This window comes from Methylomonas sp. Kb3, assembly GCF_002834115.1.
GTDB classification, from domain to species: domain Bacteria; phylum Pseudomonadota; class Gammaproteobacteria; order Methylococcales; family Methylomonadaceae; genus Methylomonas; species Methylomonas defluvii.
In genome coordinates this window covers 115,344-230,686 of record NZ_PIZT01000007.1, presented here as the reverse complement: position 1 = coordinate 230,686, position 115,343 = coordinate 115,344, and the positions used below count along the sequence as shown (strand labels likewise).

Here is a 115,343-nt window from a genome sequence, read left to right as displayed (position 1 = left end):
CAGAAGCTTTCGCGCCGGGATACCGCCTCGATAAGGGGGCCCACGACGAAATGCTGGACGAGACGGGCCGGGTTAGACCGCATTGGGCCCACCTGATGCAGGCGTTGCAACAGCTTGGCCCCCGCGAAGTCGGCGAACGCCACCAGGAAGCGCTAAGACTGCTGCGCGAAAACGGCGTCACCTACAACGTTTATGACGACCCGGACGGTATTAACCGCCCTTGGCAACTCGACCCGATACCGCTATTGCTTTCCGGCGACGAGTGGTTTGACATTGAAGCCGGACTGCTGCAACGCGCCGAACTGTTGAATCTGATTTTGGCCGACCTGTACGGCCCGCGCCAGCTGATCAAGAAAAATCTGTTGCCACTGGAACTGATCTACAACCACGGCGGCTTTCTGCGCGTTTGTGATCAAGTAAGCTTGCCCGGCCAGCATCAGTTGGTATTGTGCGCCGCCGACCTGGCCCGCGGCCCGGACAAAAAAATGTGGGTACTGGGTGATCGTACGCAAGCGCCATCCGGTGCCGGTTATGCGTTGGAAAACCGCTTGGCCATGTCACGGGTGTTGCCCAGCTTGTTCCGCGACACTCATGTCCATCGTTTGGCGCGTTTCTTTCAATCCCTGCGCGCCGGCCTGAATGCCGTCGCCCCCGGCGACGCCGATACCCCGCGCGTGGTGGTACTGACGCCCGGCCCTTTGAACGAAACTTTCTTCGAACACGCCTATCTGGCCTCCTATCTGGGTTATCCGCTGGTACAGGGCGACGACCTGACGATTCGCGACGGCTATGTCTGGCTTAAATCGCTGGTCGGCTTGCAGCGGGTGGATGTGATCTTGCGTCGGGTTGACGACAATTACTGCGACCCGCTGGAACTGCGCGAAGACTCGCGGCTAGGCGTCCCCGGCCTGTTGGAAGTGGTCAGGCGCGGCAATGTGGCGATTGCCAACCCGCTAGGTAGCGGCATATTGGAAAATCCCGGCATCATGCCGTTCCTGCCGGGCATCGCCAAATACTTCCTGGGTCAAACCCTAAAGCTAAATTCGATCGCCACCTGGTGGTGCGGCCAAGCCCGCGAGTTAAATTACGTCCTCGCCAATCTGGAACGCCTGGTCATCAAACCGATCTACCGCAAACCCGGCGAACGTTCGGTGTTCGGCCATCAGCTGAGCCGTGCACAACTCGCTGATTGGCGCGCGCGCATCAAGGCCCGCCCGGCGCTTTACGTCGGCCAGGAATACGAGAGCTTTTCCACCGTGCCGGCGCTGGTGGCGGGCGGCTACGAACCGCGCCAAACCGTGCTGCGCTGCTTCATGGTGGCGCGGGCGGACGGTTATACGCTGATGCCTGGCGGTTTGAGTCGCAGCGCACCGCAATACGGCAATATGATGATCAGTAATCAAACCGGCGGCATCAGTAAAGATACCTGGGTGGTTGCCACGGAACCGCAGCATCCGGCCATTCCGGCCAAGCGCAGCAGCAGTCTGGCCGGCCACGGCAATGCCTTGCCCAGCCGCGCCGCAGACAATATTTTCTGGGTGGGCCGCAACGCTGAACGTGCGGAAGGCGGGGTACGTTTGTTGCGCGCCACGATCAAAAAGCTGTTCAGCAACCCTGACCGCGATAGCCCGGACTATCAGCTCAGCCTGGAAACCCTGCTGCGTTGCGTCACCAGCATGACCGGCACCTACCCCGGTTTTTTTGCCGAGGATAACGAAAGTTTGTTGCAGTCGCCGGAAGCCGAATTACTGGCAGTGGTCGCCGACGAAAGCCGAGCAGGCAGCCTGGCCAACACGGTAAACAGGATGATCCAATCCGGCTATGCGGTACGCGATTTATGGTCGTCGGATACCTGGCGGGTCATTGACGAAATCGAGGAACAGGTTTCCGAAGCGCGCCGCCTGGGCAAAATCGGTTTGTGGTCGATGCAGGAGCAAATGGATCAGCTAATCACCACGCTCTCCGCATTCAGCGGTCTGGTGATGGAGAGCATGACGCGCGGCAACGGCTGGCTGTTTCTGGACATCGGCCGGCGCCTGGAGCGCGGCTTGCAGTTGGTATCGGTATTGAGAACCGCGTTTGCGATGCCGCAAAGCGAAGCGGCGGAAACCCGCTTGCTGGAATCCCTGCTGGACACCAGCGACAACCTGATTTGCTACCGCCAACATTATCGTAGCAACCTGGAGTTAGCCTCGTTTTTGGAACTGCTGCTGATGGACCCCAACAATCCCCGCTCACTAGCTTATCAAATCGCTCGTTTGCAGGAGCATGTCGGCAAACTGCCGCGCGAACCCAGTACCCGCCGGATTAGCGCCGAAGAGCGCTTGCTATTAGAGGCTAGTTGTCTGTTGAATATCGCCAATATCGACGACTTATTGAACGTCTCGGAATCCGGGATTCGCGAAGCGCTGGACCAACAGCTCAGCAAGATTTACGCCCTATTGGCCGCGTTGTCCGATACTTTGACCGCCAATTATTTCCGCCACGGGGACGCGCCGCAATCGCTGTCCTAAGGGAGTCACCATGCGTTATCGGGTTACCCATACCACTACCTACCGCTACCAACAACCGGTGGGATTGTCTTACAACGAAGTGCGGATGCAGCCGCGCCCCTGCCCGAATCAGCAACTGCTCAGCTCGCAACTAAAAATTACCCCCTTGCCCTGCGACTATCGGACCCGTACCGATTTTTTCGGCAATCAAGTGGCCTGGTTTTCGATTAGGGAGCCGCATCGGGAGTTTGTGGTCACCGCCAGCAGCGAAGTACAGATTTTTCCGCAACCGGTGCAGTTGGATTTCAGCCACGGCATGAGCTGGGAATTGGTGAAGGAAGCGCTCTGGAACGACAGAAGCGAACCACTACTGGAGGCACGGCAATTTGCCTTGGATTCGCCGTTCATCGCCGCCGACGCCGAGCTGGCCGCTTACGCGCAAGCCTCATTCACACCCGGCAAGGCGCTGATTGAAGCGATACACGATCTGATGCAACGCATTCACCGCGATTTTACCTTCGACCCGGAATTCACCAACCTGGCCACCCCGCTGACCACCGTACTGGAACATCGGCGCGGCGTCTGCCAGGATTTCGCCCATCTGGCCATAGGCTGCATCCGCTCGCAAGGCCTGGCGGCCCGCTACGTCAGCGGTTATATCGAAACCCTGCCGCCGCCCGGCAAGAAAAAACTGGTGGGCGCCGACGCCTCGCACGCCTGGTTTTCGGTGTATTTACCGGATCTGGGCTGGATGGACTTTGACCCTACCAACAACCAATTGCCGGGGGACAGGCACATCATTGTCGCCTGGGGCCGGGACTATAGCGATGTTACGCCATTGAAAGGGGTGATTTTCGGCGGCCAGAACCACGAATTGAAAGTGGCGGTGGAAGTGGAAAACCTGGGCGCGTAATCCTAACAGGATACCGAAGAAAACCACCCGCATAAAACCACGTTTCATCCGTTAGGAATGCCCGAAAATCCCCGTACTTAGCCCGTGACAAAACCTTGCATTTCGTGAGATAAACCAAGATATTGGGCTTGTCCCTTCACCTGCTTTCAATACATCAAGGTAATCTCTTGCGCCGTTTTTTGACCTTTTCCACCGCAGCACTAGTCCACCTTTTCGGCTTGGCTGTCGCCTACGCACTGGTTGCCAAACTGGTGTTGATGTTTTTCGCCGCCAATCACGTAATATCCGTCATCTGGCCGTCTGGCGGCATCGCACTGGCAGCCTTGCTGCTCGGCGGTAAAAAACTGTGGCCCGGCGTGTTCCTGGGCGCATTACTTGGCAGTTTGTGGGCAGGTAACCCGCTGGAGCAAGCCTTGCCTATCGCTTGCGGCAATACCGTGGAAGCACTTGCCGGCTGCTATCTGCTGGGCGAGATTCGCAAACTGCAACAGCCGCAAGACTACTTACGCATCCTGTTTGCCGGCGCCTTGGCTTCGGTCGTTGCGGCCATAGTGGGTTCCTTAGTTCTGTTACATTTCAACGCAATAACGGCGCAGCAATGGCCGATCAGTCTAGCGCATTGGTGGATGGGCGACGTCTTGGGTATTGCGATTGTCACGCCGCTTATTTTGGTCTGGCGGCAGCCGCCAAGTTTTGACTGGAACCCGTATCAAATTTGGCGCGCGTTGCTTTATGTCTCAACGGCGTTTCTGGCGGGACAAATGATTTTCCTGGAGTGGCCGTGGCATCTTGGCCACTACGGCAAAGCATTTTATATGTTCGCTTTTCTGGTTTACGGCGCACTCTACTTTGGCTTGCATGGCACCTTGTTACTAATCAGCATGGTCATGCTGCAAAGCATATTCGGTGCGATTTTTCAGGTAGGCTTTTTTGCAGCCGACAGCAGTGAGACCGGGCTATTGCTGCAATGGTCGTTTTTGCTGGTGCTGTCCAGCGTCGGCATTTCCCTGGCGCTGGCTATCGAGCGCTACCAGCGCTCAGAACAATTCAGCAAAGCCCTAGGCGATTTCAACAAACACATTCTGCGTTCAGTTCAGGAAGGCGTGATTGTTTACGATCTGCAGGGCCGTATCGAACTCTGGAACCGTTATATGGAAACCCTGACGGGATGGCCGCAAGCCGCTTGCCTGGGAAAATACCCTGTTGAAATATTTCCCTGGCTGGCGCAAACGCCAATTCCTGACGGCATTCAAAAGGCGTTGCAAGGCGAAACGGTCTATCAAACCCCGTTTACTGCAGGCGACGGCCGCTGGATCAGTTCGATGCAAATGCCCATACGCGACGACCAGGAACGGATTGTCGGCGTTATCGAACTGGTCAAAGACGAATCCTTAAACGTCGAGTTCGGCAAATCCCTGTCGGTCAGCGAATTGCGGTTTCAAAGCATCCTGGACAATACGCCCACGGTGATTTACAGCAAAGATCTGCAAGGCCAATACCTGCTGATCAACCGTCAATTTGAAAAACTGTTCGCGGTTGACAATAAGACTGTCAGAGGCAAACGGGATATCGACTTATTTCCGGGCGACGACACCGAACTCCTGTGGAAAAACGATTTAGAGGTCGCCAATAGCGGCCAAGCACAGATTTTTGAAGAAAAGATCACCCATCATGACGGTAATATTCATACGTATTTGTCGCATAAGTTTCCGCTACGTAATGGGCAAGGCGAAATCTACGCGGTATGCGGCATTTCCACGGACATCAGCGAGCGCAAGCTATCGGAAAAATTATTGCAGGAAAGCGAATTGCGCTGGAAATTTGCGCTGGAAAGCGGCGGTGACGGCGTCTGGGATTGGGATTTGACCAACGGTAAAGTGTTTCTGTCGCCACGCTGCATGGAGATTCTGAATTTCAGCGAACAAGACAGAGACAACGATTACCGGAATTGGGAAGCCACGATACACCCGGAAGACAGCGCCCGGATGATGGCCGACTTGCAAACGCATCTGGAAAATCGCAGCTCACGCTTCAGCAACGAACACCGCGTAAAGCACGGCGATAACCAATGGCGCTGGATTTTAACGCGCGGCCTAGTGATCAGCCGCGATGCCCAGGGCAAGGCTTTGCGCATGATCGGCACCCAAACCGACATTACCGAACGCAAACAGCTGCAATGGCTGCAATTGTCCAAGATTGTCGATGGTTCGCCGGAAGCCACGTTTTTAGTTGGCGAAAACGGCCTCATCAAACTCGCCAACCCGCCCGCCGCGAAAGCATTTATCTACACGCTGGATGAGTTGATAGGTCTGAGTGTCGAAGCGCTGGTACCGGAACGGGCCCGCGCCAAACACCCGGAACAGCGCGCGCGATTTTTACAAGAGAACAAAGCCCGGCCGATGAGCGCCAGCCGCTCCCTAACCGCAATACGCGGCGACGGTACGGAATTTCCGGTCGAAATCAGTTTGACACCTATCGATATAGACAACCGGCGTTACATACTCGTATCCGTTTTGGACATCAGCGAACGGAAGCGGCTAGAACATGAAATGCAGTTGATGGCGATGATTTACCAAGCCATCGGCGAAGCGGTGATGGTCGCGGACACCGACAACCGCATCATCGCGATTAACGAAGCGTTTACCCGCCTGACCGGCTATACCGCGGAAGACGCGATAGGGAAGTCCACCGACATTCTGAAATCGGGCCGCCACGATCCGGATTTTTATCAAACCATGTGGCACTCGCTGTTACAAACCGGCCACTGGCAAGGCGAAATTTGGAATAAACGCAAAAACGGCGATATTTACCAAGAATGGCTAGTGATCAACACCATCTACGGCGAACACGGCGAAGTAGAGCGCCGGGTGGCGATGTTCTCGGAAATTACCGAGCAAAAACATGTCGAACAAACCATCTGGCGCCAAGCCAATTTCGACCCGCTTACCGATTTGGCCAACCGGCGCATGTTCCAGGATCGATTGAACCAGGAAATCAAAAAAGCCCAGCGCGACAAAAACAGTCTGGCGGTCATGCTGCTGGATCTGGACCGTTTCAAGGAAATTAACGACACCCTGGGCCACGGCATGGGCGACATTTTGCTGCAGGAAACGGCGCGGCGCATACTGTCTTGCGTACGCAATGTGGATACGGTGGCTCGGCTCGGTGGCGACGAGTTCACCATCATCCTGGGCGAATTGGACTCGGAAACCAATATAGACCGGGTCGCGCAAGCCATCCTGCACCAGCTTGCCGAACCATTTCGCTTGGGCGAGGAATTAGCCTACATTTCGGTCAGCATCGGCATCACCTTCTATCCGCAAGACGCACAGGAAGCCGAACAATTAATCAAAAACGCCGATCAGGCCATGTATTCCGCCAAGCAACAAGGCCGCAACCGCTACAATTTCTTCACCAGCGAGATGGAGCAAACCGCGCAAAACCGGATGCGCCTGACCAGCGACCTGCGCCAAGCGCTGACCAATCAAGAGTTTTGCCTGTTCTATCAACCTATAATCGAATTGAGCAGCCGCAAAATGCATAAAGCCGAAGCCCTGATCCGCTGGCAACATCCCACGCGCGGCATGATCAGCCCGGCGGAATTTATTCCGTTGGCGGAAGAGACCGGCCTGATAGTGGAGATTGGCGATTGGGTATTTAGGATGGCGGCAAAACAGGTTGCCGAATGGCGTGCCCAATTTCTCCCGGATTTGCAACTGGGTATTAACAAGTCGCCGGTGCAATTTACCCGCAGCAATCTGGGCGACAGCAAATGGATAGACTATTTGCATGAGCTGGGCTTATCCGGCCAATGTGTCGTCATCGAAATTACTGAAAGCCTATTGCTGGATGTCGACAATATTGTCCGCGACCATTTATTTGCTTACCGAGATGCCGGCATCCAGGTGGCTATTGACGATTTCGGCACCGGCTATTCGTCACTGTCTTATCTAAAAAAATTCGACATCGATTATCTGAAGATAGACCAGAGTTTCGTACGCAATCTGGAAGCCGATTCCAGCGACCTGGCGCTGTGCGAAGCGATTATTGTGATGGCGCATAAACTGGGCTTGAAAGTGATAGCCGAAGGCATCGAAACCGCGCAGCAACTGGAATTGCTGACTGCCGCCGGCTGCGACTACGGCCAAGGCTATCTGTTTTCCAAACCACTGCCTGCTGCTGAGTTTGTGCGGCTGTTCGATACGAAAAATCAGCAGCCGGCGTCCGTCTCAAGGGCAACAACACCGGCAAAACCAGCCGGACGCGGCGATTCCAGTATTTCTAAATTGTTCGGTTCGGACAAATAAACGGCAGGCGGCAATGCACACACGTTTTTAGAATGAACGCATTCGGCAATCTGCGGCCGAAAGCATCATACTTTTATCAGAATACCTATTTGAAACGGAGTTTTTATGTTGATCCACAAATTGTCTTTTCCGATTATTTTACTGAGCGCCGCTGCGCTATTTCAGCACGCAGCATACGCTCAAGACGCGCCTAGCCCACAGCAAGCGCTACAGAACTTCGGCATCAGCGCCGCGCAAATCCCGCCATTGGAACGCGGCGAAATCGTCGGTTACGACGTCAGCGAAACCAGCCAAAAAGAACTCGCTATTGGCGTAGCGATGATCATACCGGTAGGCTTGCCGCAACTGGCCGACTACATCAAAAAGGGCAAACTCAATGCCGGCGAGAGCGACATCGTCGCCACCGGCATGCTGGGCGATAACGCCAGCGTAGATAGTTTTAAGAAGTTTGCGTTTACCGAAAAGCAACTGGACGAAGCCAAGGCCTTTCTGGAAGCGGAGCCGGGCGACGAATTCAACCTCTCCAAAGCCGAACTGGACAGCTTGAAAAGCCTGCAAGCCGAGCTGGAGGATGCCGACAACAAAACCTTGCTGAAAACCGCTAATCAAAAATACCGCGAATTTTTACTGCAACGCCTGCAAGCCTATAAAAAAAGCGGCTTGGCCGGCATTGCCCCTTACAGCCGTGATGGCGGCACAGCCGACCCGGCCGCGGAACTGCGCAACGACGCCGTGAACAGCAAAGCCTGGGCGCGATATTTCCCGGAACTGCAACAAGCCTGGTTGAACTACCCTGCCGCGTTGCCGGCCAATACCAGCGAACAATTTTTATGGTTGAATCGGCGCGTGGAAGATCGCCCCACCGCCGTACTTAATCATCGTGTCGTCGCCATCAGCGAAGGCGGCGGCCTTATAGTTTCCCGGCAGTTTTACGTCGGCCACTCCTACAACTCCAGCCACGTGGTCGCCGGCGGCCTACCTTATAAAGACGGCACGCTGGTGTTTTACTCAATCCGCAGCTCCACCGATCAAGTTGCGGGCATGGGCAGTAGCCTGAAGCACTCGATAGGCCGCGAACAGATGAAAAAAGAAATGATCAAGCGCCTGCAACGGCTGAATAAAGACATGAAACTCAAACCTGCGGCAGTGGCCAGCGAAGAGTAATGTCGATAACCACATGCAACGGCGTGTAGCGCAAGCCCAATCAGATACTAGTATTAAGCTTGATTGTCTTGCGGATTGCCCCCATCCTGGTAAATATCCCTATAACCTTATTCCCCAAAGCTACTGAATCTTAGATGAATATAAAACACAAAGCCCACCCCTGGCATGGTATCTCGCCCGGCGACAACACCCCGGACATCGTGACCGCCTTCATAGAAATCGTACCGTCCGACACGGTGAAATACGAAATCGACAAAGACAGCGGCTATTTGAAAATCGACCGGCCGCAAAAATTCTCCAACATGATCCCTACTCTTTACGGCTTTATTCCGCGCAGTTATTGCGCAGAAAAAATCGCCGAATATGCCGCCGCGCGATCCGGCAAACCGGTCAGCAAGGGCGACGGCGACCCCTTGGATATTTGTGTATTGAGCGAACGCAGCGTGACTCACGGCGACATCCTGTTACAAGCCATTCCCATCGGCGGCTTCCGTTTACTGGACGGCGGCGAGGCCGACGACAAGATCATCGCGGTGATGAAAGGCGACGAATTCTACCGGCAATGGCGCGACGTCTCCGACTGCCCGGAATCGTACATCAACCGATTGAAACACTACTTCCTGACTTACAAACACCTACCCAGCGAAAAAAGTGTCTGCGAAATTACCCACGTCTACGGCCGCGAAGAAGCACATGAAGTCATCAAACGCGCAATCGCGGATTATCAATACCATTTTGGCTGCCAGGACGACGAGTAGGCTTGTTTGGGAATGGATGCGCTGAGTTGTTTGCAGCGCATCCAGGCTGATTAATACATTTTCCAGGCTCCTCTAACGACAAGCAACACAGACTCATCACAGGCTAAACTAAGTTAACTTGGTTTACTGGAGCTCATCGTGCAAACCGTCAACATCCACGAAGCAAAAACTCACTTATCTCGATTGGTTGAACAAGCCGCCAAAGGCGAACCGTTCGTGATTGCCAAGGCGGGTAAACAGCTCGTCAAAGTTTCCGCGCTGGACAGCCCAACGGGCTATCAAATGCGACGTTTGGGGTTCCTGAGCGGATATATCAAAGTGCCTGACGATTTCGACAGAATGGGCCGTGAAGAGATTGGGCAGTTATTCGGCGCGGACGATGAAACTACTGCTTGATACCCATCTGCTGCTTTGGGCGGCTGGCTCGCCAAATTTGCTACCCGAACAAGCTCGCCGGATGCTGGAAGATATGCAAAACCAGCTATTTTTCAGTGCTGCCAGCCTCTGGGAAATCGCCATCAAACGCGACCTCGGCCGTGACGATTTTCAAGTAGACGCAAGAGTGCTGCGGCGCGGTTTGCTGGACAACGGCTATACCGAAATCCCCATCGGCAGCGATCACGCGGTTTTCATCGAAAGTCTACCACCCATCCACAAAGACCCGTTCGGCCGTATCCTGGTTGCGTAAGCCAACGTAGAAAGCATAACGCTTTTAACTGCCGATGCGCTGGTTGCAAAATTCCGGGGCCGGTCAGGTTAGTTTGATACTCAAAAACTTTATTTTTTTGGCCGGAATATACGGAAGCATTTCTGGACTACCTGCTAATCTCAACGCAATTTTGAATCCGCCTAGGGACCAAGCGGAGTTTAATCCAGCGATACCAACACGAGTATTGTGTATCTCCAAAGCATCAGTCCAAATCAAGTGAGGATTGCCAGGTAAAAGATGTAAAAGGTTATAACTGGTAAGAAAGTTCCGATAATTCAACAGCCTTTCCATAAACCTTTGCCATTGCTTATTTTCATCCCTCATCATCGTAATTACATCGTCGAGTTTGAGATTTGGTTGGCGTATCCATGCTGTTTGATCTGGAGTAATTTCGTTTCGATCTACATCATGATTGCCAGGTACCAAATAAAGACTGCGAATTGGAATTTCTGGAATAAAAGCCTTGCGAATAGCGTCCAGAAAATCACGGACTAGCAGGTATTGGTCGTCCATGCTTTCGCCCGAAACTGCCCCGAAAACCAAATCGCCAGTGAAAAATATAAGGTCTGGACGCAAACCATGTTCTATTTGCATTTGCTTCAAATCACAGACAAGTGCGTCGGTGATTTGTCGTGAATCCCAGCCATCACGTTGGCGGGCATGAAAATCGGAAAGGTGTAACCAAGTCAGTTTGCGAGACATTTTGATCCGTCAAAGAAGTTAGCCATGAGCTCAGCCAAACTCATCCAGGTCATTTACACCAACCGGAAAACGTATATACTTCACGTAACTACATTTTACATATGGAGTGCCCTATGACCTATGCCCGTATTTTCCAATCCGGCAATAGCCAGGCAGTGCGGCTACCCAAGGAATTTCGCTTCAATACTGACCGAGTGGAAATTTTCCGCCGGGGCGATGAAATCGTATTGCGGGAAACGCCCGCCAACGCCGCCGCGATATTCGACGCCTTAGCAGCATTGCCCGACGACTTAATGAGCGACGGCCGCGAAGATGCGCCGCCCCAGGATCGTGAGGCGCTTTGATGAGCGCTCACTATCTGCTCGATACCAATATCTGCATTTATATTGCCAAATACAATCCGCCCGCGGTGCGCGAGCGTTTTGCTCGCCATGCAGCCGATGAATTGGCAATGTCTGTAATAACCTTGGGCGAGTTGCGTTTCGGCGCGGAGAAAAGTCAGGCCAGGGAAAGGGCGTTAGCCGGCATTAACGAACTTAACGGTTTGATTCCGGTATATGGCTTGCCGGAAGCAGCTGGCGAGCATTACGGACAGATACGTGCGGCGCTGCAAAAGATCGGGCAACCCATCGGCAATAACGATTTATGGTTGGCGGCTCACGCCAGATCGGAAGGCTGGATTTTGGTCACCAACAACGAACGCGAATTTGTGCGAGTGCCGGGGTTGCAAGTAGACAACTGGGTAAACTCATCTGGCTGAACACCTAAGCAAGCGCCTCAGGCAATGGTTTAGTCTGGACTCCAAACATCATCCAGCGTCTATTGACTAATTTTCGTTCATCCTATTCAACTTGTATGAGCTCAGGACAACCCGAATGAAACATTTATCAATAGCAATAATTTTGTTGGCTACTTTCGCCGCCTGCACAACAAGCTCTCGATATACCCAGCCCTTAGCCACAGCCGACCCGGCTCCAACGCCAAAATCCATATCGACCGCCTCGCTCTACCCGCCAGCCGCCATCGAAAAAACCGGTCCCGTGAATGTTTATCTGATTCCGTTGAATGATTTCTCGGAAGATGTTGCAGCGCAAATCGGCAGGGATTTGAGTAAGGAGTTCGGCCTGTGGGTCAAAGGCACGGTGGCGATGGGCACGCAAGGCCTGGTGCCGATGCCGGGCACCCGACAATTCGCGGCGGAAGACATCTTCGAACAAGCTAAAACCGTGATGCAGCGTTTGCCGGAAGCGGACAGCAACACCTATTTCATATTTCTGACCAACCGCGACATCAACAGCCGCGCCCGGAATTTTCGTTTCCAGTTTTCCTTCCACGACAAGGTCTGCCGCTGTTCGGTGGTTTCGGCTGCGCGCATGCATCCGGAACCCGAAAATTCGCCTGGTAGCCGCCAGCATCTCGAATCGCGATTTATAAAAATGACCAAACGCGCCATCGGCCAAATGGTTTTGGGTTGGGAACGCTCCAGCGATATCAACGATCTAATGTATTCGCCGATTATGAGCTTGGACGACATCGATCACTTGGGCAATCGGCATCCGGCCATACCCAAGAAGTAACCGTATCGAAAGTTAATCTTAGAGGCCCCCCCTTTCCACGAGCGGCTTAATCGGGGTATTCTGCCGCCTTCGCGCTGGTATCTATCAGCTCACAATCATTGCCACATTAAACCCAACCCTTTAAACATGTTTTCCGCAATATCACGTAATGCCAGTGTTATCGGCTGTTTATCGTTATTGACGCTGCTCAGCCCCGCCGCCTTCGCTCACGGCGTCGACACCAACACAGAACGGTTTTTGCTGGCCAACCAAGGCGTCGCCATCGGCCCGTTTTTGTATATCGGCGCCAAACATATGGTCACCGGCTACGATCATTTGTTGTTTTTGGTGGGGGTGATTTTCTTTTTATTCCGCACTTGCGACGTGCTGGTCTATGTCAGCCTGTTTACCTTGGGACATAGCTTGACGCTGCTGTTCGGCGTGTTAAGCAGCATCTCGGTCAATCCGTTTCTCATCGACGCCATTATCGGCTTGTCGATTGTGTATAAAGGCTTCGACAACCTGGGCGGTTTTCAACGCCTATTGGGGTTTCAGCCCAATACCAAATGGGCAGTGATGATTTTTGGCCTGTTTCACGGCTTTGGCCTGGCGACCAAATTGCAGGATTTTTCGCTGCCAGAAACCGGGCTTTGGAAAAACTTATTGGCGTTTAATGTGGGTGTGGAGATCGGCCAATTTCTGGCTCTGCTGTTTATCCTGATCGCGTTGGACTTCTGGCGCCGCCACCGCAGTTATTACGCCTTTTCAGCAACCACCAACACCCTGTTAATGTCCGGCGGCTTGATTCTGTTCGGCTACCAAATCACGGGCTACATCATCCATGGATAACTCGATGCAAGATAGCAATCCGCCAGTTCAATCAATTAAATCGCTGACCATTGCCAGCCTGTCGGCAACGCTATTGGCTGGCGTTGTGCTGATTACTGCGGTGTTGCCCGCTGAATACGGCATAGATCCGACCGGGTTTGGGCACATGCCCGGTTTAACTAGCTTGGCGTCGCCAAGCAAAACCGCCAATCAATCAGCCGTAAGCGCTTGCCCGGAGCCGCAAACAGTTGCGAATGCGGCGCAACAGGCGCCAGCTTCGCAATGGCAGGATACGGTAAAAATCGTGGTGCCGGCCGGAGAAGGTCTGGAATACAAATTTCATCTCGCCAAAGGCGCGGCCCTGGAATATTCGTGGTCGACTAATGGCGCGGCGCTGTATTTTGATTTTCACGGCGAGCCGCAAGGCGATAAAACCGGCTATTTCAAAAGCTATAAAGAAACGACCGATAGCCAATCCAGCGGCTCGTTAAGCGCGCCCTTTGAAGGCTCGCACGGCTGGTATTGGGAAAACAAATCCAGCGCGCCGGTTACTGTGGTTTTAAATACGAAAGGGGCTTATCGGATTTTGGGCTTGATGTGATCTAAAATCATCGGCTCAAGGAAACCAAGCTGACTGACATCAAAACGGGGGGATGCCAACAAACGAAAACGCTTAGTCTTCCGGCCCAAAGCACTGCTGATAATCTTTACAAACCTCACAGGACGGCGCCCGGCAAACGTATAAGCCTTCCGCTTCGCACAGTTGTTTGTACAAAAACTTTTTCCATTTCATGTCTTTGCTGTTGCGCACCAGCAATTCCGGAAAGTTGTAGCCCAGCATGGCCGATAAATCGCTGCGCGACCATAAGCCCAAATCCTGCCACAAATGATCGCTACCCAAACAGGCGGCGACGATCAGCGCGATCAGCCATTCGGTTTCCGCGCCGGGATTGGCGGCGAATTGCGCAAGCAGGACTTCCAAATCCTGTTTTTCCAACATGCGGCTGTAATCCAGACTGCTACCGGAAAAGGCTTTCGGCGCCAAGGAATAGCCGGGAAAGTAGCGGTCGATAAGCTGTTCAAATTGTACTGGATTCAAGCCCAATCTATCGGGAAGCACACCATCACCGACACACCAACTGGCGATAATTTGCGCCAACCAGACGCTGTTGGGCGACTGGTCGGCACAGGCCAGTAGATCCTCATAACTGTGTTGACGCGACTTCATAACCAAGGGGTCTACCCTATCATTCGATGCCATGCTAAGTGTGCAACTCATACTCGATTCTCCGGCCTATTTAACGATGACGCAGACGATTAATACTCAACGCGAATATCTTCATCTCTCACGATCATCTGACAAGCCAAACGCCACTCCGGCGGCAAGTCGTCGACGATCATTTGCTCCAACTGTTCGGTAGTGACTTTACCGATTTGTTTCAGCAGGGCTTTTTCCTTCTCGGTCATCGTGCCACCCATGCGCTCCAGCTTTTTATCGATGCTGGTGACGCGGACCACGCAAGTGCCGCATTCGCCATCTTCGCATTCGAAATTGATGGGGATCTTGTTTTCCAGAGCCAGCTTCAAAATAGTCTGGGTGTGACTACCGGCAACGGCGTAAACGGTTTTATCCCGGTATTCGGGACTGGTAAATGTGACTAATGCCATGTGTTACTCCTTTGCGTTACTTATACTGGTTTAAGGGAAATTTCGCCGCCCAATACTTGCGCTTGGCAAGCCAGACGGTTGTGTTTGCCGGCCATGTTTTCTCGCAAAATTTTGTCTTCCAGTACGGACGGCTCGGTCAAGTTGTTCCAACCGGCAGTCACTTTCATGATACAGGTTCCGCAATCGCCTTCCCGGCAACCGTAAGTAATGCCGGAACCTACTTTCTCGGACACCTCAATCACCCGGGTGCCGGCGGGGACGGTAACCGTCACGTTTATATCTTCAAATGTAATGGTCGCTTTGGCCATTGTAAAAACTCCATAAGGTATTAAAAGTCATCTCGGCAGCCTCTAATCTGAGGACCAACCGGTTTGGAATCGAAACGATTCCTGATTTTCACCGGCCTTACAGCCGATGAGGTCACCGATCCGTCCGTGAATCGGTTTAGCCTACGAATACCGCTGTAGACTCAATAGCAAGCGTCTGTTTAATCCGGTTTACAGGTCCGCAAAATTAATCACCCGTGATTCTCTGGCCCCGGTGAGCTCCTGGGCCAGCTCCAAGCCAAAGGCCTTACACTCGAGTATCTCGTCGTCGGTAGGAATCAGCTTGACGCGCAGGCCTTGAATCGGTACCCGCAGTTTCAAGCCGCGCAAGCGGTCTTCCACCAGGCGCACGCCTTCGCCGGTCCAGCCGTAAGAACCGAACACGCCGCCGAGTTTGTTTTTCAGATTGACCACCGCGAGCGACGAGAGCAGATCCCATATCGGCTTGACCGCATCGCCGTTGATGGTCGGCGTACCCAACACCAAACCGTCGGCTTCCTCGATCAAATCGACAAACGGCGCCACCTCGCCACCCTCCAGGTCGTAAAGCGATACGCGCACATCCTCGACTTGCATCGCGCCTTGATATATCGCTTCCGCCATGCGCCGGGTATTGCCGTAAGAGCTAATGTAAAAAATCAGCAGGGTTTTTTGATTGGGCCGCAGCTCGTTATGCAAAGCAGGGCTGGATAACTGCCGATAACGCTGGATGTAATGCTGCGGGCGGTCACGCAAGATCGGCCCGTGGGTCGGTGCAATCAGTTTCAGCGGCAAGGGTTCGATCAACTCCAGAGCCCTGACCACGTATTCCTTGAACGGCCGCATGATGTGGGCGTAGTAGTACTCGAAGGAAAACCGAAAATCGCCGACTTTGTCGTTGTACAAGCGGTTGTCGCAAAAATGGCAGCCAAACACGTCGCCGGAAAACAGCATCGCTTCTTCCGGCGCGTAGGTGCATTGCGTGTCCGGCCAATGCAAATACGGGGTGTGCAAAAACTCCAGGCTTCGGTCGCCCAGCGAGACCTTGTCGCCGGTCAGCACCGGGGTAAAGCTCAACTCGTCCTGCTTCAGCAGGCCTTTGAGCATGGACTGGGCTTTTTGGGAAATGAACAACTGCGCGTGCGGCGCCCGTTTCATCAACTCCGGCAAGGCGCCGGTATGATCGGGTTCCAAATGATTGAGGACGATGACTTTGATTTCCGAATAGTCTGCAACGCTTTCCAGGCGGGCGAAAAAGGCGTTGGCAAAGCCTTCCTTGACGGTATCGATCACCGCCACGCCTTCGCTGCCGCGAATCACATAGGCGTTATAGCTGGTGCCGTTGGCGGTCTTCAGGATGATGTCGAAAGTGCGCAAATTCGGATCCAGCGCACCGACCCAATGCACGCGCTCCGACAAGGCCACCGCCAGCGGTACGCCGTCTTCGCTCTCCAATCTGACGCTGTTCATGGCTTGCAGGCCTCAGAGCGCGACTGCTTGGGACAGGTTTCCAAATCCTTTTGCGAAGCTAAGGCAGCCAAGCCCAACCAGGCATCGACCTGTTGTTGGTCGAAACCGCAGACGCGCTGTTCGTTGACCTCCATCAAAGGCCTACGGATCAACAACGGCTGCGCCACCATCAGCGCGATTGCTTCGTCTGCGCTGACGGCGTTCGGATCGACCAACCCTTGTTTGACAGCCGGTGCGCTGCGGTTAAACCAATCCGCCACCGGCATGTCGCCGAAAAACGAGCGCAACTTGCCCGGTTCCCTGCCCCACGGCTGCTGCAATAGATCGTAGACCACCAGCAAATGGCCGGCGGCACTCAGCAATTGCTTTTGCCGGGTATTGTTCAAGCAGCCCGGCTTTTCATAGAAATGCACGGTAGCCATAGCCGTTAATGGGCTTGTAGTTCCGCCATCGCCTCGGCCATTTTTTCGGGCGGGATACCGGTCAGCGAGCCGGGCGGGTTGATAGGCACACCCAGTGCGTCGAGAATCGCGCCTTCAATCGGGCAAATGCTGGCGCATTGCGTGTCTTTATAATCGCCCTCGCATTCGGTACATTTTTTCGGATTGATCCTGAAATGCCCGGCTTTTTCCGACATGTAGATGGCTTTGCTGGGGCACAACGGCTCGCAGGCATAACAGTTGACGCAGGATTCGATGATTTGTAAGGCCATGACGTTACCTTTGTATTCGATGGTTAATCAGTTCTAACAATCTCCCTCTCCTGATGGAGAGGGCTGGTGTGAGGGGAATTGAATAAGCAAAGCTTTTTTGATTCTCCTCACCCTACCCTCTCCGGCCGGAGAGGAAATATTGGGCTATGCCGTCGCTCGCTCTTCTTGCGGCGCAGCCTCGTCCAATTTGCCGGCGGCAGCCATTTCCTTGTAAACCGCCATCACCGCTTCTTCGATAGGCTCCATCGCATGCTCGCCGTTGGGTACGATGCCGGCTTTTTCCAGCAAGTCCCATGGCTCGTAGCCGATTTTGGAGCACAACACCGCTTCACAGCCGGCCAGGGAACGAATGGTTTGTTGCAACACGCTCTCGCCGTCGCCGCAGGTATCGTCGCCGCCGCAATACAAATCGGTTTTGCGATGACTCATGAAACGCACGCCGTTCGGGGAGGCTTCGTAGATTAGAAACTCTTTGGCATGTCCGAAGTGCATATTGATCACGCCTTGACCGCTGGTCGCGATAGCCATCAACACGGGACGGGTATTCAGCTTGGGCTCGTCGGCGTGGCCGGCAGCTTTTTCCGCTTTCGCGGCGCGCTTGCTGTGCATTTCCTCGGCAATCGCTTCGTGGATCACTTTGCGTTTTTCCATCGCCGATTGGTAATCGATTTCCATCGCCTCGATTTTGTCCATGGTGAACTCGTCGCCGCGGTCTTCGCCCAATAGGCCAACCGCGTCGGCCCGGCACTGCCGGCAGTGACGCATCATATTCATGTCGCCGGAGCAGGCGTCTTGCAGATCCATCAACTCGTCCTGAGTCGGACCGCGTTGGCCCATCACACCGTAGAAGGTGCCGTGCTCGGCTTCGGCGATCAACGGCATCACATTGTGCAGGAAAGCCCCCTTGGCTTTGACGATTTTGCTGACTTCCGCCAAGTGTTTGTCGTTGACGCCGGGAATCATCACCGAGTTGACCTTGACCAAAATGCCTCTGGCAGTCAGCATTTCCAGACCTTTTTGTTGCTGCTCGATCAGGATCTTCGCGCCTTTCACGCCCTTGATCCGTTTGTTTTCCCAGAAAATCCACGGATAAATTTGCGCGCCGATTTCCGGATCAACACAGTTGATCGTGATCGTGACGTGGTCGATGTTGTGTTTGGCCAGTTCTTCGACCGATTCAGGCAAGGCCAGGCCATTGGTGGAAACGCAAAGCTTGATGTCGGGAGCTTCAGCGCTCAAACGGCGGAAGGTTTCGAAGGTGCGCTCAGGGTTAGCTAGCGGGTCGCCGGGGCCGGCGATACCCAGCACGGTCATTTGCGGGATGTTGGCCGCCACCGCCATGGTTTTTTTCACGGCTTGATCGGGCGTCAACAACTCGGACACCACGCCGGGACGCGACTCGTTGGAGCAATCGTATTTGCGGTTGCAATAGTGGCATTGGATGTTACAAGCCGGCGCCACTGCCACGTGCATGCGGGCAAAATAGTGGTGCGCATCTTCCGAGTAACAAGGATGATTTTCTACCTTGGAGCGAATCTCGTCGGACAAATGCCCGAGTTGATCATCACTTGTACCGCAAGAATGGGAGGAGCAGCCGCCTGCGCTGGCTGCTGGAGTTTCGTTTAATACTGGCAGTTCCATATTCTTCACCTCACTTGATTGGTTATGCAGTGAGAAAGCACAGGCCATGCCAGTTATGAAATCAATTTAACTTACTGATATATAAATTATTTTTTAAGATAAACTACCAAACACCCCAATATACGGCCGCCTAATGTTTGTAACGGCACAATCCCCGCCGGCCGATTGTCAGGATTTGGACAAAGCGCCAAAGGCCTGAAAGCAGGCAATTTCGGAGGCAACTCAGACGCCAGGCATCGTTCAGTACATACGCTTGCGAAATAGCCAGCCGGCGCAACTCAAACAGCACAAACCGATCAGCGCCAGCGGCCAGTATTGGTCGATTAAATCGGCAATCCCCAAGCCTTCCAGAAATACCCCGCGGATAATGATCAAAAAATAACGTAGCGGATTGACGAACGTCAGCTGCTGCACCAATTCCGGCATGTTCTCGATGGGCGTAGCGTAGCCGGACAAGATTACGCCCGGGACAATCACCAGAAAGCCACCCAGCAGACCCTGTTGTTGGGTGACCGATAACGAGGAAATCATCAAACCGGCACCAATCACCGAAAACACATACAACACGATGCCGATATACAGCGCGGCCAGGCTGCCCAACAACGGCACCTGAAACCAGAAGACCACCATAAAAATACTGAACGACGCTTCAGCTACACCGATGATCAGACCGGGAATGGCTTTGCCGATCAGAATTTCCGCCGGCGTGAACGGCGTCACCAGCAGTTGGTCGAACGTGCCCTGTTCGCGTTCGCGCGCCACCGATAATGCAGCCACCGTCATCGTCACCACCAAGGTCAGCAAGCCGACGATACCGGGCACGATAAACCAACGGCTTTCCAGATTGGGATTAAACCAGGCCCTGACGCGCAACTCCGCCGGCGGCCCGGTTTGGTTGTGCTGGCGCGCCCAATCGCTGTTGAACTGGCTGATCACGTTACGGGCATAGCCCAAGGCAATCTGGGCCGTATTGGAATCGCGGCCGTCCAGTAATATCTGCACCGGTGCCGATTGCCGGCCACCCAGTAAATCGCGGCTGAATGTTTGGCCGATATGCAACACCATCAACACCTGCTTGCTGTCCAGTGCTGCGGCGATTTGCGCCTGGCGCTCGATGCGCAACACCTCCCGAAACGCCGGCGCGCCGTTAAAGCGGGCGATCAAATCGCGGGCGGCGCTGCCACGGTCTTCGTTGTAAATCGCGATCGGCAGTTGGTTTAGATCATAAGTAGCGGCATAGCTGAGCAAAAATAACTGCACCAGCGGTGGCACGATCAATACAAAGCGGCTTTTTTTATCCTTCAGCAGGCTGAGGAATTCCTTGATCAATAAAGCCTGGATGCGCCACCACATATTCGTCACTCCAGACGGCGCGGCGCCCGCCACAGGGCCAAGGCCAGAAACGCCGCCGCCATCAATAACAAGGCCAATGCGTTGGGCAATATGACTTCCCAAATATCGCCAGCCAGGAATACGGTCTGCAAAATCGCCACGAAATAACGAGCCGCCACCAAATGGGTAAACAGCTGCACCGCCCACGGCATGCTATCAATATTGAAAATAAATCCGGACAGGATAAAGGCCGGCAGAAAAGTCACCACAATGGCAATCTGCCCGGCGACAAACTGATTTTTGGCGGCTATGGAAATCAACAAACCCATGCCTAGCGCCGCCAGCAAAAATAATGTGCCCGCCATCAGCAACACCCACAAGGAACCGACCAGCGGCACCTGAAACAAAAACACTGCCATGCCTATCGACAGCAACATGCCGCCCATGCCCAGTAAGTAATACGGAATCAGTTTGCCGAGCAGCACTTCCCGGACGCTGACCGGCGTCGAAATCAAGGCCTCCATCGTGCCGCGCTCCCATTCGCGGGCCATCACCAAAGCGGTTAATAAGGCGCCGATCAAGGTCATGATCACGGCGATCAAGCCCGGCACCAGAAAATTACGGCTACGCAAGGCGCTGTTGTACCAAACCCGGGCCGCCAATTGCACCGGCTGCGGCGCTTCCTGCCCCTGCCAAGCGGCACGAGCGTTGAGCCAGGTTTCAAAAACGCCTTGCACATAACCGCTGGTCAGGCGGGCGGTATTGGCATCCACTCCATTGACAATAACCTGAATCGGCGCCGGTTCGCTGCCGGTCAACCGCTGATCGAAATCCGCCTGCAAATGCACGATGGCGTTGATTTTTCGGGTCAATAAGGCCTGCCGGGCCTCACGCAGGTCGCGGAAGTAATGCGCCTGAAAATAGTCCGAATAATCGAAGCCGGCGCTAAAACTGCGCGATGCCGGCGAGACATGCTCGATTACCAGACCTATCGGCACGCGGCGCGCATCCAGCGACACCCCGTAGCCAAACAACAACAGCAAGAACACCGGCATCGCAAACGCAATCGCCAGGCTGCTGGGGTCGCGCAGCACTTGTAAAAACTCCTTGCGAATCAAGCCCAACAGGCGCTGGCTGGCGGCACTCATCCGGCCGACTCCTCTGTGAGTTCCAGCAAGCGAATGAAAGCTTCTTCCATCGTCTCGGCCGGCGCTTGCTCGGCGGTTTGACTACGGCTACGAATCTCGGCCGGCGTGCCGGCGGCCAGGATGTCGCCCTCGCGCATGATCAACAGCCGGTCGCAATATTCGGCTTCTTCCATGAAATGCGTAGTGACCAATATCGTCACGCCTTGCGCCGCCAGGCTATTGATGCGATTCCAAAACTCGCGGCGCGCCAGCGGATCGATGCCGGAAGTCGGTTCGTCGAGAAACAGAATCTCGGGCTCGTGCATCAGCGCGCAAGCCAGCGCCAACCGTTGTTTGTAACCCAGCGGCAGATCGACGCTATTGGTGTCGGCAAATTCCGTCAGGTCAAACTCTTGAAGCGCCCAGGCTATACGCTCTGTTCGCCGCTTATGGCGTAAACCGTAGGCATGGCTGAAAAACTGCAGATTTTGTTTGACCGACAATTGTCCGTATAAGGAAAACTTCTGCGACATATAGCCCAGTCTGGCCCTGGCCTGGGCTGCCGCATTGCGCAAATCCAGGCCGGCCACCCGCAAGCGGCCGTTGCTGGCCGGCAGCAAGCCGCATAACATTCTGAATGTCGTGGTTTTACCGGCGCCGTTGGCACCAAGCAAGCCGAAAATCTCGCCGTGCCTCACCTCGAAAGACAGTTTCTTAACCGCCTGAAAATTGCCGAACCAGCGGTCAACTTGCTCGACTTCAATCACTGCTGCGTGCTCCGTCGCCAAAAACCGCGAACCATTGCCGGGTACAAAACAGACGGTTTCCACTGGCGACTTTTCCTCGTGCCTAGCCAGCAACAGCATGATAAAAGCATCCTCTAAACGCGGCGGCACCGGCGTAATCCGCACTTGCTCGGCAGTATCGAATATCGCCGTCCAATCCGGCTGGCAATTGGCGCGCGCCACAGCCCGCACTGTGTCACCTTGTACCACCGAGTCGATTAAATCGGCATGCATCTGCAAACGTTGTTGCAGCAGGCGTTTACCCAATACCGGACTGGACAACTGGTAACTGCAAGCCTCCGCCAGACGATGAAAGCCGGCCGGTGCATCCTGATGCAGAATTTCGCCGCTATCCAGCAATACCACCTGCTGGCAACGCTCGGCTTCATCCATGTACGCCGTGCTAAGTAAGACGGTGGTGCCAAACTCCGCCACCAAGGACTGGATAATTTGCCACAACTCGCGGCGCGACAAGGGATCGACGCCGACCGACGGTTCATCCAACAGCAATAATTTCGGCCGATTCAACAAGGTGCAGGCCAAACCCAATTTTTGCTTCATACCGCCGGATAGCCGGCCGGCCAGACGCTGGTTGAACTTTTGCAGATTGGTCATGCGCATCAGCTCGGCGAAGCGCTGCTGCCTGTCCTGCAGCGATATGCCGTAAAGATCGGCGTAAAGATTGAGGTTTTCCAGCACGCTCAAGTCCTCATAAAGACCAAAACGCTGGGGCATATAGCCGATTAATTGGTGCAATTGGGCACCGGCGGCGGCCGTATCCAAACCAAAACTGCTTATGCTGCCGCTATTGGGCAACAACAAACCGGCCGCCAAGCGTAATAAGGTAGTTTTACCGGCACCGTCCGGGCCCACCAAGGCCGTGACTTGGCCGAGCGACAGCCGCAAGGAAACATCCCGCAAGGCCGGTACGACCCGTTCACCGGCAGTAAAGCGTTTGCTTACCGACCTGAAGGTCAATGGCGCCGGTGCGGCATCGGCCTCTATGGCAATCACGGCGCGGGTTCGCAGCTCGGTTGTGCCATCGGTGCTTGCTGGGTGTCTATCCTCACGGTGACCGGCATACCCAGCCGCAATTGATCGTCCGGGTCGCAGGCGTAGATCCGTACTTGATAGACCAGGCTGGTGCGCAGCTCGGTGGTTTCTACCGTTTTGGGCGTAAATTCGGCGGTCGGCGACATATACCCTACCCAACCGGGGTAGCTTTTATCCGGAAAGCTGTCGCTGGCCAAACTGGCCGGCAGACCATAACGCAGTCGTCCCAAATCAGCTTCCGCCACGTAGGTTCTCGCCCACAACGGCTCGCGCAAGGCTAACGTCAAAACCGGCTTTTGGGCGCTGGCCATGTCGCCGGGCTCCAGGATGCGGTTCTGGACCACCCCATCCTGCGGCGCATACAAGCGCGCATCGGCTAAGACTTTATCAGCCAGCTGTAACGCGGCCTGATCAGCTTTCAGTTGTGCTTGCGCCGCTTGAATATCTTCCCGGCGCGGGCCGATTTCAGTCAGCGCATATTGCTGTTTCAAGGCTTGCAGACTCTGCTGGGCCGCGTCGTATTGGGCTTGCGCCCGATCCAGGGACTCGGCGGAGCTTAGTTTGCGTTTGACCAACGCCTGAAAACGGACCAACTCTTTCTTAGCCAGTACCACCGCCGCTTCCGCCGCTTTGACATCATTGCCAGCCTTGCCGATTTCCTGCGGCCGCGAACCGTGCAGCAGCTTATCCAGCTGATGTTGTTGCACGTCCACCTTGGCCGCGGCCTGATCGCGGCTGTATTGAAACCGCTCCAAAGCCTGCGTCGCCAGCAATTGACCGCGTTTGACCCGCTCGCCTTCCTGAACCAGGATCTGCTCGACGCGCTCCGGATCGTGAAAACTCAGTTCCACCTGGCGAATATCCATGTTGCCGTACAGGATCAAGGCATCGGTATGCCGATTTCCCTCCTTCAGATAAAAACCGCTGGAGACCAGCACAACGGCAGCTACTCCCCCAACGAGATACAGGCCTGGTTTACTAATCATCTATGAATTACCCGCCGCTGATTTAAACGTGTCGGCTCAGTATACTGAAAGCCGAGCCTGAGATGCATCTAACAACTTACCCCGCCAGTTAATCGATACTGTCCTTGGCCTTTACGCAGCTTCTTTAGTACACTGCGGGCAACCTTATTTTTCAGGCGCAGAGCGTATGACTTATTGTATTGCTGTCTCTCTAAAAGACGGACTGGTATTAACGTCGGATTCCAGAACCAACGCCGGCATCGACAATGTCAGCATTTACGGCAAAATGCACCCATTTTGTACCGCTTCTGATCGGAAAATCGTGCTGCTCAGTGCCGGCAATCTGGCTACCACGCAGGCCGTGATCGACCAGTTAAAACGCGATATGAAAGAAGAGACCGAAGTGAATCTGGACACGGTCAACTATCTGTCGGAAGCCGCCGCCTATCTGGGGCGGATCAGCGTCGAAAAGCAGCGCCGCCATGTGGATGCCGGACAAAGCAGCTTCAATCCGTCCGCCACTTTTATTTTGGCGGGACAAATCGGCCAGGAGCCGCACGGCGCTTATTTAATTTACCCGGAAGGCAATTGCATCACTACCTCGCGACAGACCCCTTATCTGCAAATCGGCGAAAACAAATACGGCAAACCGGTGCTGGACCGGTTTTTAAAAATCGATACCGCACTGCACGAAGCCGGGCGTTGCTGCTTGATTTCGATGGACTCAACGATGCGCAGTAATGCCAGCGTCGGCGCGCCGGTGGAGCTGTTGATTTATCACCGAGATACGCTGACACTGGACGAGTACTATTGCTTCCAGGAAGACAACGAATACTTAAGCAAAATCCGCAAGATGTGGCACGAAAAACTGAAAGAAGCCTTCGCCACCTTACCGCAGTTCAGCAAAGAGGATTCCCGTCCGCTACCGGGCTGCATATAAAGTCCGCAATTCATCAGGAACATAGTTCCAAGCCCTTTGATTGATAGTAATACGCAGTTGAGCATATCGACATTCCGTTCGCCCTGAGCCTGGCGAAGGATGGGCGGGGTGGTGATGTGCTCAGCAAGTGCTCCTGCTTTGCTGTACTTACTGCATCGCTGCACGTCGACCACGAACAGTTTACAAACGCTTCAACTGATTTTCAGGTTTATCGTCGATAACTCGTCACAATAGCCAGTAACCGCTACAATTGCCGACCCTAATCCAATTCCTGCCCGCCGACCCAGCCATGTTGCAGTTCGGCGATCAGAACCGCAGCTGGCGATGGCACAAACTCTAATTCAAAAAATTGATTACGGCTGGCGTTTACTGGCCACTGCGATCAGCTTTACCAGCTTCGGGATCGGTGGCGTGATGCTGTGGCTGCTGGTGTTTCCGCTCTTGGCAATATGGCCGGGCAGCCGCGCCGAAAAAGCCGGCCGCGGCCAATACACGGTGCATCTGAGTTTTTATATGTTTATAGGCTTGATGCACAGACTGGGCGTCATGAGCTATGAAGTGATAGGACTGGAAAAACTCAACCGTCCCCGCCAGCTGATTGTCGCCAACCACCCGACGCTGGTGGATGTGGTGTTTTTAATCAGCCGAATCAAACAAGCCAACTGCATCGTCAAGGCCAGCCTGTGGCACAACCCGGCGATGCGCGGCCCAATCTTAAATGCCGGCTATATCAGCAACGCCGATTCTGAAACGATGGTCAACGATTGCGCCGCTTGGCTGCAAAACGGCGGCACCATGATCATTTTTCCGGAAGGCACCCGCTCGGTGCCGGGCCGGCCTTATCGTTTTCAACGCGGTGCCGCAGCCATTGCTTTACAAGCCGATAGTATAATCACGCCGGTAACGCTGACCTGTAAACCCAGCACCCTCACCAAAACTCAAGCCTGGTACCAAATCCCGCAGCGGCGTTTTCATTTGCAAATGATCGTCGGCGAGGATGTGGAATTGCAGCCTTTCCGGGAACTGCAACCGCGCTCGATAGCGGTGCGGCGTTTAACGCAGTATTTACAGGATTATTTTACTCAACAACGAGAACGCCATGAGCGAGATGGAAACTGAATTAAAACACCTGATTATCGACACGCTGGCGCTGGAAGATGTCGATGCGGCGGACATCGACAGCCACGCCGCGCTGTTCAACGACGGCCTGGGCCTGGACTCTATAGACGCACTGGAACTGGGATTGGCGATACGTAAAAAGTATCAGGTAAAAATTGATGCCGAACGCGACGATGTGGTGAAAATCTTCGGTTCCGTGGCGGCCTTGGCACAGTTTATCGAAGCAGCGCGGAGTTGAGAGGGTTTTGACGAGCCGATGCAATCCTAATCTTGCGGCGAAAAACGACAGACCTTATTCCGACCGCTGTGTTTAGCTTGATACAAACCCTTATCGGCCAAATTCAGCAAATCACCGATGCTGCTGTTTTTATCCGTCAGGGTAGCCACGCCAATCGATACGGTAAATTGCAATTCCAAACCCGATTCAACCGGAATCACGCTGTCGGCCACTACACTTCGGAGTCGTTCCGCCACCTCAAGGGCTTTAAGCAAGCCGGTTTCCGGTAATAAAATCGCAAATTCCTCGCCGCCCATGCGCCCGGGGATGTCGATTTCCCGCAAAACCTCCACCAAAATGCAGCCCAGTTTTTGCAGAGCCTGATCGCCGGCAGCATGGCCGTAGTTGTCGTTGACGGCTTTAAAATAGTCGATATCCAGCATCAGTACCGACAATGGATTGCCGTAACGATCACTGCGCGCCAGCTCCGCTTCACCCTGCTCCATGAAATAGCGGCGATTGGCGATGCCGGTTAGATAATCGATACGCGCCTGGCGCTCCAATTCCGCTTGCAGGGCTTTGCGCTCGCTGATGTCGCGCACGAACGCACAGTTATATTCCAGACCCTCAAAAACCAGATAATTCGCGGCCACTTCCACCGGAATTTCCCGACCGTCTTTACAGCGATGGATGGCTTCCATTTTTAACGCGCCTTTTTGTTTGACTTCCTGCCAATGCGCGGGCCAATTTTCCGCCGTTAAATCCTTGTCTATATCCATTACCGAAAATGTCAGCAACTCCTCGCGGCTATAGCCCAATACTTGGCAGGCGGTGTTGTTTACAAATTGGAATCTGGCGTCAGCGGTTATCCAGTACAAACATTCAGTGGCTCTATCCACCGAAAACTGCGTCAGATGCAAAGCCTTTTCCGCCAGCTTGCGTTCGGTAACATCGTTGTAAATCGAGACGATTTCACCGCCAGGCAATTTATACACATAATTTTCCCGCCAACCCTGAATCCGCTCATCACGGTAATATGAGGGCGGAAAAGCCTCCGGCGTCCCGGTTTTGGCGACCCGCCGCAATACATCCAACAGCCCGAATTCGAATACCCCCGGAAACATCTCGGTCAGTTTTTTACCGATCAATTCTTTACGGGTGATTTTTTCGATCTGCTCGGCAGCCTTGTTAAAGCCGATGATAATGAAATCCCGGCCGTCCTCGCTGGCCCGGTATACCGCCACGCCGCTACTCATGTGTTTGAATAATGCCGATAAGCGTGCTTCGCTGGCAGCCAGGGCGCGTTTTTCCAGCAGCAACTGCTGATTGTTTTGAAACAGTTGCTCGGTTCTTTCTTCGACGCGCCGATTCAGTTCGTTATTAAGCTCCGCCAATTCCGCCGCCGCCAGTTTTTGCTGCAACCGGTCCGCACCGTGTTTGGCAAAGGCTTGCGCGAGGTGCGCGTACATTTCCGTGATAGTTTCCAGCCGCTGCCTGGCAATGACCGGGACCTTGCTGATGCTTTGCAGATAACTAGCTTCCTCGAACCCATATCGCCTGGCCTGACTGCGGAAGAATTCCAGATCCGGAGGATCAATAAAACATTGACCGGTAAAAATATTGGCGACGTGCTGGCCCTCGACGATAATCGGCATAGCCGAATCTACCAACCCGTTCAGACATTTGTAGATTGCAAATCGCTCTCCCTTCAACATGCTTTCAACCAATGCCGTATCGCTTTCTATGCAGTTACTGCAGGTGTTGTGGTTGACCCGATGAAATTTTACACAGGCATCTTGCCAGCCGGCGTTGGTGATAACAACGCCGTCGGTATCGATAATGGCGTTAGGTATGCCGATCACCCGGTACAAATCGTCCATCAGCGTTTGCAGACTGGCAAGATCGACAAGTTGGGCGTATTTGATGGTGTTTTCGGACATCAGCTGGTGTGGAATCGAGCAGTGAAGTTAACAGTCTGTCGTGTGAGCTTGATAATAGCAGCATTCCCGTGAAGCGGAACTGAAAAACACTGGATTTTGGCTAGCGATAAATACCCGGCAAGCTTTACAGGCATGGCATTGACGCGAAAGAATGCTTAGCAAGCATGCTATGGCGCCCAAGCTTGGCCGTTCGCCAACGGGCAAAGCACGGTCCAGCCGGAATTTCTCTCGCAACGATCCGAACAAGAAATTCAAGAAAGCATCATTGGGCGGATGCGCAAAGCCCTATCCTCCGTTCAACGGACAAACGGCCTCCCGATGAACGGTTACAGCTTAGTCAATTTTTCTTGGCTCCCCATTTGCGCTAAATCTGATGGCTGATGTTAGAAGGCGTACCTGTAGAGTTACTCAATGCGGTCAATATCTGGTTTTTCATTGTTATCTGGTTCCCACGCGCAGCGTGGGAACCACAATGTTCCGCACTGCGGTCACGCACACGCCGCAGCGCGGCCAAGCCCGACATCCCCACGCAGCACGTGGGAACGAGAAAAATATTTAGTCTGGTTGAGCACAGGATAAGACAATCTCCAATTTTCTTTTGTCAATCAAACCTTGCTCCGCCGACAATGGCCAATACTTATGTTCGGATTTTGTAAAAGCCACCTTTCCAACGATTATATACGATTGATATTCTGCCATTTTGGCCATTACCGAATACGATCCCAGAGCTGATTTACAACCGCACTCAGCAATTGATTTAATTATTTTGGCATCAAACGAGAGGACAGGAATCCCATTCTCGATGGACGTTTGTATGTCATTAACAGCGATGCAGGCAGACAACTGATTATTAAGTTGTATGGATTCTGGTTCATTGGCTATCGCACACGAAACGATAAAAAAAACGCCTAAAACACTAATCTTTCGTGCCACCATTAGTAGGTCTCCCATCAACATAAGACACCTTGATAATCAATGCGCTCTTTTGGGTTGTTTTATAATAAGTTGTAGTACCATCAAAATGCTATCGTGATAGCAAAAGCCAGGGAGGTACGCGGTGCGTACCCTACCGGGCTTTTAGGACATTCCTCTTAGAGGTTGCAATTACAGTTTTAACGACAATGGTTTCCCAAGTCGGGCGCTTTGGAATACACGCCAGCCAAACAAAATAAAACAGCTAGGCAGAGCAATTGAAAAAGGGGCCAACAGCAAATACAACACTGGGGCTTCGCTTTGAAGCAAAGTTACACTCTGCGTTCGAGTGCCGAACGAGATTACACCTTCAATTAAACAGAGATATGTCAATCCGATTGTGGTAACTAAAGAAAGACCAGAGATGTATAAACCAATATACATCGTTTGAAGTCTCCTTCTGGCATCCTTTGTTTTAACCATGAAGACTGGTACAGCAATACAAATAAGCAATCCAGATATAACAAAAATTGCGATCATCATAGAAACCGGCTCCTTGCAAAGGGCTAACCAGGTGCAGCCTAGAAAGCTAGAATAAAATATAAAAAGGTCGTAGATACCAATTAGAAAGGGGTAACCGGACGAACGCGGTTCAACCAACCACTCTAAACGCCTTTGACAACCCAACAACCTCCGCCTTTTTCAACGACTTACTCAGCAACATATAAGTATCCCGATCAAAAGCCGGCCGTCCGCTCTGCAACAACTCCTCTATCTCCGCCTCGTTTTTCGCGGTACCCAAATAACACCAACGATCAATCACATGCAGTTCCGCGCCTTCGCGCACGCCAATCGCGCCCGGATAAGGCCAGATGGCGAGTTTGAGTTTTTGCATGGCCATCAACAGCCGCGCCGAGTGGGCCAGCGGAGCTTCCAAACCGACGCAGGCGCCGCGGCATTTTTTGATCTGGTGGCCAAAGCAGGGCCGGCCGGCGGCGGTTTTCTCCAGGCCCAGTACGCTTAAACACAGGCCGTGCTGCTCGGCGACGCCGCGCAAGGCTTTTTGGGCGTCGCGCAGACTGTGGTACAGGCCGTACAAATTATCCTGGGCGCCGAAATCCAATTCGCCGGCCCAGCTCAATACCGGCTTGAGCTGCTCGCCGTGTTGCTGCAACTGCCAGGCGCACAAAGCGTTTTTGCGGCGCAGGCGTTGGTTGTGCACAGGGGTTTTTTCCTTAATCAGGCGCGCTTCCAGCAACAGCGCGCCCAACTCACCGGCGGTTTCGATCCAGTCGATGCGGCGTAACTGCTGGGCCAGGCTCATCTCCTTGCTGTTCTTGTGGTCGGCGCCGAAATGCGCCAATACCCGGTTACGAATATTCACGCTTTTACCGATGTACAACGGCAGGTCGTTCTCACCGTAAAACAGGTAAACGCCGGGGGTTTCCGGCAAATCGTGGATCAAGTTTGGGTCGATGTTGGACGGCAGGCTGGAGCGGCCGACCAGGCTCTGGGCGGCTTGATCGACCACCGCTTCGGAAAACTGCTCGCAGGCTTGAGTCCAGAATTGGTGGATCAACTGGGCGTCGGCTAACGCCCGATGCCGGTCTTTGGCTTTTAAACCGTGGCGTTCGATCAGGCTGTCCAGATTATGCCGGTGGAATTGCGGATACAACGTCCGCGACAGTTTGACCGTGCACAGCACTTGCGGCCGAAAGGTCAGGCCGATCCGGCCGAATTCGTTCTTCAAAAAGCCGTAATCGAAACGGGCGTTGTGAGCAATAAATAACCGGCCTTCCAGCAATTCCGCCACCTCGCCGGCCACTTGGGCAAAGCTGGGCATCTGCGCAACCATTTCATTGCTGATGCCGGTCATTTGCTCGATGAACAACGGAATCCGGGTTTGCGGGTTGACCAGTTGGTTCCATTCTCGGACGCCGTCGGCATCTACCAAGACGATGCCGATTTCGGTGATGCGGTCTTTGGTGGCGGTGGCGCCGGTGGTTTCCAGGTCGACGAAGGCCAGCGGCTGGTTAACGTGTTTCAGCATCGCACTCCGTAGCGGCTTGCGCCCAATCCAGCGGGCAACTGCAAAACACGTGACGGTCGCCGTAGACGCTGTCGATCCGGCCGACTGGCGGCCAGTATTTGTCGTCGTGCTGGTGGCTGTCCGGGAAGAAGGCTTTTTGCCGGGAATACGGCAAATGCCAGTCCTCCAGCAACAGGCGGTGGGTATGCGGTGCGTTGTGCAAGACGTTGTGCTCCGGGTCGGCTATGCCGGTTTCGATCTCGTGGATTTCCTCGCGGATCGCGATCATCGCCGCGCAAAAGCGGTCGATTTCGGTTTTGTTCTCGCTTTCGGTCGGTTCGATCATCAAGGTATCCGGCACCGGAAACGATACAGTCGGGGCATGAAAACCGTAATCGATCAGACGCTTGGCGATGTCCTCGACCGTGACGTTGGCGGTTTTTTTAAAGGCGTGGCAATCGATGATGCATTCGTGCGCGACCCAGCCGTTGGCGTCGGTGTACAGAATCGGGTAATGCGGCGCCAGGCGGCGGGCGATGTAATTGGCATTCATGATTGCGGTCAAAGTTGCTCGGCGCAGGCCGGTGGCGCCCATCATCGCGATGTAGGCCCAGGAAATGGTGAGAATGCTCGCAGAGCCCCACGGCGCCGCCGATACGGTACCCACCGTGCCATGTTCGCCCTTGGCGGGATTGACGCCTTCCACGAGTGGGTGATCCGGCAAGTACGGCGCCAGATGCGCACCCACACCGATAGGCCCCACGCCGGGACCGCCGCCGCCGTGCGGGATGCAAAACGTCTTGTGCAAATTCAAATGCGCCACGTCCGCGCCAATCTTGCCGGGCCGACATAGACCGACCAAGGCGTTGAAATTAGCGCCATCCATATACACTTGGCCACCGTGTTGATGAACGATGTCGCAGATTTCCCGAAACGCTTGTTCGTAAACGCCGTGGGTGGACGGATAGGTAATCATCAACGCCGCCAAGGTGTCGCGGTACTGCTCGGCCTTGGCGCGCAGATCGGCGACATCGACATTGCCGTGGTCATCGCAGGCCACGACCACGACCTGCAACCCGGCCAAAGTAGCGCTGGCCGGATTAGTGCCGTGCGCCGAGGCCGGAATCAGGCAGATGTTACGTTGGCCCTGGCCGTTGACCTGGTGGTATTTGCGGATCACCAGCAGGCCGGTGTATTCGCCTTGCGAGCCGGCATTGGGTTGCAACGAGAAGGCATCAAAGCCGGTTAAATCGCAGAGCATGTCCTCCAGCTCGGCGAATAATTGCTGATACCCTTGGGCTTGATACAGCGGCGCAAACGGATGCATGGCATTGAATTCGTAGAACGAAATCGCCTGCATTTCGGTAGCGGCATTGAGTTTCATCGTGCACGAACCCAGCGGGATCATCGCCCGGTCCAAGGCAATATCGCGGCGCGCCAGCCGGCGCATGTAGCGCATCATCTCGGTTTCCGAATGGTACAGACTGAACACTGGATGGCTCAGAATTGCGTCGTCGCGCAATAGCGTATCAGGGATGCATTCGCCCAGCGTCGCATCCAACGCGGCGATGTCCGGCAATTCGGCAATCGGCGAAGCGAACACCTGCCATAAGGTGCGTAAATGCTCGCGGTTGGTGGTTTCGTCCAGGGCAATCCCCAGCGTATCGGCATCGATAACCCGCAGATTGATATTCACATCAGCCGCCTGTGCGGCGATGCGGCGGGCCCGATTCGGCACCTTGACCAGCACGGTATCGAAATAGCACTGGCTAAGCACGTGATGGCCGCTTTGTGCCAAACCCGCAGCCAGAATCTGCGCGTAGCGATGCACCCGACTAGCGATTAGACGCAGCCCTTCTGCGCCGTGATAGACCGCATAAAAACCGGCAATCACCGCCAACAGAACCTGCGATGTACAGATATTGCTGGTGGCCTTGTCGCGGCGAATGTGTTGCTCGCGGGTTTGCAGGGCCATCCGCAAAGCGATCTGGCCGTGACTGTCTTTGGACACACCAATCAAGCGCCCAGGCATCGAGCGCTTGAAGTCGTCGCGGGTGGCAAAAAACGCCGCGTGTGGGCCGCCGTACCCCATCGGCACGCCAAAGCGCTGGGCACTACCGACGGCGATGTCGGCATCAAAAGCCGCTGGCGGTTTGAGCAATACCAGACTTAGCAAGTCGGCAGCCACCGTCACCAGCGCTTGTTTGCTGTGAGCAATCGCGGTCGCTTCGGTCAGATCGCGGATTTCGCCGCTGGAGCCCGGATATTGCAGAATCAAGGCAAAGAAATCGTGTTGCGCCAGATTGTCGAACGGATCGGCGACCACCACTTCGTAGCCCAAGGAGCCGGCCCGAGTCTGCACCACCGCGATAGTTTGCGGATGGCAATCTTTATCGATCAACACGGTGTTGGACGGGCTTTTTGCTAGCCGCCGCGACATGGTCATTGCTTCCGCCGCCGCAGTCGCTTCGTCCAGCAGCGAGGCGTTGGCGATATCCATACCGGTCAAATCGATGATCATTTGCTGAAAATTCAATAAAGCTTCCAGCCGGCCCTGCCCGACTTCGGCTTGATACGGCGTGTAGGCGGTGTACCAGCCGGGGTTTTCCAGGACGTTGCGCTTGATCACCGCCGGCATGATGGTGTCGTAGTAACCCATGCCTATCATCGATACCAACACCTTGTTGCGCTCGCGCATTTTGCGCAAGTATTTGATCACCGCCCGCTCGCTGATGGTATTGGTAAGTTTCAGCGGTTCGTGATTCAAAATATTGGCCGGAATCACTTGGCCGACAATCTGTTCCAGATCGCTCAAGCCCAGCTCGGCCAGCATCTCCTGAGTCTGTTGAGCATTGGGACCGATGTGGCGTTGAATGAAATTACCGCGCATTTCCAGTTGGTCGAGACGGGCGTTTTTTGCAGACATGGCTTTATGTTCTCCGGTAACGGTGCGGAACGAAAGGTAGCGAAGTGACCGTCACCGAAATAGCAGAGTTCCGCACCAGCGCGGTTAATCCGGTACTCGGCTCGGCAAATCGGCGATCCAGCAGCGCCATCGCCACCGGCCGATTTAGACTCGGCGAGAAACTGCCGCTGGTCACCGTGCCGATTGGCTGGTCTTGATGCACAATCTCACAGCCGTCCCGCACTGGAATACGGCCATCCACCAGTAAGCCGACGCGCACTCGCTCCGCGCCATCCTGCCGTTGCTGCAGAATTTTTTCCGCGCCGGGAAAATCGCTGTGGCCTTTTTTGAATATCCACTGCAAACCCGCTTCGATAGGTGTAATCGATTCGTTAAGCTCGTGACCATACAGGCACAAACCGGCTTCCAAGCGCAGCGTATCGCGAGCCCCCAGGCCAATCGGTTCAACGCCCTGTTCCGCCAACAGCAAACGCGCAATGCGCTCGGCCTCGGCTTGCGGTAAGGATATTTCAAAGCCGTCTTCGCCAGTGTAGCCGCTACGGCTGATGTGGCATTGGGTTCCGGCAATCTCGGTGGCGCACGCTTGCATAAATTTCAGCTCGCCAGTCTGCGGCGCAAACTTGGCCAGCACCGCTGCCGCAGCCGGCCCTTGTAAGGCAAACAAGGCTAGTTTCGCTAACGCTTCGAATACGCAATCGGCCGGTAATTGGCTGCGCAGATAAGCAAAATCCTTGTCCTTGCAACCGGCATTGACGATGAGGGATAAGCCGGATTCGATGCGGGTGACGATGATGTCGTCGATAACGCCGCCGTCGGCATTGGTCAAGACGGTATATTTCTGCGCGCCGCACTTTAAATCGACGATGCCGCCGGGCGTGAGTTTTTCCAACGCCTCCGCCGCGTGTTCGCCAGTTACCCTACACTGGCCCATGTGCGAAATATCGAAGAAACCGGCCTGGCTGCGGCAGTGCAAATGCTCGTGAATGATGCCGTTGTTGTATTGCACCGGCATCTGGTAACCGGCAAACGTGGTCATCTTGGCACCTAGTTGCCGATGTAAATCGTATAAGGGAGTTTGCTTTGAACTATTCACCTGGCCATCCCGTGTGGATTAGTAATGGTGCAAGTCTAGCCGCGCAGTGCGGCCAAACCAAGGTATTTAGCATTAATGCCGCACGCAATATCGTTTGGCAATTTTCGAAAAAACAGTTTTGCGTTCCACCAACACGGCCATTCCGCAGTCCGTCAATCGGCAATCGCCTGGAGATAATGCGCCCGCGATAATACATACACGGGGCTGGAGGAAATTGAGACGATGGCCTGGCCCACGTTATCGACGGCCAGTTCCCGCGCTTGCCCGACGACATCCACCGCCACCCAGGCTTTGCTCGGGTCCAGCCGTATTGGCCAGTCACTGCGGGCATCATCCGTCCGCCAGATCATCAAAGTCTCGCCGAAATAGGCAGCCTGGACCTTATCGTCGTGGGTATCGACGGCTCGATAAGGCCAGCCGTCGATCAGCGCGCCGGCGGTATACATGGCCGCTTCGCCGGGCTTATGGCCTAAGGAATAGTCCCAGATTCGGCCGTAAGCCAGGTCATATTCGTGGGCAATACAAAACGCTACACCCAGATAATCCTGACGGCTGTTGACCCAGGCGATGATTTTCGCTACCTGCTCGGCCTGCCAGCGCCGGCCGCTGAAACCGTGCATGGCCTTGGCACCGGTTTCGCCAAGCCAGAACGGCAATTTGTTGGCTTTGCCTAAATCGGCATAAGCGGCCAGCACGCCCCGCTCATCTTCTGTGGAGCCATTACCAATCGGCCCGCCGAAACGCGGCGGCTGCTGCGGATAGGCATGCACATCCCAAGCATCTTGGTAGTTGTCCAAACCCAATTGCAATACCTGTTTAAACCAATCGCCCTCGCCTGGTCTGACCAAGCTGCCGCCGACATAATGCGCGTCGCTGCGGGCTTGATGAGCTTGTTGATATTCCCATTTCGCTCGTTCGACCCAATGCGCCGGCTCGCGCAGCGTTTGCCAATCGGCTTCATGGCGAATGTCTATTTCGTTTGTGGCTTTAAAATAGCGAGTGTAAGCCGCCGCAGATTGGATAAAGCTTTGGCCGTCAACAGGCTTGTCGTTCAACCAATTGCTGTCGCCTGAGGAATCGGCAAATAGCTGCAAGCCGCGCTGCTTGGCTTGTTCCCACAGCGGCTGATAGTCGGGAGCAAATCCCGGATAGCTACCGTAGCTTCTGAAAATCCCCATCCGTTCCAGCCAAGCAAAATAGCCGCCAGACTGCCTGAAACTTTTGTCCCCGTCGGCCAGCGCGTAGTAGTCGTTGTTCCAGAGTTTCTTTTGCGCCAGCCTTTGCTTTTGGGCGGCATTGCCGCCGACCACACTAAAACCGTCGGCTGGATAATGCATGATCAAGCGGCCGTCGGTCGTATACAAGGACGGATAGACCGCGTAATAACCCGGCTCAAGAAGCTTGCCAAAATCGGCTTCAATCTGACCGGGAAAGGTATCGCTGACTTCCCGTTCGGCGATTTGTTTACCGCTGTAATCGACCAGGCGCAGACGGCATTTTGCCGGAAAGCGCAGTAACGGCGCCGATAAAGTAGTTTCTTCCAAAATCGGCTGCCAGCGTAAATCCACTTTTAACCTCAGCGCATCCCCCGGATGCAGCAGGTTGGCCGGCGCATCAACGAACACGATAGGCCGTAACTTTGTGGCAATCCGATGTAAAGCCAGATCCGCATCGGGATCGCTAACTTGGGTTGTCAAGCCTGCCGATGTCTGTCCGGCTGGATCGGAGAATACACCGGAGAAATAAAAGCGCTGCCCTTGCTCATGTTGCATTACCAGTTTCAGCAGCAGGCTATGCCAGCCAGGAGTCAGGTTTAGCGCCGCGACTTGCGGTGACTGCATGCGCTCGGCGCTGGCGGTGGCCAGCAAACCTTCCGTAGTCAAGCTATGCACTAACGTTTTGGCTTGAGCACCCGTAGATTTAGCAAATCCGGTGGGTGGGTTTGGATCATCGGTAAACGCAACAGATTGACCATCCAGCCAGCCGGCGGATTTGATACCGGATTGCCTTAGATGCAACAGTGTTGGCGTTGCTTGCTGGGCATGGATGTAAAGCTGCGCATAGCCGGTGCCGCGCGACCAGCCATAGGCATGTGCAGTGCTGGCTTCAATGTCGACGTCATCGCTGGCTTGGGTTGGTGCGATGCGCCAATCGCGCATTTTGCCGCCCATCATTTCCAAGCTCAGATAGGCTTGCTCGGGATTGGGCCGTAAAATGGTTTCCGTGTCCAGGCCAAACACCGATACGCCGGCTTGGCCGTCCTGTAAGGCGCCGACCAGCCAAGCCTGGGGCACACCATTGTTCAGAGGTGTCGGCGGCTCGGAAATAACCTGAGCCAGCTTCGGCATAGTGCCGAATTTGCCGGGCTCAGCCAGAAACTTGAGCACCGCCGTTGCAGCGGCGGGTTGAGTCAATACGCCGAGCACGGTGAAATGGTCGTCGGCGATTACTGCGGCGGGCAGAGTCTTAATATTTAACTGCCCGGCCATCGCTTCGGCTGCGGGGCCGAGCAAATAAGTGACCGGCAAATTTTCATAGACCGGTCGCGCCGCATCCGCAGTCAAGCCGCCAAATAACATCTCGGCATGTTCGCCCTTGCCATCCAACAGATACAGGCGTCGCGGGCCGACAGCAGGTTTGGTCAACGCCAGGAAGCGATTTCTGACCTGCGCCTGCTCGGCGGACATCCACTCGCCAAGCGGCTTATTAAGTATCAATAAAAATGCGTCGAAAACTTTGGCCCCGTCGGCCTTGCCGCTATTTTCAATGTCCAGCCAACGGTCGCCAGGCAACAATGTCACGCCGGCAGATGCCTGCAACCATTGGTATTCCCACGGGGTGTTGTTAGTAAGGGCAAACTCGGTGCGAGTCGCCAGTTCTTCAGGTTTTGCACCGGCCTTGACGATAAAGCGTTGTTTGACCTGAGACACTTCGCCGCCGCTTTTATAGCGGGCCAGCAATCGATATTCCCCGGGCTTAAGGGCTGCCGGCAATGCAAAACGAAAACTACCGCCCCAATCGCCAAACCCTTGATGAAACAATAATGCTTCATCCGGTTCAATGACCAGTGCGCCGGTATTGCGGCCCGCCGTGGCGCTGCCAGTCGCAACGTCGAGATAGCGCGGCTTGGGCAACGCCGCCAAGATTGGCGCCTTGCCTAATTCCAACAATACTGCCGGTTGATCCGCTCGCCCCTCCCAGGGCAACGCCGCCCACGGCGACGCCAACAAAAACGCATCGAACACTTTGGCATCGTGACCATTGCCGCTGTTGCGAATTTCGATCACCGTATCACCGGCTTTCAGTGGCACCGGCTTATCACCGCTCATCCAGGCGTATTCCCAGCCGCTGGGTTTCAGCGCAAAGCTGCCGCGCAACCCCAACTGGCCGGCATCCGGTCCCGCCCAAACTTCAAAAATCTGTACGCAAACAGTCGGCTCGCCGCCCTGCCGCCAGCGCGCCCAAAATTTAAAATCACCGGCGGCAGGCTGGGTTAAGTTGAACCGAAAAGCCGCCGGCCATGCGCCAAACCCGGCATGCAGCACGTTGACGGCATCAGGTTCGACTTGCCAACTGACGCCGGTTTGCGGTTCCGGCAGCGCTTGGCCTTGCACGATCTGGACACCGGACTGTAGATGAGATAGTGCAGAAGGCGCACTACCCAACTCAAGCAAGAAGGCCGGGTGCTGCGGCGTGGGATTAATGGGGAGATTATGAGTTGCGTCATTTAATCCGGCCTGGCTCGCACCAGGAGCGGCAATTGCCAGCAGACAGGTAAAAATGCAGCGCGCGGAAACCGAAAACAGCCGAAGGGATATAGTGCGGGGAGGCATCGAAAATCCTTGTCAGTTATAAACACCCGAGCCCAGCCCGGGAGCGAACACATCCTTGTCGGCACCATGATAAAACAGCTTGGCAAAAATTTCCGCTTTAGTGCCTGTTCATTAGTCTATGCAAAATCATTGGGCGTTGCGCTGGAACAAAAACAGAAACTCAATTGACGGCCTGAGTTAGCTGTAGAAGTGGCGGGCTGAAGTCGAAACCGAAATGCTTAGGGTCTTCGCCTATCACCGCCGCCGAGACGATGTAAAACACGTAATCATAGGTTTCCACCGGAATTTCGTATTGCTGGATGAATTTCCAGAAGTTGCGGTCGCGCGGGTTATCCGGCATTTTTTCCACCATCCCGCGTACCTTATTATGACCGTAGTTATAACTGGCCATTACCAATAAGCCCGACGCTTGAGCTTGCTTGCTGTAGATGTATTTCAGGTATTTGGCGCCGGCTTGGGTGGCCTGGGCAAAATCAAAACGCGCATCCTGCTCGTCGTATTCCCTGACATTCGCCAATGGACCGGGCGGCAACCCGTATTCCTGGCCGGTAGTGGCCAAAAATTGCCAGGCACCCTTGGCAATGCCAAAGCGCGTTTCCGGCCCTATCGCTTTCGTGTCGTAATTGCTTTCCTGCAGCGGCAAATACATAAAATAAGCGGGCAGACCTTCCTTATCCAAGGCTTCCAGCACCATCGGGCCGTATTGGTTGTCTTGCATGTTTTTAATAGCCAGGCGCAATCTGCCGGTATCTTGCCAATTTTTGATGTATTGCCGCACTTGCGTGACAAATTCTTCAGGCAGTTCCAATTCGCTTTCGCCAAAGCCTCTGACCACCCGCGTGATTAACTCGCGTTCGTATTGTTCATCGGTCGGAAAGCTCAGGCGTAGAAAATCGATTTCCTTTAGATACTCCCTGATATTTGGCTTTCATTAATTTCAGCTTCTGCCGTTCCTCGGCCAGGCGTTTTTTTTCTTCCAGAATTTTGGCCTGTTCGGCTTTGATGCGCTCCTGCGAGACCTTTAGTTTTTCGTCCTTTAACTCCTCCAGAGCCTTACCCAGAGATTCGATATTTTCCGCCAGCCGTATATCGGCTTGCGACAAACTGACTTCCAGGGTTTTGACGTCATAAAACATGTTGATTGCCAGCTTACGGGCATTGTCCAGCGCCAGGTATTGGTAAGTGACCAAGCCGGCGGCTATCACAAACAAGATTCCCAAGGACCAAATCAGTTTTTTATAGTTTTTGGTTCTGACGGTTCTATCCTCGCGGATCACCCGCCGCACCATGCGAGTGTAATCGCCCATATCCGCCGATTCTTCTTCGGACAACAGGCGGTTTTTGATGGCGTCGGCAGATAAATTCTGTTGCGGCTTGGGTCGTGGGGCTATGGGTTGATTTAAAACCGGCGTTTGCGCAGCGGCAAATAAAGTGGCATCGTCCTTTGGCGTGGGCAAAACGGGTTTTACATTCGCGGAGGCAATTTTTAGTTCAAACGGCGAAACGCCCAGACCCAACAACACCGGCAAATGCAACTTGGTTTTTGCGGCCAGTCTTTTCTTATCCAGATACACGCCGTGCGTGCTGTTTAAATCATAAAGCCACCAGCCGTCCGCTTCGCGCTTGATTTGCAAATGATGCCGGCTGATGGATTGATCGTTAACGACCACCGAGTTCTCTTGGGCACGCCCCACGCTGAGACTGCTCTCGAAGACGTAATTGGCTATCACTTGTCCGCTGACATTCAGCAAATCGACCAGTAGCGTTTCCGGCTTGACCAATACGGTGCGATCAGCATCCGCTTCCGGTGCTTTAAACGGACCGACACCCATGAAAACGGTTTTATCGTCTTCCATCAACTTGCCTCATCGTTACATTGCCTGCGCAGAATCTTGCTATCCCACCCTTAACTCCCGCGGGCGACTGTGTGCTTGACTTGCGACAATGGTTTCCCGCCTTGGGAATGCCGGCCGCAAAGAATTTAAGGACCGGGTTAATAATCGCTCTTATGTATAGGCGATTTCAAAAAACCGCTTTAGCTTTTAATCCCGAAACCAGCTGTGTGGTAAATGCCTGTTTATCTCGCATATCCAAATGCGAGCCGTCCGGCAATGCAAAGTTTAACGCCGGATAATCCTGAGAATTAAAAGTTATTGCTCGGCTATGAGCGGCAAATACATCCCAACCAAATTCACGTGGGCTTCTATGCTCATCAATGGCGAAAATCAATCCTGCCATCGGGAAGTTGATAAAGGCGATTTTGCCGCCCCGCTCCAAAATCCGGTCTGTCAGGCGATTGACGTAGAAAAACTGCTCCGGCGCGTAATGGGTCGGTGCCGATTGCTGCAAAGCGTCAATCACCAGACGTTCGAAATCGGCTTGCGAGGCTACTTTAGCAAAATCGACCGTTTGCCCAAGGTTACGCAACACTCTTTGAATATAAAACATCGGCTGGTCGACCAATTGATAATCGGCATCGCGTTGCCGATTGGGCTTGGTACTGAGATAAAGCGGCCTGACTTTGCCCGGCGTAATCAACCGTATCAACAAATCGCTGGCCGGCATGCCGCTGGCGTATAACGCAGACCATTGTTGCACCCGACTTTTCAGTAGCGTTTCCAGCTTGGGCGCCACCAGGTCTTTGTATTCTTTGTGGTAAAAGCTGATCCATTCGTTGGCGCGGTCGGTGTGCGATTTTTCCACCAATTTCCAGACATCGCCGGACACCAGTACGGTGCCGGTAATACTGTCATCGGCGGCCAAATCAGCCAACACCGGCAAAAACTCCGAACCGTCTATCGCCAGTTGCACTGGGGTTAAGCCGGTTGCGGCAGCCAATACATCCAAATCCATATCCAGTTGCATGCGCGAGTCGCCGACCAGGATCAGGGCCTGCTTACCCAGCAACGCGGCTTTAGTGCGTTCGGTGGCCCATAACTCCTTGCTGTCCTGCACAGTGGGCTGAAAGCCGATTTGCCGTAACCTCAGCTCGACAACCGTCAACAGCAGCACGGCAATCGCCATCCCCGCCAGAACGCTGCGTTTAAGGGCTTGCTGGGGCAAACGATCACTAGAATTGGAAGTATATGAATGCACGACTATCACCCGTAGAAAAAATACCCACACAAACCATCAACAAGGCGACGAGGCTGGTTTTGACCATGGGCGAAAAACTGTCGAATCGTTGTTCAAGCCTGATGTCCCGGCTAACGATATGCCAAATCAACGTTGTTGCCATTACGGTCACGACGACAATCCGGCTGAGCATCCCCAATTCACTACTGCCCGTGGTATTGGTCAGTGCCCCTAATATTGCCGCTAAGTTGTCGAAGCCTTGCGCACGAAACGGAATCCAGGTCAGCGACACCAGCAAAAAGGTCAGCACAATCAGCACCAGTTTTGGCGCAAGCCCAAGCGGACGATAAGACGTGACTTGCTTGATGCCGTGTTCAATCACTAAAAACAAGCCGTGCAAACATCCCCACACCGCAAACGTCCAGGCCGCACCATGCCACAGTCCACCCAAAATCATTACCAATACCAGATTGAAGACGGTCCTAACGGGCTTACCTCTGCTGCCGCCGAGACTAAAATACAGGTAATCCCGTAACCAGCTGGACAGCGAGATATGCCAGCGCTTCCAGAAATCCGAAAAGCCCAGCGCGCCATAAGGACAATGAAAATTATCGGGCAGGCTAAAACCCAAAGTCAGCGCAGCACCGATGGCGCATAAGGAGTAGCCGGCAAAGTCGAAAAAGATTTGCCCGGAAAACGCCAACACACCCAGCCAAACATCTTGGGCGACAAACGCACTGGGCGTAGCGTAAATCTGATCGACTACCGGTGCTAAGGCAGTGTCGGCCAAAATGGCTTTGGCGAAAATTCCGAATAAAAATAGCGTCAGCCCCCAAACGAATTGCTGACTGGTGGCTTTTTGCGGGGCTTTACACTGGGGCAGAAACTGGGGTGCGCGGACAATTGGCCCGGCCACCAGTTGCGGAAAAAAGGTCACGAATAACGAAAAATCCAGAAAGCTAGTTTCGGCCGGCGTTTTGCGTTGATAAACGTCCAGCGTGTAGGACAAGGTTTGGAAGGTATAAAAGGAAATACCGATCGGCAACACAATGCCCAAAGGCAGCGGTTGATAGTTTATTCCAGCCAACCCGAGCAAACCGGCAAAACTTTGGTTCAAGAAATCCGCGTATTTGAAAAAACCCAGGAAACCGAGATTAACCAACAAACTAATCGTCAGCAAACCTTTGCGGCGTTCCTGGCTTTTTGCCGCCGCCATGGTTTTAGCCAGAAAAAAGTCTACGGTGGTGGAAATCCATAACAGCACCACAAATGGCAGATTCCAGGCGGCGTAGAACAAATAACTGGCGATTAGCAGAACGATTTTTTGCGTTCGCCAATTGCGTATCGAATAATGCAGGGCTAAAACGATTAGCCAAAAAATCAGAAATAAAAAAGAATCAAATTGCATAGGCCGGCTGCCAGTTGAAACAGGGCCGACAGAATCGGCCGTGTAAAGTCAGATGGACGCGCTGGCAAGCTTGTATTTGCCAGTGCCGGACAAGAATAGTCCAACAATGGCAATCACGCTTACGAAGCCTTGCGGGCGGCAATAGCCTGGCTGAGTTGATAGACCGCCATTGCGTAGAGCGGACTGTGGTTGTAGCGGGTGATGACATAAAAATTATGCAGGCCTACCCATAAATCTTCACCCACTTGCTGCTGATAAGCCAACAGCTTGACGGTTTCGCTAGCAGCCAATTGTGTCGGGACATCTACCCCTAAAAGGCGCAATTCACCAACATTTGTATCCGGCTTAACACCTTTGCTCAATGCTTGCCGATAGGCATCGCCGCGCGCACTGACCGGGTAAGCCACGGCCCCGCCGGTGCGCCATTGGTTGCGGACAAAATAGTTGGCCACGCTGGCTATGGCGTCGGCGCTATTGGTCCAGATATTCCGTTTGCCGTCCAGATCAAAATCCTTGGCATAACCGCGAAAACTGCTCGGCATGAATTGCGGCAAGCCCATCGCGCCAGCGTAAGAACCCATCGGTTGCAATGGGTCCATATGCTCTTCGCGGGCCAACACCAGGAATTGTTCCAGTTCTTTCAGGAAGAACTCGCTACGCGGCGGATAGGCAAAACCCAAGGTCGACAACGCGTCTATCACCCGATATTTGCCGGTATGCGCGCCGTATTTGGTTTCCACGCCGATGATGGCAACGATGATTTCCGCCGGTACGCCGTATTGGCTTTCCACGGCTTTCAGGGCCGTTTCGTTGTCTTTCCAGAACTGCACGCCGCCAGCAATCCGAGCTTCAGTCATGAATATCTCGCGATACTGAAACCAGGGCTTGCCTTCCGCCGGTTTGGACATCGCATCCAGAATCGGCTGCTGGATTTGCACGGCCTTGAACAGGTTGCGCAATTCCGCTTCGTTGAAATGCTGCTGCTTGACCATGTTGTGGATAAATTGCTTGAAGCTGTCGGTTTCGGCGATTTCAGCCGATGCCGAACCGGCAGCGAACAACGTGGCGGCCAACAGCCAAGCTGATAGGTTTTTATTCATTTTCATAAGCCAATTAAACAGGTAGTAATTTACGGTGAGTGTGGATGGACATCAGAATACCGAAGCCGGCCATCAGCGTCACCATTGAGGTGCCGCCGTAGCTAATCAATGGTAGCGGCACGCCGACCACCGGCAGCACGCCGATCACCATGCCGATATTCACAAAAACGTAGACAAAAAAAGTAAAGGCCAAACTGCCGGCTAACAAGCGCGAGTAGGTATCCTGGGCTTGCACGGCAATGTAAAAACACCGGCTGATGACCAGCAGATACAAAACCAACAGCCCGACAACCGAACAAGCCAAACTCTTCGGCAAACACCGCAAAAATAAAATCCGTGGAACTCTCCGGTAGGAAGTCCAGTTCTGCCTGACTACTGCCCAACCAGCCCTTGCCATTGATGCCACCGGAACCGATGGCAATCTTGGATTGAATGATATGGTAACCGGCGCCCATGGGGTCCGCTTCCGGATTCATAAACGTCAATACGCGGTTGCGCTGATAGTCGCGCATGAAATGCCACAACACCGGGGTCAAGGACGCCAGTAAAGCCACAATGCCTAGCATGAACCACCACGACAAGCCGGCGAAGAACAACACCGCCGCCCCGGAACTGGCAACCAGCAAGGAGGTCCCCAAATCCGGCTGTTTTGCAATCAGCAAAACCGGCACTATCAATAGCGTCGCCGCGCCTAATACATGCTTGGGCTTGGGCGGCAAGGCCCGTTCCGACAGATACCAGGCCACCATCATCGGAGCACTGATTTTGGTGAATTCGGACGGTTGAAAACGAAAGAAACCCAGATCCAACCAACGCTGCGCCCCCATACTGATCTGTCCCATCACCGCTACTGCCAGTAACAACAACACGCAAATCGAGAACAAGGCCACCGAAAAACTTTGGAAACGTCGCGGGTTGATATGCGCCAACACGATCATCAATAAAATGGCGAAACCCATGCGGGTGGCATGCCGAATCAACAAGGGCACCTCTTGCCCGCCGGCGCTGTATAAGATCACAAAACTGGTCGCGCAAATCAGCAACAAACCGATAAACAATGGGATGTCGATATGCAGCTTTCTGAGTAAATTACCCAGCAGCGATGGCGGCTGAAACTGCTCATTGCGCATTTCGGTTCTCATGGCTGCGGCTCCTTTTTTTGATTCAGATAGGCATCGATAATTTCGCCGGCGATAGGCGCCGCCACCGAGCCGCCGTGGCCGCCGTGCTCGGCGATAATCGCCACCGCAATTTGCGGGTCGTGGACCGGCGCAAAGGCGATGAACAAAGCATGATCGCGCATTTTAAAATCGATGGCGTCCTCGTTGTATTTCTCTTCCTGCTTGATGGTAAACACCTGTGCGGTACCGGTCTTGCCGGCAATTTGATAGGTGATGGCCTTAGCCAAACGGCCGGCGGTACCCCGCGCTCCGTGCACCACGTTGGTCATGCCTTTGATGATGTTATCGACATTTTGGGTTTTCAGCGGAATTAGCGCATCGGCTTTACCGCCTATCATGTCCGCGTAATCAGCGCTGATAATACTGTGCACCAAATGCGGTGTGATCACTTTGCCGTAGTTAGCCAGCGTAGCAGTAGCGTGAGCCAACTGCAGCGGCGTGGCTTGCGTGTAACCCTGGCCGATCCCGGTAATCAGCGTTTCGCCCGGAAACCACGCCTGGCTACGGTAATGTTTTTTCCATTCTTTGGACGGCATCAAACCATCGACTTCGCCAACCAAATCGATCCCGGTTTTTCGGCCGAAACTGAATTTGTCCATAAAGTCGTGCATCTTATCGATACCCAATGCTAAGGCCAGGTCGTAAAAATACACGTCGCAGGATTGGGTAATCGCCTCGTTCATATCCACCATGCCGTGCCCCCACTTTTTCCAGTCGCGATACTTGTGATCGACATTCGGCAGCTTGTAATAACCCGGACAGAACAAACGGTGGTTAAAATCGGTGACGCCATATTCCAGACCGGCCAAGCCTAGAAACGGCTTGACGGTGGAACCCGGCGGATACTGGCCGCGCAAGGCTCGGTTGTATAAAGGTTGATCCGGCGAGTCCTGCAAAGCCTTGTATTCCTTGCCGGAAATACCGGAAACAAACGGATTGGGATCGAAACCGGGCCGACTGGCGAACACCAGCACCCCGCCGGTTTTGATTTCAATCGCCACCGCCGCGCCGTTGTATTCCGACAAGGCATCGTAGGCGATTTTTTGTAAATCGATGTCCAGCGTCAAATAGATGTTGGAACCTGCCACCGGCTCCACCGTCGCTACTGTGTTGACGGCCCTGGCCTGCGCGTTGGTTTCTATTTCCTCGTAGCCGGCGGTGCCCAGCAAATGCTCTTCATAGGTTTTTTCGATGCCGGTTTTGCCGATGTGGTTGGTACCGCGATATTTGGCCAGTGGTAAGGTTTGCATTTCCTTCTCGTTAATCCGACCGACATAGCCGACCACATGAGAAGCCAAGTCGCCGTAAGGATAATGGCGCACCAAGCGGGCGTAGACATCGACACCAGGGAAATACGGCCTGACCACGGCAAATTTAGCGACTTCCTCGTCGCTGAGATTCTGCAGTAACGGCGTACTGGTGAAGGATTTGTTGCGCTTACGCTGCTTTTGAAACAGATCGATTTTTTCTTCGGAAATGTCCAGCAGCTTCTGTAGCCTGACTAGGGTGTCGTCAAGATTTTCGATCTGCTCCGGGATCAGTTCCAAACTGTAGGTGGGCACGTTTTCTGCGAGCATCCGGCCCTTGCGGTCGTAAATCACGCCACGGGTGGGTGGCAAGGGCGAAATTTTGATGCGGTTGTCCTTGGACAAGGTTGCATAGTGCTCGTGACCGACCACCTGCAAATACACCAAACGGGTAACCAAACCGGCGATCAAAAACAGGATCAAGATAAACGCCGCGACGATGCGGCTTAAAAATAAGCGACTTTCGGCGAGCGGATCTTTAATGGCGAATTTTCTATCCATGCTCCGTTAGACGATGCGTGCCATTACCCGGATATAACGCAGCACCACAAACACCAGCGGCCACACCAAGGTGCCGGATAATACCGGATACCAAAACGCCAGGGATAGGCGATTGCCGGCTTGCATGCTTTCGGTGCCGAAAATAATGCTCTGCGATGCAAACAAGCACAAAAACACAAACAAGCATTGCTGCACCATCGGAAATTGCCGCAAACGCCGATGCTCGTTGATACTGAAATAGCAAATCAGCGCATAAATCAAGGCGTACTGCCCCAGCAAACGGCCGGTTAATACGTCAGTCAACAAACCTATCGACCAAGCGCTGAATACGCCAAACCGTTCCGGCAGGGCAATGGACCAATAAATTAACACCAATACAATCCAGTCCGGATTGAATACATCCATACTGGGAAACAGTGACATTACCCGCAGCACCATCGCCGCGCCTATGGTAACGATGAAGTAAATGGTAGCGGCAAAATCAAGGCGCGACATGCTCGGCTTCCTTGGCTTCCGGCTCGGCTGGCGCTTTACCCTGCTCGCCTAACACCACCGGCGTGGAATGACTCCAGACGATCAAAAACTCGCGGCTTTTATCCAATTCCGCCTTGGGCGTGGCGTAAATATTGGCAAAGGATTTGTCTGGCCTGGCTTCGAATTTATCCACTACCGCGACCGGATAACCGGCCGGAAATACGCCGCCAAGTCCGGAGGTAACCAGCAAATCCCCTGGCACGATGTCCGCGTTATTAGCCAGAAACGGCAAATGCAGACGATTGGGCTGGCCGGTACCGAAAGCGATGGTACGCAAACCGTTGCGGTTAACCTGTACCGGGACGGCATGGTCGGGATCGGTGATCAGCATCACTTCCGAGCTGGACGGCAAGGCCCGCACCACCTGGCCGACGATGCCGTTGGCATCCAAAACAGGCTGTTCCGGATGCACGCCAAAACGCGAGCCTTTGTTGACCACCACGGTGTGTTCGTAAGGCGCCAGTTTTACCGACACCAGTTCCGCTACCAGCACCTGTTCGCCCAGCTGAAAGGAGTTTTCCAGCAACATTCGCAGCCGGGTGTTTTCCTTTTCCAAGGCTGCGAATTTCAACAATTTCGCATCGTTGACGAACTGAGCCTCTTTCAAGCGGCGGTTTTCCTTTTGCAGCTCCACAAAAGAAATCACCGTTCCGGACACGGTCTGATAAAAATCGACAGGTAGACTGGCCAGCGATTGTAAGGGATAGGTGAACACCGATAACAAGGAGCGCAACCGGTCCAGGCGTTCACTGCGATAATCAATCACCAACATCGAAATTGATACCAGCAATGCCACCAGTAAGCGGGTATTAAGGGAAGGGCCTTTGGCAAATAAGAGTTTTATGGCAAACCTCTAACAATCAAAACGCGACGGGCAAGACCGGCACCCATCGACGCGACAGCAAGAACAATCAAGCTCCGCTCATGGGCAGTTCATGTGCCGAGCGGCATAAATTCGTAGAAAAGGCCGCTGTAGCCGCTTTACGCGGTCACAGCGGCCTTTCAGAGATATTTCGGTACAGCGTTTATTCCAAAGAAAACGCTGAAGCACCTTTAGAGTCCAACATTTCCAACACCATGCCGCCGCCGCGGGCTACGCAAGTCAAAGGATCGTCGGCGATATACACCGGCAGGCCGGTTTCCTCGGAAATCAAGCGGTCGATGTCTTTCAACAATGCGCCACCTCCGGTCAACACGATACCGCGACTGGCCACGTCCGCACCCAGCTCCGGCGGCGTTTGCTCCAGGGCGACTTTTACAGCGCTGACAATGCCGGATAGCGGTTCTTGCAAGGCTTCCAGAATTTCATTGCTGTTCAATGAAAAGCTGCGCGGCACGCCCTCGGCCAAATTGCGGCCGGTGACCTGCATCTCCCGCACTTCGCTGCCAGGATAGGCCGCGCCGATTTGATGTTTGATTTTTTCGGCAGTCGCTTCGCCAATCAAAGTGCCGTAATTACGGCGCACATAGCTGATGATGGCGTCGTCGAAGCGGTCGCCGCCGATTCGGACCGACGCCGAATAAACGATACCATTCAAGGAAATCACCGCCACCTCTGAAGTGCCGCCGCCAATATCCAGCACCATCGAACCGTGAGCAGTATCCACCGGCAATCCGGCACCGACTGCAGCCGACATCGGCTCTTCAATCAAATATACTTCTCTAGCCCCCGCCATGGCCGCCGATTCACGAATTGCCCGCCGTTCCACTTGCGTAGAGCCGCAAGGCACGCAGATCAGAATACGCGGACTGGGCCGCAACAGTTTGTTTTCGTGGACTTTTTTGATAAAAAACCGCAGCATGCGCTCGGTGACCGCAAAGTCGGCAATCACGCCGTCTTTCAACGGCCGAATAGCGGTAATATTGCCGGGCGTACGGCCCAACATGCTTTTGGCGTCGGCACCGATAGCCGCGATGGTTTTTTGGCCGCGAATTTTGTCTTCTTTAATCGCCACCACGGAAGGCTCGTTGAGTACGATTCCCTGGCCCGGAACATAAATCAGCGTATTTGCCGTACCCAAATCGATCGACAAATCATTGGAAAACAGGCCACGAATTCTTTTAAACATTTTATGCAGTACCCTAAGCGCACACGGAAAATCCCGCTACTTTAACAATCAAGCAGGTATTTGAGCAAGATATAAAGTATCATAGTTTTACTAAGAAAACCTGGAGTTACAAGAATGTCGTTAACGGCGAATGACGTTAAAAAAATCGCTCACCTGGCGAGGCTGGGCATTGCGGAACAAGATGTCGAACACTATGCAAAAGACCTATCGGGCGTACTGGAATTAATGACGCAAATGGGCCAATTAGACACGACCGGCGTGACACCCATGGCGCACCCGCTGGATCAAATGCAGCGCCTGCGCGAAGATGCTGTGACCGAGAGCGATCACCGCGACCATTTCCAAACCATCGCCCCGCAAACCGAAGCCGGATTGTACCTGGTCCCCAAAGTCATCGATTAAGGACGATTATGCACAAACTTACCCTCACCGAACTGGCAGCCGGGCTGCGCAGCAAAGCATTCTCCAGCTTAGAACTGACTCAACATTTTCTGGACCGCACCCACCAGCACCAGAACTTGAACGCATTTATTACCGTCAGCGCCGACAGCGCCTTGCAACAGGCCCAGGCGGCCGATCAGTTACTGGCTAGCGGCAATGCTGGACCATTGGCCGGCATCCCCATCGCCCAAAAAGATATTTTCTGCACGCTAGGCACTAAAACCAGCTGCGGCTCGAAAATGCTGGATAACTTCATCGCCCCTTACGATGCCACGGTGGTTGAACACTTCAACAGGGCCGGCGCGGTGATGCTAGGCAAATTGAACATGGACGAGTTTGCGATGGGCTCGTCCAACGAAAACAGTTTCTACGGCCCGGTGCGCAACCCTTGGGCGACCGATTGCGTCCCCGGCGGTTCGTCCGGCGGCTCGGCGGCGGCAGTCGCGGCGCGTCTGGCGCCTGCGGTGACCGGCACAGACACCGGCGGCTCGATTCGCCAGCCGGCAGCGCTGTGCGGTATCACCGGATTGAAACCGACTTACGGCCGCGTGTCGCGTTACGGCATGATCGCCTACGCTTCCAGCCTGGATCAAGGCGGCCCGATGGCGCGTAGCGCCGAAGACGCGGCTTTACTTTTGCAGGTGATGGCCGGCTTCGATCCCAAAGATTCGACCAGCGTCGATCAACCCGTACCTGACTATAGCGCCAGCCTGAACGATAGTTTACAAGGCCTGAAAATCGGTCTGCCGAAACAGTTTTTCAGCACAGGGCTGAATAGCCAAATGGCCGCCACCATCCACGCCGCGGTTGCCGAATATCAAAAACTGGGCGCGGAAGTCAAAGAAGTGGACATGCCGAATCTGCAGTTGGCAATCCCTGCTTATTACGTGATCGCTTCCGCCGAATGCTCGTCCAACCTATCGCGCTACGACGGCGTGCGCTTCGGTTACCGTTGCCAAAATCCCGCCGACTTGACCGACCTTTACACTCGCTCGCGTGGAGAAGCCTTCGGTGCCGAAGTCAAGCGGCGGATTTTGATGGGCACCTATGCGCTGTCGGCCGGTTATTACGATGCTTATTACTTAAAAGCCCAGCAAGTGCGCCGCCTGATCAGCGACGACTTCAAACGCGCTTTGAGCGAAGTCGACGTACTAATGGGCCCGGTCACGCCAAGCACGGCATTCAAAATCGGCGAAAAAACCAGCGATCCGATTCAGATGTATCTGGAAGATATTTACACCATTGCCATCAACTTGGCGGGTTTGCCGGCGATGTCGATTCCGGCCGGATTCATGGACGGCAAACCTGTGGGCTTACACGTGATAGGCAATTATTTCAGCGAAGCCAAGTTGCTGAATGTCGGCCACCGCTACCAGCAAGTCACCGATTGGCACCTGCAAGCACCAAAGGGTTTTGAATAACGGAGATTAGTCATGGCTAAGATCACCGAATTGTCGCAGTTGGATATGGATGGCACATACAGCTATGCCGATTATTTGACTTGGCGGCTTGAAGAATCCGTCGAGCTGATTAAAGGCAAGATCATGGCGATGTCGCCCGCGCCCAACCGCAAGCATCAGTGCATCTCCGGCAACTTGTTCCTGTATTTGGGAAACTATTTCAAGCGCAAACCCTGCGAAGTGTTTGTCGCACCATTTGACGTAAAGCTTTACGACCGCCGTAAATCGCTACTCAAAAATGGCGAAGCCTTCAGCGTCGTCCAACCCGACCTATGCGTGATTTGCGACAAAGACAAACTCACCGAACAAGGCTGCGACGGCGCGCCGGACTGGATCATTGAAGTCTTGTCGCCCGGTAACAGCCGCAAAGAAGTGCGCCTGAAATACGACTTATACGAAGAAAGCGGCGTAAGAGAATACTGGCTGGTATTTCCCTACGAACAAATCGTGCAGCAATTCGTGCTGGACGAGCAGGATAAATATCAATTGCGCGGCTTATATCCGGGCAACGAAATCGCCGCTCCGCATTTATTCCCCGACCTGCAAATCGACCTGAACGACGTTTTTGCCGAATAAGCTTTAAAGGAACCACGAATGAACTCACAATGGGAAGCCGTCATCGGCCTGGAAATCCACACCCAACTGTCTACAAAATCGAAAATCTTCTCCGGCGCCGCCACTGCCTATGGTGCGGAACCCAATACCCAGGCCTGCGCGGTCGATTTGGGCTTGCCGGGAGTTTTGCCCGTATTGAATAAAGACGCCGTGCGCAAAGCTGTAACCTTCGGTTTGGCCATCGACGCCGAGATTGCCCCGCATTCGGTGTTCGCCCGCAAAAACTATTTTTATCCGGACTTACCGAAAGGCTACCAAATCAGCCAGTTCGAACTGCCTATCGTCGGCAATGGCCATCTGGACATCGAAGTCGATGGTGTCAGCAAACGCATCGGCATCACCCGCGCCCATCTTGAAGAAGACGCCGGCAAATCCTTGCACGAAGACTTCCACGGCCTGACCGGCATCGACTTGAACCGCGCCGGGACCCCATTGTTGGAAATCGTTTCCGAACCGGATATGCGTTCGGCCAAGGAAGCAGTCGCTTACATGCGCAAGCTGCACGAACTGGTCCGCTACCTGGAAATCTGCGACGGCAACATGCCGGAAGGCTCGTTCCGCTGCGACGCCAACGTCTCGGTGCGCCCCAAAGGCCAAGCTGAATTTGGCACCCGCGCCGAAATCAAGAACATCAACTCCTTCAAGTTCGTCGAAAAAGCCATCAATCACGAAATCGAGCGGCAAATCGATGTCATCGAAGGCGGCGGCAAAGTGGTTCAGGAAACCCGCCTCTACGACGCCAACAAAGACGAAACCCGTTCGATGCGCAGCAAGGAAGAAGCCAACGACTACCGCTATTTCCCCGATCCGGACTTGTTGCCGGTATTGATCGAAGAGTCGCTGAAAGACGAAATCCGCGCCACGCTACCGGAGCTGCCGGATGCCAAAAAACAGCGTTTCATCGAGCAATACGCCCTGGATAACGAAAGCGCTACCACCTTGACGTCGTCGCGCGAATTGGCCGACTTTTACGAAACAGTCGTCAAAGCCTCCGGCGGCGAAGCCAAGCTGGCCGGCAACTGGCTGACCGGCGACGTATTGGGCGCATTGAACAAAGCCGGATTGGAAATCGGCGACTGTCCGGTCAATGCCGAGCGCCTGGCCGGCCTGCTCAAACGCATTGCCGACAACACCATCTCAGGTAAAACCGCCAAACAGGTATTCGATAAGCTCTGGAACAGCACCGACAGTGCCGACGAAATCATCGAAAAAGAAGGCTTGAAGCAGATCACCGACAGCGGTGCGATAGAAGCCATCGTCGATAAAGTGATCGCCGCCAATCCGGTGCCGGTCGAGCAATATCGGGCCGGCAAGGACAAAGCGTTGATGGCTCTGGTCGGGCAAATCATGAAAGAAACCCAAGGCAAGGCCAATCCAGGTGAAGTGAACAAGATGTTGATTGCCAAGCTGAAAAGCTAAGGACTCAAGGGTGGCCGGAAAAATTTCGGTCTCCCGCGTTCAAGCCGATCATGCTTCGACAGACTCAGCACGAACGGCTTGACGACAGAAGGCAGGGCTTCCGGAACAGCCTACCGGACAGCCGAAATTGTTAAATCACGACCTTGGAACCCTATCGGCTGGCAGATACAAAATTTCCGGCAGTACCAATTCCCAATGCTCGCAACGCAGACTTTCGGTATTGCCGGCGGTTTTATGCCTTACCGAAATGGCGACAACCCGCACCGCCACTATCCTGCCTGCTGGCGGCGCAAAAGCCTTGGCCATCCGCGTGACGGCCATGCCGCTTAAATCCGCCAGTTCCCAGCCGCTTTGCCCATCGCTTCTAGCTCGCAATATCAACTCGCTACCAACCTCCAATGCCGCTATCGCCCGATGAATAGGCTTGTCCGGCGCGAAATATCCCGGCCATGACAGCACAATTTGCTCCAAATCGGCCAGCCAAGTACTTTGCCCCAATGCTTGAAATCCGCGATTGAATTGCGGCTGGGTTTTAACGCAAAGCGCTTCGCAGTCTCGGATAAAAGCATGCCGCCCACCCTGTTTGGCGCAAACAGTCAGGGTTTTGCGAGCGCGGGTCATCGCCACATAAAACAGCCGCCGCTCGTCATCGCTGCTCTGCTGCCAGCCGCCGCCGTCCAGAATCAGCACATGATCAAACTCCAAACCCTTGGCGCGATGCGCCGTCAATAACAGCAGCGGCGCATGCCGACTGTCGTTTGCGCCGGACTGGCTACCGGAACCGAATTCGTAAAGCGCTTCGACAAGATTGCTGACCACCTGCTGACAACCCGGAGCGACCGCCTCGGAGGCAATGATGAATTGCGCCAGCATGGCTCGATAAGGATGTTCGATCAGCTCATCGACAGATTGCCGGTAGCGGCGCTTAAACCAGCGCGACAAGGTTCCGTAGCGCAGCAAGACTCTAGATTTACCGGACTTGCGCCGCGGCTTGTTCAACAAAGCCAGTAAGCTGTGGCCTTCCCTTGTGCCGTGCAAATTCAGCAAAGCACTGTCACGCAGCAGCCTCACCGGGGCCCCTTGTAGACGACATAATTCGCCCAGCGGCTCCAATGTTTCCCAATGCCTGGCGATCACTGCAAACCGGCCCCAATGGCTGGTTTGGCCCGAGTTTGCCAAATGATTCAGCCGCACCAGCTCGGCCAACGCCACTTCGACTTCGCCGTGGAGAGGCGCCGGCGTTTCCAGGATATGTACCCGGCCTTGTGTCAAACTATCCAATTCGGCAAACTCGCCGCCCTCCGCTGCCTCGCGGCGCGCATAATTGACTTGGATGGCGTGCTGCGTTTTCATCCGCTCGCGAGCCGGCGCAATCACCCGGTTTGCACAATGGATGATCTGCGCGGTGGAGCGATAGTTTTCAATCAGATAGTAGGTTTTGGCTTGATAGTCCGTGGCAAATTGCTTGATGAAGCGTACATTGGCCCCGTCAAATGCGTAAATATTTTGGTCATCGTCACCCACTGCCAATAGCGATAGTTTGTCTTCCTCGCTGTTGATGGCTCTGCCGGCCAGCGCGCTGATCAACGCGTAATGCTCGGCGTTGATGTCCTGATATTCATCCACCAGCAAATAGCGCAAACCGGATAGCAAGCGGTCGCGTTGGATGCCCGGCCCCAACTCGTCGCCCTGCTCCGCTTGCTGCAATAAAGCCGTGGCGGATTTAAATACCGCCTTAAAGTCGACTTGTTCGCCATGCTCGGCGGCTACCGCATAACTGGTGCCGGTCAGCCGCATCGCCAGACTGTGTAGGGTTTGCACGGTCACCCCGGCGGCATCGGCGCCGATTAAGGCCCACAAACGCTTGCGGATTTCAACGGCCGCCGAACGGTTATAGCTCAATACCATAATATCTTCCGGCAACACCATGCACTCGCGCAGTAACCAGGCGACCCGATGCACAATCACCTTGGTCTTGCCGGAGCCGGGGCCGGCCAATACCAATTGGCTGCCTTCCGGCGGCGCGGCGACGATGGCCTGTTGCTCGGGGTTTTGCAGGTCGGTGAGGATGCGCCGATGCGCGGCTTCGGTGGTCGCCATTTCCAGAATATCCTGGCGACCAGCAAAATAGCGGCGCACGAATTCGTGCCTGTCCATGCCAAAGTAATCGACGATAAACGCCATCGCCGCCTGAATCTTGCCCAGCGCCAGCCGGGCGTATTCGGCCATCACATGCACCTGGATAATCTTGTCCTTGTAATGCAAAGCCAGTTCGGCGTAGTCGGACTTTTTAAACTGCCGGCGCCGGGCCTCGGCATTCAGTTGGATACTCATCGCCGCGCGAAACACCGCCTTACCGCGCGCCAGATGCAGCACTTCGTTGCTGTCCAGATAAATCAGCGCCGCCGCCAAGGCCAGTTGCCAATCGCGCACATCCAGATCCTGCAAGGTCAGATCGGCTTGCAAAGCCGCTTCCAAATCGCCTTGCTTACAGGTAACCAGCAGATTATTGCCTTGGCGTTTTGCTAGAAAGTAATTCAGCAGCGCCTGAGCCAAACGCATGCGCTTATGGCGGATGGTGTCGATGTCCTGCCAGCTACGTAGCAATTTGAGATAGCGATTGTCCTGACCGGCCGGACGTAAGGCAAAAAAGCCACGCAGACCATTCCCATCGCCAAAGGCTTCGGCAAACGATTTCATCAAGCGGGTCAATTTGTCCGGCGTCAATTCCACGCCGGAGTCGCGGCGCAAGCTGTCGCATAGCCGCCGCACATTCAAAATCTGCCATTGCTCGCGATCCGCATCCGGCGCGGCCTCGCGCAAACTGGCAATCAAGGCGTCTTCCAGCTTACGCAAGTCTTCCAGCCTGACGGCGGTATCGGGGTCGCGGTACAAGGTCACGCCGATTTCGGTATCGTTGGATACCAGTTTAAAACGATCCAAGTCCCGCAACATGCTCTGCACTTCGTGGGAATTGCGTCCCGTGGCCAGCATCAAATCGTCGGTGCTGATGCCTTCGTCATCTTCGCTATAAAACAATTGCGACAGCAGCACGATGTACGGCTCGATGCCGGCGTTCGGCCCCAGTTTTTTCTGCAGCAAGACTCGGGCTTCATCGATACTGGCCACCTGCAAACTGCCCGGAAATACCCGGGTATGATTTTCCTGGCGCTCCAGCAAACGCGCCTCTTCCAGCCAGGCCACGGCGATGCGGACCTTGGTGTCGGCATCGGCGGCGTCGGGGTCGATGCCATGCTTGTCCGGAATTTCCAACAAAATTTCGCCGCTGGTGACCACCACTGAACCTTCGCTGCGATCCTTGCGCTCGATCCCGCGCAAGGCTTTTAGAATGGCGGAAATGTCATGTTGCGTCAGCCTGGAATTGCGCAACAGCCGAAACTGCACATCCAGATCAGCATCGTCGTACAACAACACACAGCGCGCCAAGTCTTGATCGCGCCCTGCCCGGCCGGCTTCCTGCAAATAGTTTTCCAATGAGCCCGGCGTATCCAAATGAATCACCAAGCGCACGTCGGCTTTATCCACACCCATACCAAAGGCATTGGTGGCGGCGATCACCCGCAGTTCGCCGGCGATAAAAGCTTCCTGCACCTGGCGCTTTTGCTCGGGCTGCATGCCGCCGTGAAAGTAGCCGCAATCCAGGCCGGCCTGTTTCAAAAATTCGGCCATTTCTTCCACGGTCTTCTGCCGGGCGCAAAACACAATGGCGCCGCCGGCGTCGCGCAAGCTTTGCTCCAACAAGCGCAGCACTTCCGGATATTTGGCTTGGGCCGGCACCGCATGCACTTCGTACTGCAAGTTTTCCCGGCTGACGCCACCGGTCAAACACGCCAGCGTATAACCTAAGCGCTTGCGAAAATGCTCGACAATATCCTCTATCACGTCTGGCTTGGCGGTCGCGGTAAAACAAAACACCGGCGACGGCTTGTCTTTTTGCCGGGCCTTGATAAAGCGCGACACGTACAAATAATCCGGACGAAAATCATGGCCCCATTTGGACAGGCAATGCGCCTCGTCGAACACCCAGGCGCCGACTTCCCGATGCAGCAAGGCCTTGGCAAATGCGCTACTGCGAAATTGTTCCGGCGCGACAAAGATCAAACCCAAATCGCCCAGCCGCAACTTATCCAGCATCACCTGCCGCTCCATGGGATTGAGCAGACTGTTGATGTAGCCGGCGCAGGTGATGCCGCGCGCTTCCAGGTTATCCACCTGATCCTTCATCAAGGATTGCAGCGGCGAGATGATCACCGTCAAGCTGCCGTTGCGATAAAATCGTGCCAGCGCCGGCAGTTGATAACACAAGGATTTGCCGCCGCCGGTCGGCAGAATCGCCAGGGTCGGCGTACCGGCAAAGCCGTGTTCGACGATGACTTGCTGTAAGGACCGACCATCCTCAGTAGTCGGCGTCGGTCTGAACTGGAAGATGCCCGGAAAATAACGCGGCAGCAGTTGCGACAGATCGTGCTGTTCACTGCACCAATCACATTCGGCGTCACCGCACGGCACATCGCGCAACATCGCGATCAACTCACGGGTTTTCGGGAACGACAAACTCACCCAAGGCGGCAGTACGGAATTGCCGCCCGAAACCCGCAACCAGGCCAGTACGTAAGCCAGCGGCTTGTGCCAATCCGGCTCCGGCAAATAGTCGTTGACGATGTGTTGCTGTCCGACACGGCACACCTTGCCGTCAGTGGCCCGCAGCCAGGCGGCTTGCGCATCGATTAACGACGGCCTTAGCGCAGCGCGCAAGGTCGCGAAGAAATTCGCTACGCCCTTGCCGTTTTCCGGCGCCAATAAAAAATGCAGGCACAACGCCTCGTCAGGATGTTCAGCCACCCGCTGGCGCAAGGCGTCGGCCTGATCCAAAAACAGCTCATAAGCCAGTTCCGCGTCGCGGACCGGGTCGTTGCGGGTGGTGGTGCAGAGTTTGTAGTCCTTCACCAGGCGGTGATAAGGATTCTGCGGAAAGGCCACCGGCGACAGCTCCAGCGTATCGACCAAAGGCAAGCGGTGCAAAGCAAGATCGGGATGCAACACGGATAAAGCCGGCTGATCGAAGGCAATCACGTTATGCCCCAACACAAACGCCGCGCCTTCGCTGATGTGATCCAGCTTTTGTGTCAGATCGGCAGCCTTGCCGGATAAACGCAAGCGGGCATCGGTGTCCGGTCGATACGCGCCAATCTCCCGCAGCTTTAGGCTATCCTGCCGGGCGGTTTCAATGTCGATGCACAGGCATTTGGCTCGGATTCTGTCGGGTAGTTGAGCCATTTTGCCTGGGAGTGGAGATGGACTTGGATGTTTAGGTTAGCGGCGACTGAAATGACCTTGCGCTATTCGGCCAACCCGCTAGACCAAGCTAGTGAGACCGGAGGCAGCGGGACTTAACCATAGCGCAACAAACGGGTCTTGCCTAGGTTAGCTTAGCGAAGCACGCTGGCATTCTGCCTTTTCCGGGATTTTTGCCTAAAAAAGTGGCATGGACTGTTTAATTTATTACCCCGACCCTTAAGCCGTCATTCACGCGGAAGCGGGAGCGACGATATTCAAGCATCAAACAATTTCGAAATGACACCTCTTATTTTGTACTACAGCCTCCCTAAAGGTAAATTGCCTCCATCGAAGGCGTGGTTCTTAGTCTCGCCGGTTAGGCAACCCCGTGCTTCAAAACCAGCGAAGCCATTAAAAATACCAAGCTCACCAACACGATGGCGAAAGACTGATTGCTACTGCGTCTGGCACTTGCAAGCTGGTTTTGCAGGGCATGGTTTGTAATCACTTCCCCCTGATCGTAAAGCGCAAAAATACTGTTCAATGTCCCCGTTGCGGTGTCAAAGAAAGCCGCCGGATCAATCGCCGGCTTATCCACGCTCAACAATTTTTGCTCGATATGACTAATAAAACCGGTGATGTGCACATGAACCGCTGCCGAAGCCTGTTGAAAGCTGCTATCGGCAACCATGGACATGTTAGCGTTACCCATGCCGGCTTCAACCCGCTCGATGGCCTGACGGATACGGGTAATCAGAAAACCCAGCTTGATCCTATCGGTGATCCGGCAGCGCCCGGCCGCCGCCATGCCGGTACCGATAGCCCGCGCTTGACCTATCGCCTCCGCGGTATCCGGCAATAGATGCCATAGAATTTCTATAAAGCTGAACGGACAAATACTTTCCTGATGTAATTGGCTATGCTCCGCTATATCTCTAATTAAATTGAGAATAGTGCCGGCCAATGAACAGTGCCGTTCAAAACTTGCTTCCTTGGTCAAATGCAGCGCCGAAGGGTGTAGTTGTTTCCAGGCTTCGCGAATGCCAACGAACGACTGAAACGATTCCGGCGACCGCTTGAACTGCCCGGATAGCTGATCGAGCTGCCGATCAATATCGGATTGCAAGACCGTGATTTTGTATTTAAAGCTCACATCGCCGTTCAAATAAGCGCTCACCATGCCGCGATGTTGTTGTATCTGCGTCAATAGGTTTGTCAAGGCGCCGGTCATTTCCAGGTAATGCAGTTGCCCACGTAGATGCTCAAGGCGCGTCCGGCGATTTTTGTAGCACATAAATGCAGCAGCACTGGTGATCACCGCCGCCAATAAAAACAATACACAAACATAATCGGGCACGTCTAATTCCCCTTTTATTGGTTAATGAGCAACGATTTGCGCCAATTTAGCCAGATGCCTGGCTATTTCAGCTGATTCCTGGGCCGCATTGCTGTTTTGTTCAACGCTGTGGGCAATCGTCTCGATGTTGCGGCCGATCTCCTGGCTTACCTGGGTTTGCTGTTCGGCGCTGGTTGCTATCATCGTGACGTTATTCAAGGCTTGATCCGCATACTGCCGAATCTCGGCCAGCGATTGCTCAACTTGGAAAGCTTTGTTAATGCCTTGTTCCGTTTGGTCCCGAGTGGCGGCGATGGATTGGACGGCTAGATGAATTTTTTCCCGGACGGCTTCAGTGGTACCGGTTATTTCCTCAGCAGACTGTCGCACCCGTTTTGCCAGCGAGCGTACTTCGTCGGCTACCACGGCAAAGCCGCGACCGTATTCTCCGGCTCGCGCCGCTTCTATCGCCGCATTCAGAGCCAGGAGATTGGTCTGATCGGAAATGGCTTTAATCACTTCCGAGATACTGGCAACCTGCTGGGAATGCAATTCCAGATTCTGCATCAATTGAGCCAGGTCCTGAATCTCGCCAAACAGCGCGTTCATATCGGCGATAAAGCTTTCAATGGCGCGATGGCCTTGCTGGGAAAGCTGCTGCGTGGTCGACGATATTTTTTCGGCATCCCGGCATTGCCCCGCCACGCCCATGATACTGGCCGACATTTGTTCAATCGCCGCCGCCATCATCGTGGTTCTTTCGCGTTGGTTATCGAGTTTTTCGGCAACGAAACCGGCACCCTGGTTGAGCTGGTCGGCGGCATAAGTCACTTCTTGAATAGACGCATGCACATCGCCTATGCGCCGGCCCAGGGCTTTGGCGGCTTCGTTAAAACCGCTATACAACTGCGACAGCTCGTCCTGACCGGTAAGCTGTAGACGCATATTAAAGTTGCCAAGCTCTAACTGCCTATGTGCGCCGATCAATGCCGCAATCGCACCCGATAGGGACGAATATAATGCTGACAACACCAGTATCCAAGCCAGATTCGCGGATACAATCACCAACCATTGCGGCCCGGAAATTGACACGCCCGCATCGACGAACATAGCCAAGGGCAGCACGCTGGCCAACACAATTAGCGTCAATATCAGCGCAAATTTATTTTTTAGCTTGAAGCGACCGAGAAACGAGTTAACCAGCAATACGGACATTTTGATGCGCCTTCAGTTTAGACATGCCGATCTACCAGCAATTTTCTCGCCAGCAAAATTGTCCGATACCTCCTAAGCCAAATAAGGGTGCGACGCACCAAAAGGACGAACTTCCCGTTGGAGTTCACAAAAATACGCACCAAGTTGACTCAAACCCAAGAGCGAATTAATTAGTACCCGATGCAGAAACCAACAGGCAATAAAAAAGCCCAACTGAGACCAGTTGGGCTTTGATAATTTGGTGGGTGGGGACTATTTTATTAAGCTCTGCAGGCATTGTTTTACATAAAAATTATAAGAACCGCATTTCTTCATGCCCCCAATATTGAAGATTACTATTACTCTTTCCAATTTTCAGCAGACAACGGTAATTCATTCAACTCGGCTCGCGCTTCCTGCCAATTAGGGTAATAACCACTCAAAATGGTTAGGAAGCGCTCATTATGGGTAGGCTCCAATAAATGCACCATTTCGTGCAAAACGACATAATCCAACAAGTGCTTAGGCTTTTTGACCAATTCGGTGTTTAAACGGATATTACGCGCTCGCGGATTGCAACTGCCCCATTTAGTTTTCATACGTTGCAAAAAATAGTGCGCCACTTCGACCCCCAGTTTTACTTGCCATTTGGCAATCAATGGTGGGATGGCTTGATGCAACAATACCTTGTGCCATTCGTGAATCAACTCGGCACGATTTTCTAAAGCACTGTCTGCCGGTAGGTACAGCGTAATACGCCGATGATCGACCTTCACAAACGGCTTGCCGCCGCGCTCGATGATGGTCAACAAATGCCGCCGTCCCCAAAGATAGTGGGTCTCGCGCTCGACAAACTGCCTGGGGGTCTCTCTGGCCTGATTACGCAGCTTGGCCTGTTGATCGCATATCCATCCCAACTTTGAAATCGCGTAAGCCCTGGCCACTTCCAAACGGGTTTCCAGCGGCGCGGCCAACGTGACGCGGCCTTCCGGCGGATGCACAGACAAATGTACGTTCTTGATCGCCTTTCGAGTCACCTCGATAACAATCTCACCCAGTTCGATGGTTTCAGTCATCAGTAGCCTGGCTGATTCTTAATGATCTCGAACAAGGCCAAAGTGGCTTCCTTATTCTTGTTCAGCAACAGAAACAAAAAATTCAAAATCACACTTTCCTTAGCTTGGTCTCCTTTCCAGCCCGCCGGCGCTTGTTCGCGCATGGCATGATCAATTTTTAGCGCCAGTTGCGCACGCTCATCGCTATAGTCGGTCGTGGGTTCATGCACCTGTGACGTCGGCGTGGCTTCGGGCATCAAATCGGCCAGATTGTTGTAGATGACGATGGCCTCGTGCTTGCCATGCAAAATGGCGGGAATGCCGGCCTCGGGTTGTTTGGCCGCCAAGCGATTGACCAACTCCTCAGCCTTGCGCAAAAACGCCTCATAAGCGGCAGTATCCGCCTGACTTTGCTTGATCAGATCGTCTAGCAGCTTGGACATCTGCGCGTAGAACCTGGGGTCGGTGAGCTGGTCGCGAATGATGGTCTTGCGAACGTTGTTGATAATCCCCTCGGCGATAGCGTTCTTCGACAGCTTGCCTTTCTGGTTCAGCTTGCGGGCAATGGCGTCGTGGATACCGGTCTCGATGATCAGCTCGGTCAGCGACATTTCACCCAGTTCCCCTAATTCCGCCGCCGGGTCGGCCTGGATGTAAGTGTTGATCAGGTGGCGCATGTCAGCCTCGTAAGGCTTAATGTCCAGCTCTTCACCCGAGTGCTTCTTGATGGCGGCCCGAATCTCGGCGTAGAACTCTACTGCCTTTTTCAATGCCTCGGCCTCAGCCTCGGAATAACCCGCCTCGGTCAGTTCCTGGGCGATGTCGGCGTAGGCACGGGCAAAGATCGCCACCGCCTTGTAGAACGTCACTCGCAATGCTTCGGTTTCGCTTAGCGCGTCGGGGTTGGCGGCATCGCCGCAGAAATAATGCAGGTACTGTTCGACTTCTCGCGGCGGCAGTACCGGTTCGCACAGGTAGTGCAGTGCTTGACGGGCATCGTCCAGTTGCCTCTTGCCTTCTTCCAGCCAGTTTTTCAGGCGCACGTTGTTTTCGGCCTCGCTACTGCCCTGGTCGATGTCCAGTTCGTCGGAACTGTACACCGCGATGGCTTGTTGCACGTCACCAAAGAGTTTTTTGAAGTCGACGATGTGGCCGTAGTCCTTGTCGTCGCCATCCAGCCGATTGGTGCGGCAGATCGCCTGGAATAGGTTGTGGTCGCGCAATTCGTTGTCGAGATAGATGTAGGTGCAGCTGGGTGCATCGAAGCCGGTCAGCAGCTTGCTAACCACGATCAGCAATTTAAGATTGGCCGGCTCGTCGATGAAGCGGCGCTTCATCTCCGTTTCGTATTTCTCGGTGGTCGGAAAATCCTTCAATACCAACTGACTATAGGTATCAAACTTATAGCGTTCATCGCTGTTGGCGGGTTCTTTCGAGATGGCATTGGCATTCGGTTCGTACGACGTAATGATGCCGCAGTAGGGGCCGAAGTGGGTATTTCTGAACAGCCTGAAATAATGACAAGCATCGTAAATGGAGGCGGCCACCAAAATAGCGGTGCCGCGGTCGTTGTTCAAACGCGGTTTGAGGGCGAAATCGGAGATGATTTCGGCGACCACCTCGCGTTTACGACCCTCGGCGCTCATCAATTCTTCCATCGTCGCCCAGCGTTTACGCAACGCCGCCTTCTGAAAGTTGTTGAGATTTTGGGTTTTCCGCTCGAACCATTCGTCGATTTTTTTCTGCGAGGTCAGCCTTTCGGGCACGTCGCGGGCCTCGTATTTCAAATCCAGCACTACTCTGTCGGCCACCGCCTGATGGAACTTGTAGGTATGGATGTAGGTGCCGAATACATCGTGCGTCATCTGCTTGTCCTTGCGCAGCAGCGGCGTACCGGTGAAGCCGATGAAGATCGCGCTTTCCAGCCAGCGCTTCATCTGCTTGTTCATGTCGCCGCCCTGAGTGCGGTGGCATTCGTCCACAAACACATAAAAGCGCCCTACCACCTTCGGCGGCGCGCCTTTCAGATCGGACACGTCGAACTTATGGATCAACGCGCACAGCAAACGTGGCGTAGTCTCGGCCAGCTTATTGACGAAATCGGCCCGCGAGGTGATGCGCGGCGACGCTGAGTTTTCGCCAATCACCCCGGCATTGCGCATCACGCCGACAATCTGCTTGTCCAGCTCGTCGCGGTCGGTGACCACCAATATCCGCGCCTCGGGATCGTGTTCCAGCAACCACTTGGCGATCAGCACCATCAAAATGCTCTTGCCGCTACCCTGGGTATGCCAGATGACGCCGCCCTCGCGCTTGGCGATGCGCTCCTGCGCTGCCTTGACGCCGAAAAACTGGTGCTGGCGCGGCACCTTTTTTTGGCCGGCGTCGAAGATGATGAAGTTGCGAAGCAAATCCAGCAGCCTGGCCTTGCCGCACAACTGCGCCAGAGGTCGATCCAGCAATGCGCCGGCAAGCGGCGCGGTGCCCGCTTCGGCAGGCGTTTGATCCTTCCACTCCACGAAGAATTGTTCGGGTGTGCCGGTGGTGCCATAACGCAGCCCTTGCGCATCGCTGCCGGCCAAGACTATCTGCACCGTGCTGAAAAAGCCTTGATTGAAAATGGCATCCTGATTGGTGATGAGCTGGCGTATGCCGTCCGCCACATCCACCGAACTGCGCTTTAACTCGATCACCGCGATGGCGATACCGTTGATATACAGCACAATGTCCGGCCGCCGCTCATAACCGCCTTTCAGCGTCACTTCCTCGGCCAGCGCAAAGTCGTTTCGCTCGGGACGCTCCCAATCGATCAAATGCACCGTCTCGTGCGCCTGACCGGCGGCGATTTGCACCGGAATGCCGTAGCGCAATAACTGATAGGTGCGAAGATTGGCTTGATAAAGCGTGATGCCGCTGACGTCGGCAGCAGTGTCCAGTTTTTGCAAAGCAGCACTGATGTGGGCGGCGGAATAGCCGCGTGCCATCAGGTTATCGCGAAGCAGTGGGGTTTCGATAGGGCGATTGTTCTGGCGTTTACTCCATTCGCCAAGATAGCGGTAACCCAGGCAATTGAGCGGTGACGGATCGGTGAACAGACTGACGATTCGGTTTTGAGTGTTACGTTCGGAGCGGGTGTTTTGATCCATTATTCCTTTATCTCCCAATGCCCACCTTTTTGCGGGCCCACATAGCGCAAACGCTCTTGCTCTCGAAGTTTGCGAGCGGCGCGTTCCACAGCGCTGGTCGATTTACCCAAACGAACAGCAACCTCCGCCAGGGTTAAAGTCGGCTGCTCCCGCAGCAGGGCTAAAATCTGTTCTGGAGTTTTCACCGGCGTTTTAACCAGCGTTTTAACCGGCGTTTCGCTGGTGATCGCTTGTTGCAGAGCTTCGCCGATCGCATCAAGCATAAACAGGATGAAAGCACTGCAATCGGTGGCTTGATCGGCCTCGCCCAGCACACGGTAGTAATCATCCTGCCGGCTTTTAATCACCGTCTCGACCGGCAAATAAGCCAAAATCGATTGCCAACGGCTCAGTATCAGCGTTTGCCACAAGCGGCCCATGCGTCCATTACCGTCGCTAAAAGGATGAATAAATTCCAGTTCATAATGCAAAGCGGACGAAGCAATCAGCGGATGGGCATCGCTGTGAGCCAGCCAATCCAGTAGATCATTCATCAGGCGGGTTAACTGACTGGGTGGCGGCGCCATATGCACCAGTCGCTGACCTTGATAAATGCCGACTCCACCTTCACGCAAACAGCCTGCGTCGTCGGCCAAGCCTCGCAACAACAAGCCATGGGCGGCTAACAGATCATCCAGCCTATCCGGGCGCCAATCGGGAAGCGCCTCATAGGCGGCAAAGGCATTCTTCACCTCCTGAATTTCTCGCGGCAATCCCAGCACGGCTTTACCGGCCAGCACGGCCGTCACCTGTTCCACCGACAGTGTGTTCTGTTCTATAGCCAGCGATGCTTGAATGGTGCGAATACGGTTCCCCCGCCGCAGTTGCGGCGCCAACGTGTCCCGGCCTGCCTGTTTCCAGCGCCCCAGTAACTCGGCGATCTCCGCCACTTTGGCAAGCATGGTATGACTGAGCTGGAACGGAGGCTGATAGCTACTCATACTAACGGTAGTATATCGGCCTACGGCTACCTGACCCATTCGGCCCGGCGAACATCCTTAGCCGCGGCGTTGCCGAAGTCATTTTTGCAGACGCCGCAAGCGCTGGCCGGGCTTGACGGGAATGGGCTTGGGCAATGACTTCACTACCCGGCGCGAGCCATCCGGCGAGGATTCGATCAATTGTCCATCCACCGCTTCCAGCACCGAACAACCGGCGGCCAGTGTCTGGTAATAAGCCTGTTTGATGGCGCCCTCGGCCAATTCCGGAATAAAGACTTCCTGAAACCGCAAGCTGTCTTCGTCAAGTACGTTCATCGAGAGCTCCATGGGTAAAAAAGGATTTAGCAGGCATGATCATAGGAGCCTGGTCTTGCCGGTGAGCAGTTCCTGCATCATGCCCTGTTTGAGGGCGCGGGTTTTGTCGCGGCGGGCTTCCAATGCGGCGAGTTCGGCGTCCATGTCGGAGAGTACGGCGGCGATGGCGGTTTGTTCTTCCGTGTCCGGAGCAAGAAACTCGAATCCGACAAAGTCCTTCTGGTAAAGATGGACGATGGTGGAACCCGCCGTAATCATCGCAAGAAAGTCATCAAATATTTGGGAAGCCAGAACATAGAAAAGAAACAATGGCACGAACGCCTCTTGCACTGGCCTGATTACAAAAACACCACTATTCAAGGTAGCAGGCCCAGGTAGGCCATCAACATAGCCAACTTTTCCTATCGTGCCGTCCTTGGTTAAAAGAACATCACAATTCTTCAATTGAATATTACGGTCTTGGTTATAACGCCATTCATCAACATAATGACAAGTAGCCCAGTTTACACGTCCATCAACGAAATCAGTCCCAGTAACCAAGAAATGAGTGCCATTTTTAAGATACTCCTCAGTAGTAAGCGCTTGCCATCCAATACGTGCATTCAACTTTGCATGCTTCGCCACATTAATCTTTGACCACTCCCCACTAAACCCCGGCAAGCGGGTTTGGCCGGTGAGGAGTTGTTGCATGGCGGCATGTTTGAGGTCGCGCTTCTTGGCGATCAGCCGCTCTAGCCCGTCCAGCAGCGCATCCACATCGCTCAACGCCGCCGCGATGGCGCGTTGTTCGGGGAGAGGTGGAAACGCGACAGATGTTCCTTTGACGATGTTCCCGTTTAAATTTTCTTGGCCGCCGGTATTGCTGGAATTACGGATGGCCTCATACCGGCTTGTTAAGAAATGGAGCACAAACTCCGGCAAAACACCAGCATGAAGCGCGATTGAGGCACATGCTTGGTTTGTCGCTGCCGGAATACCTAGAACACCAACTTTTCCACGAGTTTTGCCTTGACCGTAAAGAGCCATCAACAATGTACCGGTGGGAAGCAACTTCGCAGCCGAGTTCTTGAGGCCTTCTTCAGTAATGAATTGATCGGCCTCTGTGATGACGCCGAAATCGATTTGAGATGTGGTGACCCATGGAATTGAGCCACCCCAATACGCTGGTTTCTCGCGACTGGGTGTTCCACCGGAACCAACATCCGCGAAATCACCGACATGCTTGATATCCCAATCCACCGGAATAACCCCCACCTCCGTCATCTTGTAACCCGGCTTAATCAAAGCCGCCTTACCAGCTTGCAAGCGATATGCCGCGCTGGCTTCGTTGACCGCCGATTGCGAGTTATCGGAACAACCATGTTGTTTACTCATCGGCTTCCGCCTCCCGCAAGCTCAGTAGTAGGGTGGATAAGCGAACGCGCATCCACCGCAGGCTTCAATGACTCGGTGGATGCGCTTTGCTTATCCACCCTACGGGAGGATTCGTCATACCGCGCTTCCTTGTCGATCCGCAAGCCATAAGCCGCGCTAGCTTCGTTGACCGCCTCGGCATGGTTTGTTGGTTGATTACTCATTGGGTTGCATTTTCCACGGCATCGTTGAACCGTTGAACCTTGGGCAAGTAGTAGTAGGGTGGATAAGCGCCAGCGCATCCACCGGACCTCGGCAAATAATGGTGGATGCGCTGGCGCTTATCCACCCTACGTTGGGTGCTTTTGCGGTCATTCGTGCTCCATGTCGCTGATGTGGTTTGGCGGCGTGGCACCCCAATCGGCATCGTACCAACCTTTTTTGACGGCACCGGCAAACGATGACCACGGCCAATCGCTGGGGCGCTGCGCTAATCCGTGTTTGACCGGGTTGTAATGAATGTAATCCACGTGGCGCCGCCAATCGTCCGCATCGCGAATCGTATGCTCCCAAAACCGCCGTTGCCAGACCAATCGCTCGTTTCTGGCATTGGTGGTGGTATCGATTTGGCGGGAAAAGGCTTTTTTGATTTCGCGCCAACGACCGGAATAATCCGCGTCGTCATCCGGCAACCGCCAAATACAATGCAGGTGATCCGGTAAAATGACCATTGCGTCGATTTGAAACGGGCGGCTTGCCTTGACTTTACGCAAGGCCTCTCGAAACAGCGAAACCCGCGCATCATCGATAAAAACCGGCTTGCGCCGCCAAGTGACGACGGTAAAGAAATAACAAGCGCCCGGAATCCGGATGCGTTGGTAATCGCTCATGTTGCCGGTGTAGGAATATCGGCGGATGCGCTAGCGCTTATCCACCCTACGTTATGCTCATTCATGGCCATACCACGCCCATTTTTTTGAGGTGTTCTGCCACGCGAACGGCCAGGGCCGCCGCCTCGTCTTCCAGTTGAGGCAGCGGTGTGGCGTAGCGTTCGGCCAATTGCCGGATGCGGCCGGTCAAGGTTTGCGAGACTCTATCCAGTTCGCCCTGCACGGCTGCGGACAGGTGCGCCATCCACTTGTCGTCGATCACCAGCGTTTTGATTTCGGCTTCGCTCAGCGTCGGGTATTTTTCATAGGCCTTTTGGTCGAGCACGGCTTCGGCTTCCTTGATCTGTTTTTTTAACCCGCTGATCTGGTTGCCCAGTTCCAGCCACTGTTTCAATACTTTTAATTCGTCGGCGCCATCCGGGTCTTTGCCTAGCTCTTTGATCCGATCTTTAACGGCGGCGGCATTGATGTTGTCGTAACCGGAAAAGATGGCGTCTTCGCCGTTGTGCTCTTCTTCCAATTCGGTTTGGCTAGCGGTCGCCGTTTCCAGTTCGGCCTGTTTGGCCTCTATCGCGGCCTGCTCCTCGGCAAAGTAGCGAGCGACGATATAGGGCTTGGGGATCAAATCGCAGACCCAACCCTTGTCCTTGGTTTTGCCTTTCTTGTCGGTTTCGACGATGCGGGTCGGCTGGGCGACCCAGCCGTCGGCGGAGATCAGGTAGCAATCGTCCTGCATGGTCTCGGCCCAGTAATCCATCAGGTGCTGGTAGATGTCGTAAGCATCCAGCAGCGGCGCGGGCTTGAAGGTGTTCAGCAAGTCTTCGGCGATGGTTTCGATCAAGGCCTTGGGGTGGCTGTCTTTGCCAAAGCCGGTCAGCAGCGGCGTGGTGGCGTGGAGCCAGCCTTGAAAGCGTTCAGTCGCTTGGGCGTTGAAGGCGGTGAATTCGGCGTGGCCGAAGATGGCGGGTTTGACTTCGGCCAGCGGCAACGTTAATTGCGCGTAACCGGGTCGCTCCCTCTCCTGCTGGAGAGGGTTGGGGTGAGGAGAATCAGAATAAAGTAAGACATTGATTTCTGTCCCCTCACCCTGCCCTCTCCCGAAGGGAGAGGGTTGGTTACTTTGTTTGGCGGCGCTTTCCTCAAGGCGAGGGGAGAAAAGAGCGGCGCGCACGCCGGGCAGCACTCGCCAGTAGTCGGCCAGCGCGTCCAGGTCGCGTTCGGGGATGCCACCGTTGAGGTGGCCGTTGATGTCCTGAATGTCTTCCGGCTCGCTGCTGTCGATGTAGCGCGGCAAATTCAGGTTGAAGTCGTTTTTGGGATCGGCGATTTCATCGAACGGCACCATCCGGGCATAGCGCGGCACGTCGGCTTGCTTGCTGAAGGTGTCGACGATCTTGTGGATGTCCTGCTCGCGCAGCCGGTTTTTGTTGCCGTCTTTGATAAAGCCCTTGGCGGCGTCGAGCATGAACACGCCTTTGCGGGCAGTTGCGTTTTCCTTGTCTATCACCAAAATACAGGCCGGAATGCCGGTGCCGTAAAACAGGTTGGCGGGCAGGCCGATAATGCCTTTCAGATAGCCGGAGCGCACCAGTTGCTGACGGATCACCGCTTCGGCATTGCCGCGAAACAACACGCCGTGCGGCAAAATACAGGCGGCTTTGCCGTTGGCTTTCAGGCTGCGGATGATGTGCAGTAGATAGGCGTAGTCGCCTTGTTTGGCCGGCGGCTCGCCCCAAACAAAGCGCTGGTAAGCATCGTCGCCCGGCGTCAGGCCGGTGCTCCAGGTCTTGTCGGAAAACGGCGGATTGGCGACCACGTAATCGTAAGTGCGCAGGTTTTCGCCGTCTTTGAACTTGGGCGAGGCCAGCGTGTTGCCGGACAGGATGGTGGCGGTCGGGAAGTCGTGCAGGATCATGTTCATCCGCGCCAAACCGGCAGTGGTGACGTCTTTTTCCTGGCCTTCGAGGGTAATATGTTTGCCGGCTTCGGCGGCGACTTTTAGCAGCAAGGAGCCGGAGCCGCAAGTCGGGTCGTAAGCCGTCGTCGAGCCTTTGGCGTTTTCCGGCGAAATGCCGATCACCTTAGCGATGATACGGCTGACTTCCGACGGCGTATAAAACTGGCCTTTGCTCTTGCCGCTTTCGGTGGCGAAGTGGCGCATCAGGTATTCGTAAGCGTCGCCGAGAATGTCGTCGTGCTCGGCGCGGTTTTTGGAGAAATCCAGCTCGGGCTTTTGGAAGATACTGATCAGGTTGGAGAGCTTCTCCACCATGTCCTTGCCTTCGCCGAGTTTGTTGGGATCGTTGAAGTCGGGAAAGTCGCTTTTCGACAAGCGGGCGTTGGCGTTGACCAAGGGGCCGATAATCTGGGTGTTGATCTTGTCGCCGATGTCACTCTTGCATTTGAGGGCGATCATGTCCTTGAAGCTGGCGCCGGGCGGAATCACCACCGGCGGCGCGAAGTCGTCGCTGTCGGCGTATTTGTCGGTGATGTATTTGATGAACAGCATGAACAGCACGTAGTCCTTGTACTGACTGGCGTCCATGCCGCCACGCAATTGGTCGCACGAGGCCCATAGGGAGGAATAGAGGTCGGATTTTTTGATGGCCATTGATGAGTATTTATAACTACTATGGTTTGCTCATTAGCTTTAAAGCAAAGCACCAAGATTTAGGAAGCACGATTGTTTTTCCATAAATAAGCTACTTGTCTCAAGCTTGCTTGCCCGATCATGTGGCTCTGTTAGTGACCTCAATATTGGATTAGAAAAATCCAGCAAGATAAAAATTTCTTTAACCCATAAAAAACGGGGCCTTAGCCCCGTTCTTAATCTTAGGTGGTGGAGGTGGGGGGAATTGAACCCCCGTCCGCAAGCACTCCGCCACAAGCTCTACATGCTTATCCCGCGCTTTTAATTTAACTGTTGACTACCCGTCGGGCCAAGAGGATCAACAGCGATTTCGATTGGATTTAGCGATTCAGGCTCCGAACTAAGCCCTGGCGCGATCTTATGTAATATGATCCCTGAGCGCCTCTCGAAAGAGACTCCAGACGCATAAGTACATCTGGTCAGAGAAGTGGTGCAGGTTTTAAGCTGCTAAGGCCACTGAGTAGTTTTCGTCGTTTGCGAATACTTGTTTTCAGTAGGTTTTACGAGCTGTACTGTGCTCGGCATGCACCTGAGGTTTTGCTACCCACGTCGAAGCCATGTCACCCCCAAGAAGTTATATCTTATCAAATCGATAAAATAATTGTCATTAAGATGGGTTTGAAATCAACGATTTCAAGTTCTTCCGAAAAATAACCGCAGGGCAAAGCCTCTTGTTTTTAGACCAGCGCACCTCCATTTTTTCAGGCATCTTCGATTGATAGGTTTTATTTAAGATTGTCGCTCTCCAGGCAATCCGCTATAAAACCGTTATTAACCTGGGCCTTGAGCTGCGTTCGCCTAGAGTTCGTCGGAAGGCACCCCAACCGTGGGCTTCGACAAGTTCTGCCAGAACAGTATGTCTGCGGTAAATTAGGAACGGGCAACAGTTAGATTTAGCTTGTTCAACGTCGGTCACAGGAGGCATGACGTGCAATACAAAGACTATTATCAGATTCTCGGCGTCAATCGCGACGCCGTGCTGGCGGACATCAAAAAAGCCTACCGCAAACTGGCGCGCAAGTATCACCCGGACATTTCCAAGGAAGCGGATGCCGAGTCGCACATGAAAGAGATCAACGAAGCCTACGCGGTGCTCTCTGATACGGAAAAGCGCGCGGCTTACGATCAATTGGGACGTGGCTATCGGCCCGGCCAGGAGTTTCATCCCCCACCCAATTGGGATGCCGGCTTCGAATTTTCCAGCACCGACACGGCCGATTTCGGCGACTTTTTCAGTCAATTATTCGGCAAAATGGGTGCTGGCCGTGCGCGCGGCGGGCCATTCGAAAGCCAAGCCGACTTCCATACCCAAGGCGAGGATCATCACGCCAAAGTGCTGCTGGATATAATCGACGCTTTTAACGGCGCGGCCCGGCAAATCAGCTTGCGCGTGCCGCGCATGGATGCCGGCGGTCATGTAATTTTGGACACCCGCACCTTGAATGTGAAAATCCCCAAGGGTGTGTACGAGGGCCAAATCATTCGTTTAGCCGGCCAGGGCGCACCAGGCATGGGTAACGGCAAATCGGGCGACTTGCTGCTGGAGGTGCATTTCAATCCGCATCCGCGTTTGCGGGTGGACGGCAGCAATCTGCATATGAGCTTGCCGGTCACACCTTGGGAAGCGGCGCTGGGGGCGATGGTGCCGGTGAATTTATTCGATACCGGCCTAAAAGTGCGCATCCCGGAGGGCACGCAAAGCGGCCAGCAACTGCGACTGCGCGGCAAGGGCATCCCAAGCGCGACGCCCGGCGATTTGCTGTTGGATATTCAGGTGGTATTGCCGCCGGCCAACACGACCAAAGCCAAAGAACTTTACGAAACCATGGCGCGCGAACTGGCTTTCGACCCGCGCACGAACCACAGGAGCTAAAGCATGTCATCAGCCGAGACTTTGATCGACGCCGTTCTGGAAGACAGCGGCCTGACTTTGCAGCAACTGGCGGCCATCTGCGCAGTAGAGCCGGAATGGATAACCCGGCATATAGAAGAAGGCTGGCTCAATCCGCTGCCGCAGCAGCAAAGCGAATGGCGTTTTTCCAGCGCACATCTGGTGCGGGTGCGGCGCATCGTTAGTCTGGAGCGCAATTTCGAAGCATTGCCGGAGCTGGCTGCACTGGTCGCGGACATGCAGGAAGAGATCGACGACTTACGCCGCCGTTTACGCCGGGCCGGTCTGGAGTAATGTATGCAAAGCATCGAATGGCATCGCCATAGCTGGCTTAACCGACTGCAAACACTGCTGTTAATGTTGGCGCTACTGGCAATCTGTAGCTTGGCCGGCAGCCTGTTGTTTGGCGAAGAAGGCATCTGGATTGCGTTGGCGACCGGCGTATTTGCGCTGATCTTCGAACCGGCGACGGCCTGGCGCTTGACGCTAAGTCTTTACCGAGCTAGGCCAATTTCTCCACAAGAAGCACCGGCACTGTGGCAAATGTTGCAAGTGCTAACGGAGCGCGCCGAACTGTCTAGCGTCCCGGCGCCATTTTACATTCCCAGCCCGCTCATCAATGCCTTTGCAGTCGGCAGCCGCCGACAGTCGGCGATTGCGTTGACCGACGGATTGTTCAAGCAGCTAAACTCACGGGAGCTAGCCGGGGTATTGGCACATGAAATGGCCCATATCGCCAATAACGATTTGCGGGTGATGGGCTTGGCCGATGCGATTAGCCGAATTACCGCTTTATTCGCCGCCACCGGACAGTTGTTTTTGTTGCTGTCCATCCCTTTGCTGCTGTTCGGCGAAATCAGCTTTCAAATCAATTGGCCGGGCTTGTTGCTGCTATTGTTTTCGCCGCATTTGGCGTTGCTGATGCAATTGGGCTTATCGCGCATCCGCGAATACGATGCCGACCTGAATGCTGCGGCGCTGACCGGAGACCCCTTGGGTTTGGCGACAGCCTTGGCGCATATCGAACAAGTCAGTGGCGGCTGGAAGTCGATACTGCTACCGGGCTGGGGCAATCCCGAGCCTTCTTGGCTGCGCACTCATCCGCCCACCGCTGAACGGGTACGCCGCCTGCAAGCCTTGAGCCCCAGCCGGCCGCAAACCCTTTGGCACGAGCCGTTTATCGCGCCGAGTTACGGTAACCGGGTGATTGTTCGGCCAGTTCGTTGGCGCATCGGCGGTTTGTGGCGATAGTTGGTAAATTTTACGGGCGAATCAATTCGCCGATACTTATATTCGAGAACACAATATGAGCGAATCCCTACATTTAGTCTGCCCACATTGCCAAGCGGTAAACCGCCTGCCGGCGGCCCGTCTGTCGCAAAGCCCAAAATGTGGACAATGCCACCAAGCCTTATTCAGCGGCCATCCTTTGGCTTTGACTGCGAAAAGCTTTGAAATACATCTGGCACGCAACGATATTCCACTCCTGGTGGATTTTTGGGCAGACTGGTGTGGACCGTGCAAAATGATGGCGCCGGCTTTTGCCCAAGCCGCGCAGGTTTTGGAACCACGGATTCGGTTGGGTAAAGTCGACACCGAAGCGGAGCAACAGCTCAGCGCCCGTTACAACATTCGCAGTATTCCGACGCTGATTTTATTTAAGAGCGGCCAAGAGTTGGCCAGACAGTCCGGCGCCTTGAGCGCACCGGACATCGTGCGCTGGGTGAATAGCCAGCTATAAGGGTTTTCGGATGTGCTATCGAGGCAGTCAATGCCCAAGCATTTTCAGTAGCGGTGGTAGTGATATGGAGAACTTTTGCCTGGCGACATCACCAATCACGCCGGTATAACTGCGCTGTAGATACAAATCCACACCGCACACCCGAGCGATCATTGAGCAGCGGCCGCTAAGCGCAAACTGCTCGCCCTGTAGGCGATAAATTAATGGTACACAGTCGTTGCGCAGTATCGGCCCGGCGACGATCAAATCAATTCGCTGATCGAACATCTCGTATTCAAGACTTTCCGGCAACAGCGCCAGCTCCGCCAGCAACACCTTGTCGTCATCGCCGATAGAGCCGTAAATACTGCAACGACACTGGCGCAAATCCATCCGTAGCAAGTCGGCCAGTTTTGGCGCATTCAGCCGACCGGACTGCTGCCCGGCCAACTTTTCCAGTCCGTGTATCTGTCTCATAAGCTTTGCCGATAGCGTCGATGGGGGTTTGCCTTTAAAATAGCGGGCTTACACTCCACAGCAAACATGGCCGTGCGCCCCGGATAATTGATGACCGATTATAAATTAACCCATCTGAAACAGCTCGAAGCAGAAAGCATCCATATCATTCGCGAAGTGGCAGCGGAATTTGAAAAGCCGGTCATGCTGTATTCCATCGGCAAGGACTCCGCGGTCATGCTGCATCTGACCCGCAAAGCCTTCTTCCCCGGCAAACCGCCCTTCCCCTTATTGCATGTCGATACCACCTGGAAATTCCGGGAAATGATCGAGTTTCGTAACAACATGGCGAAAGATCTGGGTTGGGATTTAATCGTGCATATCAACGAAGAAGGCGTCGCCCAAGGCATAGGCCCGTTCACGCACGGCAGTAAAAAACATACTGACGTGATGAAAACCGACGGTTTGAAACAAGCCTTGAACAAATACCAGTTCGACGCAGCCTTCGGCGGCGCCCGCCGCGACGAGGAAAAATCCCGCGCCAAAGAACGTGTCTATTCATTCCGCGATAAGAACCACCGTTGGGACCCAAAAAATCAACGTCCAGAACTCTGGAACATTTATAACGGCAAAGTCGATAAAGGTGAGTCTATCCGCGTGTTCCCGCTATCCAACTGGACAGAACTGGACATTTGGCAATATATCCATCTGGAGAATATCCCCATCGTGCCTTTGTATTTTGCCAAAGAGCGGCCAGTGGTCGAGAAAGACGGCATGCTGATCATGGTCGACGACGAGCGCATGCCGATTGGCCCGGACGACAAGGTGGAAATGAAAATGGTACGTTTCCGCACCCTGGGTTGCTACCCCTTGACCGGCGCGGTTGAATCGACTGCAACCACGTTGCCGGAAATCATCCAGGAAATGCTGCTGACTACCACCTCTGAACGCCAAGGCCGTTTGATCGACCACGATCAGGCTGGCTCCATGGAACAAAAGAAACGCGAAGGTTACTTCTGAACGCTTGTACCGTTAGCGAATGAGGAAACACGAATAGTGAAGAAATTCTTGTGCTTGTTTATCCTGTTTTACTCCGCGGATAGCTTGGCCGGTGTTTATAAATGTACCGATGCAAAGGGTCATGTAGTCTATTCGGATACCGCTTGCGATCAAAAAGCTGATCGCAAGACACCGGATTTAAAACCGCTTGCGGAAGTGAAAGCAGAACAGCCCCTTTCCTCAAAACTAACCGACAAAGTTAAAGGCCTTTTCGAAAGCGCCCCGAAATCAGAGCCTAACAATGCAACGGCCAGCTCCACGGAGCGTAATACTGAGAACTTCGTTTGCGACGGCCGCGTTTATTGTTCGCAAATGAGATCGTGCGAAGAGGCGACATACTTCATCAATAACTGCCCTGACACTAAAATGGATGGCAACAATGACGGTGTTCCCTGCGAAAAGCAGTGGTGTCGATAAGTCTTTTTACAGGTGACTCATGCAATTACATGAAGAAATACAAGAACACCTTGTGAGACTGGAACCGCATCTGCAGGCCGAGGTATTGGATTTCGTCTTGTTTTTGGAACAAAAACAACAGCAATCCTTACCCGATAGCGTAATTAACGATGAAGACGCTTTAAAGATTCACGAGCAATTGATGAATCAATATGCCGACGCCTTTGCTAAATTAGCGCAGTAACAGCATGCCCGAGTTGTTTTTTATGTCGAAAACTTTGGCATTGACGATACATCGGCAACAGATCGAACGCTTCGGCGGCACGCAGGGCATCAGAGATGAAGCCTTGCTGGAATCGGCGCTCGGCGCAGCCCGGCAAATCTGGCACTACAGCGGCGACATTTTTCAAACCGCCGCTCAATACTGCTATTCGCTGGCCAATAACCATCCGTTTCTGGACGGTAACAAGCGAGCCCCTGCGGCCTGTATGCTAGTTTTTCTGGCGGCCAATCGCAAGCAGCCGGCCATGGACAATCCCCAGCTCTACGAGTGGGTGATCAGTGTAGCAACCCGGCAATTGAGTCGTGACGAACTAGCCGAATTATTAAAACAACATTGCAAGTAAGCGCTTTAACAGCGCGGCACCTTTTATTACAAATAAGGCATTTAGGAACCCCATGTCCCACCAATCCGACCTAATCAGCACCGACATCAACGCCTATCTGGCGCAACACGAGCGCAAAGAGCTATTGCGCTTTTTAACCTGCGGTAATGTCGACGACGGCAAGAGCACCCTGATCGGCCGCCTGTTGCACGACTCGAAAATGATTTACGAAGACCAGTTGGCTGCAGTGCAGGCCGACAGCGTCAAATCCGGCACCACCGGCGCCGGCAAGATCGACTTGGCCTTGCTGGTCGACGGCTTGCAGGCCGAGCGCGAACAAGGCATCACCATCGACGTCGCCTACCGCTATTTTTCCACCTCAACCCGCAAATTCATCATCGCCGACACCCCGGGCCACGAGCAATACACCCGCAACATGGCCACCGGCGCCTCGACCTGCGACTTGGCAGTGATCTTGATCGACGCCCGTTACGGTGTGCAAACCCAAACCAAGCGCCATAGCTTCATCGCCTCCTTGCTGGGCATCAAGCACATCATCGTCGCTATCAACAAGATGGACCTGGTCGGTTACAGCGAAGAAACCTTCCGCAAGATTCAGGACGATTATCTGGCGTTCATCAAATCACTGGATTTGCACGATGTGCATTTCATTCCGATGTCTGCGTTGGACGGCGATAACGTGGTCAACCCCAGCGAGAACATGCCCTGGTTTACCGGCATGCCGATGATGGAGCTTTTGAATAGCATCGAGATCGCGAGCGACCACAACTTCGCCGACGCCCGTTTCCCGGTGCAATACGTCAACCGCCCCAACCTGGATTTTCGCGGTTTCTGCGGCACCGTCGCATCCGGCATATTTCATAAAGGCGATGCCATTACCGCGCTGCCGTCCGGCAAAACCAGCAAGATCAAATCCATCGTCACCGTCGATGGCGAGTTGGACGAAGCGTTTGCGGCCATGGCGGTCACGTTGACGCTGGAAGACGAAATCGACGTCAGCCGTGGCGACATCATCCTTGGGAAGCAACAAGCCGCGCCCAGCATCGCCGACAAATTCAAAGCCACCATCGTCTGGATGACCGAGCAAGCCATGGTGCCCGGCCGGCAGTATGTGATCAAACTGGCAACGCGCAGCGTGTCCGGCTCGGTATCGATGATTCATCACCGCATCGACGTCAACACGCTGGAACACCACGATGCCAATGAGTTGAAACTGAACGAAATCGGTTCTTGCACCGTGGCAGTCAATGCGCCGGTGGTATTCGACCCATACAAACGCAACAAAACCACCGGCTCCTTCATCGTCATAGACCGCCTGACCAACGTCACGGTCGGCGCCGGCATGATCACCGGTGACGCCAGCGCGGAAGACTGGTCGCCGGTGTCCGCAGCCGAGCGGGCGATACGCTTCAGCCAAACCGCCAGCATCATCACCTTGAGTGGCGCCAACGCCCAGCAGGTGGCTTACCAATTGGAACGTAAATTATTCGACACCGGCCATGCTACGACGGTATTGGAACAAGCGAACGATGCGCTGGCTACCGCGATCAAAAATGCTGGTTTATTGTGCCTGTGCCTTGATGGAAAACCGGCCGCAGCCGATTTGAGCTTTGATTGCGATCAATACAGCGTTGATGACATCTACGTCGCATTGAAAAATCGGGAAGTGATTCGTTAGTGATGTATTCGCCAAGCTCTGGTCTTGGCGATATTTAGGAAGGGCGGCGAATAGCCGCCGCCCGTTTTCCAGCCGATTAGTTCAACAAATCCAGCGCTTTTGCCGCCGCTTTTTGCTTGGCTTTGCCTTTCACGGCTTTGACCGCTTCGCCGGTTGATTTGGGCGCCGCGTCGACTTTACCTTTCAACTGTTTTGCCGTTTCCTTACCAGCCTTCAGGGTTTCGGCACCTTGCTTCACTTCGGCTGGCACGGCTTGTTCCAGTTTTTGCTGAGCGGCGTCTTTAACCGCTTCCTGGGCCTGATTCTTCAATTGCCCCGGCGCATTTTCCACACCTTGCTTCACTTCTTGGGCACGCTGCAAGGCTTCGTTAGCCTGTTCTGCTCGTTGCACCGCTCCGGGCGCGACGGCAGTCGCGGTATCCTTGGCCGCTTGTTTGGCCACACCTTCCAGCACAGCCGATTGTGCAAACGCGGCGCCGGAAACCAATACTAAAGAGCTGAATAAAATTGCTTTATGTTGCATGGTGTTACCCTCGTACTTAGTTGTTATCGAGATTAGACAATACTACAAGGAAACTTAACGGCGGATTAACCGCTAGCCGGCAATCCGTTTTAACGTCAAAGCCACCAACTCTTCCGCGCGCGCCATAGCGTCGGCCTCGGCGTAGCAACGCAATTCCGGCGCATTGCCGGAGGGACGCAGATGCACGATCTCGCCGTTGGCGAAGGTCAAGCGCAGGCCGTCCGTCGTATCGCGGCTAACCGGAGCCCCGAGCGTGTCACCCCATAGTCCGCGATAAGCGGTCTCATCGGCTTGCAACCGTTCCAGCAAGGCCCGGCTATTGGCGACAGGAAACGCCTGGATGCGGTCGCTGGCGGTGTAACGTTGCGGCAAGCCTTGCAATAAGCCGGATAATTTCACGCCTTGAGTGCTGGCCATCGCCAGCAAAGCCAGCGCCGGCAGCAGAGAATCGCGAGTCGGCAATGGCGCCAATACTTTGCCATTCACGGACAAACCGCTCCCGGCCAGAAAGCCGCCGTTGGCTTCAAAACCAGCCACACCGCCGCTTGACACTTGCTCCATGCCGGCAATCACGTATGGCGAACCAATCCGCGTGCGAACCACTTGCTTGAACCAGCCCGATGCTTCGATGGCGGTATTGCAGCTCACCGGCGTCACCACCGTGTCTGCGCCCAGAAACTTCGCGCACAGCAAACCAACAATATCGCCGCGCAGCCATTCGCCGGTTTCATCGCCGATCAAGGGACGGTCCCCGTCGCCGTCGGTGGAAATCAACGCATCCAGTTTATATTCGGCAGCCCAGTTACGGCCGCGTTGCCTATCAGCTTCGCCGACCGCTTCGGTGTCGATTGGCACGAAGGTATCGGTGCGCTCCAAACCGATCACCTCGGCACCCAACGCCGCCAGCACGTCTTTCAGCACATCGCGCGCGGCGCTGGAATGTTCGTAAACGCCGACTCGCCAGCCGTTTAACAAATCATGACCGAATAAACTGGTGTAGCGTTGCCGAAATTGCGTCAGTGCAGCCGGATTGACTGGCGGCAGCTCGGCGGAAACAGTTTGCACGTCCACTGTTGCGCTAGTCATCGCTGCTTCGTCGGCCTTGCTGATCTCGCCGTCGGCACGATAAAACTTGATGCCGTTGCGGTCGAACGGTATATGACTGCCGGTGACCATAATCGCCGGCAAACCGTTGGCTAACGCATACAAAGCCAAAGCTGGCGTCGGCAACACCCCGCAAAAATCCACTTCGCAACCGGACTGACGAATGCCGGCCACGCAGGCTTGGGCAATGTCCGGACTGGACGGCCTTAGATCCATGCCAAGCGCGATTTTTTGGCCGGGCCGCGCCAAATTTAAACCTTGGATAAACGCCAGCGTATAAGCGGCACAGACTTCGCCGGTCATTTGGCTAACCAGGCCGCGCGCGCCGCTGGTGCCGAACGCCACGCCGCTATCGGCCATCATTTGTTGGATGTTGATTGTTGTCATGAGCAGGATCAATTGAGAGTCGATAAAATGAAAACATCGGCAAGAATGCCGCTTTAAACAGACATGATAGAGAAAAGCTGGCGTTCGGCAACCCGAATCTTCGCCTTAACAGGACAAGCTCACTGCGGCGAGCAATGCATCCGCCGAATAAAATCCTGCAAGGTTTGGCCGGCGTCGTCGGTAAACACTTCGTCCAGCACCTGCGCCCGCAGGATGCGATCCAACCGAAAATTACGAAAATCGCCGCGCAGTTCGCACCAACCCACCAAGGTCCAGACGTTGCCCCAAAAATACAGGCCCAGCGGCCTGATTCGCCGCTGGCTGAAGGTACCGTCCGCGCGGCGGTAATCCATGGACAGCAAGCGCTTACCGTCCAGCGCCTTGCGGCAAATATCCATGGTCACATCCAAGTCTTCGCGTTGCGAAAAACGTAGCGCGAATAACTTGCTCCGCTCCAGCTGCTCGCGCAACTCGGCCGGCACCACTGCCGCGACCTTATCCAGCACCGACTGCGCGGAATGCCCCAGCTCCTTGCCGGCCCAGGTTTTCACCATCCGCGCGCCGATGACCAAGGCTTCCAGTTCGGCAGCGCTGAACATAATGGGCGGAATATCCAGACTATGACGCAGCATGTAACCGACGCCGGCCTCGCCTTCGATAGGAATACCGGACAGGCTTAAAACCTGAATGTCTCGATAGATGGTGCGCTCGGATACTTCCAGACGTTCGGCGAGCGCCTTGGCGGTAACCAGCCTTCGGTTACGCAGGATTTGGACGATTTGAAATAGGCGATCAGCGCGGCGCATTTGCGGAACGGGCAGTTAGGATTGAGACTGCCCGCTGTTTTAATTGCCGTTAAGCTTGGGAATACAGGCCAACCCGGTTACCTTCGCTGTCGAGTAGCATCGCAAAGTAACCACATTCGCCGTCGTGGATGGGGGTTTTCGGCATCAACACGCTGCCGCCGTTTGCTTCCACCTTGGCCAGCGGCTCGTTCAAGTCGGCACCACCATTGAAATAGACTACCGCACCGGTCGCGCTAGGTTGATAGTGTTCGCCCAATATCAACATACCGCTAACCGCGCCTTCTTCAGCGTCGAAAATCGCCATTTGATAGCCGCTCATTTCCTCTTCCTTGAACGATGCATTCAAAATGCTGCGGTAAAAACCCTGCGCGCGCGGCATATCGACGACGGGTAATTCAAACCAGGTTGCGACGTTGTTGATCATGATGTTGTCCTCGTTGTGGTTAAAAGAGCCGTCATCCTAAAACAGCCCTCCTGACAGCGTTATGTCAGCAATGTTTTGAGCCTTAGCGCCGACCACCCAATAACGATCCCAACACGCCGCGAATGATTTGCTTACCCACTTCCTGGCCGATGCTGCGCGCCGCGCTTTTGGCGGCCGCTTCCAGCACGCTTTGTCCGCCGCTGCGGCCGCGCCGGGATTTGGTAGCGGCACCGACGCCGCCCAATAGCACTTCGCCCCAATTGAAACCGGATCCGGAATCGCCGCTTTCGCTAGCAGATTCGAGCGGCACGACTTTTTCGGCGCGGCCTTTGAGAATTTCGTAGGCCGATTCGCGATCAACCTGTTTTTCGTAATGGCCGGCGATGACGGAAGTATTGATCGATTCCTGGCGTTCGGCATCGCTGACCGCGCCGACATGAGAGCTTGGCGGCTTGATCATGGCCCGCTGTACCGGCAAGGGCGTGCCTTTTTCATCCAGAAAAGATACCAAAGCTTCGCCGACACCGAGCTCGGTGATTGCAGTTTCGACATCCACACCCGGATTGGCTCTAAAGGTTTCCGCCGCCGCTTTCACGGCTTTTTGATCGCGCGGGGTAAACGCCCGCAAGGCGTGCTGCACCCGATTGCCGAGCTGGCCCAAGATCACGTCCGGAATATCCAACGGATTTTGACTGACAAAATACACGCCCACGCCTTTGGAACGAATCAAACGCACTACTTGCTCGATTTTTTGCAGCAGCGCGGACGGCGCGTCGTTAAACAGCAAATGCGCTTCGTCGAAGAAAAATACCAATTTAGGTTTATCCAGATCGCCGGCTTCCGGCAGATTTTCGAATAACTCGGACAGCAGCCACAATAACAAGGTGGCGTAGACGCGCGGCGAGTTGTAGAGCGTGTCGGCCGCCAGAATATTGATCACGCCCCGGCCGCCGTCGGTTTGCAGAAAGTCGTTAAAGTCCAAAGCCGGCTCGCCGAACAGATTCTCGCCGCCTTCGTGTTCCAGTTGCAACAAGCCGCGCTGGATCGCGCCGACGCTGGCCGCCGAGATGCTGCCGTATTCGCCGGACAACTCAGAGGCATTTTCCGAGGCGTATTGCAGCAAGGCCCGCAGATCTTTCAAGTCCAGCAATAACCAGCCGTTGTCGTCGGCGATTTTAAAGGCTGCGGTAAGCACGCCGCTTTGCACCTCGTTCAAATCCAGCATCCGTGCCAACAATAACGGCCCCATTTCCGACACCGTCGAGCGCAAGGGATGGCCTTTTTTCCCCAACACATCCCAAAACAACGTCGGCATCGCCGCATAGTCGGCGGCTAACCCCAACTCAGCCAGCCGCGCCTCGACTTTGGCATTGCCGCCCCCCGTCCTGCTGATGCCGGATAAATCGCCCTTCACATCGGCCATGAATACCGGCACGCCGATTTGCGAAAAAGCCTCGGCCAAGGTTTGCAAGGTGATGGTTTTGCCGGTACCGGTCGCGCCGGCTATCAAGCCGTGGCGGTTAGCCATGCTCGGCAGCAGACACAGTTCGGCAGTCTGGGATTTGGCAATCAGCAAGGGTTCGGTCATGGGCGTTTCCTGAAAAAAGCGACAAGGATAAAAAGGTCGCGCCACCATACCATGACCTGAATTGTTAGGTATAGGTTGGCATTATGTTCCGCCGCTGAAGCAGTTTGGTATCCGTAAAACAGAGGCCAGCCCCAGGCTTTCAGTATCGCCATCTATCAATGGGCAGAATACCTTTGTAATACATTTCTTCAAACCTTCACGGACCGGTAACTGTTTTGACTTAGACAATTCGTACGATTGCGCACCGACCGGAACTCTGCTAGGTCGCTGAGACAGAACTCACAGGAAGAAGCCTATAACTTTGTTTTTATTCGAGCTTATCTCGACCAAAGACGGGTAGCAGGTAGCTGGCAATGGACGCGGCAACGCATTAGACAAACCCCAAACATAATGCGGCCAGCAAACTTTAACCCGCTTCGATAAGCCGATAGGTAAAGCTATTGTGGCGGCTCGTTACCTTGTCTATTCATGAATTATTTAGAGATCCTATGAAAATCAAGACTTTGTTCCTGGCAAGCGCCGGGGTTATTTCAATGTTAAGCGGACATGCCTCGGCGGCATTAATTTCGTTGGACGGCAACGGCTTTACGGCCATCTATGACGATACGAATCTGGGCTTGTTTGGCGCGCCGACTTTATCGGGCGACGGCAAGAGCGTTTTATTCTCGCCGTTAAATTTTAAAGCCCAAGCAACCGGTACTCAGGGCACGGTCTTCGCCAACAGCAATGTGCAGTTCGATATTAGACCCGATGCGGATCTAAGTTTAAGCAGCGTAAGCCTGGTGGAAAACGGTGATTACCGCCTGGTCAATCGCTCCGGTAGCGTCACCCTGGCACCTTCGGTCGATGCTTCCGGTCAATTGCGTTTAACCAATCTGTGGAATGGCGTGGATCATATCGCGACCAATTTTTCCGCCGGTCCGTTGACAGACTCATGCGCCACATCGTCCGGCTGCCCGCTAAGCACTTGGTCGGCTGCCGCAACACTGGATACGCCTGTCGCATGGGGTAACGCGGATGTGCGTGTCAGGATTCAAAACGACTTGACCGCCGAAGCTTTCAATGTGGGTGATTCTGCATTGATCGAGAAAAAACAGTCATCACAAAGCCTGGTATTTACACCGTTTATTGAAGGCGGAACTACCGCAGTGCCTGTTCCCGGTGCGGTTTGGTTATTTGGCTCGGCATTGGCTGGCCTGATGGGTTTGCGTCGCAAAACAATCGCTTAATACAGTATTGCTACACCCCAGCTTAACGCTGCCTAAAACGGCGTGTCGGGCCAGCTAAAAAAACGTTAACAATAGACACGGATGTCGCCTTAAGATTTCTCCACAAGCAGCCGCCAGCCTTGTAACTGCTTCGTCTAAAGCCCCTTGCGAAAGCGGGCGCGGCATTCGCCGGTAGCACGGTCCTACGGAGCAGGAAAGGGAACTACAATAGCTTGAGAATATCTGTTTCCAGATCGGGATACGCGCCAAACCTGCATTGAACCAGCAAGCCTGCTCTATCAACCAGAATATAAGACGGGGTACCCTGTAACTGGAAAAACTCGAAGGTTTCGGCATGATAATCCAGGGTTTGTAAATATTGTTTTACCTGCGCTCGCACATGCGGTTGGCGTAAGCCGATGTCTTGTTCCAAATCGCTCAAGCGTTGGCTGATAAAAGCGTCAATTTCGCTTTCGATACTGCCGAATTCGCGCTTGGTCAATCTATCCATGGCTACCGGAAAATCAATACGATACGGCAACTTGCCGTCCTGTAGCAGTCCTCGTTCCGTTAAAACCCGCAAGGTTTCGCCGATCACCTCACCGGTCTCAACCAAACATTTTAGATTTTGCAGATTATTTTTATCGAAGTCTTCAAAGGCGGTGGCCAGCCCCAGTACGGTCAAACCGCGCTCGGCATAACGTTGTTTTAACGCCAACACCTGCGGCAGACATGACAAGAAACAGCCGGGACAGTTGACTTGAAACACCGCCACCAACACGACTTGTCCAAGCAATTGTTCGAAATTGACAGGCTGTCCCTGCACCCAGTCGGAAACCGATAGGGGCGGTACTTTTTGACCAATCATTACCGTTTTCATATCGCTCTCCCCCGATAGCTTTAACCAAGTCCCGACCAAATTTATGTTGCTCAGCGTCCGTCAACCAACATCATTAGCTTACCGAACGCCTTGTGCCAACCGGAAGAATTTAACTGAAAACTCCCTGCGGAATCCACACCCGCGGCACCATAGCTGCAACGCCGGATAAGCTCGTCGGCGTAATGGTGAGGACTAATCCCGAAAGTTATTGAATTGCAAAGGCTGCTCCAAATCTTCCGTGCGCAACATTTGAATGACTTCCTGCAAATCGTCGCGCTTTTTACCGGTCACGCGCACCTTATCGCCATTGATCGCGGCCTGCACTTTGAGCTTTTTATCTTTGATCAGCTTGACGATTTTTTTCGCCAGATCGCTACCCACACCCTGCTTCAAGGTGATGGATTGCTGAGCGGTTTTGCCGGTATCCTGAATCTTGCCGCTTTCCAAACTGGAAATATCGATACCGCGTTTACCCATTTTGGCATACAAAATCGGTAACATTTGTTGCAGTTGAAAGGTCGATTCGGCTTTCATCAGGATACTGTCTTCCTGCTGCTCGAAACAGGCATTCGAGCCTTTGAAATCAAAACGGGTGGAGACTTCTTTATTGGCCTGGTCCACTGCGTTGGTTACTTCGTGGCTGTCGAGTTCTGAAACGATGTCGAATGATGGCATAGCATTGATTTACAAGTATAAAAGTGGGGCAACTATAACGGCCTTAGCGGCTTTATTCAACTGCTATATGAGCGCCCAATGTCGATTGATGGCGCGTAAAGCCCACTTGTCGGTGGCCGGTTTAGCGGGTATCTTTAACTAACGCCGACGGAGATACCGATGAAAAACCCGACCACATTCACACTTACCCTGATCGCCTGCCTCAGCCTGCCGATAATGTCCGGTTGCGGCCAGGACCAAGCAAAATCAAGCACTTCAGGCAAAGCCGCGGTCAAACAAACCCTGCGAACCACATCATTGCTCGGTGCAGTCAGCGACAACGCCGGACCGCTCAAAACCGGCACCGTCAGCTTACTGTCCGAAACCGGAAAAACGCTTGCCAGTACCGAGCTCAACAATAGCCAGCGCTATGAAATTCAAGTACCCGCCGGCACCGAGCTTCCGGTCGTTCTCAGTTACACGACCGCCCCCAACGCGCCGAAAGACGCGCAATTAATCAGCGTGGTGATCCATCCCGACGCCAGCAAATACGACATCAACCCCACGACCACCGCCATCGCCAAACAAGCCAAGGCCATGGGCGGTTATACCCATAACAATATGGTGCAAGCAGCGGAAAGTACCGCGCATGTGCCGGACGCCAACAAGACCACAGCCGGTTTTCGCGGTGACCCGACAACGCAATACGGTGGCTGGCATTAGTCCGTGCTTGGACAATCGAATGCTTTCCGGCAAAAGCACTTATCCGCCGCTCAGTGCCTGAAAAATATAGACAACCCCAAGCTCCGGGACCCGATCCGAAAGCGTCTTTCTGTCGACCACAATCGTATCGTCAACGCTAAGATAAACATGGCGGCGTAGCGCCCCGCGTTCATCCAGTATGTAATCGGTGAATCCCGGAGCAAGCTGGTTGACGGCTTGCAAAACCTCGGCCACCGAGCCGGCCGGCACCGTAATGTCGCGCTCCTCCAGCGCCGGAAAGAACCGGTAAAGGTGCGAAGTCATTTTCACAGTCGGCATGGCGGCTAACCGAAACGTACCGAATAGACCGGCGGAAAATGGTTACCCAGACACTGCCAGGTCTCGCCCCGGTCTTCCGACAAATAGACGTTGCCGGTGGTACTGCCAAAACACAGGCAATCGCCGGCAATATCAAGCCCATGCCGCAGGACAATATCGTAAGCATGCTCCTGCGGCAGACCGGCGCGAAACGCTTGCCAAGTCTGCCCGCCATCTGTGGTCCGGGCCACGCACAAACCACCACCAATCGCCATGCGTTCCGAATCCGCTCGGGCAGGCACGACCCACGCGGTCCGGCCATCGCGCGCATCGACGGCAATCGGAAAACCAAAATGTACGCCGGCATCCGGCACACTGACCTTGCGCCAATGTCGCGCACCATCATCACTATAAAACACCCCGCAATGATTTTGCTGCCAAAGGTGATCCGGTTGCCCTGTGCAGTTGGTCATAAAATGCGGATCATGCCCCCAATCCGCCGCCGGATTCGGCAGATAGTCCATCAACAAGCCGCTATTTCGACCTTGCCAAGTCTGGCCGCCGTCCGCGGTTTCCAGTACGCCAGCCGACGATACGGCGACATGGATCCGATTCGGATCGCGCGGATCAACAACGACGGAATGAATGCCCGGTTCGAATACGCCGTAATCGATACTGGCCGGGGTGCCACCCCAGCGATTCTTACTGGTCGCCTCGCCGGCAAACAAATCGCCGCCTCGGCTCTCGTGATTCCACAACGGCCGGTTTAGCGTCCAGCTGTCGCCGCCATCGTTGCTGGCAAAGAGCCCGCCGGGAATGGTGCCGGCGTAAATCCTGCCGGGTTGTTCGGCACTGCCGAAGGCCAGATGCCAGATCTTGTACACCGTGGCATCCTGATACTCGGCCTGTCTAACCGGGGCCTCAGGATCGAAATCCGGCGTTGGGAGGTACTTGACGATGTAGCGCGCGCCTTCCGGATACTTTAACGACGACACATCTTCCCAGGTCTCGCCGCCATCGCGCGACCGCGACAGCTTCGGCCCCCAATGACCATGATCCAGCGAAGCCCACAAGTTGCCGTCGCGCGGATCGCGCGCGGCGTAGCAGACCGGAATGCCGGCGTGAGCGATGGGACGCGGACGCCAAGCGCTTTTCGTCCGATCAAATATGACCGTACCCTTGCGGGTACCCAAAATAAGCATATCGGACATGGCTATACCTCTTTTTGCAACTATAGAAAAGCAGGTGCTGCTGATCGGAAAACGGGCATATCAATCCAGCCAGTCCGAGCCTGATCGAACACGGTATGACCAACACAATAAATAAGCCTAATGCGCTTTCGCAAGACTTTAACCCGATTATTATTGTCAGGCCAAAATGATTAATTTTCGAGCAAACGCCTTGGGCTGATATTCTGGACCGACAAACCGAAACCGCGAACAACGGCTCATCTCTTTGCAATGGATATTTTTAATTCGAGCAAATACTTCAACCGCAGCCGCGTGTCGGCCATCACTCCGAAAATTTGTCGCAGTTACGACAATTTCACCTAAGTTTATACGGTTGTTGCCTTTCCACCCGCGCCGCAAAAACCTGCAAGCCATACAACATAAGGCCTGTAAGCAAATAAGCAAACTGGATTGAATTTTGCATTAACTAAGCATTACTTTTTATTTAGCTGGGGCCAACCATGTCAAATACGGTATTTTCCGAAATTCTAAGCGGTTTGTACGATAACCAAGTCATTCCCTATCTGGGGCCGGGAGCGGTGTTCGACGCCAAAAGCAAACTGACGCAAGAGCCGATGCCCGCCGACAGCGACAGCCTCATTTTGGCGATGAACGGCGGCAAACCGATGGCGCCGAAACTGATGTACGAGTTTCCGCGCGCAGCGATGAACCAGGAACTGAAGCGCGGCCGCAACTATGTATCGCAGTTTCTTGACAAAACCTACGGACAAATTCAATACACCCGCGCATCGATGCACGACTGGCTGAAAGAATGGCGGCCCAAGTATGTGATCGACATTAATCGGGATACCCAATTGCAAGACAGTTATGCCGACGAAGAACACACGCTAATCGTCGGCGTGGCCCGCATCGTCGCTACCGCCTTTCGCTTCAAAATTTATCATTACGACGGCAGCCAATATTTTGAGATTCCGCAGGAACAAGTCGATAGAAATCTGCCGATTTTGTTTAAACCGATGGGCACGCCAAAACCCGAAGCCAATTACATCGCCTCCGATGCCGACTATGTGGATTACATCACCGAGCTGATGGGCGGTTTCGCGATTCCGGACTTTTTAAAGGAGTACCGCAAAGGCAAAAAATACCTGTTGTTGGGTTTGCCGCTCAATCGCGATTCCGAGCGGATGGTGATGAGCGACATCACCTATGGCGCCGACGAACATAGAGGCTGGTTTTTAAGAAAAAACCCTACCGACAAGGAAAAACGCTTTAGTGCGAAAATGGGCTTTGAACTGATTAACGCCGACTGCCAGGATTTCCTGCAATCGGTGCAAGCTTCGGCTGTGGCTGCTTAAAAAATCCCGCAGCTCGGCCGGTGAGGACACGCGGCCGGGCTAAACGGTCGAATAGCTTCCGCGGGCGCCGTTTCGACCGTTTTCTTTAGCCAAATACAACTGCCGATCAGCCTCGTCCAGTAATTCGGACGGCAATTGTTGCAGCGCCGGCACCACCACCGCAAAACCGGCGCTAATCGTCACCCAAGGCGAAACGCTGGAGCGGGTATGTGAAATTTGCTGCGCTTCAACACGCCGGCACAGCAATTCGGATACGCGCTGCGCGCCTTCAATGTCGGTTTCCGGCATCAGCATCACAAACTCCTCCCCACCGTAACGCGCCACCAAATCGCCGGAGCGACTCACCGAAGCCGCCAATATGGTGGCCACCTGCCGCAGACAAATGTCGCCCGCGCCGTGGCCGTGGCAATCGTTATAAGCTTTAAAATAATCGACATCCACCATCACTAAAGCCAAGGGCAACTGATTGCGCTGCGCGCGCTTCCATTCGTTTTCCAAGACCTGATCGAAGCGCCGGCGATTGGGGATACCGGTGAGGCCATCCATCCAGGCCATCGCTTCCAACATGTCCGTCATCCGTTTCAGGCGGATATGATTGCGGATCCGCGCCTTAACCACCGGCAAATAAAACGGCTTGGTAATGTAGTCCATCGCCCCCAAATTCAGCCCGTATTCTTCGTTGGTCGCCGCGTTCATTGCCGTCACAAATATCACCGGGATTGCCGCAGTTTGCGGGTCGCTTTTCAGACGCCGGCAGACTTCATAACCGTCCATGCCCGGTATCATCACATCCAACAGGATCAAATCGGGCGGACCTTGCCGGTCGATGGCCTCCAGCGCCGCCTCGCCGCTGACCGCCACCTTGATGCGATACTCGTCGATCAAATTTTCAGCCAACACCTGAATGTTGGTCGGCGTATCGTCTACGATCAAAATCAAGGGCTTGGAGATCTCGGCAGTCATGACTATCCTCTGTTTTGTCGCTGTGACGCTATCAAGGCCAGCAACTCCGCCAAGGTCACTCTAGCCTGACCGTAGTCGATATTGCCGACCTGTTTTTCTATTTTTTTTATCAGTAGCCGGGTTTCCGGACAAGGTAGCGCGGCCTTCAATTGCTCGATCAAATCATTGGGGACAAAATCGCTACCTTCCAACAAGTCGCGCAACTGGCCGGCCAACTCGTCTGCCGCCGACCAATCGGCGGCTTGATTCTGTGGCTCGGCAACGGCACCCATAGCGGTGAAATCGGCAATCGTGTTCAGGGTGGCCGTCAGACTGGCCTCGCATGCGGGGAGGCTAGCGTCAAACGGCATACCGACATGCAAAGCTTCCTCCAAGTTCGCCGCGGCCCGGCTCAGTTCTACAGCGCCAAGCACGCCGGCTGCGCCCTTCAAATTGTGCAGCAAATCAACCGCCTGCTCGGTTTTTCCGGCGCCATGCAACGCTCTGAGGCGTTGCATGGTATCGGCAAATTTATCTCGAAAGCACTCGAACAAAAGTTGCAATTTATGGCTGTCCTCGCCAATCATAATCCGAATATACCCCATATCGAATCCAGGCAGCTCCCTGGATAGGCCGGAGACTATAGACTCCGGTTTCGGCGGCACCGGCTCGACCGACACACTTCGTTCGGACGGCTTTATCCAGCGCAACAGGGCAGCCATCAAAGTCTGCGGCAACACCGGCTTGCCTATATGATCGTTCATGCCGGCAGCGTAACAATCGTTGCGCTCACGCTCCTGCACCGCAGCCGTCATGGCAATGATGGGCAAATCGGCAAACCGCGCATCCTGGCGGATCAGCCGGGTCGCTTCGATACCGCTCATCTCCGGCATTTGTAAGTCCATCAGCACCGCGTCGTAACGATTTTTCCTGACCGCCTCCACCCCTTCCCGGCCGTTGTTAACTACAGTGACGCGCAAGCCGGAGCTTTCCAGATATTCCCTGGCTACCATTTGGTTAACCTCGTTATCCTCCACCAACAAAATGCGCGCCCCGCGTATCGAAGCGGCCATACCCGCCAACAGCGGCCGGCTTTGTTCATTGCCTTGCTCGGGATTGCCGCCCTGCAAGCGCGTCAAGGCTTCCAGCAAGGTGGATGGCATCACCGGCTTGACCAAAATATCATCGGGTACCGCATCGCCGGCCGCACTTAACAATTTCTCACGGCTGAAGGCGGTCACCATAATCACGACCGGGGCGTTGCGGATTTCGGTGCGGCGCACCATCTCCCGAATCTCCCTGGTGACCTGCACACCATCCAGACCGGGCATTTTCCAATCCAGCAACACCAATTCGAAGTCCCGATCAGCGTCGTTGGCGGCGCGCAGCGCTTCCAAGGCTTGTGCGCCGGATGCCGCTTCCTCGACCTGAAAGCCCCAGGCCAGCAAAATATCGCGCAACATCTGCCGGGAAATGTCCAAATCATCGACGATCAACACCCGCATGCTTTGCAGATGGCCGGGAATTTGTCGGGATTTCTGCTCAGACGGAAACGGCAGCAGCAGCGTAAACTCGAATAGACTGCCTTCGCCAAGTTGGCTCTGCACGGCTAAATTACCGCCCATCATTTCCACCAACCGCTTGCTGATGGTCAATCCCAGCCCCGTGCCGCCGAAACGGCGGGTAATCGAACCGTCGGCCTGGGTAAAGGCATGAAACAAATGCTCGAGCTGCTCCGCAGACATGCCGATACCGGTATCACGTACCGAAAAACTCAAAGTGGAGTAACCGTGGGTTTTTGCCAACTGGGAAACTTTGATATGAATTTCCCCGGCCTCGGTAAATTTCACCGCATTGCCCACCAGATTGTTCAATATCTGCCCCAAGCGCAACGCATCGCCAATCAAGCGCGGCGGCAAAGCGGAATCCAGTTCCAGCACCAGTTCCAGGCCTTTTTCCTCGGCGCGGACGATGAACAGATTCAGTACATTCTCCAGCACATCCTCCAAACTAAACGCTTCGGCCTGCAATTCCATGCGGCCGGCTTCGACCTTGGAATAATCGAGAATGTCGTTGGTAATCCCCAGCAAGGCCAGCGATGAGGTGTGAATTTTCTGCAGATAATCGCGCAGCTTGGGCGACAGATCGCTGTTCAAGGCCAAATCCGACAAACCGATGATCGCGTTCATGGGTGTGCGGATTTCATGACTCATATTTGCCAGGAACATACCTTTGGAGCGCGAGGCGGCTTCCGCTTCGTCTTTGGCTTGCAATAATTCTTCGGTACGCTGCGCCACTTCGGCTTCCAGGCGGTCCCGATGCCCGGTAAGGGTTTCATCGCGCAATTGGATCTCGCCCAACATGGTATTAAACGCCTGCACCAAATCGCCAATCTCGTCTCGGTCGCGCTGCGTCACCCGCAAAGTGTAATTTTTATCCTCGGCGATAAGCCGCGCGGCCGTCGCCAACTCCTCTATCGGCCTGGAAATGATGCGCTGCAAGCGGATTGCCAACAGATAAACCAATATCAGCGCCAGCCCCGCCGCCCCCAAACTCTTGCCCAAATCGACCAGTTGATCGTTCCATTGCGCGGTGAAATCGGCTTGTAACAACACATAACCCGACCAACTCGGTATTTTTGATCACCGGCGTGAATAGCTCGGCGCGCCGGCTCCAGAAGTTGGTGCGCAGTTCACGGAACGGCCGGCGAAAGTCACTGGGTACATCAATATTCGCCGTTCCCCGGCTCCATGAAGCGAGTACGCTACCATCGACAGACACCATCCAGGCCGCATACAGCTCCGGCCGGTCTTTCAACGACTCCAGCAAACGGCTGGCTTCGGCTTTATCGGCAAACACCAACGCGGCTTGGCCGTTTTCGGCCAACACGTCCGCCAAACTGGACAATTCGTGCAATACGCTGCGATAGCGGCTCACCACCGAACTAACCACCATCACCGATAGACTGACGAACAGGCATACCGCACAACTGAACATGATGATGGACACCAGTTTGCGCCGCAGAGACCAGTCGGCAAAATTGGGCAAAACGCGCATCACACTATCTCCCGTAAACAATGGCGGCAATATTCAACAGTTGGCCGGGCAAATGCAGCCGGGCGTTACGAATCGGTTCCAGATTCACTTCAAATACCACCTTGTTTTCGCGAAACAGCAAGCTGATACCGCCGCCTTTTTCGGCAAAGTCGTCGATGTCGGATAGGGTCAGCACCGGCGCATCGCCTAGTGCTTTTAAGGTCACCACAAAGTGAGATTTCTCGGAGCTGCCGAGAAACAACAGATGGCAAGTAGTCAAGTCGGGATCGGTATTGCTATGTTGGACAAACCGCAAAATGCGTTCGCCGGCCTTGCGCCCGTCCAGCGCTTGCAACTCGCTGTCCAGCACACTATTGCCGACCACACAGAGCAAAATGTCCGCGCCTGGCGGCAATACGTCGGCGGGCCATTCCACGAATTTAGCAAAATTGTAGAGATAGGCGGCTTTGATCTGCGCCTCCGACAGGCTGGCGGCCGGCAATACCTGCCAGCCTGGCACCACTAGGCAAAGACAGGCGAAAACCCATTGGCGCGCCAGATAGCGCCTGGATTGCGGCGCGAAAAAACGCGGGCGCAGATAGTTTTTGACAATACCCCGCATCACGCCCATCGCGTCAGCTAAACGTTTCTGTCCGGCCATTTCGGAATGTATGCGAGATCCTTTTTGCATCGGGTTTTGGTTAAGAACCGTCCGGGTAGCTTTACGACGATGTGGTTTGGCGGAAGCCGGCAATCAAGTTTGTGAAAGTAGAAACGCAAACCCCAGTAGTCTTGTCAGGGACCGGCTAGCGTTTCTACGCTTGATGTCGAATGATTTAATAGTTTAACCGCCTCGGCCGGGGCAACGGCAAAAACCGTTCAATTCTACGTAGGCATTTCCGGCGGAGGCACCGGCTACGCTGCACGCACCTTCCCAGTATGTCGGCCCCACCCAAAGAGTATGCTGCGCGCGTAATTCCTGATCCTGCACCAAGGGCTGCACGGTAAATTTTTCGCCGCGCACCTCGACTTCCCAACCGGAAGGATAGGTACAGCCGGTATTCGGACTAACCCATTCGCCCAGCACGGTAACCGCAAATTCGTGTGCCGCCAGCGTGACGGTTTGCCCTTGGGCATCGGTAATCGAGCCGGATTTTTCGACCGACGTGTCACTGCCCTTGAAGTCGAACAACATGATTTGCCGGTTGTCATCGAGTTCAATCGCAAACCATTGCCAACCCTGCAGAATGGCTTGATAGAGTTCGCCGTATTGTCTGTCGAACCAGCTGTTGCCGGTGACTTGAAAAGTCTGGCCGCCGATACTGATAGTGCCGGTAGTCGCCATTTTCGGCCGCGAGTAATAATAAGTGTAGCCGCCGAAACGATAAGGATGGGGATCGCCGCCGTAATGCAAAGCCGGAGCCTGCGTGGCTTTCAGTTCCAGATCCAGCACATAGTCGCCGACTTGCGCGTGCAAGCGGTCATGGCCGTCGCCGCCAACCGCCGTGACTTTATTGTCGGCGCCGGAAGTCAGATTGAAGCCGTTGGGGATGCGTTTGGGCAGATGGAATTCGACGAACTCTTCGAACGAGAAACGCTGGCCATTCACGTCGGTAACCGCCGCCTGCACCAGCTGATCGCGAAAAATCACCAAACTGTCGAACGAGAAAAACACGAGTTCGAAGCCGAAGCGGCGGCCGTCGTCGGTGAATAAATGCCCGGTCCAATACCACCACTGCACTTGTTCGCTGGGTAAAAACGCATCGTCGGCCGGTAATTCGACCGGGCCGATCAGCCCGCGGCGCGGCAGGAACAAACACGCGAGCACGGTTAATACTAACAACAGCCAAGGCAATAAAGGCGGCTTCAGCAGGCCGACAATCAACACAATCCCGGCAATAATCCAGGGCAATTTTTTCCAGAGCTTACGCATGGTCGATACTCTTTACGGGTTGAAAAATCAAAAGCGCCAGCTGAGTTTGCCGTAGATCGAGCGCGGGACTTCCACCGCGCTACTCGGCAAGGACAGTGCGGATGAGTCTTTATATTCCGGATGGCTGGGCGAGAACAGGTTTTGGGCGATGACGGCAAACTCCACACCGTTATAGGGTTCGTAAGCCAGTCTGGCGTCGAAGGTGGTGTAGGCCGGTACGGCCTGGCTGTTGGAATGCAAGCGGCCGACATGCCTGAGGGTAAAGTCCAGCTTGATTTTTTCCGGCAAATCCATCTGCCAGCGCAAAGAGCCGCGATGGCGAGGACTCAGACCGGCGATATCCGGATTGAGCGGATCCTGGGGGATTTCCATTTTCAGGTGGCTGTAATTGCCGCTGAAGCGCATCCAATCCAACACATGCCATTCGCTGGCAATCTCGATGCCGCGTGTGGTGAAATCTTGCTGGGCGTTACTCCAGATCAAAGACTGGGTCAGCCCCACCAACTCGCCGCGGCGGAACATCACCAAGTCGGAATAATGATTGCTGAAGGCGGTAATGTCGGTGGAGAATTTTTCGGTCCACTGGGTACGGTAACCGATTTCGGCGGCAAAGATTTTTTCAGCGCGCAGCTTGGGGTCGGGCTGCGCGATGACCTGGATCTGATCAAAAGGCGCCGGCAAACCGGTAGGGACCCCACCCAGCCCCACATTGGCCTGCGCTTCGCCGCGCGCCGGTGTCCGCGACGCCCTGGAAACCGAAGCCCACAGCGAATGCACTTGGTCCGGCGTCCACATCAAACGGGCGTTGGGCTGCACTTGCGTGTTACCGAAATGGCTTTCTTCCAACTTGGTACCCAGCGTCAGGCGCAGAGTGTTGTCAATCAACGTGATGTCGTCTTGTACGAACACGCTGCCGTTGTGGTAACCCAAGCTGTTGGGTGTGAAGGCGATAGCCGAAGTGTTGACCGTGGTACTGTGAATGAATCGGTAACTGGCGCCCCACATCAAATCGTGGTCGGCATTGGGATGCAGGCGATGCTGAAAATCGATGTCCACCATGTCCTGACTGTCGGACAACGCTGCGGCACTGAAAGCGACCCGGTCGTAATAGCCTTGCAGCATGAATTCAGAACCGTCGCTGAAATTACCTTCCCAACGCGCCAGCAGGTTGGCGCCGTCGGCATGGTCGTCGAAGCTGAACTCGCGGTTAAACGGCGGCAGCACCGTTTGCGGCGTGACGGTATTGCCTATGGTCTTGCGGTAAACATCGCCTTGTATCGTGTAACGGCTGTCGTTGGAGATCCGGTCATCGATACGAAAACCGCCCTGCACCGAGCGCCAATCGTCGTGCAGCCTGTCTCCGGCCGCATTAACAAAAGTATCGCGTTCAAAGGTTTTGGCGTACACCCGGTAACTGCCGTCGTCGCCGATACGGCCACCGTGCCGGTAACCGGCAAAGCCGCGCTCCTGATTGCCGCCACCGGCCACGAACAAATTGCCTTGGGTGTCCTTGGCCTTCTTGGTAATGATATTGATCACCCCGTTTACCGCGTTGGCGCCCCACATCACCGCGCCCGGTCCGCGGATGACCTCGATACGCTCGATGTCTTCCATCAGGGTGTCCTGCAAATCCCAGAACACCCCGGAAAATAAAGGCGTATAAACACTGCGGCCGTCCATCAGTACCAGCAATTTATTGGCATAACGGCTATTGAAGCCACGCGCGGTCACCGCCCAGACACTGGCGTTGATTTGCGCTACCTCAAGACCGGGCGCCAGGCGCAGTGCGTCGGGAATACTGGTAGCACCGGAACGGCGAATGTCTTCCTGACTGATCACGAACGCCGCCGCCGCGGTATCGGATACGGTCTGCGATTTTCTGGACGCCGAGGACACTTCCATTTGCATCAGTTCGTTGATGGAAAAAGCTTCGATATCCGGCGCGTTATCGGCTACCGCGCTACCGAAGATATTGATGTTAAGCGCCACACCGAACAGGAACAGATTTAATCGATTCGTCGCTTGTGTTTGATACCGGCCAGTCAGCCATATCGTTGATTTCATTTTTTTTATTATTTTGAGGTGACAACTATTTTGACGAGGAGGGCCGTCGGCTATCCATCCAGCGATACCTTCTCCGGCAAACCGTTTATCAAGATAGTCGCTAAATGCCGATAAGGCGTCCGCAACGCGCCAACATCGACAAATTCATTGCGTTTTTTGAGGGCTATCACATTTCATGCGGCGGAATTGCGCACCAGCGACAAGTAATCGGCTCGGCGCTAAGGCAGCGGGCAGCGCAATTTGCAGCCGATCCGTAAAAGTGAGTGGTAATCCTTACCGAACTATGGAAGTACCCTTGATTTGTACGTAGACGGCCATACCTGGCTGCACATCTAACAACATCGCCGATTTTTGGGTGATATGCGCCAATAAAACCTCGTCGCCGACCGCCAGTTGCACGACGGTTTGGCCTTGCCCCATTTCGCTGAGCGCCAGCACCCTGGCCGGCAGAATATTCAGGATGCTGGAGGCTTCCGGCGGTTGCAGGGTAATACTGACGTCGCGGGCGTAAATTCTGATTCTCACCGGGCTACCGACCGGCATGTCCAAATACGGCAAACTCAAGCTGCCGCCGGCGAATTCGGCATGGCTGAGATGATATTCGGCTTCGTGGCTGATCAACTTGCCCTGCCAAACGCTGGCCGCTTGCCGGTCCAAAGCCATGGGGCCGTCCAGCCGAGTCAAGGTTTCTGCCAACGGCCCGCACGCTACTGCTTTGCCGGCAGCCATCACCAATAGATGGTCTGCGAGTTGATTGACCTCTTGCAAGGAGTGGGTGACGTACAGAATCGGGATTTGCAGATTCTGATGCAAGCCGGTCAGGTAAGGCAGGATGTCCTGCTTGCGTTGCTCATCCAGCGCGGCCAGCGGCTCATCCATCAACAACACATCCGGACTGGCGGCCAAGGCCCTGGCTATCGCTACCCGTTGCCGTTCGCCGCCGGATAAGCGGTCCGGCAAACGCTCCAGCAACGGTCCTATCGCCAGTAATTCAATCGCTTGCCCCAGGGAAAACAGCCTATCTTTAGTTCGCAAACGCCGCACGGCATAATCCAAATTACCCCGTACCGAAAGATGCGGAAACAGGTTGGCTTCTTGAAACACATAGGCCAAATTACGGCGATGGGTGGGCAGGAAAAAATCGTGTTCACTGTCTTGCCAAAGCGTTGCGCCGATTTTCAAAAAGCCCTGCGTCGGCCGTTCCAAGCCGGCGATGCACCGCAACAAGGTGGTCTTACCGGAACCGGAATGACCGAACAGCACCGTCACGCCGCTGGCGGGCAGGTTTAAATCGACATCCAAAGCAAATTGGTCATACGCCAAGCGCAGGCGCGCCTGAATGCTGGGCACTGGGGACATAATCATTTCAAGGATTGCGTCAGCGTTTGGGTTTGTTGGCTGCTGTACAACAGCAGTAACACCAAGAAAGAAAAGATCAGCAAGCCGCCGGCCAGCCAATGTGCCTGGCCGTATTCCAAGGCTTCGACATGATTGTAAATTTGCACGGATACCACGCGGGTCTTGTCGGGAATATTGCCGCCGACCATCAATACCACGCCGAATTCGCCGACGGTATGGGTAAAACCCAGCACCCCGGCAGTTAAAAATCCCGGCTTCGCCAATGGCAGCGCCACGCTGAAAAACCGATCCAGCGGTCCGGCGCCCAAGGTCGCAGCGGCTTCCAGCGGCGCATCGCCCATCGCCACGAAGGCATTTTGTAAAGGTTGCACCACAAACGGCAACGAATACAATACCGACGCCACCACCAAACCACCAAAGCTGAACGGTAAAGTGCCGATACCCAGCCATTGGGTGAATTTTCCCACTAGTCCGGCCGGCCCCATCAACACCAATAAGTAAAAACCCAATACCGTTGGCGGCAACACCAACGGCAATGCCACCACACTATTGATGACGCCTTTCCAGCGCGAGCGGCTGCGCGCCAACTTCCAGGCCAGTGGCGTGCCCAATAATAGCAAGAGTAAGGTAGCCAGACTGGCCACGCGAAAGGTCAAAAACAAGGTATCGAGATCGGCGGCGTTTAGCATGCAGGCTTGGTCTGAGTGACGGAAAAATCGCTACTAGGCGACACATCTGCCGTCTATTTTCGCTAATCGGACGGGTAGAACGCCAGCAAAATACGCATTGGCTTTTAGAAAAACTGCTGGTATGACGGGTATCGGCAACATAGGCGCTGCTTGGTCAGCGCCTGGCCTGATTCTCAATCAAGCCCTATTGATCAAGGCTATGCCGTTTGGGCTGAGCTTGTCGAAGTCCAGGCTGGTGCGTCCTTCGACAGGCTCAGTACCCTCAGGAACATCAAAGCGACCTTAACAACCAGGGCTTACTTTCCAATAATCTGCAAACGGTTTTCCAGCTTGGCCGCCACCAAGGCATCGTAATGTCGTTGCAGCATCGAATCGGTTGGCCGCGGAAACAAGGTTGCCTCAATCTCGCTTTGCAATTGCGTCAAAAAATGCCGCTTGAGGACCGAATCCTCGGGCAGTCCCGGCGCTGAACCACTGACATCGCCTGCTGCTTTACTAGCGCCGCTGGATTTAACGGACTTTGCATAAGCCGACAGCATGCAACCCAAGGGCGCGAATGCGCAGGCAGCCACAATCAACATAATCAAACCGACCCATATCACTTCACTCATCTCATCACCTTAATGACATTGCCAAAAAATCGGCGACAGGCTTTGGCACGCACCTGACGCCCTCTTGAAAATCCCAATGGTTTTCAATTGACCCGCAGCAATATCAATGCCATGGAACACCACGCCCGCAAGCCTGGAAACACAAGGACTTTCAGGTATGTGTCACAGTTTGTATGTATTGTTTTGAGACAGTGATGCGACAAGATTGCAACATTCGGAAAACATTGTCAGCAATACAATGGCAGAAGTTTTGCCTATTGCCCAATCGTTGCAGTACCTGATCACCGATCAGTTTCAGCCCTTCCGTTTGCGCCGGGTTGCGGCTTTTTGCCGCCAGCGGATCACGCCGGTGACAAACAACACCGGACAAGCCAGACCGGTGATAAACACCAAAATCCGCCCGGTCATGCCAAAGGCCTGGCCGGAATGCAACGGCCACTGCCAATGAGTAAAGATTTCGCCGGCCGTGGCGGTCAGCAGGCTGGGGTCGTCCAGATCCAGAATCTTGCCGCTGTAACGGTCGATCACCGTGCAGCGGCGTTGCAAAATACTGCCGGGTGCATCGACGCCGTCCTGGCACACCGTATAGGTTTTAGTCGGTTCCGCAGCCCCATAAATCCAGTGCGGCCGGCCTTGCGGATACTGCTTAAAGGCAATCGCCACCGCCTGATCCATACCGATGGCCGGAGCATTTGGATAAGGCGGTTGGGATTGAAACCAGTAGCGGTAAGTCACCGGCGAGAACAGTTCCAGCACCGGCACCACGTTGTGCGGCAGCACCATGTAAATCCCTGAGAACAGAACCGGCAACATCACCAGCAAGGTGTAAAAACCGCTGGTTTTATGCAGATCGTAATTGAAGCGCACTTTGCCGGCCTTGGCCTTGAAGGTTAATGCGTTGCGCCAATGTCCGGTCAACGGCCACCATACGATCAGGCCGGTCAGCGTCGAGATAATCAGCAGCGCCGCCGAGACGCCAACGATGACGGCGCTGATGTCCTCGGACGGAATCAACAAGGCGTAATGCAATTCGAACACGCAATCGATGAAGGTTGCCGGCAGCCAATCGCCGGAGCGGGTCAGCAACATTTTTCCGGTGACTTGCGCCGTATACGGGTTGACGCCGACGATCCAGCGTTCGTTTTCGGTATCGGTGGTTGGAAATTGGTAACGCAGTTTGAAGGCGGCCTCCGCATTGCGCGGATATACCGAAAAAATATGTTTGGCGTTCGGCGGCATCACGGTTTTGCCGGCGGCAAAGATTTCGGCCAGCGGCCGATACTGTGCACCCGCCGGTTGTTCAACCACCAATAATTCGGGATGCAGCCATTCGTCGATCTCGGCGTAAAAAACCAGAAAGCTGCCGGTAATCCCGTAAATCGACAGCAAAAACCCCAAGCTCACACCCAGCCACAAATGCACGTCCAGCCAGCGTTTGCGGCGGGCTTTCAGGCGGGACAAGGCCGAGTTTTGCGGAGTCGCCGGAATGGTCGAGCGCGATGGTTGAGGGACGGCAGTCATGGCGATAGCGAAAAGGTCACGTAAAGGGTGCGAAAACAAAAGGCGTCGATACCTGAATAAGACGTTTAGGCCCCGGAAAATCCCAGTCCCATTTTGCCAGGCCAGCGTAGGTTGGGGTGATTAAAGGAACCCCAACACAACAACCTCAAAACCATCCTCCAGCTATCGGCAACAGAACATCAACGATACCGGTAATTTAGAGGCCAAAAATGTTGGGGTTCGTTACCTCACCCCAACGTGACCCATAGAACGGTCTAATACTCCAGCTTGATTGAGCCCATGACCGCCAACGGCTCGGCGGGCAGATTGGTGCGGCGCGAGCGCAGCACGTAATACTCGGCATCGTTGACGTTATTGATGTTGACTTGGGTGGTCAAATTCATGCCGCCCAGTTTGCGCTTGTAGGCCGCCATCAAATCCAGCCGAGCATAGGATCTGTCGAAATAGCTGTTCGCGGCGTCGCCGTAACGGCGTCCGGAAACGTAGACCCCGGCGCCGACACTAAAGCCTTTCAGCATGTCGCCGTCGAAGTCATACTTCAACCAAGCGCTGCCTTGATGGTTGGGCGCAAAAGGCATACAGTTGCCGATGTTGGCTGGTGTCCCCGTGTCGTCGATGACCTTGGCGTTGGTGTAAGCGTAGGTGCCGATGACACTCAAGCCCTCGTACAGCTGACCTTGTACGTCCAGTTCGACGCCTTTACTGCTGCCCTTAACCGGCACTTGCGCATAGATCACATCGCTGTTGGGATCTTGGAAAAATTGGGTTCTTTCCAGGTCGAAGTAAGCCACGCTGGCGTTGAATTTTCCGTCGAAAAATTGAGTTTTTACCCCGCCCTCGAACTGGGTGGCATCGAATAGATCGTACAACTTGGCGCCGCCGTTGTCGTAATCGTTGGCCGGACCGAACGACTCGGTGAAACTGCCGAACAAGGACAACCATTTTAACGGTTGGTAAACGATGCCGACCCTGGGACTGACCACATCGTCGTTACGCGCGTCCTTGCCGTCCGGCGCCCACCAGCTCAGGTCTTGCATCCTATCCACCCAGTCATAGCGGAAGCCGCCCATAATGTGCAGCTTGTCCCAAAGCGTCATTTGATCCTGAAAGTAAATGGCCTTTGAGGTGTTCTCGGTAGCGATGACGTCGTTGTAAGACGCACTCCGGATTCGGCTTACCTGAGCGTCGGTAACGGCCGCAATATTCGGGTTAAAGATGTTGATCGTGTCGACCCCGCCGCTGGCAACCTCGTATTTCAATTGACTGTTGTAGTACTCGCCACCGAGTAACAGTTTATGCTTGATGCCGTAGGTTTCGAAGTCGAAAGTGCCATTCACCCAAGCGGTCAGTGACTCGGCGTTTTCCGGGCTAAACCAGTAATTGCGCGACACGTTGCCGAAGGCGTTGCCGGGGGTTTCGTTGACGCGGCCGGTATAGAAACCCTGCCAATACTTTTGATACTGCGACGACACCACGCCGGCGTTTAGCTTGACCTGGTCGTTGACGCGGTGGTCGATTCTGAAATCCACCAAATTGTTGGTCGTGGAATTTCTTAAATCCGAACGGCCGACGAAGGTTCTGGAAATGGGAATTCTGGCCAATTGGTTGCCGACCGCGGGCACACCGTAGTCATAGGCGTTGTTCTCGTCGAAATACTCGTAAGACAAGGTAAACTTGGTGTCCGCCGTGGCTTCCCAACTCAGGGTGGGCGCGAAAAAGATCCGGTCATTACCCATGTTTTGGCGGAACGAACCGGTATCCAGGTACGACATGTCCAGGCGGTAATTCAGACCGGCTTCCTTGCTGACCGGTCCGGTAGCGCTGGCTTCGGTACGGTAGAAATCGTAGGAGCCGAAGCGTTGTTCCAGCGAATAGTAGGGCGTCGAGCTGGGCTGCTTGGTCACGGTACTGATCAAGCCGCCGGGATCGCCGAAGCCGAACAGCATGGCCGATGCGCCTTTAATCACTTCCACGCGCTCGACGTTGGCCAGATCGAATTTAGTAAACGGTATGCGGATGCCGTTGCGATAGTTGACGGTGCTTTGCAGAAAACCACGCATCACGAATTGTTCGTGGTCGCCGCCATACGAATGGTAAGACTGCACGCCGCTGACATTCTTGATGGCGTCCTGTAAGCGGTAGGATTGTTGATCGTGCAGCACCGCCTTGTTGACGACTTGAATGGAGGCAGGCGTCTCCATGATGGGTGTGTCGGTTTTGGTCGCCAGCGCCGTGTTGGTGCGGGTATAACTCAAGTTGTAGGGATCATCGGAGTTGAGATCGGTTTTGCCAACGACCGTCACAGCCGGCATCGTTGCAGCCGATTGCGGCTCCAACTCGGCCGTATTTTGCAGCGTGACGGTGTTACCGCTACTGAATCGATAACTAATCCCCGACCCGGACAGTAAGCGTTTCAATGCGTCTTCCAGTGAATACTGTCCGCTAACGCCTTGCGAATCGACACCCTTGACCAACTCCGAGTTGTAAACAAACTGCACGCCGGACTGTTCGGCCAGCGCACTGAGCGCGGAATACAAAGGCTGCGCAGCGATGTTGTAGGTGCGGCTTTCGCTGTTGGCACTGGGGCTTTCGGCCTGAGCCGTCGGCAGCGTCGCAGCGCTTATCAAGCTCAGACAAAGCGGCAATGCGCCGATTGCGGATGAGCCTTTAGTGCGGGCTTTTCGCGTCCCGCTTGGGTTTCCGGTTTTTCTCATGATGTGTCCTCAGTTTGAGTGGGTTTTAGCTGAGAACGATTGGCGGCTGGCTGAGCCGTACTAAAGGATGTGTGACAAATTGTCGCAGGCAGCAAAGCGGCCATCAGGACTGCAAAAACACCAGCGGCCCGGCATGGATGACTTTAACCGGCAAGGTCTGTTGCAGGGCTTCCAGCCAGGCATCGATTTGCTGGATGTCGACGGCGATGTTGACTTCCCGCTCCGCCAGCCTGTCGTCCAATAAACGGATTTGGCTGCGCCGGTAGCGGTTGATTTCGGCGATAACCTGTTTTAACGGTACGAAATTCATCAACAAGCGGCCACGGCGCCAGGCGTCGGCGTTGCTTAATTCGACTGCTTGCGGCACGCCCAACATCTCGGCATTGAAGCATAGTTGTTGGCCGGGTTGCAGCGTGGCGCTATCGGCTTGCGCACCGTGCGCGGACGGCCGGCTACTGCGGACTTTGCCTTGCAATAGCGTAACCGCGCCGGCTTGGCCGTCGTAACGGACGATGAATTGGGTGCCCAACGCTTCTGTGGACGTAGAACCGGATACGACCCGAAACGGCTTGTGCTCGTCATGCGCCACGTCAAATTCGGCCTCGCCGCGCAGCAATTCAATGCGCCGCTCATTGGCATTGATTGACACATCGATGGCGGTATCGGTATTCAGGTGCGCGATGCTGCCGTCGGCCAGCGTAATTGAGGTCTGCTCGCCGATCCGGGTACGGTAGTCTGCCAGAGGATGTTGCAAGTAATCCGGATAAAAACTACTCATCACGCTCAGCAGCAGCGAAGCGGCCGCAGCCAAGCCCAATCCGCGCTTTAGCCTGCGCCCTCGCCGCTGCCTTATCGCTAGCGCGCGGCGGCGTTGCCGGTCAGCGAGCAGCGGCCGCGGCAGGTGTTGCCAAAGGGTCTCGACATCACGATAGGCTTGCTCGTGTTCGGGGGTTTGCGACCGCCAGTTTTCGAACTCAGCCAATAACGTGTCATCGGCAGCACCGGACTTTAGGCGCACGTGCCAGGCAACGGCTTGTTGCTGCAAAGCTGCTCGGCGAGTTGAAGAAGTTTCGTTCATTACGGTGTTGTTTGGAGCGGGATATTTACTATAACGATCCAAGGCGCTTAAATCCACACTAAGTACATTGGCTATCAACAGCCTGCCGGCAGTGCAGCAACGCTTTTGCCAGCTGTTTTTCCACCCAACTGGTCGAGATTTTCAGTTGCTTGGCAATCTCAATATGGCTTAAGCCCTCGATACGGCTTAAATATAAAATCTCGGCGCATTGATCAGGCAAATCGGCCAGTGCCAGCTGAATGTGCTGCAATTGATCTTGCGCTTCCGCCGTTCGTTCCGGCGCTGCCGAAGCGTCGATGTCGGTTTCGTCGCCCAGATATTGATCAAGCAATTCACAACGGCGTTTTTGCGTGCGCAGATGATCGAGAGATAGATTGGATGCCACTTTAAACAGCCAGGCCTGGACTTCGGTCTCACTGGCGGGAGGTGGCTTCAGCAGCGTCAATCTCATAAAAATGTCTTGAATCAAATCGGCCGCAGTGTCGTCGCACCGAATGCGCTGCTGCAAAAAACGCTGGATTTGCGGGCGGGTACTTAAAAAAATTCGGTAAATATCGTGGTCTGAAAATGCCATGCGCGAAGCCAGGCCATGCTGGAGTTAATCGTGGCATTTGGCGCAGCAAAGTTTACGCCATGACGGAACTCAAAGACTTAACCGCCTGAAAATATGAGATTTTCGTTCGTTCGAAAAAATCAGAGCTTTGTTAGCATTCATAAAACTGTGTGAAATGCCGCAGCTATCTCGGCATTTCACACAGCTTTGTTTTCCGTTAGCCCGAAACACTTAATCCGAAAACGGAATAAGTTTGGCGCTACCGCATCATGACACATTGTTAACAGAAACCGAGGGAGTCGCAGTTATGACTGACACTCCGGCATCAAGGAACTGCGCCAGTACTGGTCTTCCTTCTCGAACAAGCGGCGGCTTTCTTCCGGCCCCCAGGAACCAGCCGGATAGGTGGCGATGTAGTCCCGCTCGGTGACCCAATTTTGCAGAATCGGGTCAACGATGCGCCAAGCGTATTCCACTTCGTCAAACCGCAAAAACAACGAACGGTCACCCTTCATCACATCCAATAACAAATCTTCGTAGGCATCCACGCGGCGTTCGTCGGGATTGCGGAAACTGGCATCCAGGCTGGTGGTGCGGGTACGCATTTCCAAGCCCGGCTCTTTAACGGTCATTTCGATGCGGATGCATTCTTCGGGCTGAATCCCCAGCAATATCCAGTTCGGCGTCATGCACTGCACATGGGTATCCCGGAAAAACTGAAACGGCGGGTGGCGAAAGCAGATCGAAATCGAGGATTGGCCCTTGGCCATACGCTTGCCGGTGCGCAAATAAAATGGCACGCCGCGCCAGCGCCAGTTGTCGATCAACAATTTCATCGCCGCATAAGTTTCAGTACTGCTGTCGGCGGGAATGTTAGCTTCCTCCAGGTAGCCAACCACCTTATGACCGTCGATATTGCCTCGGGCATATTGGCCGCGAAAGGCATGCGCATGCACAGCCGATTTCGGGATCGGCCGAATGGACTTCAGCACTTTGACTTTTTCGTCGCGCAGCGATTCGGCGTCCATCGATACCGGCGGCTCCATCGCCACCAAGGTTAACAGCTGTAACAGGTGACTTTGCAACATGTCGCGCATGGCCCCGGCGCTGTCGTAATACTCGCCGCGGCTGCCAATGCCCAGCTCTTCGGAGTGGGTGATCTGCACATGATCGATGTAATTGCGATTCCACAAGGGTTCCAACATGACGTTGGCGAAGCGAAACACCAAGACGTTCTGCACCATGCCCTTGCCCAGATAATGGTCGATGCGGTAAATCTGGTCTTCGCTTAAATAGCGGCTCAGACGTTTTTGCAAGGCCTGCGCACTTTCCAGATCGTATCCAAACGGCTTTTCGATCACGACTCGTCGCCAGCCGTATTCTTCGTTCAGCAGCTCCACTTGGCTCAAGGACTCGATGACATTGCCGAAATCACTGGGACCGATGGCCAGATAGAAGGCCATATTGCGGGAAAATCGCGGCTGAGCGTTTAGCGTTTCCGCCAGGGTTTTATAGCATTCCGGCTGATCAAGATCGCCGCGATGATAATCCAGCCGTTCGCTAAACCGATTGAATACGGCCTCGTCCAGCGGCGTATTGGCCTGCTCAAGTAGCAAGGCCTTCACTTCGGCCAGCCAGGTTGCTCTATCCCAGGGACGGCGGCCCACCGCCAGGATGCGTGTGCCTTCCGGGAGTTTTTTTTCCAATTCCAGATGATAGAAGCCGGGCATCAGCTTCAAGCGCGCCAAATTGCCGGTAGCACCGAAAATGACGTAAGTGCAGGGGTCTGTATTCATAAAAGCCACCTTGTCTTTACTTTGCAATGTAGGGTGCAGTTTGCATCATTTGCGCGGGCGCGTCGAACGCCAAAGCGCCGCAGCCGATAAAAGCGGCCAAATTAGAGCCACACCAGTGTCACCTTGGTCATAATATGGCGTCTTCATCACCGAGACATTTCAGAACTTGATCCTGGTTATCCAACAGCCTAATCAGCTTAATTTTCATTGTATTAAAGCGCTGTTGCGCCAACTCTGCGTCGGCTTGTACCAACGCTTTTTGCAAGTTCTCGACGACCGCCAGGCAATCGGCAAAATCGTAAAAACAAAAGGTGCCATGCAGTTTATGGTTCAAATCCCACGTCTGTTGCAGCAATCCATTGTCCAAGGCCCGCTCGATGTCGAGTATTAATCCCGGCAACTGCTCAAATAATTTGCCCATCAAGACTTGGCTCAACTGCCGGTTATGCTGGGCTTTGCGCAAAAGTTGCCCGGCATAATACTCGGCGTTCACCGGCTCATGTTGCCGCCAACGCACCAGCAATTGCTCCAACTGGTAAAGGCGAACCGGCTTGACCAAACATTCGTTGAACCCGGCGGCGATTGCCCGTTCCTGCTGCTGATTTTGCGCGTGAGCCGTGACGGCGACTGCCGGCGTAAGCCGATTGTAGTTTTCGGTACCACGCAAATTGGCGGCGACATCGAAACCACTCAAAAACGGCATGTTCACATCCAGAAAGATGAAGTCGTAGCGGCGTTCTTGCAACAATTGCCAGGCCTCCCGCCCGTCTTTTGCCGAGGTGATATTGGTCGTCCAGTATTCCAACTGTTCGCGTAACAACCATAGATTGATTTCATTATCGTCGGCAATCAGAATCGAAAAATCGTTGGTCATGATCAATAGCTTCGAGCTGTGACTAATTTGCTGATGACGTTATCGAATGTTTCGCGGCAAAAATCAATCTATGGCGTCGCAAACCATCTTAAACCGTTCCACACCCAAAACGCCAGACAATAAAAAACCCCGGCACCTTGCGGCAACCGGGGTTTTCAGGCCGAGGCCGAACGGCGATTACATCATACCGCCCATACCGCCCATGCCGCCCATATCAGGCATTGCAGGAGCTTTGCTGTCGGATGGGGCATCGGCGATCATTACTTCGGTAGTGATCATCAAGCCCGCGACCGAAGCCGCGTTTTGCAAGGCAGAACGGGTGACTTTCGCAGGGTCCAAAATACCCATCGCGATCATGTCGCCGTATTCGCCGGTAGCAGCGTTGTAACCGAAGTTACCGGTGCCTTTTTTAACTTCATTCAGAACCACAGACGCTTCATCACCGGCGTTGCTGACGATTTGACGCAAAGGCTCTTCCATAGCACGGCGCAGGATGCTGATACCTACATCTTGGTCGTGGTTGATGCCTTTCAGGCCGTCCAGAGCAGACAGTGCACGGATCAGCGCGGTACCACCACCGGCCACTACACCCTCTTCAACCGCGGCGCGAGTTGAATGCAGCGCGTCTTCAACGCGGGCTTTCTTCTCTTTCATTTCCACTTCGGTGGCGGCACCGACTTTGATCACCGCGACACCGCCAGCCAGTTTGGCCAGACGTTCTTGCAGTTTTTCACGGTCGTAATCGGAAGTCGCATCATCAGCTTGAGCGCGAATTTGCGCGACGCGGCCTTTGATTTGATCTTCGTTGCCGGCACCGTCGATGATGGTGGTGTTTTCTTTATTGATTTGGACACGTTTTGCAGTACCCAATTGGCTGATGTCGGCTTTTTCCAAAGACAGACCCACTTCTTCGGAAATGACTACACCGCCGGTCAACACCGCGATGTCTTCCAGCATGGCTTTACGACGGTCACCAAAACCAGGCGCTTTAACGGCAGCCACTTTAACGATACCGCGCATGTTGTTGACAACCAGCGTTGCCAAGGCTTCGCCTTCAACGTCTTCCGCGATGATCAACAAAGAGCGGCCGGATTTAGCCACGCCTTCCAGAATCGGCAACATTTCGCGAATGTTGGAGATTTTTTTGTCATACAACAGGACGAACGGGTCGTCCAATTCGACGCTCATGCTTTCTTGTTTGTTGATGAAGTATGGAGACAAATAGCCGCGGTCGAATTGCATACCTTCTACAACGTCCAGTTCGTTGTTCAGGCCGGTGCCTTCTTCAACGGTGATGACGCCTTCTTTACCGACTTTTTCCATCGCTTCAGCAATGATCGCACCGACTGATTCGTCGGAGTTAGCCGAGATGGTACCTACTTGCGCGATCGCTTTGCTGTCGCTGCAAGGCGTAGCCGCTTTTTCGATGGCCGCAACCGCTGTGGTGACTGCCAAATCAATGCCGCGTTTCAGGTCCATTGGGTTCATGCCCGCTGCGACTGATTTCAAACCTTCGTTAACGATGGCTTGCGCCAGAACGGTCGCAGTGGTAGTACCGTCGCCGGCTACGTCAGAAGTTTTTGAAGCCACTTCTTTGACCATTTGCGCGCCCATGTTTTCGAATTTGTCTTTCAATTCGATTTCTTTGGCTACCGATACACCGTCTTTGGTGATGGTTGGTGCGCCGAAGCTTTTATCCAATACAGCGTTGCGGCCTTTAGGACCCAAAGTCACTTTTACTGCATTTGCCAGAACGTTAACGCCTGCCACCATCAGTGCACGCGCGTCGCCACCAAATTTTACGTCTTTTGCTGCCATTTCTTATTCCTGAGATATTGGTTAAATTGAAAAAGAGTGTGTCGAACGAGTTGGGATTAACCCAAAACACCCATGATGTCTTCTTCGCGCATGACGATGTATTGCTCGCCATCGACTTTAACTTCGGTGCCGGAATATTTGCCGAACAACACGCGGTCGCCAACTTTAACTTCCAGGGCACGTACTTGGCCGTTGTCTAACGGTTTACCTGAACCTACTGCCAACACTTCGCCTTCGCTAGGTTTTTCAGCAGCTGAACCCGGCAACACGATGCCGCCTGCGGTTTTGGTTTCTTCCTCAACACGTTTTACGACGATACGGTCATGTAACGGACGAATTTTCATCAATGTCTCCTTAATGTAGATAAAGTTAAAGGTTAAAAACTGTGTAAAGCAATTTAAAAAACAGCTACCCCTTACGGAGGAAGCGAGCTTTTAAGCGGCCTCAGTTTTATTAGCACTCTCTAGCAACGAGTGCTAATAATATCCGGCTTTTGCACTCTGTCAAGCTCTTTGGCATCATCTGCGCCTTACCCAAGCCATACACACTATGAACGACGAACAATTACTCCGTTACAGCCGGCAAATCATGCTGCCGCAAATCGATATTGCCGGTCAGCAAAAATTGCTCGATGCCAAAGTATTAATCGTCGGTGCCGGCGGTTTGGGCTCGCCTGCCTCAATGTACCTGGCTGCGGCCGGTGTCGGCCAGATCACCGTCTACGACGACGACCAAGTCGATTTGACCAATTTGCAACGCCAGATTGCTCACTACACCAGCGATATAGGGTTGGATAAAGTTATTTCAACCCAACAGACTTTGGAAAAAATTAATCCGGGCGTAAAAGTATTGGCTCGCAAACAGCGATTAGCCGGCGAACAGCTACTTGCAGAAGTGGCTGACGCCGACGTAGTGCTGGACTGTAGCGATAATTTCACCACCCGCTTTGCCATCAATAAGGCTTGCGTGAACCAACAAACCCCATTGGTATCCGGCGCGGCGATCCGCTTTGAGGGTCAAGTCAGCGTATTTACCCCAGGGTTAAACGATAGCCCGTGCTATAACTGTCTTTATCAAAGCGATGGCGAGGAATTGCAAAATTGCGCCCGCAACGGCGTGATTGCGCCGATCACCGGCATCGTCGGCAGCATACAGGCCTTGGAAACGATAAAGCTGATAGTCAACACCGGCAGCACATTAACAGGCCGCTTGCTGTTGCTGGACGGCCTGAGTATGGAATGGCACAGCATGCGCTTGAAGAAAAACCCACACTGCCCAAGCTGCGGCGCGAAATAAGCCAATCCACATAAAAAAGCCGAGCTAAACCCGGCTTTCTATTGCTGGCAAATAAGGCTTTATTAATTTTTTCCCAGTTTGCCTTTAACCATCAGAATGGCTTTGCTGACATTTCTCAATAGCGCCGAATCGCTATCGCCGTGCGGCTCGATGTCGCCGAACGGTTCGCCATTCTTCATGGTGTACATGTAAATGAAATACCCCAACGGTGCGAAAGCGAAGATGGCAATAATCAACATCAACACCACTAATTCGATAACTCCGCCCATATATACCTCCAACTATTTGTTTTTATTTTAATTTAGAATGAGGCCATAGACCTCGGGAATGGACTATAACCCCATCCCTTTTAGGGAACAAGCACAAAGTATTCTTTGTCAACTTATGGTTTTAACCTCAGGCTAATTTAGCCTTGGGGCAACTACGCCAACGCCATTTTCAACTATCAATCTGAGCATATGGACCATTACCTTAAAGCCAACTGGCACAGCCAAACGCCGGAAACCGTATTAACGCATTTCGGCGTAGAGCTGGGTCAAGGCCTGAGCAGCGAGGAAGCGCAAAAACGTCTAGCGACTAGCGGCGCCAACCGCCTGACCGCTCGCCGCGGCAAAGGCCCTTTGCTTTTGCTATTGGCGCAATTTCATCAGCCCCTGATCTACATCCTGCTGTTTTCCGCGGCCACCACCGCTTTCCTGGAGGAATGGACCGACAGTAGCGTAATTTTTGGTGTGGTCATTATCAATGCGGTGATCGGCTTCGTTCAGGAAGCCAACGCCCTGAAAGCGATTAACGCCCTGGCTCAGACCTTGAATATCAGCAGCAACGTCCTGCGTGACGGCCAGCGCCGAAGTATTGCTGCTGCCGAGTTAGTTCCCGGCGATTTGGTATTCCTGCAATCCGGCGACAAGGTGCCTGCCGATCTGCGCCTCTTGCAAAGCCGCGAGTTGAAAATCGACGAATCCGCGCTAACCGGTGAATCGGTACCGGTGGAAAAGCAGGCACAGACTCTACCCTCGGCCACCTTATTGGCTGATCGCGCCAATATGGCGTATTCCTCGACGCTGGTCAGTTACGGCAGTGCACTGGCCGTGGTGGTCAGTACCGGCGATAACACCGAGATTGGCCGCATCAACAAGCTGATCGGCAGCGCCGAACCGCTGGAAACGCCGCTAACGCTAAAAATGAGCCAATTCAGTCAATTGTTGCTCTGGGTCATCATCGGCTGTGCGGCCATTACCTTTGCGGTCGGCGTCTGGCGCGGTGAAACC

The 115,343-nt window shown here is 54.2% G+C and carries 100 protein-coding genes, 1 other RNA gene and 1 pseudogene (2 of these 102 cut by a window edge); 33 read left to right on the top strand and 69 right to left on the bottom strand.

The window, feature by feature from the left end:
• The 7 genes from CWO84_RS06400 to CWO84_RS06370 all read left to right on the top strand — a co-directional run.
• Positions 1 to 2,513, top strand: partial view of a circularly permuted type 2 ATP-grasp protein gene (locus tag CWO84_RS06400; RefSeq protein ID WP_033156090.1) — the 3' portion only. The gene continues 19 nt to the left of window position 1, outside the view; only the last 2,513 of its 2,532 coding nucleotides appear in the window; the start codon falls outside the window, past its left edge; its stop codon occupies positions 2,511 to 2,513.
• A 10-nt stretch (positions 2,514 to 2,523) separates the two neighbouring features.
• The gene (locus CWO84_RS06395; protein WP_033156089.1) at positions 2,524 to 3,405 is read left to right on the top strand and encodes a transglutaminase family protein; all 882 of its coding nucleotides are present in this window, start codon (positions 2,524 to 2,526) and stop codon (positions 3,403 to 3,405) included.
• A 167-nt stretch (positions 3,406 to 3,572) separates the two neighbouring features.
• A complete protein-coding gene (locus CWO84_RS06390; RefSeq protein WP_133120653.1) occupies positions 3,573 to 7,712 on the top strand; it encodes an EAL domain-containing protein in 4,140 nt (1,379 codons plus the stop codon).
• 105 nt (positions 7,713 to 7,817) lie between these two features.
• Positions 7,818 to 8,876: a hypothetical protein gene (locus CWO84_RS06385; RefSeq protein ID WP_101052088.1), complete on the top strand. Its 1,059-nt coding sequence runs from the start codon at positions 7,818 to 7,820 to the stop codon at positions 8,874 to 8,876.
• A gap of 134 nt (positions 8,877 to 9,010) precedes the next feature.
• Entirely contained in the window at positions 9,011 to 9,634 is a 624-nt protein-coding gene (locus CWO84_RS06380; protein ID WP_033156087.1) for an inorganic pyrophosphatase, read from the top strand.
• Positions 9,635 to 9,772: 138 nt separating this feature from the next.
• A complete protein-coding gene (locus CWO84_RS06375) occupies positions 9,773 to 10,030 on the top strand; it encodes a type II toxin-antitoxin system prevent-host-death family antitoxin (protein ID WP_033156086.1) in 258 nt (85 codons plus the stop codon).
• The gene (locus tag CWO84_RS06370; RefSeq protein ID WP_225893017.1) at positions 10,014 to 10,322 is read left to right on the top strand and encodes a type II toxin-antitoxin system VapC family toxin; all 309 of its coding nucleotides are present in this window, start codon (positions 10,014 to 10,016) and stop codon (positions 10,320 to 10,322) included. Before CWO84_RS06375 ends, CWO84_RS06370 begins: the two co-directional genes overlap by 17 nt.
• Positions 10,323 to 10,385: 63 nt before the next feature.
• Here CWO84_RS06370 and CWO84_RS06365 read toward each other — a convergent pair whose 3' ends face one another.
• The gene (locus CWO84_RS06365; RefSeq protein WP_033156085.1) at positions 10,386 to 11,045 is read right to left on the bottom strand and encodes a metallophosphoesterase; all 660 of its coding nucleotides are present in this window, start codon (positions 11,043 to 11,045) and stop codon (positions 10,386 to 10,388) included.
• A gap of 113 nt (positions 11,046 to 11,158) precedes the next feature.
• Between CWO84_RS06365 and vapB the strand changes: the two genes are divergently transcribed.
• The 5 genes from vapB (at position 11,159) to CWO84_RS06340 (ending at position 14,030) form a co-directional block, all read left to right on the top strand.
• The gene (gene vapB / locus CWO84_RS06360) at positions 11,159 to 11,389 is read left to right on the top strand and encodes a type II toxin-antitoxin system VapB family antitoxin (RefSeq protein WP_033156084.1); all 231 of its coding nucleotides are present in this window, start codon (positions 11,159 to 11,161) and stop codon (positions 11,387 to 11,389) included.
• A complete protein-coding gene (locus CWO84_RS06355; protein WP_033156083.1) occupies positions 11,389 to 11,805 on the top strand; it encodes a type II toxin-antitoxin system VapC family toxin in 417 nt (138 codons plus the stop codon). The genes vapB and CWO84_RS06355 overlap by 1 nt, the downstream gene beginning before the upstream one ends.
• A gap of 115 nt (positions 11,806 to 11,920) precedes the next feature.
• Complete coding sequence (locus CWO84_RS06350) at positions 11,921 to 12,622, top strand: hypothetical protein (RefSeq protein WP_129871341.1); 702 nt, start codon at positions 11,921 to 11,923, stop codon at positions 12,620 to 12,622.
• Between the two features lie 126 nt (positions 12,623 to 12,748).
• Positions 12,749 to 13,450 carry a HupE/UreJ family protein gene (locus CWO84_RS06345; RefSeq protein WP_101052087.1) on the top strand — a complete coding sequence of 234 codons (702 nt, stop codon included), beginning with the start codon at positions 12,749 to 12,751 and terminating at the stop codon, positions 13,448 to 13,450.
• A gap of 4 nt (positions 13,451 to 13,454) precedes the next feature.
• Complete coding sequence (locus tag CWO84_RS06340; RefSeq protein ID WP_101052109.1) at positions 13,455 to 14,030, top strand: hypothetical protein; 576 nt, start codon at positions 13,455 to 13,457, stop codon at positions 14,028 to 14,030.
• Between the two features lie 72 nt (positions 14,031 to 14,102).
• On the opposite strand, the gene CWO84_RS06335 is transcribed toward CWO84_RS06340, so the two are convergent.
• From CWO84_RS06335 to CWO84_RS06285, 11 genes are all read right to left on the bottom strand, one after another.
• Positions 14,103 to 14,708 carry a nitrogen fixation protein NifQ gene (locus CWO84_RS06335; protein WP_101052086.1) on the bottom strand — a complete coding sequence of 202 codons (606 nt, stop codon included), beginning with the start codon at positions 14,706 to 14,708 and terminating at the stop codon, positions 14,103 to 14,105.
• Positions 14,709 to 14,746: 38 nt separating this feature from the next.
• A complete protein-coding gene (locus tag CWO84_RS06330; RefSeq protein WP_033156080.1) occupies positions 14,747 to 15,097 on the bottom strand; it encodes a 2Fe-2S iron-sulfur cluster binding domain-containing protein in 351 nt (116 codons plus the stop codon).
• A gap of 20 nt (positions 15,098 to 15,117) precedes the next feature.
• Positions 15,118 to 15,405, bottom strand: coding sequence for a 2Fe-2S iron-sulfur cluster binding domain-containing protein (locus CWO84_RS06325; RefSeq protein ID WP_020484745.1), 288 nt, complete (start codon positions 15,403 to 15,405; stop codon positions 15,118 to 15,120).
• A gap of 189 nt (positions 15,406 to 15,594) precedes the next feature.
• Positions 15,595 to 16,872, bottom strand: coding sequence for an FprA family A-type flavoprotein (locus CWO84_RS06320; RefSeq protein ID WP_101052085.1), 1,278 nt, complete (start codon positions 16,870 to 16,872; stop codon positions 15,595 to 15,597).
• Positions 16,869 to 17,294: an ArsC/Spx/MgsR family protein gene (locus tag CWO84_RS06315; RefSeq protein ID WP_033156078.1), complete on the bottom strand. Its 426-nt coding sequence runs from the start codon at positions 17,292 to 17,294 to the stop codon at positions 16,869 to 16,871. The genes CWO84_RS06320 and CWO84_RS06315 overlap by 4 nt, the downstream gene beginning before the upstream one ends.
• A gap of 5 nt (positions 17,295 to 17,299) precedes the next feature.
• Entirely contained in the window at positions 17,300 to 17,584 is a 285-nt protein-coding gene (locus CWO84_RS06310) for a 4Fe-4S dicluster domain-containing protein (protein WP_020484742.1), read from the bottom strand.
• 144 nt (positions 17,585 to 17,728) lie between these two features.
• Positions 17,729 to 19,225 carry a nitrogenase cofactor biosynthesis protein NifB gene (nifB, locus tag CWO84_RS06305; RefSeq protein ID WP_033156077.1) on the bottom strand — a complete coding sequence of 499 codons (1,497 nt, stop codon included), beginning with the start codon at positions 19,223 to 19,225 and terminating at the stop codon, positions 17,729 to 17,731.
• Positions 19,226 to 19,465: 240 nt separating this feature from the next.
• Positions 19,466 to 20,578: an ABC transporter permease gene (locus CWO84_RS06300; RefSeq protein WP_101052084.1), complete on the bottom strand. Its 1,113-nt coding sequence runs from the start codon at positions 20,576 to 20,578 to the stop codon at positions 19,466 to 19,468.
• Positions 20,579 to 20,583: 5 nt separating this feature from the next.
• On the bottom strand, positions 20,584 to 21,705 hold the full coding sequence (locus tag CWO84_RS06295) for an ABC transporter permease (protein WP_101052083.1): 1,122 nt from the start codon (positions 21,703 to 21,705) through the stop codon (positions 20,584 to 20,586).
• Positions 21,702 to 23,483 (bottom strand): ATP-binding cassette domain-containing protein, encoded by a 1,782-nt coding sequence (locus tag CWO84_RS06290; protein WP_205800350.1) that lies wholly within the window; start codon positions 23,481 to 23,483, stop codon positions 21,702 to 21,704. The genes CWO84_RS06295 and CWO84_RS06290 overlap by 4 nt, the downstream gene beginning before the upstream one ends.
• Entirely contained in the window at positions 23,480 to 24,508 is a 1,029-nt protein-coding gene (locus CWO84_RS06285; RefSeq protein WP_101052082.1) for an efflux RND transporter periplasmic adaptor subunit, read from the bottom strand. Before CWO84_RS06285 ends, CWO84_RS06290 begins: the two co-directional genes overlap by 4 nt.
• Positions 24,509 to 24,674: 166 nt before the next feature.
• Between CWO84_RS06285 and CWO84_RS06280 the strand changes: the two genes are divergently transcribed.
• The 3 genes from CWO84_RS06280 (at position 24,675) to CWO84_RS06270 (ending at position 26,784) form a co-directional block, all read left to right on the top strand.
• Positions 24,675 to 25,427, top strand: coding sequence for a peptidase (locus CWO84_RS06280; RefSeq protein WP_033156074.1), 753 nt, complete (start codon positions 24,675 to 24,677; stop codon positions 25,425 to 25,427).
• A gap of 324 nt (positions 25,428 to 25,751) precedes the next feature.
• On the top strand, positions 25,752 to 26,546 hold the full coding sequence (locus tag CWO84_RS06275) for a lysophospholipid acyltransferase family protein (protein ID WP_101052081.1): 795 nt from the start codon (positions 25,752 to 25,754) through the stop codon (positions 26,544 to 26,546).
• Positions 26,527 to 26,784 (top strand): phosphopantetheine-binding protein, encoded by a 258-nt coding sequence (locus tag CWO84_RS06270; RefSeq protein ID WP_033156072.1) that lies wholly within the window; start codon positions 26,527 to 26,529, stop codon positions 26,782 to 26,784. The genes CWO84_RS06275 and CWO84_RS06270 overlap by 20 nt, the downstream gene beginning before the upstream one ends.
• A gap of 26 nt (positions 26,785 to 26,810) precedes the next feature.
• On the opposite strand, the gene CWO84_RS06265 is transcribed toward CWO84_RS06270, so the two are convergent.
• From CWO84_RS06265 to CWO84_RS06195, 17 genes and pseudogenes are all read right to left on the bottom strand, one after another.
• Positions 26,811 to 28,703: a diguanylate cyclase gene (locus tag CWO84_RS06265; protein WP_101052080.1), complete on the bottom strand. Its 1,893-nt coding sequence runs from the start codon at positions 28,701 to 28,703 to the stop codon at positions 26,811 to 26,813.
• 555 nt (positions 28,704 to 29,258) lie between these two features.
• Positions 29,259 to 29,660, bottom strand: coding sequence for a DUF2195 family protein (locus CWO84_RS06260; RefSeq protein ID WP_084153248.1), 402 nt, complete (start codon positions 29,658 to 29,660; stop codon positions 29,259 to 29,261).
• A 147-nt stretch (positions 29,661 to 29,807) separates the two neighbouring features.
• Positions 29,808 to 30,158, bottom strand: coding sequence for a hypothetical protein (locus CWO84_RS24130; protein WP_129871340.1), 351 nt, complete (start codon positions 30,156 to 30,158; stop codon positions 29,808 to 29,810).
• Positions 30,159 to 30,267: 109 nt separating this feature from the next.
• Complete coding sequence (locus CWO84_RS06255; protein ID WP_101052107.1) at positions 30,268 to 31,665, bottom strand: 3'-5' exonuclease family protein; 1,398 nt, start codon at positions 31,663 to 31,665, stop codon at positions 30,268 to 30,270.
• Positions 31,649 to 34,570 (bottom strand): aminomethyl-transferring glycine dehydrogenase, encoded by a 2,922-nt coding sequence (gene gcvP, locus CWO84_RS06250; protein ID WP_101052079.1) that lies wholly within the window; start codon positions 34,568 to 34,570, stop codon positions 31,649 to 31,651. Before gcvP ends, CWO84_RS06255 begins: the two co-directional genes overlap by 17 nt.
• Before the next feature lie 4 nt (positions 34,571 to 34,574).
• Positions 34,575 to 35,663, bottom strand: coding sequence for a glycine cleavage system aminomethyltransferase GcvT (gcvT, locus tag CWO84_RS06245; protein ID WP_101052078.1), 1,089 nt, complete (start codon positions 35,661 to 35,663; stop codon positions 34,575 to 34,577).
• 152 nt (positions 35,664 to 35,815) lie between these two features.
• Positions 35,816 to 39,496: a hypothetical protein gene (locus CWO84_RS06240; RefSeq protein ID WP_101052077.1), complete on the bottom strand. Its 3,681-nt coding sequence runs from the start codon at positions 39,494 to 39,496 to the stop codon at positions 35,816 to 35,818.
• A 160-nt stretch (positions 39,497 to 39,656) separates the two neighbouring features.
• Positions 39,657 to 40,304, bottom strand: a complete 648-nt coding sequence (locus CWO84_RS24870) for a transglycosylase SLT domain-containing protein (RefSeq protein ID WP_240617981.1) — start codon at positions 40,302 to 40,304, stop codon at positions 39,657 to 39,659.
• Positions 40,305 to 40,359: 55 nt separating this feature from the next.
• Complete coding sequence (locus CWO84_RS24865) at positions 40,360 to 41,352, bottom strand: FHA domain-containing protein (RefSeq protein WP_240617980.1); 993 nt, start codon at positions 41,350 to 41,352, stop codon at positions 40,360 to 40,362.
• 166 nt (positions 41,353 to 41,518) lie between these two features.
• The gene (locus tag CWO84_RS06230; protein WP_133120652.1) at positions 41,519 to 42,592 is read right to left on the bottom strand and encodes a hypothetical protein; all 1,074 of its coding nucleotides are present in this window, start codon (positions 42,590 to 42,592) and stop codon (positions 41,519 to 41,521) included.
• Entirely contained in the window at positions 42,567 to 43,979 is a 1,413-nt protein-coding gene (locus CWO84_RS06225) for an MBOAT family O-acyltransferase (RefSeq protein WP_101052075.1), read from the bottom strand. Before CWO84_RS06225 ends, CWO84_RS06230 begins: the two co-directional genes overlap by 26 nt.
• 119 nt (positions 43,980 to 44,098) lie before the next feature.
• Entirely contained in the window at positions 44,099 to 45,085 is a 987-nt protein-coding gene (mltB, locus tag CWO84_RS06220) for a lytic murein transglycosylase B (protein WP_101052074.1), read from the bottom strand.
• A 7-nt stretch (positions 45,086 to 45,092) separates the two neighbouring features.
• Positions 45,093 to 46,221, bottom strand: a pseudogene (gene rodA / locus CWO84_RS06215) (rod shape-determining protein RodA).
• Positions 46,218 to 48,068, bottom strand: coding sequence for a penicillin-binding protein 2 (gene mrdA, locus CWO84_RS06210; RefSeq protein ID WP_101052073.1), 1,851 nt, complete (start codon positions 48,066 to 48,068; stop codon positions 46,218 to 46,220). The pseudogene rodA and the gene mrdA overlap by 4 nt, the downstream one beginning before the upstream one ends.
• Positions 48,069 to 48,074: 6 nt before the next feature.
• On the bottom strand, positions 48,075 to 48,563 hold the full coding sequence (mreD, locus tag CWO84_RS06205; RefSeq protein ID WP_101052072.1) for a rod shape-determining protein MreD: 489 nt from the start codon (positions 48,561 to 48,563) through the stop codon (positions 48,075 to 48,077).
• Positions 48,550 to 49,446, bottom strand: coding sequence for a rod shape-determining protein MreC (gene mreC / locus CWO84_RS06200; RefSeq protein WP_101052071.1), 897 nt, complete (start codon positions 49,444 to 49,446; stop codon positions 48,550 to 48,552). The genes mreD and mreC overlap by 14 nt, the downstream gene beginning before the upstream one ends.
• 181 nt (positions 49,447 to 49,627) lie before the next feature.
• The gene (locus tag CWO84_RS06195; protein ID WP_020484718.1) at positions 49,628 to 50,671 is read right to left on the bottom strand and encodes a rod shape-determining protein; all 1,044 of its coding nucleotides are present in this window, start codon (positions 50,669 to 50,671) and stop codon (positions 49,628 to 49,630) included.
• Between the two features lie 114 nt (positions 50,672 to 50,785).
• Here CWO84_RS06195 and gatC point away from each other — a divergent pair, with 114 nt between their 5' ends.
• From gatC to gatB, 4 genes are read left to right on the top strand one after another with little or no spacing between them, the layout of a single operon-like run.
• Positions 50,786 to 51,073, top strand: a complete 288-nt coding sequence (gene gatC, locus CWO84_RS06190; RefSeq protein ID WP_101052070.1) for an Asp-tRNA(Asn)/Glu-tRNA(Gln) amidotransferase subunit GatC — start codon at positions 50,786 to 50,788, stop codon at positions 51,071 to 51,073.
• 8 nt (positions 51,074 to 51,081) lie between these two features.
• Positions 51,082 to 52,533 (top strand): Asp-tRNA(Asn)/Glu-tRNA(Gln) amidotransferase subunit GatA, encoded by a 1,452-nt coding sequence (gene gatA / locus CWO84_RS06185; RefSeq protein ID WP_101052069.1) that lies wholly within the window; start codon positions 51,082 to 51,084, stop codon positions 52,531 to 52,533.
• A 12-nt stretch (positions 52,534 to 52,545) separates the two neighbouring features.
• Entirely contained in the window at positions 52,546 to 53,148 is a 603-nt protein-coding gene (locus CWO84_RS06180) for a Uma2 family endonuclease (RefSeq protein ID WP_033156052.1), read from the top strand.
• Between the two features lie 18 nt (positions 53,149 to 53,166).
• On the top strand, positions 53,167 to 54,606 hold the full coding sequence (gene gatB / locus CWO84_RS06175; RefSeq protein ID WP_101052068.1) for an Asp-tRNA(Asn)/Glu-tRNA(Gln) amidotransferase subunit GatB: 1,440 nt from the start codon (positions 53,167 to 53,169) through the stop codon (positions 54,604 to 54,606).
• Between the two features lie 135 nt (positions 54,607 to 54,741).
• On the opposite strand, the gene CWO84_RS06170 is transcribed toward gatB, so the two are convergent.
• From CWO84_RS06170 to ssrA, 12 genes are all read right to left on the bottom strand, one after another.
• Entirely contained in the window at positions 54,742 to 59,904 is a 5,163-nt protein-coding gene (locus CWO84_RS06170) for a RecQ family ATP-dependent DNA helicase (protein WP_101052067.1), read from the bottom strand.
• A gap of 376 nt (positions 59,905 to 60,280) precedes the next feature.
• Positions 60,281 to 61,261, bottom strand: coding sequence for a nitrate- and nitrite sensing domain-containing protein (locus CWO84_RS06165; protein ID WP_101052066.1), 981 nt, complete (start codon positions 61,259 to 61,261; stop codon positions 60,281 to 60,283).
• Between the two features lie 21 nt (positions 61,262 to 61,282).
• Entirely contained in the window at positions 61,283 to 62,455 is a 1,173-nt protein-coding gene (locus CWO84_RS06160) for a methyl-accepting chemotaxis protein (RefSeq protein ID WP_101052065.1), read from the bottom strand.
• 338 nt (positions 62,456 to 62,793) lie between these two features.
• Positions 62,794 to 63,510 (bottom strand): SprT family zinc-dependent metalloprotease, encoded by a 717-nt coding sequence (locus CWO84_RS06155; RefSeq protein ID WP_101052064.1) that lies wholly within the window; start codon positions 63,508 to 63,510, stop codon positions 62,794 to 62,796.
• On the bottom strand, positions 63,510 to 66,635 hold the full coding sequence (locus CWO84_RS06150; protein ID WP_101052063.1) for an HsdR family type I site-specific deoxyribonuclease: 3,126 nt from the start codon (positions 66,633 to 66,635) through the stop codon (positions 63,510 to 63,512). The genes CWO84_RS06155 and CWO84_RS06150 overlap by 1 nt, the downstream gene beginning before the upstream one ends.
• Entirely contained in the window at positions 66,635 to 67,615 is a 981-nt protein-coding gene (locus CWO84_RS06145; protein WP_033156045.1) for a Fic family protein, read from the bottom strand. Before CWO84_RS06145 ends, CWO84_RS06150 begins: the two co-directional genes overlap by 1 nt.
• Positions 67,616 to 67,693: 78 nt before the next feature.
• On the bottom strand, positions 67,694 to 67,930 hold the full coding sequence (locus CWO84_RS06140; protein WP_033156044.1) for a hypothetical protein: 237 nt from the start codon (positions 67,928 to 67,930) through the stop codon (positions 67,694 to 67,696).
• 39 nt (positions 67,931 to 67,969) lie between these two features.
• Positions 67,970 to 69,304 carry a restriction endonuclease subunit S gene (locus tag CWO84_RS06135; RefSeq protein WP_101052062.1) on the bottom strand — a complete coding sequence of 445 codons (1,335 nt, stop codon included), beginning with the start codon at positions 69,302 to 69,304 and terminating at the stop codon, positions 67,970 to 67,972.
• Positions 69,301 to 69,507: a hypothetical protein gene (locus CWO84_RS06130; protein ID WP_101052061.1), complete on the bottom strand. Its 207-nt coding sequence runs from the start codon at positions 69,505 to 69,507 to the stop codon at positions 69,301 to 69,303. The genes CWO84_RS06135 and CWO84_RS06130 overlap by 4 nt, the downstream gene beginning before the upstream one ends.
• 147 nt (positions 69,508 to 69,654) lie before the next feature.
• On the bottom strand, positions 69,655 to 70,173 hold the full coding sequence (locus CWO84_RS06125) for a transposase (RefSeq protein WP_033156042.1): 519 nt from the start codon (positions 70,171 to 70,173) through the stop codon (positions 69,655 to 69,657).
• A gap of 61 nt (positions 70,174 to 70,234) precedes the next feature.
• The gene (locus CWO84_RS06120; protein WP_101052060.1) at positions 70,235 to 72,784 is read right to left on the bottom strand and encodes a class I SAM-dependent DNA methyltransferase; all 2,550 of its coding nucleotides are present in this window, start codon (positions 72,782 to 72,784) and stop codon (positions 70,235 to 70,237) included.
• Between the two features lie 226 nt (positions 72,785 to 73,010).
• Positions 73,011 to 73,391: a transfer-messenger RNA gene (gene ssrA / locus CWO84_RS06115) on the bottom strand.
• Between the two features lie 360 nt (positions 73,392 to 73,751).
• Between ssrA and CWO84_RS06110 the strand changes: the two genes are divergently transcribed.
• From CWO84_RS06110 to trxC, 4 genes are read left to right on the top strand one after another with little or no spacing between them, the layout of a single operon-like run.
• Complete coding sequence (locus CWO84_RS06110; RefSeq protein WP_033156040.1) at positions 73,752 to 74,696, top strand: DnaJ C-terminal domain-containing protein; 945 nt, start codon at positions 73,752 to 73,754, stop codon at positions 74,694 to 74,696.
• A 3-nt stretch (positions 74,697 to 74,699) separates the two neighbouring features.
• Positions 74,700 to 75,008 carry a chaperone modulator CbpM gene (locus tag CWO84_RS06105; RefSeq protein WP_033156039.1) on the top strand — a complete coding sequence of 103 codons (309 nt, stop codon included), beginning with the start codon at positions 74,700 to 74,702 and terminating at the stop codon, positions 75,006 to 75,008.
• Positions 75,009 to 75,011: 3 nt separating this feature from the next.
• On the top strand, positions 75,012 to 75,965 hold the full coding sequence (locus CWO84_RS06100; RefSeq protein ID WP_033156038.1) for a zinc metalloprotease HtpX: 954 nt from the start codon (positions 75,012 to 75,014) through the stop codon (positions 75,963 to 75,965).
• A gap of 55 nt (positions 75,966 to 76,020) precedes the next feature.
• Entirely contained in the window at positions 76,021 to 76,455 is a 435-nt protein-coding gene (gene trxC, locus CWO84_RS06095) for a thioredoxin TrxC (RefSeq protein WP_033156037.1), read from the top strand.
• 27 nt (positions 76,456 to 76,482) lie between these two features.
• On the opposite strand, the gene CWO84_RS06090 is transcribed toward trxC, so the two are convergent.
• Complete coding sequence (locus CWO84_RS06090; RefSeq protein WP_101052059.1) at positions 76,483 to 76,911, bottom strand: hypothetical protein; 429 nt, start codon at positions 76,909 to 76,911, stop codon at positions 76,483 to 76,485.
• A gap of 90 nt (positions 76,912 to 77,001) precedes the next feature.
• On the opposite strand from CWO84_RS06090, the gene cysD reads away from it, so the two are divergent.
• Genes cysD through cysN form a run of 5 tightly spaced genes read left to right on the top strand, consistent with a single transcriptional unit; the run spans position 77,002 to position 80,649 of the window.
• Positions 77,002 to 77,910 carry a sulfate adenylyltransferase subunit CysD gene (gene cysD / locus CWO84_RS06085; RefSeq protein ID WP_101052058.1) on the top strand — a complete coding sequence of 303 codons (909 nt, stop codon included), beginning with the start codon at positions 77,002 to 77,004 and terminating at the stop codon, positions 77,908 to 77,910.
• Between the two features lie 36 nt (positions 77,911 to 77,946).
• Entirely contained in the window at positions 77,947 to 78,366 is a 420-nt protein-coding gene (locus tag CWO84_RS24325) for a DUF4124 domain-containing protein (RefSeq protein ID WP_165786272.1), read from the top strand.
• A gap of 19 nt (positions 78,367 to 78,385) precedes the next feature.
• Complete coding sequence (locus tag CWO84_RS06075; RefSeq protein ID WP_101052057.1) at positions 78,386 to 78,589, top strand: hypothetical protein; 204 nt, start codon at positions 78,386 to 78,388, stop codon at positions 78,587 to 78,589.
• Positions 78,590 to 78,593: 4 nt separating this feature from the next.
• Positions 78,594 to 78,971 carry a type II toxin-antitoxin system death-on-curing family toxin gene (locus tag CWO84_RS06070; RefSeq protein ID WP_101052056.1) on the top strand — a complete coding sequence of 126 codons (378 nt, stop codon included), beginning with the start codon at positions 78,594 to 78,596 and terminating at the stop codon, positions 78,969 to 78,971.
• 52 nt (positions 78,972 to 79,023) lie between these two features.
• Complete coding sequence (cysN, locus tag CWO84_RS06065; RefSeq protein WP_101052055.1) at positions 79,024 to 80,649, top strand: sulfate adenylyltransferase subunit CysN; 1,626 nt, start codon at positions 79,024 to 79,026, stop codon at positions 80,647 to 80,649.
• Positions 80,650 to 80,725: 76 nt separating this feature from the next.
• Here the strand turns inward: cysN and CWO84_RS06060 are convergent, their stop codons facing one another.
• The 5 genes from CWO84_RS06060 to CWO84_RS06040 form a co-directional block, all read right to left on the bottom strand.
• Positions 80,726 to 81,172, bottom strand: coding sequence for a hypothetical protein (locus CWO84_RS06060; protein ID WP_101052054.1), 447 nt, complete (start codon positions 81,170 to 81,172; stop codon positions 80,726 to 80,728).
• Positions 81,173 to 81,244: 72 nt separating this feature from the next.
• Entirely contained in the window at positions 81,245 to 82,663 is a 1,419-nt protein-coding gene (locus CWO84_RS06055; protein WP_101052105.1) for a phosphomannomutase, read from the bottom strand.
• A 119-nt stretch (positions 82,664 to 82,782) separates the two neighbouring features.
• The gene (locus CWO84_RS06050) at positions 82,783 to 83,469 is read right to left on the bottom strand and encodes a YafY family protein (RefSeq protein ID WP_033156028.1); all 687 of its coding nucleotides are present in this window, start codon (positions 83,467 to 83,469) and stop codon (positions 82,783 to 82,785) included.
• A gap of 49 nt (positions 83,470 to 83,518) precedes the next feature.
• Positions 83,519 to 83,893: a VOC family protein gene (locus CWO84_RS06045; RefSeq protein WP_033156027.1), complete on the bottom strand. Its 375-nt coding sequence runs from the start codon at positions 83,891 to 83,893 to the stop codon at positions 83,519 to 83,521.
• Positions 83,894 to 83,975: 82 nt separating this feature from the next.
• The gene (locus CWO84_RS06040; protein ID WP_033156026.1) at positions 83,976 to 85,481 is read right to left on the bottom strand and encodes a helicase HerA-like domain-containing protein; all 1,506 of its coding nucleotides are present in this window, start codon (positions 85,479 to 85,481) and stop codon (positions 83,976 to 83,978) included.
• Between the two features lie 488 nt (positions 85,482 to 85,969).
• Here CWO84_RS06040 and CWO84_RS24860 point away from each other — a divergent pair, with 488 nt between their 5' ends.
• Positions 85,970 to 86,710 (top strand): hypothetical protein, encoded by a 741-nt coding sequence (locus CWO84_RS24860; protein ID WP_033156025.1) that lies wholly within the window; start codon positions 85,970 to 85,972, stop codon positions 86,708 to 86,710.
• Between the two features lie 202 nt (positions 86,711 to 86,912).
• Here the strand turns inward: CWO84_RS24860 and CWO84_RS06030 are convergent, their stop codons facing one another.
• Positions 86,913 to 87,569, bottom strand: coding sequence for a redoxin domain-containing protein (locus CWO84_RS06030; protein WP_033156024.1), 657 nt, complete (start codon positions 87,567 to 87,569; stop codon positions 86,913 to 86,915).
• A 192-nt stretch (positions 87,570 to 87,761) separates the two neighbouring features.
• Positions 87,762 to 88,244: a YajQ family cyclic di-GMP-binding protein gene (locus tag CWO84_RS06025; RefSeq protein ID WP_033156023.1), complete on the bottom strand. Its 483-nt coding sequence runs from the start codon at positions 88,242 to 88,244 to the stop codon at positions 87,762 to 87,764.
• Between the two features lie 159 nt (positions 88,245 to 88,403).
• Between CWO84_RS06025 and CWO84_RS06020 the strand changes: the two genes are divergently transcribed.
• Positions 88,404 to 88,946: a hypothetical protein gene (locus CWO84_RS06020; protein ID WP_033156022.1), complete on the top strand. Its 543-nt coding sequence runs from the start codon at positions 88,404 to 88,406 to the stop codon at positions 88,944 to 88,946.
• A 39-nt stretch (positions 88,947 to 88,985) separates the two neighbouring features.
• On the opposite strand, the gene CWO84_RS06015 is transcribed toward CWO84_RS06020, so the two are convergent.
• Together CWO84_RS06015 and CWO84_RS06010 are read right to left on the bottom strand one after the other, a co-directional pair.
• Entirely contained in the window at positions 88,986 to 89,264 is a 279-nt protein-coding gene (locus CWO84_RS06015; RefSeq protein WP_101052053.1) for a MoaD/ThiS family protein, read from the bottom strand.
• Positions 89,265 to 89,269: 5 nt separating this feature from the next.
• Entirely contained in the window at positions 89,270 to 90,454 is a 1,185-nt protein-coding gene (locus CWO84_RS06010) for a hypothetical protein (protein ID WP_101052052.1), read from the bottom strand.
• 479 nt (positions 90,455 to 90,933) lie between these two features.
• Between CWO84_RS06010 and CWO84_RS06005 the strand changes: the two genes are divergently transcribed.
• Positions 90,934 to 91,788, top strand: a complete 855-nt coding sequence (locus CWO84_RS06005) for an SIR2 family protein (protein ID WP_033156019.1) — start codon at positions 90,934 to 90,936, stop codon at positions 91,786 to 91,788.
• Positions 91,789 to 91,827: 39 nt separating this feature from the next.
• Here the strand turns inward: CWO84_RS06005 and CWO84_RS06000 are convergent, their stop codons facing one another.
• The 17 genes from CWO84_RS06000 to groES all read right to left on the bottom strand — a co-directional run bounded on the left by CWO84_RS06000 (position 91,828) and on the right by groES (position 113,120).
• The gene (locus CWO84_RS06000; RefSeq protein WP_033156018.1) at positions 91,828 to 92,751 is read right to left on the bottom strand and encodes a diguanylate cyclase; all 924 of its coding nucleotides are present in this window, start codon (positions 92,749 to 92,751) and stop codon (positions 91,828 to 91,830) included.
• Positions 92,752 to 92,753: 2 nt separating this feature from the next.
• Positions 92,754 to 95,198 (bottom strand): response regulator, encoded by a 2,445-nt coding sequence (locus CWO84_RS05995; RefSeq protein WP_240617984.1) that lies wholly within the window; start codon positions 95,196 to 95,198, stop codon positions 92,754 to 92,756.
• A complete protein-coding gene (locus CWO84_RS24855) occupies positions 95,164 to 95,787 on the bottom strand; it encodes a CHASE sensor domain-containing protein (protein WP_240617979.1) in 624 nt (207 codons plus the stop codon). Before CWO84_RS24855 ends, CWO84_RS05995 begins: the two co-directional genes overlap by 35 nt.
• Positions 95,788 to 95,791: 4 nt before the next feature.
• Positions 95,792 to 96,457: a YfiR family protein gene (locus CWO84_RS05990; protein ID WP_240617978.1), complete on the bottom strand. Its 666-nt coding sequence runs from the start codon at positions 96,455 to 96,457 to the stop codon at positions 95,792 to 95,794.
• Positions 96,458 to 96,610: 153 nt separating this feature from the next.
• Positions 96,611 to 97,699 (bottom strand): lipocalin family protein, encoded by a 1,089-nt coding sequence (locus tag CWO84_RS05985; protein ID WP_101052050.1) that lies wholly within the window; start codon positions 97,697 to 97,699, stop codon positions 96,611 to 96,613.
• A 27-nt stretch (positions 97,700 to 97,726) separates the two neighbouring features.
• Positions 97,727 to 99,763 (bottom strand): TonB-dependent receptor, encoded by a 2,037-nt coding sequence (locus CWO84_RS05980; protein ID WP_240617977.1) that lies wholly within the window; start codon positions 99,761 to 99,763, stop codon positions 97,727 to 97,729.
• A 273-nt stretch (positions 99,764 to 100,036) separates the two neighbouring features.
• Positions 100,037 to 101,128, bottom strand: coding sequence for a molybdenum ABC transporter ATP-binding protein (gene modC / locus CWO84_RS05975; protein WP_101052048.1), 1,092 nt, complete (start codon positions 101,126 to 101,128; stop codon positions 100,037 to 100,039).
• The gene (gene modB / locus CWO84_RS05970; protein WP_101052047.1) at positions 101,125 to 101,811 is read right to left on the bottom strand and encodes a molybdate ABC transporter permease subunit; all 687 of its coding nucleotides are present in this window, start codon (positions 101,809 to 101,811) and stop codon (positions 101,125 to 101,127) included. Before modB ends, modC begins: the two co-directional genes overlap by 4 nt.
• Before the next feature lie 296 nt (positions 101,812 to 102,107).
• Complete coding sequence (locus tag CWO84_RS05965) at positions 102,108 to 102,422, bottom strand: hypothetical protein (protein ID WP_033156012.1); 315 nt, start codon at positions 102,420 to 102,422, stop codon at positions 102,108 to 102,110.
• 294 nt (positions 102,423 to 102,716) lie between these two features.
• Positions 102,717 to 103,943: a PepSY-associated TM helix domain-containing protein gene (locus tag CWO84_RS05960; RefSeq protein ID WP_101052046.1), complete on the bottom strand. Its 1,227-nt coding sequence runs from the start codon at positions 103,941 to 103,943 to the stop codon at positions 102,717 to 102,719.
• 254 nt (positions 103,944 to 104,197) lie between these two features.
• A complete protein-coding gene (locus CWO84_RS05955; protein ID WP_101052045.1) occupies positions 104,198 to 106,657 on the bottom strand; it encodes a TonB-dependent receptor in 2,460 nt (819 codons plus the stop codon).
• Between the two features lie 103 nt (positions 106,658 to 106,760).
• A complete protein-coding gene (locus CWO84_RS05950) occupies positions 106,761 to 107,735 on the bottom strand; it encodes a FecR family protein (protein WP_240617976.1) in 975 nt (324 codons plus the stop codon).
• 58 nt (positions 107,736 to 107,793) lie between these two features.
• The gene (locus CWO84_RS05945) at positions 107,794 to 108,309 is read right to left on the bottom strand and encodes an RNA polymerase sigma factor (RefSeq protein WP_101052043.1); all 516 of its coding nucleotides are present in this window, start codon (positions 108,307 to 108,309) and stop codon (positions 107,794 to 107,796) included.
• A gap of 284 nt (positions 108,310 to 108,593) precedes the next feature.
• Positions 108,594 to 110,084, bottom strand: coding sequence for a glucose-6-phosphate dehydrogenase (gene zwf, locus CWO84_RS05940; protein WP_101052104.1), 1,491 nt, complete (start codon positions 110,082 to 110,084; stop codon positions 108,594 to 108,596).
• Positions 110,085 to 110,211: 127 nt separating this feature from the next.
• Positions 110,212 to 110,958, bottom strand: a complete 747-nt coding sequence (locus tag CWO84_RS05935; protein WP_101052042.1) for a response regulator — start codon at positions 110,956 to 110,958, stop codon at positions 110,212 to 110,214.
• Positions 110,959 to 111,135: 177 nt separating this feature from the next.
• Entirely contained in the window at positions 111,136 to 112,776 is a 1,641-nt protein-coding gene (groL, locus tag CWO84_RS05930) for a chaperonin GroEL (protein ID WP_033156008.1), read from the bottom strand.
• Positions 112,777 to 112,832: 56 nt separating this feature from the next.
• Complete coding sequence (groES, locus tag CWO84_RS05925) at positions 112,833 to 113,120, bottom strand: co-chaperone GroES (protein ID WP_020484651.1); 288 nt, start codon at positions 113,118 to 113,120, stop codon at positions 112,833 to 112,835.
• A 205-nt stretch (positions 113,121 to 113,325) separates the two neighbouring features.
• Between groES and moeB the strand changes: the two genes are divergently transcribed.
• Complete coding sequence (moeB, locus tag CWO84_RS05920; RefSeq protein WP_033156007.1) at positions 113,326 to 114,072, top strand: molybdopterin-synthase adenylyltransferase MoeB; 747 nt, start codon at positions 113,326 to 113,328, stop codon at positions 114,070 to 114,072.
• Positions 114,073 to 114,134: 62 nt separating this feature from the next.
• On the opposite strand, the gene CWO84_RS05915 is transcribed toward moeB, so the two are convergent.
• Complete coding sequence (locus CWO84_RS05915) at positions 114,135 to 114,341, bottom strand: hypothetical protein (protein ID WP_033156006.1); 207 nt, start codon at positions 114,339 to 114,341, stop codon at positions 114,135 to 114,137.
• 189 nt (positions 114,342 to 114,530) lie between these two features.
• Between CWO84_RS05915 and CWO84_RS24850 the strand changes: the two genes are divergently transcribed.
• Positions 114,531 to 115,343, top strand: the 5' portion of a protein-coding gene (locus CWO84_RS24850; RefSeq protein WP_240617975.1) for an HAD-IC family P-type ATPase. Its footprint extends 726 nt past the window's final position; only the first 813 of its 1,539 coding nucleotides appear in the window; it begins with the start codon at positions 114,531 to 114,533; its stop codon lies beyond the right edge, outside the window.

Coding starts and splice junctions, on each gene's coding strand:
- CWO84_RS06395 (WP_033156089.1), top strand. CDS start 2,524: ATGCGTTATCGGGTTACCCATACCACTACCTACCGCTACCAACAACCG.
- CWO84_RS06385 (WP_101052088.1), top strand. CDS start 7,818: ATGTTGATCCACAAATTGTCTTTTCCGATTATTTTACTGAGCGCCGCT.
- CWO84_RS06380 (WP_033156087.1), top strand. CDS start 9,011: ATGAATATAAAACACAAAGCCCACCCCTGGCATGGTATCTCGCCCGGC.
- CWO84_RS06370 (WP_225893017.1), top strand. CDS start 10,014: ATGAAACTACTGCTTGATACCCATCTGCTGCTTTGGGCGGCTGGCTCG.
- CWO84_RS06365 (WP_033156085.1), bottom strand. CDS start 11,045: ATGTCTCGCAAACTGACTTGGTTACACCTTTCCGATTTTCATGCCCGC.
- vapB (WP_033156084.1), top strand. CDS start 11,159: ATGACCTATGCCCGTATTTTCCAATCCGGCAATAGCCAGGCAGTGCGG.
- CWO84_RS06355 (WP_033156083.1), top strand. CDS start 11,389: ATGAGCGCTCACTATCTGCTCGATACCAATATCTGCATTTATATTGCC.
- CWO84_RS06350 (WP_129871341.1), top strand. CDS start 11,921: ATGAAACATTTATCAATAGCAATAATTTTGTTGGCTACTTTCGCCGCC.
- CWO84_RS06345 (WP_101052087.1), top strand. CDS start 12,749: ATGTTTTCCGCAATATCACGTAATGCCAGTGTTATCGGCTGTTTATCG.
- CWO84_RS06340 (WP_101052109.1), top strand. CDS start 13,455: ATGCAAGATAGCAATCCGCCAGTTCAATCAATTAAATCGCTGACCATT.
- CWO84_RS06335 (WP_101052086.1), bottom strand. CDS start 14,708: ATGAGTTGCACACTTAGCATGGCATCGAATGATAGGGTAGACCCCTTG.
- CWO84_RS06330 (WP_033156080.1), bottom strand. CDS start 15,097: ATGGCATTAGTCACATTTACCAGTCCCGAATACCGGGATAAAACCGTT.
- CWO84_RS06325 (WP_020484745.1), bottom strand. CDS start 15,405: ATGGCCAAAGCGACCATTACATTTGAAGATATAAACGTGACGGTTACC.
- CWO84_RS06320 (WP_101052085.1), bottom strand. CDS start 16,872: ATGAACAGCGTCAGATTGGAGAGCGAAGACGGCGTACCGCTGGCGGTG.
- CWO84_RS06315 (WP_033156078.1), bottom strand. CDS start 17,294: ATGGCTACCGTGCATTTCTATGAAAAGCCGGGCTGCTTGAACAATACC.
- CWO84_RS06310 (WP_020484742.1), bottom strand. CDS start 17,584: ATGGCCTTACAAATCATCGAATCCTGCGTCAACTGTTATGCCTGCGAG.
- nifB (WP_033156077.1), bottom strand. CDS start 19,225: ATGGAACTGCCAGTATTAAACGAAACTCCAGCAGCCAGCGCAGGCGGC.
- CWO84_RS06300 (WP_101052084.1), bottom strand. CDS start 20,578: ATGTGGTGGCGCATCCAGGCTTTATTGATCAAGGAATTCCTCAGCCTG.
- CWO84_RS06295 (WP_101052083.1), bottom strand. CDS start 21,705: ATGAGTGCCGCCAGCCAGCGCCTGTTGGGCTTGATTCGCAAGGAGTTT.
- CWO84_RS06285 (WP_101052082.1), bottom strand. CDS start 24,508: ATGATTAGTAAACCAGGCCTGTATCTCGTTGGGGGAGTAGCTGCCGTT.
- CWO84_RS06280 (WP_033156074.1), top strand. CDS start 24,675: ATGACTTATTGTATTGCTGTCTCTCTAAAAGACGGACTGGTATTAACG.
- CWO84_RS06275 (WP_101052081.1), top strand. CDS start 25,752: ATGGCACAAACTCTAATTCAAAAAATTGATTACGGCTGGCGTTTACTG.
- CWO84_RS06270 (WP_033156072.1), top strand. CDS start 26,527: ATGAGCGAGATGGAAACTGAATTAAAACACCTGATTATCGACACGCTG.
- CWO84_RS06265 (WP_101052080.1), bottom strand. CDS start 28,703: ATGTCCGAAAACACCATCAAATACGCCCAACTTGTCGATCTTGCCAGT.
- CWO84_RS06260 (WP_084153248.1), bottom strand. CDS start 29,660: ATGTTGATGGGAGACCTACTAATGGTGGCACGAAAGATTAGTGTTTTA.
- CWO84_RS24130 (WP_129871340.1), bottom strand. CDS start 30,158: ATGATGATCGCAATTTTTGTTATATCTGGATTGCTTATTTGTATTGCT.
- CWO84_RS06255 (WP_101052107.1), bottom strand. CDS start 31,665: ATGCTGAAACACGTTAACCAGCCGCTGGCCTTCGTCGACCTGGAAACC.
- gcvP (WP_101052079.1), bottom strand. CDS start 34,570: ATGTCTGCAAAAAACGCCCGTCTCGACCAACTGGAAATGCGCGGTAAT.
- CWO84_RS06240 (WP_101052077.1), bottom strand. CDS start 39,496: ATGCCTCCCCGCACTATATCCCTTCGGCTGTTTTCGGTTTCCGCGCGC.
- CWO84_RS24865 (WP_240617980.1), bottom strand. CDS start 41,352: ATGGAAGACGATAAAACCGTTTTCATGGGTGTCGGTCCGTTTAAAGCA.
- CWO84_RS06225 (WP_101052075.1), bottom strand. CDS start 43,979: ATGCAATTTGATTCTTTTTTATTTCTGATTTTTTGGCTAATCGTTTTA.
- mltB (WP_101052074.1), bottom strand. CDS start 45,085: ATGAAAATGAATAAAAACCTATCAGCTTGGCTGTTGGCCGCCACGTTG.
- mrdA (WP_101052073.1), bottom strand. CDS start 48,068: ATGGATAGAAAATTCGCCATTAAAGATCCGCTCGCCGAAAGTCGCTTA.
- mreD (WP_101052072.1), bottom strand. CDS start 48,563: ATGTCGCGCCTTGATTTTGCCGCTACCATTTACTTCATCGTTACCATA.
- CWO84_RS06195 (WP_020484718.1), bottom strand. CDS start 50,671: ATGTTTAAAAGAATTCGTGGCCTGTTTTCCAATGATTTGTCGATCGAT.
- gatC (WP_101052070.1), top strand. CDS start 50,786: ATGTCGTTAACGGCGAATGACGTTAAAAAAATCGCTCACCTGGCGAGG.
- gatA (WP_101052069.1), top strand. CDS start 51,082: ATGCACAAACTTACCCTCACCGAACTGGCAGCCGGGCTGCGCAGCAAA.
- CWO84_RS06180 (WP_033156052.1), top strand. CDS start 52,546: ATGGCTAAGATCACCGAATTGTCGCAGTTGGATATGGATGGCACATAC.
- gatB (WP_101052068.1), top strand. CDS start 53,167: ATGAACTCACAATGGGAAGCCGTCATCGGCCTGGAAATCCACACCCAA.
- CWO84_RS06170 (WP_101052067.1), bottom strand. CDS start 59,904: ATGGCTCAACTACCCGACAGAATCCGAGCCAAATGCCTGTGCATCGAC.
- CWO84_RS06160 (WP_101052065.1), bottom strand. CDS start 62,455: ATGTCCGTATTGCTGGTTAACTCGTTTCTCGGTCGCTTCAAGCTAAAA.
- CWO84_RS06155 (WP_101052064.1), bottom strand. CDS start 63,510: ATGACTGAAACCATCGAACTGGGTGAGATTGTTATCGAGGTGACTCGA.
- CWO84_RS06150 (WP_101052063.1), bottom strand. CDS start 66,635: ATGGATCAAAACACCCGCTCCGAACGTAACACTCAAAACCGAATCGTC.
- CWO84_RS06145 (WP_033156045.1), bottom strand. CDS start 67,615: ATGAGTAGCTATCAGCCTCCGTTCCAGCTCAGTCATACCATGCTTGCC.
- CWO84_RS06140 (WP_033156044.1), bottom strand. CDS start 67,930: ATGAACGTACTTGACGAAGACAGCTTGCGGTTTCAGGAAGTCTTTATT.
- CWO84_RS06135 (WP_101052062.1), bottom strand. CDS start 69,304: ATGAGTAAACAACATGGTTGTTCCGATAACTCGCAATCGGCGGTCAAC.
- CWO84_RS06130 (WP_101052061.1), bottom strand. CDS start 69,507: ATGAGTAATCAACCAACAAACCATGCCGAGGCGGTCAACGAAGCTAGC.
- CWO84_RS06125 (WP_033156042.1), bottom strand. CDS start 70,173: ATGAGCGATTACCAACGCATCCGGATTCCGGGCGCTTGTTATTTCTTT.
- CWO84_RS06120 (WP_101052060.1), bottom strand. CDS start 72,784: ATGGCCATCAAAAAATCCGACCTCTATTCCTCCCTATGGGCCTCGTGC.
- CWO84_RS06105 (WP_033156039.1), top strand. CDS start 74,700: ATGTCATCAGCCGAGACTTTGATCGACGCCGTTCTGGAAGACAGCGGC.
- CWO84_RS06100 (WP_033156038.1), top strand. CDS start 75,012: ATGCAAAGCATCGAATGGCATCGCCATAGCTGGCTTAACCGACTGCAA.
- trxC (WP_033156037.1), top strand. CDS start 76,021: ATGAGCGAATCCCTACATTTAGTCTGCCCACATTGCCAAGCGGTAAAC.
- CWO84_RS06090 (WP_101052059.1), bottom strand. CDS start 76,911: ATGAGACAGATACACGGACTGGAAAAGTTGGCCGGGCAGCAGTCCGGT.
- cysD (WP_101052058.1), top strand. CDS start 77,002: ATGACCGATTATAAATTAACCCATCTGAAACAGCTCGAAGCAGAAAGC.
- CWO84_RS06075 (WP_101052057.1), top strand. CDS start 78,386: ATGCAATTACATGAAGAAATACAAGAACACCTTGTGAGACTGGAACCG.
- CWO84_RS06070 (WP_101052056.1), top strand. CDS start 78,594: ATGCCCGAGTTGTTTTTTATGTCGAAAACTTTGGCATTGACGATACAT.
- cysN (WP_101052055.1), top strand. CDS start 79,024: ATGTCCCACCAATCCGACCTAATCAGCACCGACATCAACGCCTATCTG.
- CWO84_RS06060 (WP_101052054.1), bottom strand. CDS start 81,172: ATGCAACATAAAGCAATTTTATTCAGCTCTTTAGTATTGGTTTCCGGC.
- CWO84_RS06055 (WP_101052105.1), bottom strand. CDS start 82,663: ATGACAACAATCAACATCCAACAAATGATGGCCGATAGCGGCGTGGCG.
- CWO84_RS06050 (WP_033156028.1), bottom strand. CDS start 83,469: ATGCGCCGCGCTGATCGCCTATTTCAAATCGTCCAAATCCTGCGTAAC.
- CWO84_RS06045 (WP_033156027.1), bottom strand. CDS start 83,893: ATGATCAACAACGTCGCAACCTGGTTTGAATTACCCGTCGTCGATATG.
- CWO84_RS06040 (WP_033156026.1), bottom strand. CDS start 85,481: ATGACCGAACCCTTGCTGATTGCCAAATCCCAGACTGCCGAACTGTGT.
- CWO84_RS24860 (WP_033156025.1), top strand. CDS start 85,970: ATGAAAATCAAGACTTTGTTCCTGGCAAGCGCCGGGGTTATTTCAATG.
- CWO84_RS06030 (WP_033156024.1), bottom strand. CDS start 87,569: ATGAAAACGGTAATGATTGGTCAAAAAGTACCGCCCCTATCGGTTTCC.
- CWO84_RS06025 (WP_033156023.1), bottom strand. CDS start 88,244: ATGCCATCATTCGACATCGTTTCAGAACTCGACAGCCACGAAGTAACC.
- CWO84_RS06020 (WP_033156022.1), top strand. CDS start 88,404: ATGAAAAACCCGACCACATTCACACTTACCCTGATCGCCTGCCTCAGC.
- CWO84_RS06015 (WP_101052053.1), bottom strand. CDS start 89,264: ATGCCGACTGTGAAAATGACTTCGCACCTTTACCGGTTCTTTCCGGCG.
- CWO84_RS06010 (WP_101052052.1), bottom strand. CDS start 90,454: ATGTCCGATATGCTTATTTTGGGTACCCGCAAGGGTACGGTCATATTT.
- CWO84_RS06005 (WP_033156019.1), top strand. CDS start 90,934: ATGTCAAATACGGTATTTTCCGAAATTCTAAGCGGTTTGTACGATAAC.
- CWO84_RS06000 (WP_033156018.1), bottom strand. CDS start 92,751: ATGACTGCCGAGATCTCCAAGCCCTTGATTTTGATCGTAGACGATACG.
- CWO84_RS24855 (WP_240617979.1), bottom strand. CDS start 95,787: ATGCGCGTTTTGCCCAATTTTGCCGACTGGTCTCTGCGGCGCAAACTG.
- CWO84_RS05990 (WP_240617978.1), bottom strand. CDS start 96,457: ATGCAAAAAGGATCTCGCATACATTCCGAAATGGCCGGACAGAAACGT.
- CWO84_RS05985 (WP_101052050.1), bottom strand. CDS start 97,699: ATGCGTAAGCTCTGGAAAAAATTGCCCTGGATTATTGCCGGGATTGTG.
- CWO84_RS05980 (WP_240617977.1), bottom strand. CDS start 99,763: ATGAAATCAACGATATGGCTGACTGGCCGGTATCAAACACAAGCGACG.
- modC (WP_101052048.1), bottom strand. CDS start 101,128: ATGATTATGTCCCCAGTGCCCAGCATTCAGGCGCGCCTGCGCTTGGCG.
- modB (WP_101052047.1), bottom strand. CDS start 101,811: ATGCTAAACGCCGCCGATCTCGATACCTTGTTTTTGACCTTTCGCGTG.
- CWO84_RS05965 (WP_033156012.1), bottom strand. CDS start 102,422: ATGAGTGAAGTGATATGGGTCGGTTTGATTATGTTGATTGTGGCTGCC.
- CWO84_RS05960 (WP_101052046.1), bottom strand. CDS start 103,943: ATGACTGCCGTCCCTCAACCATCGCGCTCGACCATTCCGGCGACTCCG.
- CWO84_RS05955 (WP_101052045.1), bottom strand. CDS start 106,657: ATGAGAAAAACCGGAAACCCAAGCGGGACGCGAAAAGCCCGCACTAAA.
- CWO84_RS05950 (WP_240617976.1), bottom strand. CDS start 107,735: ATGAACGAAACTTCTTCAACTCGCCGAGCAGCTTTGCAGCAACAAGCC.
- CWO84_RS05945 (WP_101052043.1), bottom strand. CDS start 108,309: ATGGCATTTTCAGACCACGATATTTACCGAATTTTTTTAAGTACCCGC.
- zwf (WP_101052104.1), bottom strand. CDS start 110,084: ATGAATACAGACCCCTGCACTTACGTCATTTTCGGTGCTACCGGCAAT.
- CWO84_RS05935 (WP_101052042.1), bottom strand. CDS start 110,958: ATGACCAACGATTTTTCGATTCTGATTGCCGACGATAATGAAATCAAT.
- groL (WP_033156008.1), bottom strand. CDS start 112,776: ATGGCAGCAAAAGACGTAAAATTTGGTGGCGACGCGCGTGCACTGATG.
- groES (WP_020484651.1), bottom strand. CDS start 113,120: ATGAAAATTCGTCCGTTACATGACCGTATCGTCGTAAAACGTGTTGAG.
- moeB (WP_033156007.1), top strand. CDS start 113,326: ATGAACGACGAACAATTACTCCGTTACAGCCGGCAAATCATGCTGCCG.
- CWO84_RS05915 (WP_033156006.1), bottom strand. CDS start 114,341: ATGGGCGGAGTTATCGAATTAGTGGTGTTGATGTTGATTATTGCCATC.